Raw genomic sequence first — 92,181 nt, forward strand, 5'->3', positions numbered from 1 at the left:
GGCTGGCCGGCGTCGACCCGGCCGGTGCTGCGTCCGGGATGTCAGGGCACGGGTGAGCAGTTGCGTGAGCGCCTGGCGACGAGCGCCGATCTCAACCCGGTGGCCGCAGCCGCTCGGCGCGGGCGTCCCTTCGAGGCCTCGCTGGCCGAAGGGGTGCGGCGCTTTCAGGCGCGTCACGGTCTGCATCCCGACGGTTGGGTGGGGCCCGCGACCCTGACGGAGCTCAACGCTCCCGTGGAGCGGCGTATCGACCAGTTGCGCATCAACCTCGACCGTCTGCGGCAGGTGGCGCAAGACCTTGGCAGCGACTACCTCCTGGTGGATCTGGTCGGCATGCAAGCCTCGCTGCACCTCGCGGGGCGGGTGGTCTGGTCGTCCCGGCTGGAGGTGGGTCAGCGCTACCTGCAGACGCCGTCCTTCCGCGCCACCCTGATGGGTGTCGTGCTGAACCCGAGTTGGACCGTCCCTGCCGCGGTGGCCCGCGACGCCCTGCTGCCTCGGCTCGCGCAGCGTCCCGAGCAGCTGCGTGCACTGGGCCTCAAGGTGGTAGACGGTGCCGGACAGGAGCTGTCGCCCTCGCAGGTGGACTGGCCGAGCCGCCGTGGCGAGTCCTTTCCTTACGCACTGGTTCAGCCTCCCGGTCCGGGCAACCCGCTGGGGCGCTTGAAGTTCCTGCTGCCCAATGCGCACTCGGTGTTCCTTCATGACATTCCCGCCAAGCGTGGGGTCCCGGCAGGCAACGCGCTGACGCTGGCGCTGGCGCAGACCTGCATCGGCATCGAGCGACCGCATGAATTGGCGGTCCTGCTGCTGGACCAGCCCGGGTCGTGGAGCCTGAACGGGCTGCGCGACGAGATCGAGCGAGGTGACACCCGCACCGTGCCGGCCCGCCGCAAGGTGCCGGTGCTGCTGCTCAACGTGACGGCCCGGGTCGACGAGCGCGGCGTGGCCCGTTTCCTGCCTGACCGCGATGGCAGCGATGCACGCGCACTGGACGCCTTGCGCCGCCCCTTCCGACCCGATCCGTCCTCCCCGGCGTCGCCGGCGCGACCGGCCCGCTGAGGTCGGGGCTATCCGCCGCTGTCCTTGCACCGGCTGCGCCAGCGGCTCGGCGGGCTGGCGGTCCAGCGTACAAAGGCGCGCGTGAAGTTGGCCGGGTCCTCGTAGCCCAGCTTCGCGGCGATGTCGCCCACCTCCAGCGTCGTCTGCTCCAGCAGCCGCAAGGCTTCACGCCGACGCACGTCGTCCAGCAGGACACGGAAGCTGCTGCCTTCGCCCTGCAGCCGGCGCTTCAAGGTCCGCTCCGAGGTGTGCAGCCGTTCGGCCAGCTCCGCGAGCCCGGGGCGCCGTTCCAGCGCCAGCTCAAGCTCGCGCCGCACCTGGGCGGCCATCGACTCGGCCGCGCGGCCCTCCAACTCGGCCTCGGCCAGTTCGCGTTCGCACTGCACCACGGCCTGCAGGCAGGCGTCGCGGTTCGCCATCGGCAAGGGCAGCGCCAGGTAGTGCGCCGGAAAAACCAGCCGGACCGCGCGGCTGGCGAAACGGGCCGGCGGCAGCCGGTGCCGGTAGGCCGCATAGTGAGCCGGCTCGGCATGGTCGAAGTCGAGCGCCATCTCGGCCTGCGGCATGCCCGTCAGCTGCACCAGGGCACAGGCGCTGCCAACCCCCATCGCTTCGAGGAAAAACTCGCGCGCCTCGCCCAGCGGTCGCTGCTCATGCAATTCGAGCGCCGCCTGCTCGCCCTGCCGGTGCAAGGACACCGCCAGGTGGTGCTGGCGCACCGCGCCGAAACGCATGCCGAGCGCGATGGCCTCCCCGAGACTGGCGCTGGTCAACATCGCATAGCCGAGAAAACCATGGCTGCTGGGTCCAAGGCGCAGGCCGAGTTCCATGCCCAGGCCCTGGTCCCCCGTCAACCGGGCGGCCTGCAGCACCATCGCGGCGTAGGCGATCGGACTGATGCGGCCACCCGGACGCGCCAGGGACTCGGACGGGACCCCGGCGGCCTGGAGCACCGCCGCCGGATCCACACCCCGCTCGGCGACGATCGCCAGCAGCAGGGCTGGATACGCGACCGAAACGCTCGCGCGGTGCAGTGTCGACGAGGAGGAGGAGGCTGGCGGCATGGACAGGACAGCTTGGCCTGAAATGACAGGCATTCTGGCGCCCGCGCCCCTCACGTGTCTGTGTCCGCGCCCGCAAGAATCAGCGCCTTCGCAACAGAAGCTCGGAGTTCTGCCATGGTGCAAGTCGATATTTTCTGGGCCTGGGGCCTGGGCGGCGCCCTCGCCGTCGCGGCAGGCAGCCCGTCGCGTGCCCTCGCTCGTCCGCTGGAGAGCCGCTACTTCGTGACCACCCTGCTGTTTCTCGCGCTGATCTGGGCCCCCAGCGGCCTGTACCTGCTGCTGCGCCACCCGAGTTGGGAGACCATGCAGGTGGCCGAGAACTTCGCCAGCCTGCCGGCCTGGCTGGTGCTGGCCTTCGGCATCACGAACATCACGCAGGGGGTGCTGGGCTACCTCGTCGGCATCCGGCTGCTCCGGGCCGGACGGGTGCACCTGGCACAGCTGAACTGGCTGGCCGGGCACTACGCGATGTTTTTCGTGCTGATCTACGGCTGGGACGGTCGGGGCTACGACCGTTTCCTCTACGACCGCGACCTGTGGCCCGGCGCGCCGGCGTGGTCGCCCGGCGCGGGCGCCACGCTGCCCGAGCTGGGCGGCGCGGTGCTCGGCTTTGTCGGCAGCAGCGTCGGCCTCAGCCTGCTGCTGTGCGGTGTTTTCCTGCTGCCGGTGTTTCTGGGGCTCATGGCGCGCTGGGTCCGCGAAGGCCATGCAGTGCGAGGCCGGCCCGCGCACGAGTCGCCCAGCGCGGCCCGCATCGTCGGCACTGTGCTCGCGGCCACCCTGCTGCTGTGCCTGGGCGCGGCCCTGTTCAGCGCGCTGGTGGTCGGCGGGGTCGCCGGGCTGGTCTCGACGCTGCCCGGGCCGGTCGCGAGTGCCCCGCACCTGGTCGGCGTTCTGCTCGGGCTGCCTCTCAGCATCGTCCTGCTGTGGTTCGCGCTGCTGCGGCCGGACGGCGTGGCGGCACGCCTGTTGGCCCCCTTGACGCCGCTTGGCGAGGGCCAGCGCATCGAGCCTTGACGCCGAGCAAGCCGGGGTGGTGTGGGTCGTGTCAGGATAGACAAGTCTGGCGCCACCCCGGAGACGCTTTTCATGAGCTACCGCACCATCCTGGTCCACCTCGACGAAACCCCCCGCTGCACCTTGCGGGTGGCCCTCGCGGCGCGGCTGGCACGCCGCCACGAAAGCCACCTGCTCGGCCTGGCGCCGACCGGGGCAGCCGAGGCGCTGCGGCAGGTCGGCGGCACCTTTGGCGCGGTGGAGGAGGCTGAGTGGTCGAGGGCCGCCTTGCATGCGCGTGCCCAGAGCACGGCGCACTGTTTCCAGGCCCAGGCAGCGGCCTGCGGCACGCCGTCCTTCGAGGCCCGGCTGCACGAGGCCGACGTGTTGGCTTCGATGCTGCAGCATGCGCGCAACAGCGACCTGTTGGTGATTGGACAGAACGACCGGGCCTCCGGCGAGCCAGCGGTGCCCGCCGACTTTGCTCAGCAGCTGCTGCTGCAATCGGGCCGTCCGGTGCTGATCGTGCCCGGGCGGGGCGAGGTGCAGGACGTCGGCGAGCGCATTGTCGTCGCCTGGAACAACAGCCGCGAGTCAGCCCGCGCGATGTCGGACGCCCTGCCGCTGCTGGCGCGGGCGCGTTCGGTGCACCTGCTGTTCGTCGACGCGGCGGACAACGACGCCGTGGCGCCCACGCATGAACTGGAAGCCAGCTGCGAGTGGTTGCGCCGCCACGGCGTCGCCGCCGAGGGGCGGCGTGTCCTCAGCGCTGCAGAGGCGGGCCGGGCGCTGCTCAGCGGCGTCGAGGAACTGGGGGCGGACCTGCTGGTGATGGGGGCCTATGGCCACACCCGGCTGCGCGAGTTCATCCTCGGCGGGGCCACGCGCACCTTGCTGTCGCACATGAACGTGCCGGTGTTGATGTCGCGCTGAAGGGCCGCGACGCGGCCCCCGGAAGGCCTCTCTCAAGCTGTCGCCAGGACAGCCGGGAGGCTCCCCAAAGGGCCGCCGACAGGCGGCCCCAGCGCTTCAGTTGCCGTAGAGGAAGTCGCCTGCGGTCAAGCTCCCCGCGGCAGCGACCTGCACGGTGCCGATGATCACGCAGTCGTTGGCGACATTGCTGGTCGGGTTGTACCGGATCTCCCCGGTGTCGGTATCAACGTAGATCCCGGACGACGCGTTCAAGGCGTTGCAGGACGCCAGGTCGGCGTTGGGACCGACGAAGAAGTTGGCAGCGGCGAGCGGGTTGCCGGCCACGTTGCCGCCGACGAAGCTGAGCCCGATCACCCCCGGGGAAACCGCACCGGGCAGGCCGCTGTCGAGCAGGTTGGCCAGCACGATGCTGTCGTCGGTGCTGCTGAAGTCCTTGATCGCGTCGGCGTTGGCAACACCGCGGAAGGCAAAGACGAAACGGTCCGCGCCGGCGCCGCCGGTGAGCCCGTCATTGCCGGCACTGCCGGCCAGCACGTCGTTGCCGCTCCCGCCGTTGAGCTGGTCGTTGCCAGCGTTGCCGAACAGGGTGTCGTCGTTGGCACCGCCGTTCAGGCTGTCGTTGCCGTCGCCGCCGTTGAGCGTGTCGGCGCCGTTGCCGCCGTGCAGCCGGTCGATGCCCGCGCCGCCGTTGAGGGTGTCGGCGCCATCGCCACCGTCGAGGCGGTCGTTGCCGAGATCACCGTTGAGGGTGTCAGCGCCGTTGCCGCCCTGAAGAAGGTCGTTGTCGGCCCCGCCATTGAGGGTGTCCGCGCCATTGCCCCCGTCAAGAATGTCGCTGCCCGCGTCGCCGTTGAGTGTGTCCGCGCCCTCCTCGCCGATGAGATCGTCGTTGCCGGCGCCGCCGTTGAGGGTATCGGCGCCCAGCCCGCCATTCAGGATGTCGTTGCCGCCCCCGCCATTGAGCGTGTTGTTGAGGTCGTTGCCGGTGATCTCGTTGTCGAGCCCATTGCCGGTGCCGGTGACCGCCACCAGAGGCCCGGCGTTGTCGAGCACCAGGTTCTCGACATTGCTGCCGAGGGTGTAGCTGGCGAGGCGGGACACCACCTTGTCGACGCCGCCGGCGGCGGCCTCGACCACCACGTCGCCGGCCGAGTTGACGTTGTAGGTGTCGTTGTTGCTGCCGCCCGTCATGGTGTCGTTGCCGCCCGACCAGTTGGCGTTGAGTACGGAGAACAGGTCGGCGGTTGTGTCCGTCAGGGCTTCGCTCGCAGCGGTACCGAGGATGATGGCCATAGGTTACCTCCTTGTTGATAGGTCGATTGCCAGTGCTGCGCCGCGGGCTGGGCTGGCGTCGGGTCAGCGCTCGAGCCGGATGCAGGCCGGGTCTGCCAGCCCGCGAGCCCCCACGGGGGGAACGCAGCGAATCCACACTAGGCGATGCGACTCCGACAGGGACAAGCGTTTATGTAAGCAAAACGCTGCGGCCCGGGCGCGGGGCCCCTTGCCGCCGCGAGATACCTTCGCATGCCGCCTCCCTGCCCGAATGGGCGCGCCTTCCTCCCAGTGCCTGTCACACAAAACGGTTAAGAGTCATAAACAAACAGCCGTGCGTCTTGAAGAGCAAGCGACGTGCGGACCGCACGCGCAGGTGCCCTTGTGTGCAAGGCCCAGCTGCGGTCCGATACGGCGCGTCCGATCGGTCGTTGCGAACCTTGACTCAGCCGTCCATCACCTCGAAGCTGGCCGGTACTTCACGGAGACCCGATGAACCAGACCATCGACGAGCACCTGCGCCTGGCGCTGGAGCAGCAGCGGGCCGCTTTTGCGGCGGAGCCGTTGCCGACGCTGCGATCCCGCCGTGACCGGCTGCAGCGCATCCGCGCCATGACCGAGCGGCATGCGGAGGACCTGGTGGCTGCGATCGCCCAGGACTTCGGTCACCGGGCCCGGCAGGAAACCCTGCTCGCGGACCTGTTCACCGTGCAGTCGGCGGCCCGGCATGCGCTGCGCCACCTGCATGGCTGGATGAAGCCGCGCCGCGTGCCCACCGCCCTGCACTTCCTGCCCGCGCGCAACCGCTTGCTGCGCCAACCGCTCGGTGTCGTCGGCGTGGTGTCGCCCTGGAACTATCCCTACAACCTGGCGCTGTGCCCTGCGGTGGCAGCGCTGGCGGCCGGCAACCGGGTGATGATCAAGCCCTCAGAGCTGACCCCGGCCACCTCGGCGCTGATGGCGCGCATGGTGAGCGAGCATTTTGCAGCGGACGAGATGCAGGTCGTCACGGGCGACGCGGCCGTCGGCCGGGCCTTCACCGCGCTGCCTTTCGACCACCTGTTTTTCACCGGCTCGACGGCGGTGGGACGCGAGGTCGCGCAGGCCGCGGCGCGCAAGCTGACGCCGGTCACGCTCGAGCTGGGCGGCAAGTCGCCCGCGCTGATCGACCGCAGCGCCGAGCTCGCCCTGAGCGCCGAGCGACTGGCCTTCGGCAAGTTGCTCAATGCGGGCCAGACCTGCGTCGCGCCGGACTATGCGCTGGTGCCCCGCGAGATGGTCGAACCCCTGACACAAGCCGTGGTACAGGCAGTGCAGCGGCTCTACCCGACGCTGACCGGCAACCCGGACTACAGCAGCATCGTCGCCCCTCGTCATCTGGCGCGCCTGCAGGGCCTGCTGGCCGACGCGCAGGCCAAGGGGGCGCGGCTGATCGCGACCCACGAGGAAACGCCGGGCGGGCGCACGCTGGTGCCGCATCTGCTGCTGGACGTGCACGACGAGATGGACGTGATGCGGGAAGAGATCTTCGGTCCGCTGCTGCCCATCGTCGCCTACGACAGCGTCGACGAGGCGCTGGCCTACATCCGCCGGCACGAGCGGCCCTTGGCGCTCTACTGGTTCGGCCGCGACCGGCACGCCCAGCGCTATGCGCTGGAGCACACCCACTCCGGCGGCGTGACGGTCAACGACTGCATCTGGCACCTGGGACAGGAAGACCAGCCTTTCGGCGGCGTGGGCGCGAGCGGGATGGGTGCCTACCACGGCGAGTGGGGCTTCCGCACCTTCAGCAAGGAAAAGCCGGTGTTCCAGCAGTCCCGCTGGGCCGGCACGCGGCTGTTCCACCCGCCCTATGGGCGCGGCTTCGACCGGCTGCTCGGGCTGCTGAAAAAGCTGGCCGGCTGAGGCGGCGAGCCGCGGCGCACAGGGAAGCACAACCTGCGGACAATCCGCCCCCCGGCCCTGACAAAACATCGGGTCCGGGCGGCCCTTTTCAGAACAAGCTGCAGCGCGAAGCGCCGACAATCTGCACCGGATGCGATCGCGGCCTGGAGGGTTCTGTTGCGCCGACCCTGCGCCGCCTGTCCGACCTCAGCCATCGATAGGAGAGATGTTTCCATGATCAAGCATGCCGGAAGACCGCTGCTCGCGGCAGCCCTGACCACGACGCTCGGCGTCCTGGCCGCGGCGCCCGCCCTCGCCCAGACCACCATCCAGATCGGTGTCAGCAGCCCGCTGTCCGGCGCCCAGACCGCCGCGGGCCAGGACAACCTGGGCGGGGTGAAGCTCGCGGTGCAGGAGCTCAACGCCAAGCCCATCACGGTCAACGGCAAGCCGGTGCGTTTCGAGGTGCTGGCCGAGGACGACCAGGCCGACCCCCGCCAGGGCGTCTCGGTGGCCCAGAAGCTGGTCGACGGCGGCGTGAAGTTCGTGGTCGGCCCCTACAACTCCGGCGTGACGCTGCCGGCCTCGCGGATCTACAACGAAGGCGGCGTCGTGGTCGCGACGGTCGCCTCCAATCCCAAGGTCACCGAGCAGGGCTTCGAGCGGCTGTTCCGCGTCGGCGCGAGCGACAGCCAGCTGGGGGCCAAGATGGCGCTTTACGCGGCCCGCGAACTCAAGCTCAAGCGGGTCGCCATCATCGACGACCGCACGGCCTACGGCGTCGGCGTGGCCGACGAATTCGCCCGCGAGGCGAAGGCCAACGGCCTGACCATCACCTCTCGCGAGTACACCTCGGACAAGGCCGCCGACTTCACCGCCACGCTGACCACGATCAAGGCCGCCAAGCCCGACGCGATCTTCTTCGGCGGCTACTCGCCCCAGGCCGGCCCGATGGTGCGGCAGATGAAAAGCCTTGGCGTCCAGGCCAAGCTGCTTGGCGGCGACGGCATCTGCTCCAGCGAAACCGCCAAGCTGGCCGGCGGCGATCTGGTGGGCGACAACGTCTGGTGCACCCAGGGCGGCGCGATGCTGAACCGCCTCAACGCCGGCCAGGCCTTCGTCACCAAGTACCGCAACGCGCACAAGCGCGACCCGCTGACGTATGCGGTGTCCTTCTACGACGCGACGCACCTGATCGCCGACGCGATGCAGCGGGCCAACTCGACCGACCCGCAGAAGGTCGCCGCCGCGATGGCGGCGGGCAACTACAACGGCGTGGCCGGCAGCTATGTGTTCGACAGCAAACGCGACCTCAAGTCCTCGCCGGTGACCGTGTTTACCTTCAAGGGCGGCCAGCCGTCGCCTGTCGCGGGCCTGTAAGCCCGCTCCCGGGCGCCGCTGCTGCCGGGCGCGGCGCCCCCATTCGCGCGCTGCCGGCGCTCCGGGTAAATACCCATTCGGCCGGCGCATCCGCTGCCGTCCGGGCCGCGTATCAGCTTCACCCCCTCACTTCTTTCAGGAGATGACCGTGAAGCTACATGCCACCTGGGCGGGCCTCGCCGCCGCCACCTTCGCCGCCGGCGGGCTGCTGCCGCTGGCCGCCACAGCCTCGAGCCACCGCGAGGCGCCCTTCATCACCACCGCGCCCAAGGTCGATGCCACCGACCTCTATGCCTTCAGAAGCTATGAGCCGGGGCGGCAGGACTATGTCACCCTGGTCGCCAACTATCTGCCGCTGCAGGACGGCTACGGCGGACCCAACTATTTTTCGCTGGATCCCAATGCGCTCTACGAGATTCACATCGACAACAACGGCGACGCCAGGGAAGACCTGAGCTTCCAGTTCCGCTTCAAGAACAGCTTGAAGAACATCGCCCTGGCGGTCGGCGGCAAGCAGGTGGCGATACCGCTGCTGCAGGCCGGTGCGGTCTCCGGCGTCAACCCGGCGACGCTGAACCTGCGCGAGACCTACAGCATCGACGTGGTGCGCGGCGACCGTCGCTCCGGCAAGCGCAGCGCGGTGACCAACACCGCAGGCGGCGGCCGCGAGTTCGACAAGCCGCTGGATTTCATCGGTACCAAAACCTTCGGCTCGGTGGCGGCCTATGAAAGCTATGTCGGGCAACACCTTTACACGGTCAACATCCCCGGCTGCCCGGTGCCCGCCCGGGCCTTCGTCGGCCAGCGCAAGGACCCCTTCGTGGTCAACCTGGGCCGCACCTTCGACCTGCTCAACCTCAACCCGCTGGCGGCTTCGGGCGGCACCGACGACCTGGCAGACAAGAACGTCACGACCCTGGCCCTGGAGATCGCGGCCAGCTGCCTGACCGCCGGCGGCGACCCGGTGATCGGCGCCTGGACCACCGCCAGCCTGCGCCAGGGCCGGCTGCTCAGGTCACCGGCAGACCCGGGCCACCAGACCGGTGCGTCGCTCGAGGGCGGGCCCTGGGCGCAGGTGTCGCGGCTGGGCATGCCCCTGGTCAACGAGGTGGTGATAGGCCTGAAGGACAAGGACCGCTTCAACTCCAGCAAGCCGAAGGACGACGGCCAGTTTGCCGACTACGTCACCCACCCGACCCTGCCGGCGCTGATCGAGACGCTGTTCAAGGACGCCGGCGTCAAGGCGCCCACGCGCTTCCCGCGCCAGGACCTGGTGGTGGCCTTCCTCACCGGCGTGCAGGGTCTCAACAAACCGGCCAGCGGTAGCGCGGCGGAGATGCTGAGGCTCAACACCGCGATCGCGCCGACACCCAAGGGCGCACAGAAGTCGCTCGGCGTGCTGGCCGGCGACAACGCCGGCTTCCCGAACGGCCGCCGGCCGGGGGACGACGTGGTCGACGCAGCGCTGCGGGTCTCGATGGGGGTGCTGTGCACCCTGAACAACCCGGCGGTGTTCGGCTGCTCCCCGGGCGACGCGCCTTCCGGCGCACTGGCGCTGACCGACGGCGGCGCCAATGTCAGCGACGCCGCCTTCGGTGCCGCCTTCCCTTACCTGGCCACGCCGATTCCCGGCGCTCAATGAGGGAGACCGTCATGCATCAACGACATCAAGCGCATCGGCAGCGCTTCAGCGCTGCAGGCCTTCTCCTCGGCGGCGTGCTCGCGGCCGCCTTGTTGTCCGCCTGCGGGGGCGACCCCGGCGGCGGCAATGGAGACGGAGACGGCGGCGGCGCGGACGCCCCGCTGCCGGGCCAGGTCTCCAGCTCGAGCGAGTTCATCGCCTATGTGAAGCAGGTCATCGCCCGTTTCACCACTGAAGGCGAGCCGCTCGATGTGGGGCAGCTCGATCAGCCGAGGTCCGAGAGCGATGAGCCCGCGGCGCTTTGAGGCCGGCCGCGGCCGGCGTGTCGCGGCTGTGGTGCTGCTCGCGGTGGCCGCCGGCTTGCCGGACCGACCCCTCCAGGCCGCTGCCCGGCAGCCCGCGGCCAAGGAGGTGGTCGAGTCCCGCTTGCTGGCTCCGGAGCTGCGCCGCCAGGTGGCCGCCCTTGCCGCGGCCCGGCGCCCCGGCGGCCCTGTACCGGACCCACGGGCGGCACAGTGGCAGGCGGCCGCAACCGCGCGCCAGCTGCTGCAAGGCGCCCGCCGCGACGGCGATCCGCGGCGGGTCGGTTATGCCCGGGCCGCCCTGCAGCCGTGGTGGGACCGCGAGGAGGTGCCGGCCGACTTCGGTGTCATGCAGGCCACCGTCGAGCAGACCGAGCACCGCTTCGCCGACGCGCGCCGCCGGCTGGAACGCCTGCTCGCCCGGCACCCCGGACACCTGCAAGGCTGGCTGACCTTGTCCGGCGTGCGCGCTGTCCAGGGGGACCTGTCCGCGGCGCGCGAGGCGTGTGGACCGGTGGCGGCCGTCGCACCCTCGTTCGGGGAACTCTGCCGGCTGCAGGTGGAGGTACAGACCGGCACGGCGGAAGCCGCCCTGGCGTCGCTCGGGCAGCTGGCTCGCGACGCCGACCCGGTGGTCGCCGCCTGGGCCGCCTCCCTGCAGGGCGAGACGCTGTCCCGGCTGGGTCGCCACGAGGCGGCCATCGCGGCCTTGCAGCGCGCGGCGTCCGCCGGCGAGCTGTACGACCGGCTGGCGCTGGCCGATGCGCTGCTGGCGGCCGAACGCCCGCAGGCTGCCGCGCTGGCCTTGCGCGACGCACCGCCCACCGACGCGGTGCTGCTGCGTCGGCTGCGTGCGCTGCCGCCCGGCAGCCCGGAGGCCGAGGCGCTGCGCGAGCTCTTGCGGCAACGCTGGGTCGGCGTGCGCGGCGACGAGGCGCGGCTGCACGCCCGCGAGCGCGCCTTGTTCGCGCTGTGGACCTCGGCCCCGCCGACCGAGGCGCGCGACTGGGCGGCCGCCAACCTGGCGCTGCAGCGCGAGCCGATCGACTTGCGCATTGCCGCCGAGGCCGCGCTGCGCGCCTCCGACCTGGCGCTGCTTGACGAGGTGCGCCGCCTGCAGGCGGCCAGCGGCCTGCGCGACCTGCGTCTGCAGGCCGCCTTGCGCTCGCCGGCCGGCCGCGATACGGCCCGCCTCACGCCCTGAGGCCCCTTGGTGAGATGCCCATGAAGACCCTGCTTCGAGGCCCGGTCCGCCGCGGCGCAACGCCCCTGTCAGGGTGGACACGCCTGCGTGCCGCCTGGATCACCTGCCTGCTCGCCGGCCTGATGCCGCTGGCACAGGCCCACACCGCCAGCACCGCCAGCTTGACGACTGACCGCAGCGTCGACCCGCCGGCGCTGGAGTGGCAGGTCGCATGGCGCGACCTGGATGCCCTGCTCGACCTCGATGCCGACCGCGACGGCCAGCTCACCTGGGCTGAGGCACAAGCCGCTTCGGACCGAATCGCCGCGCTCGCCGCGCAAAGTTTCGAGTCACCCGGCTGCGAGGCCGGGTGGCAGCTGGCTGGCACGGCGGTGCGCGGCGAGCTCGGGCAGGCGGTGCTGCGCAGCCGTGCCGCCTGCGCGCTGCCGGCCTGGGCCGGCATGCGCTACCGTTTCCTGGACGGCATAGACCCCGGGCACCGGCTGCTGCTGGCGAGCGCGCAGGGCGAGGCCCGGCTGGTGCGGCCCGGCGATACGCTGGACGCGAGCGCAACGGCGCCGGGAGGGTCTGCAGCACCGCTCGCCGGGATGGCCCTTGAAGGCCTGTTGCACATCCTGCGCGGCGCCGACCACGTGATTTTTGTCCTCACCCTGGTGCTGCCGCTGGCGCTGTTGACCCGGCGCGACGAAAGGCGCGCGGCGCTGCGTCGCCTGCTCGCAGTGGTCAGCGCCTTCACGCTGGCGCACTCGCTGACACTGGCGCTCGCCACGCTCGAGGTCTGGCAGCCGCCCTCCGCCGCTGTCGAGCCGGCCATCGCCCTGAGCATCGCGGTGGCGGCGCTCTACAACCTGTGGCTGCGCAAGACGCACGCGAGCCTGGCGGTGGCCTTTGCCTTCGGCCTCTTGCACGGCTTCGGTTTCGCCGAGGTGCTGGTGCCGCTGCAGCTGCCGCGGCTGGAGCTGGCAGCGGCCCTTGGCGTCTTCAATCTGGGCGTCGAGGCCGGCCAGTTGCTGGTGGTGGCGCCGGCGGTCCTCGTGCTGCTGGCGCTGCAGCGCCGGCCCGGTCTTGCGCGCAGGGTGCATGGGGCAGGCAGCGCCGCCTTCGCCGCCTGCGGCTTGCTGTGGTTCGCGCAACGTCTCGCGTGAGCCGCAGGGGGTGTGAACTGCGTCATGCTCGCGGCCGTGGACGACCGGGCCGGCGCAGCAAATGCAACACTCGTCATCGCTCTTGCCGGACGGCTTCGCACACTCGCGCGCACCTGCACCACCACACGGCGCCCGAGCGCCGACGAGGAGACCGACGATGACCCTGTGCTTGCTGCACCGCCTGGCGCGACCGATCGCGCTGCTTGTTGTTGTCACAGCCACCTGCCTGGGCGCTGCCCAGGCGGCCACGCTGCGCCTGGCCTGCAGCGGGCTGGGCAGGGAGCAGCAGCTGTGCCGCTCGGCCGCCGAGGCCTGGGGCCGCAAGAACGGCCACACGGTGGAACTCGTGAACCTGCCCGAGGACGCCGGCCAGCGGCTGCAGATGCTGCGGCGCGGCTTTGCCGAAACGCCCCAGGCCATCGACGTGGTGCAGCTGGACGTGGTGCAGCTCGGCGCACTGCGTGAACACCTGCTCGACCTCAAGCCCCACACGCGGGGCGCCGAGCGACAGCATTTCTCCTCCATGGTCGCCAACGGCACGCTGGACGGCAAGCTGCTGGCCCTGCCCTGGTTCATCGACGCTGGCCTGCTCTACTACCGCCGCGACCTGCTCGAGAAATACCGCCAGCCCGTGCCGCAGACCTGGGAGCAGCTCCAGGCGGTGGCCCAGCACATCCAGACCGCCGAGCGCCAGGCCGGCAACCCGCGCCTCTGGGGTTACGTCTGGCAGGGCCGCAACTACGAAGGGCTGAGCTGCAATGCGCTCGAATGGATCGCCAGCTTCGGCGGCGGCACGCTGCTCGACGAACGCGGCCGGGTCACGGTGAACCAGCCCAAAGCCGTGCGCGCGCTGGAAACCGCCGCCGGCTGGATCGGCCGCATCTCGCCGAGGGAGGTGCTGGACTGGGGCGAGGAGGAATCGCGCACCGCCTTCCAGGGCGGCCATGCCGTCTTCATGCGCAACTGGCCCTATGCCTGGGCGCTGACCCAGGCGCCGGGCAGTGCGCTGCGCGGCAAGGTGGGCATCGCCGTGCTGCCGGGCGGGGGCGGGTCCGGCCGGCAGGCGGCCACGCTGGGCGGCCAGCAGCTCGCGGTCTCGCGTCATGCCGCCGAGCCCGCCCTGGCCGCCGAGCTGGTGCTGCATCTCACCGGCGCGGCGGTGCAGAAGGAGCGAGCGCTGAAAGCCTCCTACAACCCGACCCTCAACGAGCTCTACCGCGATCCGGAGGTGAGGGCGGCCAATCCCGATCTCGGCATGCTGCTGCAGGCCTTCTACAGCGCCGTCGCGCGCCCCTCCACGGTCACCGGCGCGAAGTACCCCGAGGTGAGCGCCGAGTTCGCCCGGGCCGTCCATGAGGTCCTGTCGGGGCGTGCGCCAGCCGGCGGCGCGATGGCGGCCCTCGAAACGCGGCTGCGCCAGATCCTCGGCAGCCGCGACAAGGCGACAGCCGACGGACCTTGAGCGCCCTTCAGACCCCCAGCTCCGGCGAGCGCTTCAGATGGCGCAGCTTGTCCGGGTTGCGCACCACGTAGACGGCCGCGATGCGGCCCTCCGGCCCGGGCTCGATGGCCAGGGTCTGGACCGGGCTGCCGTCGAGGGCGTCGTACATCAGCCAGCCCGGCATGCCGTTGATCTCGGCCGGCACCACCCGGTGGCGGCCCGGGTCGGCAAGGCGTGCAAAACCGACCAGCGCCTTGGCGATCCGCACCGCCCCGATCAAGGGCCTGGGCACCGCCGCCACGACCCCGCCGCCATCGGACACGAAACGCGCGTCCTCCGCCAGGGTGCGCGCCAGCGCCTCCACGTCGCCCTGCGCGAGGGCCGCCGCGAAAGCCTGCAGCAGGCGCCGCCCCTCCCCGGCCGCCACCTCGGAACGCGCCTGGCCCGACTTCAGGTGCTGCCGGGCCCGGCTGGCGAGCTGCCGGCAGGCCGCGCTGGAACGCTGCAGCCGCGCGCCCACTTCGTCGAAGTCGAGATCGAACACGTCGTGCAGCAGGAAGGCCGCCCGCTCCAGCGGACTGAGGCGCTCCAGCATGAGCATGAAGGCCATCGACACGTCCTGGGCGTATTCGGTCGCGACGTCCGGGCCGGGGTGCCAGGCCTGGCTTTCGTCGACCAGCGGCTCCGGCAGCCAGGTGCCGACATACTGCTCGCGGCGCTGCCGGGCGCTCTGCAGCCGGTCCAGGCACAGGTGGGTGGCGACGCGCGACAGGAAAGCGCGCGGGTTCTCGACCTCGCTGCGATCCGCGCCCTGCCAGCGCAGCCAGGTGTCCTGCACCACGTCCTCCGCCTCGGCGCGGGAGCCGAGCATGCGGTAGGCAAGTGCACGCAGGTAGCGGTCGTGGGGGCGGAAGCTGTCGTCGTCGCGAGGAATCTCAGGCGGCATGGCGTGGTAGGGAAACAAGGGATCCGGTCGAGTCGCCGACGCGCACCTGCTGGCAGGCGCGGCCGTGGCCGAGGGCGTATTTGAGCATTGGATACAGGCGCGTGCCGGTGACGGTGAGCGCGAGCGAGGCCAGCCCCCGGTCGCCCCAGCGCTGGTGCACCGACTCGATCAGCTCGCCCAGCTCCGGCGCATGCGACACCACCGCCCGGGCATAACGCCCCGCGAGGGCCGTGTCCGGGTCCAGGGCCTCCAGCTCGTCCCGCAGCAGCGCGTTCAGGACGGCGTCGCTGACGCCCTCCTCCCGCGCCATGTCCACCACCAGCTGGGTGCAGGGCCCGCAATCCTCGGCGCGGGTGGCGACCAGCTTGGCGGCGTACCAGGCCGCCAGCGGCAGGTCCTGCCGGTGCTGCGCCAGCGCGGTCGCGCGGGCAAAACGGAAAAAGCCGCCGCGGCTCATGCGCAGCAGTTCGTGCAGATAGCCGGCGTCATAGCCGTAACGTCGTTCGAAGGCGGCGATACGCCAGCGGATCAGGGTGTTGAGCATCGGTTCACCTGGTTGCGGGAGAGTTGTGGAGAGCCGCCGGCTGCAGCGGAAGAGCCAGGGCCAGCGCCAGCAGGGCCGGCACAATGACGCCGGGGACGTCGCGCCAGAGGGCCTGCCAGCCGCAGATCCCCAGCAGGGTCTCGGCGATGTGCACCCCGGCGTGCAGCAGCAGGAACAAGGCTCCCGCCAGCGCAGCCGGGCCGCCCTGCCGGGGCCGCCAGGCGCGCCAGGCCAGGCCGAAGGCGCTGACCAGGTAGGCACAGCCGATGTCGCGGACGAAGTGGAAGTTCAGGGGGCCGGTGCTGTCCACGCCCGGCACGCTGTCGTACCAGGCTTTGGGAAACAGCAGCATGGCCAGGCCGTTGGCCGCCAGGCCGGCAGCCAGGAGCACGCGCAGGAGTTGGGTCATGTCAGGAAAGCAGCCGTGAAGTGGTTCTGCCTGACAAGACGAAACAGGCGACGCCGGTGTGACATGCCCGGTGACACAAGTCCCGGCGTCCGGGGTGGCTCCCGGGGCCGGGGGCCCGCCGCGGGGCGCGGCGAGCCGTTCAGGGGCCGCAGGACGGCCTGCTCAGATCTCGGTGTCCCAGGCCTTCGACAGCCGCACCGCGCCGTTGATGATGCCCACCATCGAATAGGTCTGCGGAAAGTTGCCCCACAGCTCGCGTGTGTGCGGGTGAGTGTCTTCCGACATCAGCCCCAGGTGGTTGCGAGAGTCCAGCATGGTCTGGAAGATCTCGCGGGCCTGCTCCTTGCGTCCGATGCGCGCCAGCGCGTCGATGCGCCAGAAGGTGCAGATGTTGAACGAGGTCTCGGGCCGCCCGAAGTCGTCGGGCGCCTCGTAGCGGCGCATGTAGGGGCCGTCGCAGAGGGTGCGCTCGAGCGCGTCCACGGTGGCGATGAAGCGCGGGTCCTGCGGGTCGATGCAGCCGATCTCGGCCATCAGCAGCACGCTGGCGTCGAGGTCGCGGCCGCCGAAACTCTCGGCGAACACCTGCCGGTCGGCGTTCCAGGCCTTGGCGAGCAGGCCTTCGCGGATGTGCGCGGCGCGCTCGCCCCAATAGGCCGCGCGGTCGGCCAGCCCCAGGCGCACCGCGATCTTGGCCAGCCGGTCGCAGGCGCCCCAGCTCATCAGCACCGAGGAGGTGTGCACGCGGGCCCGGGTGCGCAGCTCCCACATGCCGGCGTCGGGCTGGTCGTGCACCCGGAAGGCCTGCTCGCCAACCTGCTCGAGCAGCTTGAACTCGGCCAACCCGGCCGGCCGCAGCAGCCGCTTGTCATGGAAGGCCTGGGCCGCGCCCAGGATGACATTGCCGTAGACGTCGTGCTGGAAGTGCTCGTGCGCCTGGTTGCCGACCCGCACCGGCCCCATGCCGCGGTAGCCCGGCAGGTGCTCGACGAAACTCTCCGGCAGCTCGCGCTCCAGCGCGATGCCGAACAGCGGCTTGATGTGGCCGCCGGCCGCGTCCGACACCACGTTGGTGAGGTAACGCAGGTAGTCCTCCATGGTGCCGACCTCGGACAGGCTGTTGAGCGCCCGCACCACGAAAAACGCGTCGCGCAGCCAGCAGTAGCGGTAGTCCCAGTTGCGCTGCGTGCCCGGCGCCTCGGGGATGCTGGTGGTCATCGCCGCGATGATCGCGCCGGTGTCCTCGAACAGCGAGAGCTTGAGCGTGATGGCGGCGCGGATCACGGCGTCCTGCCATTCCAGCGGGATCGCCAGGCGGCTGCTCCAGGTGCGCCAGTAGCTTTCGGTCTGCTGCTGCAGCGAGGCCGCCGTGTCCGCGATGCCGCCGGCCAGGGTCTCGTCGGGGCCGAGGATGAAGTTCAGCGGCCGGTCCACCACGAAGGTCGTGTCGCTGAGCAGATAGTGAAGCGGCGCATCGGTGGTCAGCCTCAGCGTCATCGAGGGTCCGACGTAGCGCACATGGTGGCTGCCCTGGGTCAGGGTCGGTGTGGTGGCGCCCCAGTCGAAACGGGGGTTGAGCTTCACCTTCACGCGCGGCGCACCCGCGATCGGCCGCACCCGCCGCACCAGCGAGACCGGCCGGAACATGCGCTCGCGGCTGAAAAAGCGCGGCGCGAAGTCGGTCACCTCGATGCCCTGGCCCTGGTGGTCGTAGAGCCGGGTCCGCAGCACCGCGGTATTGCCGTCGTAGCACTGCTCGCTGTGCGAGTAGCCCTCCAGCTCGAAGCCCCACAGGGCGCCCCGCTCCGAGGGGTCGATCAGCGCGTTGAACACCGGGTCGCCGTCAAAACGCGGCAGGCAGCACCAGACGACGCGGGCATGGCGGTCGATCAGGGCGCTGAAGCTGCAGTTGCCGACGACCCCCAGCTGGAGGGTGGACGGCGTTTCGAGGGCAAGGGTCGATGTGGGCTTGTGGCTGTGCATGGAAGGGTCTCCGACGGATGCCCGGGCGCCGGCGCGAACACGGCGCGACGCAGGCAGTGCCCGGGCAGGCGGCATTGGAGCGCCTGCCGGGCCGATCCAGATTTCGTCTGTTAACCCCGCGGCTCCCCGCCCGGGGGCGCCCGGCCAATGTTTCGTTCGTGACGCTCGTGAAGCGCCGGCCCCGTGACGCTGAAACGAAACAAATCTGCCCGCAAAACCGGCTCCCTACATTGGCCCGGCGCCGCCCGCAAGACCGGGCGCGTGTCTCGAACGATCCACAAAAGAGGAGCACCATGAACATCCATACGCGTCTGCTGCCGCTCGCGGCTGCCCTGCTCGCCGCCTTGCCCGCGGCCGCCCAGAAGGCCCCGCCGGTCGACTTCCACGGTTATTTCCGTGCCGGCGTGGGCGCCAGCGGCGGCGGCGGGGACCAGGCCTGCTTCCAACTGGCCGGCGCGACCAAGAAGTACCGCCTGGGCAACGAATGCGAGGCTTACGGCGAGCTGGAGCTCGATGCCACCGTGCACGAGACGCCCGGGGGCAGCCGCTTCAAGATCGGCACCATGCTCGCGCTGGTGATGCCCAACCACAGCGACTGGGAGTCGGACAACGTCACGCTCAACTGGCGCGAAGCCTTTGTCGCGGTCGAGAAGATGGGCGAAGGCGCATTCGCCGATGCGACCCTCTGGGCCGGCAAGCGCTACTACGACCGCCACGATGTGCACATCAACGACTTCTATTTCTGGAGCAACTCCGGTCCGGGCGCCGGCATCGAGGACATCAACGTCGGTCTCGGCAAGCTGAGCTACGCGCTGCGCCGCAACGGCGAGAAAAGCGAGACCGTGAGCGCCGAGCGCCGCCAGCTGCTGGGCCACGACATCCGCTGGAAGGACATCCCGGTCAATCCGGAAGGCGCGCTGACCGTGGGCCTGGACCTGCGCCACCGCCACAGCGACAAGGGCGTCAAGAACCCGGGCGGCCAGGGCCTCACGGTGATGCACACGCAGAAAGGCCTCTTCAACGGCGGCTACAACAAGGCCGCGCTGCAGTTCGGCAAGGGCGCGCTGTCCAACCTGGACCACAGCTTCCCGTCCTTCGACGCCGACAAGAGCGACAAATCCTGGCGCCTTGTCGAGTCGCTGGTCTGGCAGCCCGGCAACGGATCGCGCTGGTCGGGCATGGCGACGCTGGTCTACGAGGACCGCGACCTGACCGGCAGCTACGACAACGGCGACAGCAAGAGCGGTCGCTGGATCTCCTTCGGCGTGCGGCCCGTCTACCATTTCACCGACCGCTGGAGCCTGGCCAGCGAACTGGGCCTGGACCAGTTCAAGCCCGAAGACGGCGCCAACCGCAAGCTCACCAAGCTGACCGTGGCGGCCCAATACGGCAGCGGCGCCAACTTCTGGGCCCGCCCGGTGATCCGCGCCTTCTGGACCCACGCGCGCTGGAACCGCGCCGGGCAGGACGCGGCCAAGGCCGGCGAGACGCTGTCGGACACGGGGATCTTCGGCAGCAGCCGCAAGGGCAACACCTTTGGGGTGCAGGCGGAAGTCTGGTGGTAAAGCCGGGGGGCTTCAGCCCCCTCGCAGGCAGAAAAAAGGGCCGGAACTTCTCCGGCCCTTTTTACATGGCGCTCTACGGCGCCCGCCCCCCTCTCTCACCCCTGCCCGCTCACCCGCACCGTTCGGCGCAAGGCCTGCCCGTCCTCGCGGAAGACGTGCACGCTGTCCGCCGGAAGGTCGAAAGCGATATGGGCGCCCACCTCCACCCGCTCGTCAATGGTCTTGGCCAGCAGCGGCGCGGCCAGACCCGGCACTGCCAGATAGACATAGCTGTGCTCGCCGAGCCGCTCGACGTGGCTGACCGGCGCCCTGAAAGGCCCCTGGCCCAGCCTCACGTGCTCGGGCCGCAGGCCCAGCATCACCGGATCGCCGACCCGGGCCTCGCCTTGCACCCGGGCGCACACCGCGCGCTCGTTCCACAGCGCGTACAGCTGCTTGTCCTCGACGCCTCGCACCACGGCGGGCAGGAAGTTCATGGCCGGCGAACCGATGAAACCTGCGACGAACTGGTTGGCCGGATGGTGGTAGAGCTCCAGCGGGTGGCCGACCTGCGCGATGCTCTGCCCGCCGTGGGCGGCCGGGTTGGGCCGCAGCAGCACGATCTTGGTCGCCAGCGTCATCGCCTCGACCTGGTCGTGCGTCACGTAGACCATGCTCACGTCGCCCAGTTCGCGGTGCAGCCGCGCGATCTCCACCCGCGTTGCCACTCGCAGCGAGGCGTCCAGGTTGGACAAGGGCTCGTCGAACAGGAAGACCTTGGGTTTGCGCACGATGGCCCGGCCGATTGCAACCCGCTGGCGCTGTCCGCCCGACAGGGCCTTGGGCTTGCGGTCGAGCAGCGCCTCCAGCCGCAGCGCGCGCGAAGCCTCGCGCACACGCGACTCGATCTCCGCGCGCGGCAGCTTCTGCTGCTGCAGGCCGAAGGCCATGTTCTCGTAGACCGTCATGTGGGGATACAGCGCGTAGCTCTGGAACACCATCGCCACATTGCGCGCCGAGGGCGGGCGGTCGTTGACCACCACGCCGTCGATCTCGATCTCGCCCTCGCTGGGGTCCTCCAGCCCGGCGATGAGGCGCAGCAGGGTCGACTTGCCGCAGCCCGAGGGGCCGATGAAAACGCAGAACTCGCCCGGCGCGATGTCCAGGTCGATGTCCTGCAGCACGCCGACCTCGGCAAAGGATTTCTCGACCCCGCGCAGTTGGATGCGACTCATATTCCGAAGGCTTTCAGTCAGGAAGCAAGGAAGGCGGCCCGGCCGGCGGACCGCCTACGGCTCAGCCCTTCACGGCGCCGGCGGTGAGGCCGGAGACGATCAGGCGCTGGAAGTACAGGACCAGGGCCACCAGCGGCAAGGTGACGATGACGGAGGCGGCCATGATGCTGCCCCAGGGCAGCTCGTAGCCGCTGGGGCCGCTGATCATCGAGATGGCCACCGGCACGGTGCGCTGCTCGGTGGAGAGGGTGAAGGTCAAGGCGAACAGGAACTCGTTCCAGGCGGCGATGAAGGCCAGCAGCCCGGTGGCGGCGACCGCGGGCCACAAGAGCGGCAGGAAGATCTTGAAGATCAGCGTGAAGACCCCGACGCCGTCCATCGTCGCGGCCTCCTCCAGCTCCTTGGGCAGCTGTTTCATGAAGGTCACCAGCACCCAGACCGTGAACGGCAGGGTCAGCAGCAGGTCGGCGAACAGCAGCGCGCCCAGGCGGTCGTAGAGCCCGGCCCAGCGCACCAGCTCGAACATGCCCGAGAGCACCGCGACCTGCGGGAACATCGAGGCCGACAGGATGGTCAGCAGCAGCGTCCCGCGGCCGCGGAAGTCCACCCGCCCCAGCGCCCAGGCCGCCATCAGGCTCACGCCCAGCGACAGCAGCACCACCCCGCCGGCCACCAGCACCGAGTTCATCAGGTTGTGCGCGAAGGGCTGCTCGCGGAACACGCTGAGGTAGTTCTCCAGGGTCGGCTGCGCCGGGATGAACTCGGGCGAGAACAGCCCGGTGCGGCCCTTCAGCGAGCTGGAGATGGCATAGAGGAAGGGGAACACCGAGAACAGCACCAGCGCGGCGGCGGCCAGGTAGTAGCCGATGCGGGGCAGCCACTTGGGGAGGCGGTAGGGGCTCATTGGTCCACCTTCTCGAGCGCCGGGCGCAGCAGGGCCATGTACAGGAGGGTCAGCAGCGCGATGGTGAAAAACACCACCGTGGCGGCGGCCGAGCCGTAGCCGACCTGCTGGAAGTCGATCAGCTGTTCGCGCACGAACACCGACATGCTTTTGGTGCTGCGGCTGTTGGAGGTCATCACATAGATCAGGTCGAAGACACGCAGCGCGTCGAGCAGGCGGAAGATCATCGCGACGGCCACGCCGGGCAGGATCAGCGGCAAGGTGACGCGGCGGAACACGGTCCAGGGCGGCACGCCGTCGACGCGGGCGGCCTCGTAGCAGTCGGCCGGCACCATCTGCAGGGCCGCCAGGATCAGCAGGGCCATGAAGGGGGTGGTCTTCCAGACGTCGACCAGCACGACGGTGAAGAGGGCCAGGTCGGGGTTGGCGGTCCAGGCCACCGGGGCCGACAGCAGGCCCAGCGAGAGCAGGTAGTGGTTCACGACGCCGAACTGGTCGTGCAGCATCCAACTCCACATCTTGGCCGAGACCACGGTGGGGATGGCCCAGGGGATGAGCATGGCCGCGCGCAGCAGGGTGCGCAGCCGTGAGGGGTGGTTCAGCAGCAGCGCCACGCCCAGGCCCAGCAGCGTCTCGATGCTGACCGACAGCAGGGCGAAGCCCAGCGTGTTGCCGACCGAGCGCCACCAGTCGCCGTCGCGCAGCAGGCCGTACTCACCGAGGTAGTTCTCCAGCCCGACAAAGCCGGGCGCCTGCTGGCCGCCGAGTTGCGCGTCGGTCAGGCTGAACCAGATCGTGCGGCCCAGCGGCCAGCCGGCCACCAGCAGCAGGAGCAGCATCGCGGGCGCGAGCATCAGCCAGGCGCGCCGCGCGCGCCGGGCCGACAGCGAGGCCGCTCGCGGCGCTCGCCGGACGTCCTCGGGCGCCGCCGACGCGGCGCCCACGGCAGCATGGACCGTGGAGCTGGCCATGAAGCTTCGCCCCCGGCTCAGCGCCACTTGCCGCCGCGGCCCAGGCGCTGCACCGAGGCTTCCAGCTCGGCCAGCGCCGGTTCGGCCTTGGCCTTGCCCGACAGCACCTCGTGCACCGCGTTCCAGAACTGGTTGCTGACCTGGTTGTACTTGGCGCCGGTGACGGTCGCCGGACGGCCCACCGCGCTGGTGAAGGTTTCGTGCAGCTCGGCCATGAAGGGATTGGCCTTGAGGATGTCGGCGTCCTTGTAGAGCGCCGCGATGGTCGGGTTGAAGGAGCCCTTGAGCGCGCGCTCCTTCTGCACCGCCTGGCTGGTCATGTAGATCACCAGGTCGGCCGCCACCTCGGGGTTCCTGGAGTACTTCGACACGGCGAGCAGCTGCCCGCCCAGCGCGGCCGCGTGGCGCCCGCCGGTGCCGCCCTTGGGCAGCACGGCGATGCCGACCTTGCCCTTCACGGCGCTGCCCTCGGCCTGCGAGAGCGACCAGGCATAAGGCCAGTTGCGCATGTAGACCGCGTTGCCGGCCTGGAACACGCCGCGCGCGTCCTCCTCGCCGTAGTTCAGCACGGCGGTCGGCGAGATGGTGCCGACCCAGCCGGCCGCGGTCTGCACCGCCTTGACGGCCTGCGGGTTCTTGACGCTCACCTTGCCGTCGGGCTCGACCACGGTGCCGCCGCCATGGCTCGCCAGCCATTCCACCGCGTTGCAGGTCAGGCCTTCGTAGGCGCGGCCCTGCCAGACATACCCCCACAGGCGCTCATTGCCCGAGGCGCGCTCGGCGTCCTGGATCTTCTTGGCGCTGGCGCCCAGCTCGTCCCACGTGGTGGGCACCTTCTGGCCGTGTTTCTCCAGCAGGTCACGACGGTAATAAAGCAGCCCGGCGTCGGTGAACCAGGGCATCGCGACCAGCTTGCCGCCCACCGTCACGTTGGCGAGGATGCCGGGGAAGTGCTGCTTCTCGGCGCCCTTGGCATGGGGCTGCAGGTCCAACAGGTGGGACGCCAGCATGCCGGGCCAGACCACGTCGACCTGGAACACGTCGATCTTGTCCGAGCGCGAGCTCAGCACCTGCTGGTAGAGCGCCAGGCGCTCGCTGCCGTCGTTGGGCGTGGCGACCACCTGGACCTCGTGGCCGGTCTTCCTGGCCCACTCCTGGGCGGCGGTGCGACACATCTCCAGCTCCTGGCCGACGGCGCCGCAGGAAATCTTCAGGGAGGCGGCCTGTGCCGTCGCGCAGGCCAGCAGGGCGGCCAGGGACAGGGCCATCGAGGTTCGGTTCATTCGGTGCTCCTAGGGTGGTGCGTGTGCAAGGTCGGCACGAGTGCCTGCGGGCCGGAGCGTCCACCGAAGCCGCCGTCGCTCCGCAAGCCAGCTGCGGGGGCGAAAACGCGGGTTGTCTCCTCCGGTCTTGTGTGCCGGCCCAGGGACATTGGAGCGGCGTGCCGTGAACCGAAAATTTCGTTTGTTATTCAGGCCGTCGCGCCGGCTGTTTCTGCCGTCCGCAGCTGCTCCTGCAGGCAGGCGGCAAGCGCGGCGGCGTCGAAGGGCTTGTGCAGGAAAGGCTGGCCCGGCAGCCAACCCGGACGCTCCTGCAGCATCTCGGCCGACAGGCCCGACATCAGCACCACCGGCAGCCCGGGGCGCCGCGCCTGCACCGCCTGGCGCAGCCGCGGTCCGTCCCAGCCAGGGCCCAGGCAGACGTCGCTCAGCACCAGTTCCGGCACCGGCTCGAGCTGCAGCGTCGCCAGCGCGGCCTCGGCCGAGGCCAGCAGTCGCACCTCCGCCCCGGCCTGCGCCAGCAGGTCCTGCACGGTCGCGCCGAAGGCCGCATCGTCATCCACCACCAACACACGCCGTCCCGCCAGCGCCGCCAGGGAAGCCGGCGCCGAGCCCGGCGCCCCGGGCAAGACACAGGGCCCCTCGCGGCACAGCGGCAGCGACAGCACGATGCAGGTACCCTCGCCCGCCCGGCTGCTCAGCTCGATCTCGCCGCCGGACTGCTTGACAAAACCGTACACGATGGACAGACCCAGCCCGCTGCCCTCCCCCGCCGGCTTGGTCGTGAAGAAGGGCTCGAACACCTTGCCCACGGCGGCCTCGGGAATGCCGCTGCCGGTGTCGGCCACTTCCAGCCGCGCGGCGCTGCCCGCGACCCCTGTCGACACCGTCAAGCGACCGCCCTCGGGCATCGCCGCGGCGCTGTTGAGGACCAGGTTGAGCAGCGCGTTCTCCAGCTGCCCACGGTCGATGTGCAGCCGCGCGCCGGGCGCTTGCAGCCGCAGCTCGACCTCGACCTGGGTCCCGGCGCTGTACTCGATCAGGTCCCGCATCTCCTCGACCATTTCGTCGAGCAGCACCGTCTCGGCCTGCAGCGGCTGGCGCCGCGCGAAGGCGAGCAGCCGCCGGGTCAATGCCGCTGCGCTGGTGGCGACCCGCTGCACCCGTGCCAGCCGCGCCAGCGTGACCGGGTCCTGGCGCAGGTCGGGCTGCAGCAGCGGCAGCGTCCCGAGGATGGTGCCGAGGTAGTTGTTGAAATCGTGCGCCACGCCGCCGGTCAGCTGTCCCAGCACCTCCAGCTTCTGCGCATGCTGCAGCTGCTGGTCGATGGCGCGGCGGGCGCTCAGGTCGGTGATCAGCGTCACCGCGCCGGTGCCCGGCATCGCGCGGGTGCGAGTGTCGAGCACCACGCCGCCCGGCAGGTGCAGCTCGACATGGTCGAAAGCCCGGAAGTGGATGCGGCGGGCTTCGGCGAGCGGACGGCTTTCGGTGCGCCCCGGCGCGGTCCAGCGCGTGCCGGGCGGCAGGCGCTCCAGCAGCTCGGTCGCCCGCAGGCCGGGATACGGGGTGATGCCGTGGCGCGCCAGCAGATGGCCCAGCTGCGGGTTCCACAGCAGCAGCCGGCCGCCGGCGTCGAACACCGCCAGCGCATCGGTCATGCTGTCGTGCACCGCGGCGATCATCTCTTTCTGGGTGCGGAGGTCGTTGACCAGATGCTGCTTGGCGACCAGCGCCTCGCGAAAGACCTCGAAGGTGCGGGCCAGCGCCCCCAGCTCGTCGCGGCGGCTGGTGGCCGGCGTCGGCTGGGCGGTGTCGCCCTGGGCGAGGCGCGACATCACCTCGGTGATTTTCTCGATGCCGGCGACCAGCCGCCGCACGTAGCGCGTCGCCAGCATCGCGATGCCCAGGCAGGCGAGCTGCAGGACCAGCATGCCGGTCTCGCCGAAACGCACCGCCCGCCGCACCGCCTCGCTGCGCTCGGCCGCCGCGTCGCGCAGCCCGCCGACGTAACGCGAGACGCTGTCGCTCAACTCGGTCGCATTGGCGCGCGTCAGCACCACCAGATAGGCATTGCGCCGCTCCAGTTCCAGCAGCTTGCGGCGGCGCGACAGCAGGCCCTCGCTGTTGCTCGCCAGCTCCTCCAGCGTTTGCCGCGTGTCGGCGCTGTAGCGCGCCAGCGCGCCGCGGCGCCGCGCCGCCAGCATCGACACCTCGACATCGGCTTCCAGCCGCCCGAGGGTGGCTGCCGCGTCGGCCGAAGCCCCCTGCACCAGGCTGGACCACACCACCACCAGTGCCGGATCCGGCGAGGCGCCCCGCTGGCCGGGTGCATTGAGTTCGTTGCCGGCCCGGTCCAGCCGCGTCAACTGGGCCTCGAAACCCTGCTGCAGCTCCAGCTTCAGGCGGGTCAGCGCCAGCAACTGCTTGAGGTCGCGCTCGACTTCGGCATGCAGGCCGGCCAACAGCCCGCTCAGCTCGCCCGCCGGCGGCAGCGAGCCGGCATGGCGGCCGATCTGCTGCAGCAGTTCCTCGACCGCGGCGGCATCTTCATTGAACTCGCTCCAGCTGCGCGACTCACCGAGCTTGGGCGCCACCGCGGCGAGCTGGGTGGTGCGCTCGGCCAGCTCCAGCGCATCGGCGATGTTGGGCAGCAGCTCGCCTTCGAAACCCGCCACCGCCTGCTGGGCGCCGCGCATGCCCACCCAGCCCACCGTCGCAAGCGAGAGCGCAGCGACCAGCAGGATCAGGAAGGCCGCCAGCAGGCGGGTGCGCACGCGGGCGAAGGCGCGGTTGGTTTTCATCGTCGAGGCCGGCCCTCAGAGCCGCACCACGTCGGCCGCAAAGACGTAGCCCAGGCCGCGCTCGGTGCAGATGAACTGGGGGTGGCGCGGGTTGGGCTCGATCTTGCGGCGCAGCCGCAGGATCAGCACGTCCACCGTGCGGTCGAACACCTCGGTCTCCAGGCTGCGGGTCTGCTCCAGCAGCTGGTCGCGCGTCCAGACCCGGTGCGGGTGGCGCACGAACACCTCCAGCAGCCGGAACTCGCCCGGCGTGAGCTCGCACAGCGCGCCACTGCGGGCTCGCAACTCGCGCGCCCCCATGTCCAGCACCCAGGCACCGAAACGCAGGCGATCGCCGCGCGGAGTGTCGGGGGCGGCCGGCTCCGGGACCGGCGCTGTCACGTCGCCGTAGCGTCGCAGCACCGCACGCACCCGGGCCACCAGCTCGCGCGCCGGGATGGGCTTGACCAGGAAATCGTCGGCTGCCAGCTCCAGCAGCAGCACCCGGTCGGTCTCGTCGCTGCTGCCGCTGATCATGATCAGCGGCACCTCGGAATACTGGCGCAGTTGGCGGGCCACGGTCAGGCCGTCCTCCGCCCTGAGGCGCAGGTCGAGCAGCACCAGGTGATAGTGGCGTTTCGTCAGCGCCTCGCGCATCGCGGCGCCGCTGTCGACCCCGTCGACCTCGAAGCCGGCGCGCGTCAGCAGGTCCTGCAGCAGCGCGACCATGTCGCGCTCGTCGTCCACCACCAGCAGGCGGGGCTTTAAGCTAGGCTTTGTCTCCACGTCTTTTATATCCGGGGGTCGCTGCCCCCCTTGTCATGTCGTCTTGCAAGCGCCCGGGCGGCCGGTTGCACGCGCGCAGTGTGCGCGAGAGCCGGCCGGCGCCGGTTTCGATTGTTAACGGCAGCGCGGCCGCCTCGACCCGCGGGAACCCCGTATTCGGCGTCGAAACTTCGTTTTTACCTGAGTAAAAGAACCGAAAATTCAGATGTACACGAAGTAATTTGAAGCGTAGATTGCGAAACTCGTCGGCGGCGCCGGGGTCCAACCCGGGTCGCCATCTTGAATAGAGAGGATGCTATGAACGACGGCTACCCCACTTTGAGCACCGGCTACGTCGGCTCCGGCGTGTCGGTGGCGCAACGCAACCGCGTGCTGCGCAACACCTACTGGCTGCTGGCCCTGTCGATGGTGCCGACCGTGCTCGGCGCCTGGATCGGCGTCAGCACCGGCCTGGCGGCGGCGATGTCGCCCGGCATCAGCCTGGTGGTGTTCCTGGCCGGCGCCTTCGGCCTGATGTTCGCGGTCGAGAAGACCAAAAACTCGCCGGCCGGCGTGCCGGTGCTGCTCGGCTTCACCTTCTTCATGGGCCTGATGCTGTCGCGGCTGATCGGCGCGGTGCTGGGCCTGGGCAACGGCGCCGGCCTGATCATGATGGCCTTCGCCGGCACCGGGACGATCTTCCTGGGCATGGCGACGCTGTCCACGGTCATCAAGCGCGATCTGTCGGCGATGGGCAAGTGGCTGTTCATCGGCGCGGTGATGCTGCTGGTGGCCGGTATCGCCAACATGTTCCTGCAGTCGAGCGCGCTGATGATCACGCTGTCGGTGCTGGCGGTGGGCATCTTCTCGGCCTTCATCCTGCATGACCTCAAGCGCGTGCAGGACGGCCTGGAGACCAACTACATCACCGCCACGCTGGGCGTCTACCTGAGCCTCTACAACGTCTTCCAGTCCCTGCTGGCGCTGTTCGGCATCATGGGCGGCAGCGACGACTGAGTTCGAAGTTCTTCACGTCACGGCAGACTCGCGGGGCCTTCGGGCCCCGCATTTTTTTCGTCGCCCTCGGCCGACAAGGGCAGCGCGATGCCCTGCTCCCGGAACACCTCGGCCGCCAGCGCCAGGGCGTTGAGCGCCGCCGGAAAGCCGGCGTACAGCGACATCATCATCAGCGTCTCCTGCAGTTGCCGCGGGGTGCAGCCCACATGCAAGGCGGCCTGCAGATGCACCTTCAACTGGGGCGTGGCCGTGCCCAGGGCCGCGAGCGCGGCGACCACCGCAATCTCACGCTCGCGCAGGCTCAGGCCTTCGCGCGGATAGATGTCGCCGAAGGCGAAGGCCACCAGGTGGCGGGCAAACTCGGGAAAGGTCTGCTGCAGGCGCTCGACCACGGCCAGGCCGGCGGCGCCGTCGACTTTTTCGAGCATCGCGAGCCCGCGCTCATAGCGCTCGGTCTCGGGCAAGGTGGCACACATGGGCAACTCCTCGGTGGTGGGATGACGCCACTCTAGACAGCCCTCCCTGGCGGCGGAATTGCCTCTTTCGTGATACCCGTCGGGTATGAGCCGGCTCTCCACGCGGGCACTGGGCTGTTGTCAGGCGGCGGGACGTGGACGGCAGGCCCGACGCGCGCACCGGAGGCAGCGCTTTTTCGGCGATTGGGCCGGACCGGCCAGCGCCATCATGCGGGGATGCACCGCGTCATCTACCTGCAGCCCGAAGCGCCAGCGAAGCCGCCCGAGGGCGCTCCCTGCAACGGCTGTGGCATCTGCTGCGCCGACGAGCCCTGTCCGCTGGGGCAGGTGCTGAGCGGCCGGCGCCGGGGCGCCTGTGCGGCCCTTTTGTGGAGCGACGGCGAGCGCCGCTACCGCTGCGGCGCCCTCAGCCACCCGCGGCGCGTGCTGCCGCCGGCCCTCGCCGCGCTGGCGCCGGTCTTGAAACGCGTGGCTCGGCGCCTGATTGCCGCCGGCAGCGGCTGCGATTCCAGCGTGGAGGCGTCGCGCCCGGGGGCCTGAGCCGCCCGGCTCGCGCGCCTCTCCGGACTCACTGGACCCGCAGCGTGCTGCCAAAGCGGAAGGCGCCCAGCTTGGCGTCCCAACCCTGCCCCGCCGCGGTGTTGTCGGCGTTGGCCGGGCGCACTGCGTAGCGGACGTCGCCGCGCAGGCGCGCCGAGCCGTCGGGCAGGCCCAGGTAGAGGTCGTACTCGCCCACGGCGGCACCGGCCGGCACCGTCAGGTGCAGCTCGTGCGTGAAGGAGCCGCCCGGCACCCAGCGGCGCGGGTCCACCCCCTCGGCCGACAGCTGCAGCACCTGGCCGCTGGCGCGGTGGCGCAGCAGCACGGTCACGCCGCGCGGCTTGTAGGGCCGCGCCCAGCCGACATTGCGCACGCTGAACTGCAGCAGCAGCGGCTGCCCGCGCGTCGCGCTGCCGGCGTGCGCCGCGGACACCAGCTCGAGCCGGTAGCCCATCAGGCGTTGCACGTCGTCGTAGCAGCCCTGCTGCTTCCACTTGTTGTGGAAGGCCTCCTTGTAGTACTCGTCGTTGAGGTAGCTGAGCGAGAACTGCCGGCCCTCGGTCAGCACCGCGTCGCAGCTGCTGCGGGGCCTGGGGTTCTCGTCGTCGACCGGGTTGCAGGTCTCGCCGCCGAACGGCGCCACCTTGGACAAGGCTGCGACATGGTCGCGCTCGCGCTTGCGGGTGGCGGCGTCCTCGCTGTAAGTGCCGACATCGGTATCGCTGGCAAGGAAGCAGTCGTTGTGCATGCCGCTGCGCGAGGCCGGCGTGCCGTCGAAGGCCGCGCTTTCGGTGGGCGGGGTCGGCGACCAGGCCATCAGGTGCGGCGGATAGCGGAACTGCACGAAGTGCTCGGGCGGCAGCGCGTCGAGCAGCGCGTCGCGCACCTTGGTACGGTTGGCGCTGGTGGTCAGGCCGTTGGACGAGGTGTGCCACTCGCCCCAGGCGCCGATGAAGCCGGCCTGCATGAAGGCGATCACATCGGCGTTCTCGCGCAGCACCGGCTTGAGCTGGGCGACGTGGGCCAGCAGGCGGTCGAGCGGCGCGTCGGCGGCGTTTTTGTAGTCGGTCTCGTTCTCGGGGTAGTTGTAGACGAAACGCGGGATCACCTTGATGCCGGCACGCCGCGCGTTGTCGAAGCCGGTGCGCAGGCCGTCGAGCAACGAAGCCGGCAAGGGGGCGCTCCGGTAGTTGTCCAGCCGCACCATCGCATAGAGCACCCGGTAGCCCTGGGCATAGGCGTCGGCTGCGTCCTCGCGGTCCAGTTTGTCGAGGTCGGACCAGGCCCAGCGGAAGAAGCCGCGCTCGGGATTGGCGATCTCGGCCTCGCTGGGCGTGAACTGCAGCTGGACCTCGGGTGCTGGTCCCGGGGCCGGGCCGGGCGCGGGTACGGGCGCAGGTGCCGGCGTGGGGGCAGGCGCTGGCGCTGGCGTTGGAGCCGGCGTCGGGTTCGGAGCCGGAGCTGGGGTCGGAGCCGGTGCCGGTGTGGGTGCCGGACCCGGCGCCGGAGCCGGCGGCGCCGCCGTCGCCTCGCCGTTGCGCGTGAGTTCAAACAATTGATTCAAGCGCGTCTGGCTGGTGTCGCAGTCACCCTGCTGTACGCGCGGGCTGCCGCCGGAGGTCACGACCTCCAGGCAGCGGCCGCTGTGCCGCGCCACCAGCTGGTGGTTGCCGCTGCCGGCGGCGCGCTTGCGGAACTGCTGCTGCTGCATGCCGTGGCAGGCACTGAGCACCGCCGCCGCGCCAGCGGCCCGGCTGCCGTTTTCGATGTCCACGCACAGCCCGCTCTCGGCGTGGCGGATATGGATCAGCTCGGGACTGGCATGCGGCACCTGCATCAGGTGGAACTGCTGGGCCGGCTTGCGCGCGCACGGGCGGCGCACCAGCCGCCCCTGCTCGGCGCCGGATGCAATGGCCGCCTCCAGGCACTGGCCGTGTTCCTGTTCCTGCAGCCGGTACACCGGGGACGGCGCCGCGGTGGCGATGGCCCGCCCGTTCGTGGCCAGGGCCCGTACGGTGCCGCCGGCCGGCGGCGCCGCGTCGGCCGAGGCGGCGTCCTCGGAGTTGCTGTCGCCGCCCCCGCCGCAGCCGGCCAGCGCCGCGGCCAGCGCCAGGGCGCCCAAGCGGACGACGCGGCCGGGCAGCCGCAGGGACCAGGACCGTGCCGGCGCGGCACTGGGGGGACGCAGAAGATCAAGCGGACGGCAGTTCATGATGGACTTTGCTCTGGTTGTCAATTCTCCGATGGGCGTAGTGTCCACGCTGGAGAGGCGGAGGAAGGGGGCAGGGTCTGGGTCAGAAGTAACGGTACGTGTTGTCCGTAATACGAATCCCCTCCCCCTTCCAGGTGCTTCAACCTCCCGGCTTCTGATAAACGCGCACGTAGTCGACCTCCATGGTCTGCGGGAAGACGCTGCTGCCGTCCGGTGAGCCTGGCCAGTTGCCGCCCACCGCCACGTTGAGGAGCAGGTGGAAACGCTGGTTGAAGGGTGCCGGCCAGGCCCCGCCGCTGGACCACCACTCGGTTTGCGTGGCGTAGTGCGTGCCGTCCACGTACCAGCGGATCTTCCCGGGCTCCCACTCGATGGCATAGGTGTGGAAGTTGTCGATCACGCTGCTCGACGGCGTGTGGCCCACGGTCTTGTGCTGGTTGCCCGGCCACGGGGCGCCGTAGTGGATCGAGCCGTAGATCTGGTTGCCGCCCGCCGCGCCGGCGTTGACCGCTTCCATGATGTCGATCTCGCCGCTGGCGGCCCAGCCGCCGAAGACGTAGTCGGTCGGCAGCATCCAGATCGCCGGCCACAGTCCCTGGCCGCGCGGCAGGCGCGCCCGCACCTCGATCCGGCCGTACAGCCAGTCGCCCTTGCCCAGCGTGCGCAGGCGCGCCGAGGTGTAGTCGCGGCAGCCCTCGGAGGCACAGTAGCGCTCCTTGCGCGCCTCGATGGTCAGGCGGCCGTTGCCGACGCGCGAGTTCTCGGGCCGGGCGGTGTAGTACTGCAGCTCGTTGTTGCCGCCGCCGGCCGCGTTGACCTCGTAGCCCCACTTGCCCAGGTCGAGGGTGTTGCCGTCGAACTCGTCGCGCCAGACCAGCTGCCAGTCGCCCGGCGGCTGGGTTGGAGGCTGGGTCGGGGGCTGGGTGCCGCCCTGCCGGTCGAAACGGAACTGCTGGGCGCCGCCACCGTTGCAGCGAGCCTGCTGGATGTTGGCGCCGTCGTTCATGGAGCCGCCGGCGACGTCGACACACAGACCGCTGCCGACATTCACGAGCACCTGCGTGCCGCCGGCCGCAGCCTCGAGCCGGAAGCGCTGGGCCTTGGTGCCATTGTCGGTCCATTGCTGGATGTTGGCGCCGTCGGCGGTCGAGGCCCCCGCCACGTCGACCGCCTTGCCGCTGCCCGTGTTGAGCAGCTTGTACTGGCCGGGCGCGACCTCGCTCAGCTCGAAGGATTGCGCGGCATTGCCGCTGCAGTTGGCCTGCTGGATGTTGGCCCCGTCGTCATGGCTGCCCCAGGCGACATCCACACACTTGCCGCTGCGGGCGTTGACGAGGGCATAGCGGCCGGGCGCCGGTGCGTCGGCCGCGGCCTGGGCCTCGGCACGAGCACTGGCGTCGGACGCGCTGCCGCTGTCACCGCCGCCGCACCCGGCGAGCGCCGCGGCCACCACCGGAAGCAAGGCCGGCAGCAGCCGCGCCGCGGGGCGGCGCGGCGCAGGCAGGGGATCGTGAGAAAGCGGGTAACTCATGTCGGTGCATTCCTTGTCAGGATGATTCAGCGGCCTTTGCGGATCTGGTCGCGCACCCACTGGCCGGCCGGCTTCAGGTTCGAGCTGCCCCAGGACTGGCTGCCGCAACTGCCTTCCTTCCAGACCGCGCCGGAGCGGAAGTCGTCGGAGTAGTTCCAGTTGACCCAGCTGATCTTGCGGCTGTTGAGCAGGTCGATGTAGGCCTGGGCGCTGCCGAAGTCGTTGCCGCCGTCGCCGCTCGCAGTCTGGGTGCCGAACTCGGTGACGAAGATGGGCAGGCTGCGCGAGGCGCGCTCGAGCTCGTCGCGGTACTCGCCGTGGTGAGAGGCCGCGTAGAAGTGGAAGGTGTAGAGCACGTTGTCGGCGTCGACCGGCGCATCGATGATTTCCTGCGCGCCGGAGCCGTCGGAGACGCCCAGCGAGGACCAGCCCGGCGTGCCGACGATGACCGGCGCCTCCGGGTCGATCTTGCGGATCACCGGGATCAGCGTGTTGGCGTAGTCGCGGATGCGGCTCCACGGCGTGTTGCTCGGCTCGTTGGCGATTTCGTAGAGGATGTTGGGCTGGCGGCCGTACTTCTGCGCGATGCGGGTGAAGAAGGTGCGCGCGCGGTCGAGGTTGTAGTTCGGGTCGCCCGGATCGAGCATGTGCCAGTCGACGATGGCGTAGAGGCCGCGCTCGGTGGCCTCGTCGATGAGTCGCTCGACCTGCCGCGTGAAGCCTTCGGGGTCGGTCTCGTAGCCGTCCTCCTGGATGTACATCGAGATGCGCAGCACGTCGGCGCGCCAGTCCTTGGCGAGCGTGTCGAGCGAGCTCTCGGTCACGCACTTGTTCCAGCCGTACCACTGGATGCCGTGCGTGCTCATGCCGCGCAGCTGCACCGGCTGGTTGGCGCTGTTGCACAGCTGGGTGCCGCAGACCTTGAGCTGGCCGTTGCGCGAGACCGGGGTGCCTTCGGGTGCAGGTGTCGGTGCGGGTGTCGGTGCAGGCGTCGGTGCAGGTGTCGGTGCAGGCGTCGGTGCAGGCGTCGGTGCGGGTGTCGGTGCAGGCGTTGGAGCCGGTGTGGGCGCCGGAGCCGGGGCATTGCCGACGGGTCGCCACAGCGACGGCGTGTCGGCCGGGTTCCAGTTGGTGCCTTCCCAGGCGGTGTGGGCCACCAGGGCCGCGTAGAGCTGGCCCTGGTAGCTGACCACGGTGCCGGTGTTGTAGCTCACGCCTTCGGCCCACTCGGGCGCGGGGGCGGAGGTCGGGCCTTGGCGGCCATACCGGTGGTGCTGGGCGGTGGCATGCTCTTGGCGCGCGCCGTCAGCCGTCTGGGCCGAGGCGGCCTGCGTGTCGTTGCCGCTGCCGCCGCCGCAGGCGGCGAGCCAGCCGGCGCTGAGCAGCAGCGCCAGCGGCAAACGGGGACGGGTCAGGGGGGAATGCTGCATCGGTCGCTCCTCTTGATGGATGCGGTCGGGTGGGGGCGGCTCGGGGATACAGGGCCGGCAAGGCAGGCCAAGGCCTTCCGATCCGCCTTCGTGAAGGATGACGGCGCTTCGCACGCAGGCCGCGGCCGCACACGAAGCGCCGTTCGGGCCCCCGAAGCGGGGGCCTCACTCAGCTCAGCGCCACTCGGGCGACTGCAGCGCCGGGTCCCGCGACAGCCCGAACAGGGACTGCAGCTTCTGGCCGATGCTGCCCGGGCTGGCCAGCGGCGCACCGCCGCAGCTGCCGTTGGCCGGCTTCAGGATGGACCACAGCATCGCGCCGTCGCGCGGGTTGCGGTTGGGGTTGCTGGCCAGCACCGCGCCGCTGTAGCGCTCCACCGAGTAGGGCTGGTTGATGGCGGTGCCGTACGAGTTCTTCAGGTTGCGCGAGCCTTCGCACTGCGCATCACCGTTGTTGACCACCAGCATGCCGCCGGCCCAGCCTTCGGGCGCCGGCTCGAAGCCGATCGAGACGATGGTGCGCGACGGCCAGAGCTTGCGGTACTCGTTGTAGGCCGTGACGCCGTCGTAGTTCTCGTAGCGCGCGTCGTAGGTCATGATGTTGACCATGTCCAGCGACTTGGCAGCGTCCGGGAACTGCATCATCAGCTGGCGCTCGCGGCCGGCGCTGCCGCCCCAGAACGAGACCTTGCCGCTGCAGTCGGGGTGGGCGCTGGTGGCGGCCGTGCAGTCGGCGCCGGTCGACCAGGTCGCGGATGCCAGGATGCGCCCGCCGCCCGCCTTGTCGACCGCCTTGCGCATCGCCTTGATGGCATTGGCATAACGCGGGACATTGGCATCCACCTCGTAGTCGACATCCAGCCCGTCGATGCCCATCTCGGTCATGAAACGCGCCAGCGCGTCGATCACCGGGCCGCTGCCGCGCTGGCCGTCGGCCGCGAGCGCGTCCCAGTTGTGATAGGTCGCGCCGCCGACGGCGAGCAGGACCTTCATGTTGCGCTGGTGCAGCACGTCGATGGCGGCCTTGATGTCGCGCGGCGTGGCGGTGAAGTTGATGCCGGTGCCCGACCAGCTGTTGGCCGACAGCCCGGCCCACGAGAAGTTGGGGTCGCCGAAGGCCACCATCACGTGCGTGTAGGTGCCCGGGATGCGTGCGAACTTGCTGGCCTTGAAGATCTCGTTGGCGCTCTTGCCGGTCGAGTCGAACCAGGCGTCGCTCCAGCTCGGGTAGTAGCCTACGTAGACGCGCTTGTTCTGCGTGGCCTTGACGGCTTCGGGCAGGGTCAGCTGGTCGCCAGGTCCGGGCGCCGGAGGATTGGGCGCAGGCGGATTCGGGGCCGGAGGATTGGGCGCCGGAGGATTGGGCGCCGGGGGATTCGGTGCCGGGGGATTCGGCGCGGGCGGATTCGGCGCGGGCGGGTTCGGCGCCGGCGGCGAGCCGCCGCTGACCAGGCGCCACAGCGAGGGCGTGGCCTCAGGGTTCCAGCCCGTACCGGCCCAGGCGGTGTGACCCACCAGCGCGGCATATGTCCGGCCGTTGTAGCTCACCAGCTGGCCGACGGTGTAGGTGCCGCCCTCCTTCCAGGGCGTCGCGCCGGCCGCCTGGGCCAGCTGCATGCCGTCCAGCGAGGCGCCGGGGGCCTCCAGGGCCTGGGCCTGCACCTGGGCCCACAGGCTGGCGAGCGAGACCGTGATGGCTGTCATCCTAAGAGCATTCATGCACTTTTCCTTTGTGTTGTTGGTCGAGGAAAGTGGGGCGCGCAGCCCCGTGAAAGACGCGTCGAGGGGCTGCCTCACCACCCGACGGTGACGGTCAGCGACGACGGGTCGGGGTGTTCCTGGAGGCTGCTGTGGCCGCGCACGTCGTCGTAGCAGAACCCGTAGGCCAGGCCGTGCAGGCTGTGGTCGTGCCAGAACTTGGCGTAGTGGTTGGCGGGCGAGCGCGGGTAGTAGGCCGAGGCATCGCTCCAGCGCGAGGGGTCGACGTGCACCAGCAGGTGCCGGTTGAAGGCGGCCGTGATCTGGGCCTGCACCACCAGTTCCTGCGGATTGCCGGTGGCCAGGTTGCCGGAGCCTTCCAGGATGGCCTGGGTGGTGGGCCGGCCGCGAATGTAGAGGTTGGCGGGGCCACCGTCCTTGGAGAACACGAAGTCCTCGCCGATCACGCGGCCCCTGAAGGTGCCGGCCTCGGCGGTGAAGACCAGCTCGTTGTTGCGGTAGTGGTTCCAGACCTCGTCGACATAGGCGTCGAAGTAGTGGCCCTGCGGCTTGCCGTGGTTGAAGTGGGCCTTGGCCGGCGCCACGATACGCCAGGGGCGCTGCACCAGGGGGCGGAACTCGGCCGGCACCTGCGCTTCGAAGTCCGCGAAGATCTTGGCGCGCGACTCGGTTTCGCCCAGCGTGCGGTCATAGCCGTCCCGGCCGACCAGGCGGGTGCGCAGCGGGAAGCCGAACTGGTCCACCCGCGTGGTGTTGCCGTGGTAGCCGTACTGGTCGAGCGTGAACTCGATCCACTCGAAGTGCACGTCCTGGTTGGGGTCGCTCGGGTTGCCGAGGTTGGGACCGGCGAAACCGAGCCGGCCGTCGGCCGCCTGGTTGATGCGGATGTACATCGGCGAGCCCACGCTGATAAACATGCGGCCCGAATCGATGCGGGGCAGCGGCACGCCAGCGCTGTCGCTCAGCCGCGAAAAGTAGTTGGCGTAGTTTTGCCCGTTCTTGACCAGGCGGTTGGGGGCGTCGTTGTCGCCCAGCGCGGCGGGCACCAGCCGGCCGTTGCGGTCCACCCAGGACAGCGCGCGCGTCACCGGGTCATAGCCGATCACCGCCCACCACACCTGCTGGTCCGACCAGGCGCCGCCGGTGCCGTTGACCAGCTGCAGGCGCATCGCCCCCGTCGTGGGCGGCGGGGGCGCAGGGGGCGGCGAGCCGTTCCCGGCGCCCACCGTGGCGGTGTGGCGCGGCGAGTCGTAGGCCGGGGTGCCGTTGTTGTAGGTGAAGAAGTAGTGGAGGACCTGGCCGGTGCGTGCACCCAGGCGGTGCACGAAGCGACCACCCTCGGCCTGCATGCGCACGTTCTGCTGGACGCCGTGGTCGACCTGGTAATGCAGGTCAACCCAAGTGGTATTCAGAGTGGACTGGAACCAGATCAGAGCGGAATCGTTTCCACTTTCGACCCCCTGCTTGTAGTCGGCCGCGTGGACCGCTCCAAAGGGCCCCAGGAAGCCCAGCATCAGGGCAAGCAGCCAACATCTGAAACGCGTCATTTCTTCCTCTACTCCGTTGAATATTTCATAAGTTCAACGGATTCTGGTTCACAACAGAAGAAGCTGGCGTTGTACTTGCAACAGAAGTGAAGAAGCGGAGACGAAATGCGTCCTACCGGGAACCGCAACCCCTGCGGTTTTTTGGGTGCGATCACTGGTATTTGATTGGTATGTTATCAACGCGGAGCAATCTGAACGCTCGTTAAGGTTTTGTTTGCGAGCAGTTGCAAATCGGACACTCCCGGCGACGGGCGGGCACGCCCGGCGACCCGGCGGAAGCACCCGTTCGGGAAGGGGGAAATGGCGGTATCGCTGGACCTCAACCGGGCGCGCTGGAACGGTCCCGCGTCGAAGGCGTGAGAGGGTCTGAAAGCGACACCGCCTTGCAGCCCGTTTTCTTGCGGCGCACCAGCACCGCAGGAGGAGCGTCACCCGGGCGTCGCCGCGTCCTCTGCGAGGCGCGCCAGGACCGGGCATCGCCGCCTCCGGGCGGCCCCGTGTCGGGTCGGGAAAGGGATCCTCACCCAGTCACCCGCGGCTACGTTGCTTACTGGTTCATCGGGCCATGCCGCTCGGGGCTCACTAACCTCGCCCGGACTCCGAGGGGCTGCGCGGGCCCGCTGCACGTCCTCAGGGGTTCATGCACTTCTTATCGAATCACTTTGCCATGAAAGGATCTCGCATGAGCCGCATCAGGAAGGCAGCCGTGCCGGTGGCGCACGCCACGGCGACGATGCTCACGCTGGCGCTCGCCGGCCAGAACGCGCTGGCGCACGGCGCTCCCGAGTACCCGGTCAGCCGGCAGTACAGCTGCTACAAGGACCGCAACCAGCCGGCCTGCCGGGCCGCCATCGCTGCAGGCGGCGAACAGGCCATCTACGACTGGAACGGCGTGCGCCAGGGCGACGCCAACGGCAACCACCAGACGGTGGTGCCCGACGGCACGCTGTGCGCCGGGGGCGCCGAGCTCTTCAAGGGCTTCGACCTGCCCCGGGCCGACTGGCGCGCCACCTCCTGGGCGCCCGGCGCTGACGGGCGTTATGAATTCCGCTACCACGCGACCGCGCCGCACAGCACTCGCTACTTCCGCTTCTACCTGACCCGGCAGGGCTACAACCCGGCGGGACAGGCCCTGCGCTGGAGCGACCTGGAACTGGTGCACGAGGCGTCCGGGACGCAGACGCTGACCGGCGACAAACGGTATGTCGTGCGCCTGCCGCTGCCCGCGCGCACCGGCCGCCACCTGCTCTACATGGTCTGGCAGCGCGCCGACAGCCCCGAGGCTTTCTACTCCTGCTCCGACGTCAGCTTCGGCGGCGACACCGGCGTGCCCCCGCCGACCCCGCTGCAACATCTCGGCGAGGTGGCGGCGCGACGCGACCTGCCAGTCAACGCGGTGGTGAAGCTGCGCGTCTTCGGCCCGGACGGCTCCGACCTCGAATCCCACAGCCTGACGGTCACCAGCAGCCTGGGCCCGGCCGCCAAGTGGCTCAGCCAGCTGGCCCGCACCGTCAACGGCCGCTCGGCGCACGTCCGCGTGGGCGAGCTGAAGAACGGAGCGGTGGTGGTGACGGAGGCGACCACTCAGCAGGTCTATGCGCTCGACGCGGACAGCGGGGTGCGCTTCCAGCTTGACACGACGCTGCCCGGCAAACCGCCAGCGCCGCCGCCTCCCCCGCCTCCCCCGCCTCCCCCGCCTCCGCCCAACCCGGGCCCCAACCCGGGGCCGAACCCGCCGGCGCCCCCGCCCAACCCGGGCGCGAGCGCGTGGAGGGAAGGCGCCAGCTACACAGCCGGCCAGGTCGTGACCTACCAAGGCAAATCCTGGCGCTGCCTGCAGGCCCATACCGCGTGGGTGGGCGCCGGCTGGGCACCGGGCCCGGGCACCGTCAACGTGCTCTGGAAGCAGCTCTGAGTGCTGCGGCGGCCCGTCGTGCGGCGGGCCGCCCCTGCCTCTCGGGCGGCTCAGCCGCCCGGCTGACGCTGCTGCAGGTGCAGCGCCGCGTACTGCAGCAGCATGATGGTCTTGGCGTCGAGGATGGCGCCGGTTTCGATCATCTGCAGCGCCTCGACCAGCGACAGCTCCAGCACCTCGATGTCCTCGCCCTCCGCTTCGACGCCGCCGCCCTGCCCCACCTGCGCCTCGGCGCTGTAGGGGGCGACGAAAAAATGCAGCCTCTCGGTCACCGAACCGGGGCTCATGAAGGCTTCGAACACCTTGCGCACCGGGCCGATCCGGTAGCCGGTCTCCTCTTCAGCCTCGGCGCGTATGCGCTCCTCGGGGCTGGCGTCGTCCAGCAGGCCGGCGGCGGCTTCGATCATCAGATCGTCATGACCGTTGACGAAGGCCGGAAAACGGAACTGCCGCGTCAGTACCACGGTGCCGCGGGCCGCGTCGTGCAGCAGGATGGTGGCGCCGTTGCCGCGGTCGTAGGTCTCGCGGCTCATGGCCTGCCAGCGCCCGTCGCGGCGGCGCCATTCGAAGCGGGTTTTCTTCAGCACGTACCAGTCGTCGGAGAGGACTTCGGTGTCGAGGATACGAACGCGGTCGGCGACGCTCATGCAGGCTCCCAGGGTGGCTAGAGGAGCTCCGAGTCTGAAGGCGAACTCGTGCAGCGTCAAGCATATTCATTCAATTTCGTGCAAACATCGGCAGTCTCGGGCATACTGCCACCATGCTGACCGAACAACGCAAGCAACACATCCTCGCGGTGCTGCGCCGCGACGGCCGAGTGCTGGCCAAGGCCCTGGGCCAGGAACTCGGCGTTTCCGAAGACACGATACGCCGAGACCTGCGCGAACTCGCGCGCACCGGCCAGTTGCAGCGGGTCCATGGCGGCGCCCTGCCCGCCTCGCCGGCGACCGCGACGCTGGCCGTGCGCGAGGGCCTGCAAGTGGAAGAAAAGCGGGCGCTCGGCCGTGCCGGGGCGCGATTGATCCAGCCGGGGCAGCTGGTGTTCGTCGATGGCGGCACAACGACGCTGCAGCTGGTGCGCCACCTGCCGGAGCACTTGAAGGCCACCATCGTGACCCACAGCCCGCTCATCGCGGCAGAGCTGGGAGCGCACCCGAACGTCGAGGTGGTGCTGATCGGCGGCCGTCTGTTCAAGCACTCGATGGTGAGCGTCGGTTCGGCTGCGGTGGAGGCGATCTCGCGCATCCGCGCCGACCTCTACCTGATGGGCGTGACCGGCCTGCATGCCGAAACCGGACTGAGCACGGGCGACCTCGAAGAGGCCTATATCAAGCGCGCGCTGCTGGCGCAGGCGGCCGAGACCGTCGTGCTGGCCTCCAGCGACAAGCTCGGCGTGGCCTCGGCCTACTCGATCGCGCCGGCCACGGCGGCCACCGTCATCCTCGCCACTCGACAAGCCGATCCCGCGGCCCTGGCCCCGTTTCGCCGGCTGAAGATCGCGGTGCAGTTGGCCGACCAGGGCTTGACCTCAGCAACCGGCGGGCTCTAGTATGACGCGCGGTCTAATTCATTTGTGCCGGAGATGGCCCAGCACCACGGGCAGGTGCACGGCGGGCTGGTCGGCTACCTGACCGACACCGCGTGTGCATGGGCGGCGGCGTCAGTCGCCGGCGATGTCGTGACGTCGGAGTACAAGCTCAACCTGCTGGCGGGGGCGCGCGGCGAACGACTGCGCCACCGGGCAGGTAATCAAGGCCGGGTCTCGCCAGGTGGTGGCGCGCGCCGACGTCTATGCCGGCGCCCCGGGCGCCGAGAAGATGGTGGCCACGGCGCTCGCGACCATCGCTCGCGTCTAGCGTCGGGCGTCTGGCCGGGCGGCTCACGCAGTGGTGCGAGGCGCCACCGCCTCCATCAGCCGGGCCATCTCGTCTGCGGCGTTTTCGATCGGCGCGCGCGAGGCCAGCACCCGCGCCTGCACCAGCGCGCCCTCGAGCGCCGAGATCGCCAACTGGGCAATCCGTCCAGCGCGCGCCGGCTCAGCACCGTGAGCCAGCAGCTCTTGCTCAAACACCTCCGCCCAGGCGGCCAGGGCCTGCCGGCCACTGGCCGCGACCTCGGGCACATCGGCCGCCAGTTCGAGCAGCGTGGTCGTGACCGGACAGCCGTCGCGGAAGCGCGACACCTCCATCCAGTCGCCCAGCAGCTGGGCATAGGCCCGCATCAAGTCGGCTGGATGCGCATGCTCGCGCCTCAAGCTCAGCAGGCTGAGGCGGACCTGCTCGCCCGCGAAGCGCACCGCGGCGGCGGCGATCTCGACCTTGCCGCGCGGGAAGTAGTGGTACAGCGAGCCGCGCGGCGCGCCGCTGTGCCTCAGGATGTCCTGAATGCCCGTGGCGTTGTAGCCGCGACGCCGGAACAGGTGCGCGGCAGAAGCCACCAGGGCCTCACGGTGCTTGGGGACGGCTGACATGGCATGGGCAGGAAAGCGCTTCGCCGCGAGTCTACCGAAGCGCCAGCACGCTGAGCGGACCGACTTGCTGCAGAAGTGAAGCATGCCGGCGTGCAACAACAGCCCGGCGGGCGTTCCTCGCTGAAGGCCCCGGGGGGTCAATGCGCCAGCAACGGCGATGCACCGGGCTGCTGCATATCGGTATCACTGCCCGATGTCGCCGCAGGCGGCGTGACCGATCGCAGCAGTTGTTGCAGCGTCGCCAGGTCGACCGGCTTCGGCAGGTGGTGGTGAAAGCCGGCCCGCTGCGCCTCGCGGCGGTCGGTCTCGGAGCAGAACGCGGTCATCGCGATCAGCAGCGGTGGCCGGTCGCCGCGGCGACCCAGCTCGCGGGCCACCTCGTAGCCGCTCAACTGCGGCAGTCCGATGTCGAGCAGCATCACGGTGGGTCGCAGTTCGCTGGCCGCCTCCAGACCTTCACGGCCGTCGTAGGCCACGCGCACGACATAACCACCCATGCTCAACAGCAGGGCGAGACTTTCAGCGGAGTCGCGGTTGTCATCGACGACGAGCACGCTGACGGGCGCGTCCGGCGGGACTTCGGGAAAAGGCGGGGAGGACTGGGACGGGTTCATGGCACTTGCGGTATGGCTGATTCTCGCAAGTAACGTGCCTGTTTGCGCGGCTCGCCCGTCGTGCAGGGGCGACCGCCTGGCGCCTCGTCCTGTCCCGGCGCTCCTCCTGGACCATATGCCGCCCCCCCACATCCGGGGTAAGCCTTACGGGAAGGGAATGTAGAAGTTGCGGGCGAAAAACGCGGCCGCCGACGCCGCCACTTGGGGCCGTCTCCTGGCCTCAATGCAACTCGCGCCGCAGCGCAGAGATCTCACGCCGCGCCTCCTCGAGCGTGCTGTCCACGGCCGGGTTGACAGCCTCGTTCTGCTCGCAGGCCTGGTGCGCCAGGTCGGTGAGCGCCTGCAGGGATTCGAGGTGGTCGCCAATCGAGTAGCGGTCCTGCTCGAGCAGGTGCTCGTAGCGCGCGGCGGCGGTCTCTTCGTCGAGCTGCCGCAGGCAGTCTTTCACCTCCTGCGGCACGGAAGGGTCGAGGTCGCAGACATCGCAGGCCTGATCCACGAGGGTTTCGATGCGCCCGAGCGCCTGCTCGATCCTGGTTTCCGGTGTCATGGGTCTGCCCTTCCTGCACAGCGTTGCGGTCGATCTGCATCAACGGCCGCAAGCTTCGTTCCCGCCGGGGCGGCGGGCAAATCGTGCCGCCAACAGGTAGCGAACACCTGTTTTCAGGTCGTCGGAGCCCTTGCTGGGCCAACGTGTGACACCTGAGCCGCCCGCCAGGCCGCGCCTGCCTTGGGCACACCCCTTGCCTTTGCATCGACAGGTTGCGACAGGTGAAGTGATGCAAACGAAAGTGTCGGAGTCGGAACGCCGTATCAAGCAGGCCCGGGTCGTATCCGCCGGGCTGTTGGAGCGGAGGCGTCGCACCGGCACCGACAGCGGGCGGCCATCCCCGCAGCGTGAGCGTCGCTGTCACGGTTTCGACAGCTGCCTGCGTCCCGCGCCGCCTGCGAGCCGGGCGCAACTCGAACACCAACGTCTGCTGCTTATCCGGAGAAACCAATGATTGCTGGAAAAAACGTGCTCGCCTTCGTGATGGCCGGAGGCGAAGGCTCCCGGCTGCACCCGCTCACCGTGGAACGCTGCAAACCCTCGGTGCCCTTCAATGGCAAGCACCGCATCGTCGACTTCGTGCTCAGCAACCTCGTCAACTCGGAGATCTATTCGATCTACCTGCTGGTGCAGTACAAATCGCAGTCCCTGATCGAGCACGTGCGCCAGTCCTGGACGATGACGCGTTTCATTCCCCAGCACTTCGTCACCGTAGTGCCGCCTCAGATGCGCAACGGCCCCCACTGGTTCCAGGGCACGGCCGACGCGGTCTACCAGAACCTGCATTTGATGGAGACGCTGCAGCCGGACCTGGTGGCCGTCTTCGGGGCCGACCACATCTACCGCATGGACGTGCGCCAGATGGTCAAGTTCCACGTCGACAGCCGCGCCGACGTGACCGTCGCGACCTTGCCGGTGCCCTTGGCCCAGGTCAGTGCCTTCGGCATCGTCGAGACCGACCTCGACGGCCGCATCGGGCGCTTCACCGAAAAGCCGCCCCAGGCCCGGGCGATGCCGCGGCGCCCGACCCACGCACTGGCCTCGATGGGCAACTACATCTTCAATGCCGACGTGCTGCGGCGCGAGCTGGCGCGGGCGCACCAGTCCGGTGAAAGCGACTTCGGCAAGCACATCCTGCCGCGCATGCTGGACACGCACCGCTTGATGGCCTACGACTTCCACACCAATGAGATCCCGGGCATCCAGCCGTACGAGGAGCACGGCTACTGGCGTGACGTCGGCACCATCGATGCCTACTTCGAGGCCCACTTCGACACCCTGGGCGCCGAGCCGAAGTTCCGCATGACCAACAGCGCCTGGCCTATCTATGCCAGCCCCGACCAGGCCGAGTCCGCGCAGATCGAGCAGGGTTTCATCAACCACTCCACGATAGGCTCGGGCAGCATCGTCAACGGCGCCTACCTCGACCATGCGATGCTGCGCCGTTCGGTGCGGGTCGAGCAGGACGCGCGGCTGGAGCACTGCATCCTGATGGAGCGGACGGTGGTGGGCCAGGGCGCGCGGATCCGCCGCGCCATCGTCGACCAGGACAACTTCATCCCACCCGGCGAGTCCATCGGCTACGACCCGGCCAAGGACCGGCAGCGCTTCCAGGTCAGCGAAGGCGGCGTCGTTGTCGTGCCGCGTTGCTACTTTGCGCGCCCGGCCGCCGCGGTCGCGACCCCCGAGCGAGCCACCGTGCTCGGTTGAGCCGGCCTCCGGACAGCCCCACACGGATCGATGTCAAAACCACGGACAAGAACCGGTCGCCCCTACCCGCTCGGCGCCTCCTGGGACGGCAGGGGCGTCAACTTCGCGCTGTACTCCGGCATCGCCGAGAAGGTGGAACTGTGTCTTTTCGATGCGCCTGAGCAGACCGAGAGCCGGCGCATCGAGCTGGAGCACCACCACCACAATGTCTGGTATGGCTATGTGCCGGGCTGCAAGCCGGGCGACCTCTACGGCTTCCGCGTGCACGGACCTTACGAACCCGAGCACGGCCTGCGCTGCAATCCGAACAAGCTGCTGCTGGACCCCTATGCCCGCTCGATCCAGGGGGAGCTGCGCTGGACCCCGGCCCACTACGGCCACGACCCGGACGCCGAGGACGAGGACCTGTCCTTCGACACACGCGACAACGCGGCCTTTTTGCCCAAGTGCGAAGTGGTGGACGAAAGCTTCGACTGGGGCAGCGACGGGCTGCTGCACACCCCGTGGTCGGAGACGCTGATCTACGAGGTGCATGTCAAGGGCTACACGCGGCTGCATCCCCAGGTGCCGCCCGAGCTGCGCGGCACCTACGCCGGCTTCGCCAGCGAACCGGCCATCGCCCACTTGAAAAGGCTGGGTGTCACCGCGGTCGAGCTGCTGCCCGTGCACGCCTTCTTCGACGACGACCGGCTGGTCCAGCTGGGACTGCGCAACTACTGGGGTTACAACAGCGTCGGCTACTTCGCGCCGGAGATGCGCTACAGCGCGAGCAAGTCCATCAACGAGTTCAAGCAGATGGTGAAGGCGCTGCACGCGGCCGGCATCGAAGTGATCCTCGATGTGGTCTACAACCACACCGCCGAGGGCAGCCACCTCGGCCCCACCTTCTCCTTCAAGGGCATCGACAACCCGGCTTACTATCGGCTGAAAGACAGCCAGCGCCGCCACTACGCCGACGTCACCGGCTGCGGCAACACCGTCAACACGCGCCATCCCGCGGTGCTGCGCCTGATCATGGACAGCCTGCGCTACTGGGTGACCCAGATGCACGTGGACGGCTTTCGTTTCGATCTCGCATCGGCGCTCGGGCGCGGCGCCTCGGGCTTCGACCCGCACAGCAGCTTTTTCTCCGCCATCGCGCAGGACCCGGTGCTGTCCCGCGTCAAGCTGATTGCCGAACCCTGGGACCTGGGTGAAGGCGGCTACCAGGTGGGCGGCTTCCCGCCAGGCTGGGCGGAGTGGAACGGCCGCTACCGCGACACCGTGCGCGACTTCTGGCGGGGCCAGGATGTCAACCTGCCCGAGTTGTCCAAGCGCCTGTGCGGCTCCAGTGACATCTACCAGCATGCGCGGCGCCGGCCGACCGACAGCATCAACCTGGTCACCGTGCACGATGGCTTCACCTTGCAGGACCTCGTCTCCTACAACGAGAAGCACAACCTCGCCAACGGAGAAAACAACCGTGACGGTGACAACCACAACCGCAGCTGGAACTGCGGCGCCGAGGGCGACACCGACGACGAAATGGTGCTGGCACTGCGCGAACGCCAGAAGCGCAACCTGCTGCTGACGCTGCTGCTGTCGCAGGGCACGCCGCTGCTGCTGGGCGGCGACGAGATGGGACGCACCCAGCGCGGCAACAACAACGGCTACTGCCAGGACAACGAGCTGAGTTGGCTGGCCTGGCCCGACGACGCGCGGGCCCGGCAGCTGTGCGACTACGTGGCCCGGCTGGTGGCGTTCAGGCAAGCCCAGCCGGCGCTCAGGCGCAACTCGTTTTTCTCCGGCGAGGCCGACGCCGATGGCCACAGGGACATCACCTGGCTGACGCCGCGCGGCAAGGAAATGTCCTCGGAGGACTGGGTGCAGCACGGTCTCGGGGCGCTGGCGGCGCTGGTCTGCGGCGCGAAGACCGACCAGCGCAACGAACATGGCGAAGCGGTCACGGGCGACTCGGTGCTGATCCTGCTCAACGCCGGTCAGGACGCGGTGGACTTCGTGCTGCCCGACCACCACGGCCCGCGCTGGCTGCCGCGTTTCGACACCCGCACGCCCCGCGGCCTGCCCGCTTTTGAAGGCCAGGCGACGCAAGGCCGCTACGTCGTCGCGGGCCGCTCGATTGCTGTACTCACACAGCCCTCCACTTGACCCAGGAGCAAGGGATGCAACACGTACACGAGATGCCCTTCGGCGCTCGGCTGCGGCCGGAAGGCGGAGCGCAGTTCCGCCTCTGGGCCCCCGCGGCGCGCTCGGCGCGGCTGGTGCTACGCCACCCGACCAAGGACCCGGAGATCCTGGACGCCCATGCGCTGACCGATGGCTGGTACAGCGTGGTGGCGCCCGGCGCCGCGGCCGGCGATCTCTACCAGTGGGAGATCGATGGCGAGCTGCGCGTGCCCGACCCCGCGTCGCGCTTCAACCCCGAAGGTCCGCACGGACCCTGCCAGCTGTTCGACCCGGCCAAGTTCGACTGGGACACCGCGTGGAGCGGGCGCCCCTGGCACGAGGCGGTGATCTACGAACTGCATGTCGGCTGCTTCACGCCGGCCGGCACCTACGCAGCCGCCGAAGCCCAACTGCCCGCGCTGGCCCAGTTGGGCATCACGGCGGTGCAGCTGATGCCGCTCAACGGTTTCCCGGGGCGCTTCGGCTGGGGCTATGACGGCGTGCTGCCTTATGCGCCCCATGCCCCCTATGGCAGCCCTCAGGACCTCAAGCGTTTCATTCAGACGGCCCACCGACTCAACATGATGGTGTTCCTCGACGTGGTCTACAACCACTTCGGGCCGGATGGCAACTACCTGTCGCGCTACGCGCCACAGTTTTTCACCGACACCCACAAGACCGCCTGGGGCCCGGCGGTGAACTTCGACGCGCCGGGAAGCGAGACGGTGCGCGAGTTTTTCATCCACAACGCGCTGTACTGGCTGCAGGAATACCGCTTCGACGGGCTGCGCTTCGATGCCGTGCACGCGATGCTGGACAACAGCCGCCCCGACATCCTCGAGGCCATCTCGACCCGGGTGCGCGAGGCCCTCCCGGACCGCCACATCCACCTCGTGCTGGAGAACGACAGCAACGACGCGCGCCGGCTGGCGGCGCCGCGCACGCCGGGCCGCTACGAAGGCCAGTGGAACGGTGACTTCCACCACACCCTGCACGTGCTGCTGACCGACGAGCACGACGGCTACTACGCCGAGTACGACCGCCCGCTGGAGCAGCTGGCGCGCTGCCTGACCCACGGCTTCGCGCGTCAGGGCGGGCCGCACAACAGCGAGCATGCCGCGCCGCGCCAGGCGGCCGAAGGCAGCGTGCCGCTGAGCACCACGGTCAACTTCCTGCAGAACCACGACCAGATCGGCAACCGCGCCTTCGGCGAGCGGCTCACGCAGCTGGCCGACGACGCCTCGCTGAGGCTCGCCACCGCGGTCTGCCTGCTCTCGCCCACCCCGCCCTTGCTGTTCATGGGCGAGGAGTTCGGCGCGACCACTCCCTTCCTCTATTTCGCCGACTGGAGTGGCGAGCTGCGCGAGGCGGTGCAGCAAGGCCGACGCCGCGAGTTTGAGCACTTCCCGCGTTATGCCGAGGCGGCCCGGCGCGGCGATCTGCCCGACCCTTGCTCGATCGCCACCTTCGAGCGCAGCAAGCTGGACTGGGTCAGCGCGCAGGCGGTCGCGCACCGCGAATGGCGCAAGCTCTACGCCGAGCTGCTGGCGCTGAGGGCGCGCGCGATCACGCCGCAGCTGCCCGGCCTGCGCACCGGCGCCCACAGCGCCGAGATCGGCAGCGACGGCGCCTTGCGGGTGCGATGGCGCTTCGAAGGCAACGCCGCTCTGGAGATGCTGATCAATCCGCAGCACCGCAGCTGCCGGCTGGAGCAGCGTTCTCAGCCGCGTGGCATGGACGACGCGTCCCTGCTTTACAGCCTGGGTGACGTGGTGGCCGACTCGCTCAGCCCCTGGGCCGGGCGCTGGTACTGGGGGCACGAGGTGAGTTGATGGATACACGGACGCAGGAGGCCCTGGAACAACTGTGCGAGCGGGTCGGTCTGGCCACCCGCTACCTCGATTGCTGGAACCGCGAGCAGCAGGTGCCCGCGGAGACCTTGCGGGCGCTGCTGCAGGCGCTCGGCCATTCGGCCGGCAGCGACGAGGCGGTCCGCCACAGCCTCACCCATGTGGTCGAGGCGGAAGCCGGCGCGCTGCTGCCGCCGGTGCTGGTGCTGCTGCAAGGCAACGGCCAGCGCCTGGAACTGCACCTGCCCGAGGGACGCCGGCTGGCGTGGCAACTCGAGGCCGAGAACGGCGAGCGCCTGCAGGGCGAACTCGACCGACAGTCCTGGCTGCGCCTGCCCGAAGGCCTGCCGCTCGGCTACCACGAGCTGCGCCTGAGCCAGGACGGCGAGCCGCTGGCGCGCACCACCGTGATCGTCTGTCCCGAGCGCTGCTGGCGGCCACCCGCCATCGAGGCGGGCGAGCGCCTGTGGGGCTTGTGCGTGCAGCTGTATGCCCTGCGCTCGTCGCGCAACTGGGGCATCGGCGACTTCTCGGACCTGCAGCAGCTGCTGCAGACCGCCGCCGCGCTGGGCGCCTCTTTCGTCGGCCTCAACCCGCTGCATGCGCTGTTCCTGCATGCGCCGCATCAGGCCAGCCCCTACAGCCCGTCCAACCGCTGCCTGCTGAACGTGCTCTACCTGGACGTGGAGGCGATCGACGGCTATGCCGAGTGCGAAGCCGCGGCCCGGCACGTGCAGTCGCAGGCCTTCCAGCAGCGACTGCAGGCGCTGCGCGAGAGCCCGCTGGTCGACTACCCCGGGGTGGCCGCGGTCAAGCTGGAGGTGCTGGAGCGGCTGTATGCCCACTTCCGTGCGGTCGCCTTGAGCCGTGGCAGCGAGGAGGCCCTGGCCTTCCGCGGCTTCCAGCAGGAGCGCGGCCCCTTGCTGCGGCACCAAGCCTTGTTCGAGGCGCTGCAGGCCCATTTCCACCGCCAGGACCCCGCGATGTGGGGCTGGCCGGCCTGGCCCGAGGCCTTCCGAGACCGCGGCAGCGAGGCCGTTGCGGCCTTCGAGGCCGAGCAGATCGAGCGCGTCGAGTTTTATGAATACCTGCAATGGCAGGCCGACGTCCAGCTGCAGGCCGCCGCCACACGGGCCGAGCAGCTGGGCATGGCGCTGGGCCTGTACCGCGACCTCGCGGTCGGCTCCAATGAAGGCGGCGCGGAAACCTGGTCGTCGCCGGGGCTGTATGCCGGCGGCGTGCATGTCGGCGCTCCGCCCGACGAACTCAACCCTGGTGGCCAGGACTGGGGCCTGCCGCCGCCGCGCCCCGATGCGCTGCGCCAGGCGGCCTACCAGCCCTTCGTGCAGACGCTGCGCTCCAACATGCGCTCGGCCGGCGCGCTGCGGCTGGACCATGTGATGGCACTGCGGCGGCTGTTCTGGATCCCCTCGGGCCGCGAGGGAGGCGCCTATGTGCACTACCGCATCGACGAGCTGATGGCCATCGTCGCGCTCGAGAGCGTGCGCCAGCGCTGCCTGGTGATCGGCGAGGACCTGGGCACCGTGCCGCCCGAGGTGCAGCAAGCGATGCAGCGCTTCGGCGTGTTTTCCTACTGTCCGCTCTACTTCGCGCATGACGAGTCCGGCGGCTTCCGCAGCCCCGCGGCGTGGAAGTCCGAGGCCTTGGCCGTGGCCGGCACCCACGACCTGCCCACCTTGCGCGGCTTCTGGCGCGGCGAGGACATCGCCCTGCGGCGGCGCCTCGGGCTCTATCCCAGCGAGACCGCCTTCAGCCGCCACAGCGTGGATCGGGCGGCCGACCGCACGCGGCTGCTGCTGGCGCTGGAGGCCGAAGGCCTGCAGCCTCCCGGCGAGGCCGCGCGTCCGGCGGCGGCCGAGCCGACGCCTGAGCTGACCGCCGCCGTCTACGAGCTGCTCGGGCGTACCGCGTCGCAGCTGGTGGGCGTGCAGCTGGAGGACGTGCTGCTGCAGCTCGAGCAGGTCAACCTGCCCGGCACCACCGAGGAGCGCTGGCCCAACTGGCGCCGCAAACTCGAAGTGGGGCTGGAGCAGCTGGGCCATGACTGGCGCCTGCTGGCGGTGGCCGGCGCGCTGAGCCGCTCGCGCAAGCAGCCCGCCGCCGCGGCGGCGGCCGCGCTGCCCGCGCTGGAGACCGCGCTGGTGCCGCGCGCCACCTACCGGCTGCAGCTGCACAGCGGCTTCAGCTTTGAACAGGCGCGCGAGATCGTGCCCTACCTGGACGCGCTCGGTGCCAGCCACCTCTACAGCTCCTCCTACCTCAAGGCGCGCGCCGGCAGCACGCACGGCTACGACATCGTCGACCACAACGCGCTCAACCCGGAGATCGGCAGCGAGCAGGATTTCGAGCGGCTCTGCGCCAGCCTCACAGAGCGCGGCATGCACCAGCTGCTGGACATCGTGCCCAACCACATGGGCGTGCTGCAGGCCGATAACGCCTGGTGGCTGGACGTGCTGGAACACGGCCCCGCCTCGGAACATGCCGAGACCTTCGACATCGATTGGCAGCCGCCCGCGCCCGAGCTGGCCGGCCGCGTGCTGCTGCCGGTGCTCGGCGGGCCCTACGGCGAGGTGCTGGAGCGCGGCGAGCTGAGGCTGTCCTTCGACGCCGAACGCGGCGAGTTCCGGCTCGGCTATTACGACCACCGCTTCCCCATCGATCCGCGCGACTACGGTCGTATTGTCCGCGGCGTGCCGGCGCCACCGCCGCAGGACACAACCCAGGCCGAGGCCTTGCACGCCGTCGAGTCGCTGCTGGACGCTTTCGGCCGCCTGCCCGACCGCAACGACACACGGCCCGAGGCGCGCGCCACGCGGCATCGTGACCAGGCGCTGCTCAAGCGGCAACTGGCCGAGCGCAGCCGCGCGTGGTCCTGGTTCGCGACCTGGATAGAAGCGAGCGTGCGGGAACTCAACGGCCAGCCGGGCCAGGCGTCGAGCTTCGACGCGCTGGATGCGCTGATCCGCCGCCAGGCCTACCGGCTGGCCTACTGGCGCGTGGCCGGCGACGAGGTCAACTACCGACGCTTTTTTGACATCAACACGCTGGCGGCCGTGCGCATGGAGCGCGAGTCGGTGTTCGAAGCCAGCCACCGCACGCTGCTGCGCTGGCTCGCCGAGGGCCGCATTGCGGGCCTGCGCATCGACCACCCCGACGGGCTGGCCGATCCGTGCGGCTACTTCACGCGCCTGCAGGCCCATCACGCAGCGCTGCAGCGGCCTGCCGAAGGTGAGTCGCCGCGCGCGCTCTATCTGGTGATCGAGAAGATCCTCGCGGAGCACGAGCGCTGGCCCGCCAGCTGGCCGGTGCACGGCGACACCGGCTATCGTTTCGCCAACCAGGTGAACGGCCTGTTCGTCGATGGCCGCGCCGCGGCCGACTTCGACCGGCTCTACGCTGCTTTCATCGGCACGCCCCTGGACTTCGACGAACTGCTCTACGCCGCCAAGCGCGCCATCATCGAGACCTCGCTGGCGGCCGACCTGCAGATGCTGACCGACGCCGCCCACCGCATCTGCCAGCGCGACCGGCGCGCCCGCGACTTCACGCGCAACGCGCTGAAAGCTGCGTTGACCGAGCTGGCCGCCGCTTTCCCGGTCTACCGCACCTACATCGGCGAGGGTGAGGTCGACCCGATCGACCGCGAACACCTGGACTGGGCCACCGCGACGGCCCGCCGACGCAGCAGCGAAGCCGCCGCCGCGACCCTGGACCACCTGCGCGAACTGATGCTGCACGCCGGCACCGAGCCCGACCCGCAGCAGCGCAGCGCCCTGCTCGCCTTCGTCACGCGTTTTCAGCAGTTCACCGCGCCGGTGATGGCCAAGGCCATGGAGGACACCGCCTTCTACCGCTACCACCGGCTGGTCTCGCTCAACGACGTCGGCGGCGACCCGCGCCAGTTCGGCACCACGGTGGCGGCCTTCCACGTCGCCAACCAGACCCGCGCGCGCTTCATGCCCCACACCCTGCTGGGCAGCTCCACGCACGACAGCAAGCGCTCGGAAGACCTGCGCGCGCGCATCGACGTGCTGAGCGAGCTGCCCGGGCTCTGGGAAGAGACGCTGCAACGCTGGCGCGCGCTGGCCGAACGCCAGCTGCCTTCACTCGACGGCGGGCAGGCGCCCGACGCCAACGACCAGTACCTGTTGTACCAGACCCTGTTCGGCGTCTGGCCCCTGCAGACGCCCGACGCCGCGCAGCTCGAGGCGCTGCGCGAGCGGGTGCAGGCCTACATGCAGAAGGCGGTGCGTGAAGCCAAGCAGCACACCAGCTGGATCGATCCGAACCCGGACTACGAAGCCGGCCTGGAGCGTTTCATCGACGCCCTGCTGCGCCAGCCCGCGCCCAACCCCTTCCTTGGCGAGCTGCAGTCCTTCGTGCAGGCGCTGGCGCCTTTCGGCTGCTACAACAGCCTCAGCCTGGTGGCCTTGAAACTCACGTCGCCCGGGGTGCCGGACATCTACCAGGGCTGCGAGACCTGGAACTTCAGTCTGGTCGACCCCGACAACCGCCGCCCGGTCGACTTCGCCGGCTTGCAGGCCGCCCTCGAAGGCTTGCAAGGCCTGTGCGCTCCAGCCGGCACGCCGGAGCCGCTGGCCGCGCTGCCGGACGCCGCGCTGGCGCAGCTGCGTCGGGAGCTGGCCGACGGTCGCCTCAAGCTGCTGCTGACCTGGCGCCTGCTGCAGCTGCGCCGCCGCGAGCCCGAGCTGTTCGAGCGCGGGCGCTACCAGCCGCTGGAGGCGCGCGGCCCGGCAGCCGAGCACCTCGTCGCCTTCTGCCGCGAGCGCGGCAGGGCGGCCTGCATCACGATCGCGACACGCCTGCTGCACCGACTCAGCGGAGGACGGCCGCAAGCACTCGGCGATGCCGCCACCTGGGAGGACACCGCGCTGCTGCTGCCGGCCGGCTTCCAGGGCCGCCGCTGGCGCGACGCCATCACCGGCCGCACGGTCGAGGCTGCAGGCCAGGACGGAGGCCTGCCGCTGGCGACCTTGCTGTCAGCGTTGCCGGTGGCGGTGCTGGTGCCCGACGACAGGTCCGGCCCGTTACCGGCCCCGGACCGCGTCCCCTGACCTTGTTTCCAAGCTCCTGCCCCTCGCATGCCGCAGTCCCTCAAGATCCTTTTCGTCACACCCGAATGCGCCCCCTGGGTGAAAACCGGCGGCCTCGGCGACGTCAGCGCGGCGCTGCCGCGCGCACTCGCCGAGCACGGCCACGACGTCAAGCTGCTGATGCCGGCCTATCCCGGCCTGCGCCAGCTGGCGCGCGATGCCGAGATCCTCGGTGCGCGACCCGGCGACGGCCCCTTCCCGCCGGCGCGCCTGCTGGGCGCCGGCCGGCACGGCGGCGTCGAGCTGCTGCTGCTCGACTGCCCGGGCTACTACGACCGCCCCGGCGGTCCGTATGACGACAGTGGCGGCGACAACGCGCTGCGTTTCGGCCTGCTGTCCCGCGTCGCCGCCGAGCTGGGCTGCGACACCTCGCCGTGGCCCCACTGGCGGCCCGAGCTGCTGCATTGCAATGACTGGCCGACCGGCCTGGCGCCTGCCTGGCTGCGCGTGCTGCCGGGCCGCACGGCGCGCAGCGTGATGACCATACACAACCTCGCCTTCCAGGGCCTGTTCCCGCTCGGACGGGCCCACGAGCTGGGGCTGCCCGGTGACTGGCTGGGCCCGCATGCGGTGGAGTACTGGGGGCAGATCTCTTTCCTCAAGGCCGGCATCAACTTCTCGGACGCGGTGACCGCGGTGAGCCCGACCTATGCTCGCGAGATCCAGCAGGAAACCCACGGCTGCGGCTTCGACGGCATCCTGCGCGACCGCGCCGGGCGCTTGTGCGGCATCCTCAACGGCATCGACACCTCGGTCTGGGACCCGGCCGACGACCCCCACCTCGCCCAGGGCTACGACGCCGGTCGGCTGGACGCCAAGGCCGTCAACAAGACGGCCTTGCAGCGCCGTCTCGGCCTGGCCGAGGCAGCGCATGCGCCGCTGTTCGGGCTGGTCAGCCGGCTGACCGAGCAGAAGGGCATCGACCTGGTGCTCGAGGTGCTGCCCTGGCTGCTCTCGCAGGGCGCCCAGCTGGCGGTACTGGGCCAGGGCGATCCGGTGCTGGAGCAGCGCCTGCAGGAGGCCGCTGCCGCACAGCCTCGGCAGGTGGCGGTGCAGATCGGTTTCGACGAGGCGCTGGCTCACCAGATCGAGGCCGGCTCGGACGCCTACCTGATGCCCTCGCGCTTCGAGCCCTGCGGGCTCAACCAGATGTACAGCCAGGCCTACGGCACGCCACCGGTGGTGCGTGCCACCGGCGGCCTGGCCGACACGGTGGTCGACCAGTCGGCCGCGCCGGCGCGAGGCACCGGCTTCTGTTTCAGGGAGCCGTCGGCGCCAGCCTTTCAGGCCTGCCTGGAGCGCGTGCTGGACGCCTGGCACGAGCCCGCCGGCTGGCGGATGTTGCAGCAGCGCTGCATGGCGCAGCCCTTGGACTGGAGAGACAGGGCGCAGCAGTACGTCGACGTGTATCGCGAACTGCTGGCCACGAACTGAAGGAGATCAGGAGCGGGCTCAGGCTTGCGGGTCGGCGGCCGGGTGGGCGGTGTCGATCTCGATGTCGACCTCCGTCTCGGGCTCGGCATCGATGGCCTTGTCGAAGGCCGCCGCATCGCGCTGCTGCAGGTTGGCCAGCAGCGGCTTGTCCAGCGGACGGCAGACCCGCCGTTTCAGGCGGCCCAGGCGCTCGGAACTCTCGATCGCGCTGAACACGGCTTCGGGGTTCAGCATCAGGGCGAAGGGGTCGGCGGGCAGTTGGGTTTGCATGACGGGTGCTCCTGGGTGGAGGGTGGGCATGCATCGAACTGTAGGCGTCCACGGCTCGGCGGGGTAGTCGGCCCCTCGCCAAACAGGGGTCGGAATCCGCCTGACAACTTCCCTACTTCGCTCCCGACGGTGTCGCTGTGTCGCGGCTTCCGGTGTTGTAGGTGCGCTCGTGGGCCTCGATCACCCGGGCCAGTTCTTCGCGCCCTACGCTGCGCGCGAAATCGGCCGCGCTCAGGCCTTTCTCGTTGCGCATGGTCGGGTCGGCCCCGGCGTCCAGCAGGGCCCGCGCGGCCTCCTCGGTGCCGTAGCGGGCCGCCATCATCAGCGGCGTGGTGTGGTTGGGCGATTGGGCATCGATGAAGGCGTGGTGCTCCAGCAGCAGCGCGATGACGGGCACTTTGCCACCGCTGGCCGCGTAGTGCAGCGGCGTCCAGCCCGGCTTGTTGACGTCCGCGTCGTGTGCGATCAGGCGCTCGCACCACGCCAGCTCCCCCTTGAGCGCGGCCATCATCAGCGGCGACTCGCCCACGCCGTTCAGGCGGTTGACATCGATGCCCGGGTGCGACAACAGGGCTTCGGCCACCTTCGGCGAAGGCTCCTGCAAGGCCAGCAGCAGGCCGACCCGGCCTTCGGGATCGACCGTGTTGGGATCGAAACCCCGGTTCAGGAGCCGCACGATGCTGCGCGCGTCATTGCGCTTGATCGCCTGGAAATAATCTTCGTAGGAGCCCGCAGCAGCGCAGGAAACCCCAGTCGCCAGAACTACTTGCAGAACATTCTTGAGAAATCGCTTCATTTTTTGCACCTTTCCCTGCACGGTTGGAATACACCGAAAAATAAGGGCAAGATCAAGTGCTTAGGTTGGATTCTGAAAGAAGAACCCGAACTGCGCTCGCACGGCTTTTCACCCGGCCGCAGGTGTCGGCAGACCGAACAGGCGTTCGAAATTCCGGCTCGTCGCCTCCGCCACCGCCTCGACCGACAGGCCCTTGAGTTCGGCGATCTGCCGCGCGACAAAAGGCACGTAGGAGGGGTTGTTGGTCTTGCCCCGGTAGGGCGCCGGCGCCAGGTAGGGGCTGTCGGTCTCGATCAGGCAGCGCTCCAGCGGCACCTGCCGCGCCACCTCACGCAGCTCGGCGGCGTTCTTGAAGGTGAGGATGCCTGAGAAGGAGATGTAGAAGCCGAGCGAGAGTGCCGCATCGGCCACCTGCTGGGTCTCGGTGAAACAGTGGAACACACCGCCCACCTGCCCCTGGCCCTCTTCGCGCAGGATCGCCACGGTGTCGTCGGAGGCCTGGCGGGTGTGGATCACGAGCGGCTTGCCGAGGGCCCGGGCCGCCCGGATGTGGACCCGGAAGCGCTCGCGCTGCCACTCCATGTCGGCAAGGCTGCGGCCGTTGAGTCGGTAGTAGTCGAGGCCGGTCTCGCCGATGGCAACGACCTTGTCGCGCGACCCCAGTTCGATCAGGCCGTCCAGCGTGGGCTCCGCGACATCCTCGTTGTCCGGGTGCACGCCGGCGCTGGCCCAGAAGTTGTCGTAGCGCCGGGCCAGGGCATGCACCGCCTCGAACTCCTCCAGGGTGGTGCAGATGCACAGGGCCCGGTCGACCTGGGCCGCCTGCATCGCGGTGCGGATGGCCTCGAGGTTCTCGGCCAGTTCGGGGAAGCTGAGGTGGCAGTGGGAGTCGACGAACATTGTGAGGAAAAGGCGGGGCAAAACAAAACAGGCGCCTAGCCTACACCGGCTGGCGCCTCGGACCCCCGGGCGGGGCGATGTTCAGAGCGTCTGGGTGGGTTTGGCCGACTGGATCGCGGTGCCCAGCAGTTCCTCGATGCGCACCTTCAGCAGGCGCGACTTCTCGTCGCTGGGGAAACGCACGCCGACGCCCTGGGTGCGGCCGCCGGAGGCATTGGCCGGGGTGATCCAGGCGACCTTGCCGGCCACCGGGTAGCGCTGCGGATCCTCGGGCAGCGACAGCAGCAGGTAGATGTCCTCGCCCAGCTTGTAGTCGCGGGTGGTCGGCACGAACAGCCCGCCGTCGGCGAACACCGAGATGTAGGCCGCGTAGAGCGCGCCCTTCTCGCGGAATACCAGCTGGATGACGCTCGGGCGTGCCGGCGCTCCGGCCGCGGCGGGAGCGCCGCCCGCAGGGGCGGGACGAAGGCTGGTTTCACTCATGCGGCGGAGTGTAAGGCGCGCCGCGCCTGCCCAACAAGCGCGTCCAGCATCAGCCCGGCGTTCCAGGCGTGCTCTTCGTGACGTGCTGCACGTCGCAGCTCGGCGCCCCAGGCCGTGAGGCCGGCAAGCCCCGCGCGCAGGCCTTTGAAGGATGCGGCCGGAAAATAGCGCGGCTGCGCCCCCACGGTGACGCACAAGGCGTCGTGGCAGACCTTCTGCAAGGTCTCCACGGCCAGCGGCACCGGCCAGCCCGACAGCGCGGCGGCCTCGCCGGCCGCCAGGCGCCCCGGCAGTTCCTGCCAGGCCGCCGCGTTCAGCCCCTGCCGGACCAGCTGCTGCGCCGCCAGCGGGTACTGCCCGGCGGCCGCCAGCAGCACGTCGGCGCCGGCCAGCCCTTGCGCCTGCAGCCACTCGCGCGCCATCGCCTCGGCGGGCGGCGCCAGGCGCATCAGCTGGCAGCGACTGCGGATGGTCGGCAGCAAGGCCTCGATGGCTTCGCTGCTGAGGACAAAACGGGCCTGCCCGGGCGGCTCCTCCAGGGTCTTCAGCAAGGTGTTGGCCGAGATCGTGTTCATGCGCTCGGCCGGGTGCACCAGCACCACCTTGGCCACCCCGCGCGAGGAGGTCTGCTGGGCGAACTCCACCGCGCGCCGCAGCGCCTCGACCTTGATCTCCTTGCTGGGCTTGGCCTTGCTCGCCTTGGCCTTGGCCGTCTCGACCTCCGCGTCGCCGAGCGACCAGCCCAGCTCTTCCTGCAGCGCCTCGGGCAGCAACACCAGCAAGTCGGGATGGGTGCGCGCCTGCACCAGCTTGCAACTGCTGCACTCGCCGCAAGGCTGGCGCGGCGCCTTGGGTGGCGCCTCGCACAGCCAGGCCTGGGCCAAGGCCAACGCCAGCTCGAACTGGCCGATGCCCGGAGGGCCGGCCAGCAGCACCGCATGGCCGCGCTGCGAGGCCAGCAGCTCGCGCAGGGGCGCCTCGAACCAGGGCAGCATCACCAACCTCGCCGCACCAGGGCGGCCTCCAGCTGGGCCGCGACGCCGGCGCGGTCGAGCGCGGCGTCGAGGCGGACAAAACGATGCGGGTCCGCGTCGGCGCGGGCGCGGTAGCCGTCGGCAACGCGGCGGAAGAACTCGCTCGGCTGCTGCTCGAAGCGGTCCGGCACACGGGCTCCCGCCAGACGCTCGGCCGCCACCTCCGGCGGCAGGTCGAACCACAGCGTCAGGTCGGGCTGGCGGCCCTGCTGCACCCAGCCCTCGAGCTCGGCCAGCACGCCGGCATCGAAACCGCGGCCGGCCCCCTGGTAGGCGAAGGTGGCGTCGGTGAAGCGGTCGCACAGGACCACCTGGCCGCGCGCCAGGGCCGGCTCGATGACCTGCTGCAGGTGGTCGCGGCGGGCGGCGAAGATCAGGAGGACCTCGGTCAGCGGGTCCATCGGCTGGTGCAGCACCAGCTCGCGCAGGCTCTCGGCCAGCGGGGTGCCACCGGGCTCGCGGGTCAGCACGACGTCGCGGCCGGCGGCGCGCAGCCGTGCCGCGAGCGTCTCGATGTGGGTGGACTTGCCGGCGCCGTCTATGCCCTCGAAGGTGATGAAAAAGCCGCTCATGGCGTCGCGCTACTGCTCGGGTTGTTGTGCTGGAACTGCGAGAGACAACCGTCAGCGCTTGCGCTGGAACTGGTCGACCGCCCGATTATGCGCGGGCAGGTCGTCGCTGAAGACGCTGCTGCCGTCGCCGCGGGCGACGAAATACAGCGCCTTGGTGTCGGCCGGTTGCACGGCCGCGAGCAAAGAGGCCTTGCCGGGCATCGCGATCGGCGTCGGCGGCAGGCCGCCGCGGAGATAGGTGTTGTAGGGCGTGTCGGCCTGCAGGTCGCGCTTGCGCAGGTTGCCGTCGAAGCGCTCGCCCAGGCCGTAGATCACCGTCGGGTCGGTCTGCAGCGGCATGCCGGTGCGCAGGCGGTTGTTGAACACCCCGCTGACCATCGCGCGGTCGGTCGACAGCCCGGTCTCCTTCTCGACGATGGAGGCCAGGATCAGCGCCTCGTCGGGCGTTTTCACGCTGGCTCGGGGCCCGCGCGCACCCCAGGCCTCGGCGAGCTTGCGCTCCATCGCGCGGTAGGCCCGCTGCATCACCGCCATGTCGCTGCTGCCCTTGCTGTAGGCATAGGTGTCGGGGAAAAACCGGCCCTCCGGGTGGCGCTCGGGCGCGCCCAGCGCGGCCATGATCTCGGCATCGCTGAGGGTCGCGGTGGTGGGCTTGAGGCCCGGCGCACGCGCGAGTTCGGCGCGGAACTGGCGGAAGGTCCAGCCCTCGATCAGCTTGACCGTCGCGAGCGTCTCGTCGCCCCGCACCATCTTGCGCAGCAGCTCGCGCGGTGTCGTGCCCGGCCCGATCTCGTAGCTGCCGGCGCGGATGCTGCGCGACTGCCCCGACCAGCGGAACCACTCATACAGCGCCAGCGCCGGCGTCTGCACGCCGGCCGCGACCCAGCCTTCGGCGATCTGGCGTGGTTTCATGCCGCTCTCGACGGAAAACTCGACCGAGGGCGAGGACAGGGGCAGCGGCTCGTGCAGCCACCACAGCGCGGCCCCGCCGACAAGCGCGGTGAGCAGCACCGCGAGCAGCAGGAGGACGCCCAGCAGGCGTTTCAGCAGACGCATGGCAGTGGATCCGGTGGGAGGGCGGAAGGCCGAGAGGTGACCCTGGCCTTATCCGGTGAACGGGGGCTGATCATAATGGAGGCATGAATACCGATAGCTCCATCCAGACCTCCGAAACGCCCGTCGAGGGTGCTGCCGTCTTGAGCCACTGGGGACTCATCGCGGTGGACGGCGCGGACGCCGCGTCTTTCCTGCACAGCCAGCTGACCCAGGATTTCGCGCTGCTCGGACCGGCCGAGGCGAGGCTGGCGGGCCTGTGTTCGCCCAAGGGCCGGCTGATGTTCAGTTTTGTCGGCTGGAAGGAGTCGGCCGAGCGGGTGCTGCTGGCCCTGCCCAGGGAGCAACTGCCGGCAGCGCAGAAGCGGCTGTCGATGTTCGTCCTGCGCGCCAAGGCCAAGCTCAGCGACGCGACCGCGACGCGGCAGCTGCTGGGTCTGGCCGGCGCGGCCGCGCGTGACTGGCTGGGCGAGCGTGCCCCGGCCGCGGTCTGGGGCCGCCATGCCGACGCCGACACCAGCATCGTGCGCCTGCCCGACGCGGCCGGCCAGCCTCGCTACCTGTGGGTGCAGCCGGCCGACGCCGGGTCGGCTGCGGAGCAGGCCCTGCCCGCGCTGCCGCTGGCGAGCTGGCAGTGGCTGGAGGTGCAAAGCGGGGTGCCGACCATCCTGCCCGCGACGATGGAGCAGTTCGTGCCGCAGATGGTCAACCTCGAAGCGGTCGGCGGCGTGAGCTTCAAGAAAGGCTGCTACCCGGGCCAGGAAGTGGTGGCGCGCAGCCAGTACCGCGGCACGCTCAAGCGCCGCGGCTTCCTGCTGCGTGCCGGCGTGCCGGCCGAGCCCGGCCAGGAGATCTTCCACAGCGCCGACCCCGGCCAGCCGGCCGGTCTGGTGGCCAACGCCGCCGCGGTGCCGGCGGGCCGCGGCGAGCCGGCCTGGGACCTGTTCGCCGAGCTCAAGCTGGCGGCGGCCGAAGCGGGCAGCCTGCACCTGGGCAGCGCCGACGGCCCGCCGCTGACCCTGCTGCCCCTGCCCTACAGCCTGCCCACCGAAAGCTGAGCCGGGCGTGACTTCCTCCCCCCCGGCGGCCTCGCCGGCTCCGCATTAGTTCACGTCCGGGCTCCCGAGGTGCGCCGCCTTTTCATCTACTATCGAATCGCCTCCGCCGACGCCGCCCTAGCGCTGCGTGCGGCCGGGGCGATGCAAGACGCGCTGCGCGCGCGCCATCCCGGCCTGCAGGCCGAGCTGTGGCGCCGCCCTCAAGAGAAAGACGGCGTGCAGACCTGGATGGAGATTTATATGCAGGCAGAGGGAGTGGGCCCGGTGCTGGAGGCGGAGATCGCCGCGGCGGCAGAGGCGCTGTCGCCCTGGCTGCAGGGGCCGCGGCACACGGAGGTGTTCGTGCCATGTGCCTGGTAGCCTTCGCTGTCGACGCGAGCCGGCGCTTCCCGCTGGTGGTGGCGTCCAACCGTGACGAGTACTTCGACCGGCCGGCCGCACGGCTGGCCTGGTGGACGCCCACCGGCGGCGGCCCCGAGATCCTGGGCGGCCGCGACCTCAAGGGCGGCGGCACCTGGATGGGCCTGACCCAGCAGGGCCGCTTCGCGCTCGTGACCAATGTGCGCAACCCCTCCGACCTCGACCCCGGCGCCCCTTCGCGCGGCGAGATCGTGCCGCTGTGGCTGCGGGGTGACCTGCCGATGGATCGCTACTGGATGCAGGTGGGCCTGTCCGGCTACAACGGCTTCAACGTGCTGGCGGCCGACTTCCGGCAGGGCGAGTGTTTCTGGGGTTCCAACCGGGAGCGTTTTCCAAAGCGCCTGGAGCGCGGCGTCTACGGCCTGTCCAATGCTTCGCTGGACACCCCCTGGCCCAAGGTCGAGCGGCTCAAGCAGCACATGCGCTCCGCGCTGCGCGAGGCCGAGACGGCCGATGCGCTGGCCGAGCGGCTCTTCGAGGCGCTGGGCGACCGCACCGAGATCGCCGACGAGTTCCTGCCCCACACGGGCGTGTCGGTCGAGTGGGAACGCTGGCTGTCGCCGGCCTTCATCCGCACGCCGGACGGCCGTTACGGCACACGCTGCTCCACCGTGGTCATCACCGAGCGGATCCGACGCCGGCTGGTCACCCACGTCATCGAGCGCAGCTTCACCGCGGCCAAGGGGCCGGGCGTGGCCCTGCTGCGGCGCTCGATGCTCAAGCACTGGCCGCCGCTGGCGAATGGCCGGGAGGAAACCGCCGCGGCCAGCGTGATGGTGTCCGGCCCGGCCGCGGCCCATGCCACCGCTGCAAGGGCGACGAAGCCGGCTTGAAACCGCCTCCCGCTACAGGACCTTGACCATCTCCACGTGCGGGATGCCAAGCTCCTCGTACTGCGGCCCGCGCGTGGCGAAGCCGGCCTGCAGGTAAAACGAGGTCGCCGAGAGCTGCGCATGCAGCACCGCCTCCCGATAGCCCTGCCGTCGGGCCGCCTGCATCAAGGCGTCGAGCACCGCCCTGCCCGCTCCACCGCCGCGCATGGTGCGGCGCGTCGCCATGCGGCCGATCTTCGCGACTCCCGGCACGTGCTCCATCAGCCGCCCGGTCGCCAGCGGCATGCCGAGGCGGTTGTAGGCCACCGCCTGCACGCAGGCCAGGTCGGCCTCGTCCCACTCCATCTCGGCGGGGATGCGCTGCTCGTCGACGTAGACCTCCTTGCGCACCAGGCGGGCGTCGTCGCCCAGCGTGTCCCAGCCGCCGACACGCACCTCCAGCATCGACTGCCCTGCCTCGTAGGCTGCCAGCGCCGCGCGCAGCTCCTCGGGCACGCGCATCGCGGACCGCGCCACCGGGTCGGCATAGACATACACCAGCTCGCCGCTGACCAGCAACTCGTCCTGCCGGAACACGCCGGCCTGGAACAGCATCGAGGAGTTGCCGACCCGCTCGCAGCGGATGCCGACGTCGAGCTGGTCGTCGTACTGCGCCGACGCGTGGTATTCGAGCGTCGCCTTCTTCACGTAGAGGTCGCCGCCGAAGGACTCCAACGCCTGCGGGTACGGCAAGGCCAGCGCGCGCCAGTAGTCGGAGATCGCGGTGTCGACGTACATCAGGTAGTGGCCGTTGAAGACGATCTTCTGGGCATCCACCTCGGCCCAGCGCACCCGCAGCCGGTACAGGAAACGGAAATCAGCGCGCACCATCGAACAAGGCCTCCTTCAACACCCTGCCGGCGGCCGCATGGGCCTCCAGCGCCTCGGGAATGGCCCGGCCCATCTTGATGAAGTCGTGTGTCACGCCCTTGTACAGGTCGAGCGACACCGGGACACCCGCCAGCCGCAGCCGGTCCGCGTAGGCCAGGCCTTCGTCGACCAGCGGGTCGCACTCGGCCAGGCAGACCCAGGCCGGCGCGAGGCCTTCGAGGTCCTCGGCATGCAGCGGCGCGAATCGCCAGTCCTTGCGATGGTGGTGGTCGATGTACTGATCGAAGAACCAGTCGATCGCGGGCCGCTCCAGCACGAAGCCGGTGGCGAACAGCACATGCGAGGCGGTGTCCTGGTGGGCGCTGGCGCCCGGCGTGATCAGCAGCTGCAAGGCCAGCGGCAGGCCGGCGTCGCGCGCCAGGATGGCGCAGACCGTCGCCAGCGTGCCGCCGGCGCTGTCGCCGCCGACCGCGAGGCGGCTCGTGTCCAGCCCCAGCGCGTCGCCGCTGTCGCGCAGCCGGCGCAGCGCCGCCCAGCTGTCGTCCACCGCGGTCGGAAAGCGGTGCTCGGGCGCCAGCCGGTAGTCCAGCGACACCACCGCGGCACCGCTGAGCAAGGCCAGCTGGCGGCACAGGCTGTCGTGCGTCTCGAGGCCGCCTATCGTGAAGCCGCCGCCGTGCAGGTAGAGCAGCACCGGCAGCCGCTCGTGCGAAGCCGCATAGAGCCGCGCCGGCAGCGGGGTACCGTCGTCGGCATCGAGCTCGATGTCCTGCACGCGCGCCAGCGGAGCGCGCGGCAGGTCGAGGATCTCGGCCGCCGCCACATAGGCCTCGCGAGCCTGCTGCGGCGACAGCGTGTAGTACGGGGGGCGCTTGGCGCGCTGGATGCGATCGATCACGCCCGACATCCGGGGCGTCAGCAAGGACGACGTCACGACTACCTCTTCAACGGAAGCTCACGCCGACCTCGGGCGTGCCTTCCAGGCCTTCATACACCACCTTGACCGCGAGCCCGGGCCGCGGCGGCAGCAACTTCGAAAACGAACCCAGGCTCAGCAGGTCGCCGGCCTGCAGGCGCCGGCCGCTCTTCTGCAGGTCCTGCGCCAGCCACAGCACCGCGCGCAGCGGGTGCCCCATCAGGTCGGCGCCGCGGCCGCGGTCCAGCTCCTTGCCCTCGCCGTCGAGGACCTTGACGGTCATCGCGGCGAGTTGGTCCACCATCGCGGGCGTGGCCTTCAGCGGCTCGCCCATCACGCCCCAGCGCGCCCCGACATTGATGTAGGTGATGCCGGCCCCGTCCAGCTGGGTCGGGTCCTGCACCACCAGGTCGGGCAGCTCGATGAAGGGAATCACCGCATCGAGGTGCTGCATCACCTGGGCCGGCGTGCGCGCCTGGTGGATGGCCGGGCTCTTCACGCGCACCAGCAGGTCGGCCTCGAACAGCGGCCGGGCGCCGAACTTGGCCGGGAACTGCGCACCGTGCGGCAGCAGCATGGCGGAGAACAGCGTGCCGCGCACCGGGCTGTCGTGGCGGAAGCGCTTCTGCACTGCGGGATGGGTCAGACCGGCCTTGTAGCCGGCACGCCGGCCCAGCTGCTGTTCCAGGAAGGCCACCACCTTGTCACGCCCGCACTCGGCATCGGCGGGGCTCATCGCCGGCGGGTTGTCGACCGGCTCCAGCGCCAGGTAGCGCGACACCAGCCGGGCCGCCTCCAGGTCCGACGGACAGGCGGCCGGAGCGCCGGCGGCGAGCGTCGCGAGGGCCAGCGCCGCGATCCCTTGCTTGAGCGATGGGTTCATGGTGTCTCCGGATGTCCGCGGGAAAGAAGGCAAGCATACTGGCCTTCGCCCCGCCCGTGTGCCTGCGCCCGGCACCGCCGAGAACCCCTCGCATCCTCCCATGGCCCTCATCAACTACCTGACCCAGATCCAGTTCGACTTCGGCGCGGTGGCGCTGCTGCCGCAGGAATGCGAGCGCCTCGGCCTGCGCCGCCCGCTGATCGTCACCGACGCCGGCGTGCGCGCCGCCGGCGTGCTGCAGAAGGCGCTCGATGCGCTGCGTGAACTGCCCTGCGCCGTGTACGACGGCACGCCCTCCAACCCGACCGAGGCGGCGGTGCGCGCAGCGCACGCGGTTTACCGGCGCGAGCGCTGCGACGGGCTGGTGGCGGTTGGCGGCGGCTCCAGCATCGACCTCGCCAAGGGCGTCGCGATCGCGGCCAGCCATCCCGGGCCGCTCACGACCTACGCGACCATCGAAGGCGGCAGCGGCCGCATCACCGCCGAAGCGGCCCCGCTGATCGCCGTGCCCACCACCGCCGGCACCGGCAGCGAGGTGGCGCGCGGCGCGATCCTCATCGTCGACGACGGCCGCAAGCTCGGCTTCCACTCCTGGCACCTGCTGCCGAAAGCCGCAATCTGCGACCCGGAGCTGACCCTCGGCCTGCCGCCTACCCTGACCGCGGCCACCGGCATGGATGCCATCGCGCACTGCATCGAGACCTTCATGTCGGCCGCCTTCAACCCGCCGGCGGACGGCATCGCGCTCGACGGCCTCGAGCGCGGCTGGGCCCATATCGAGCGGGCCACCCGCAACGGCAGCGACCGCGAAGCGCGGCGCCAGATGATGAGCGCCTCGATGCAGGGCGCGCTGGCCTTCCAGAAAGGCCTGGGCTGCGTGCACAGCCTGAGCCACAGCCTGGGTGGCGCCAACCCGCGGCTGCACCACGGCTCGCTCAACGCGGTGTTCCTGCCGGCGGTGCTGCGCTTCAACGCCGAGGCCGAGCCGGTGCGGCGCGAGCGGCGTCTGGACCGCATGGCGCAGGCGATGGGACTGCGCTCGGGCAGCGAGATCCCCGACGCGATCCGCGCGATGAACGCCCGCCTGGGCCTGCCCGGCGGGCTGGCCGCGATGGGGGTGGATCCGGTGCTGTTCGGCAAGGTGATCGACGGCGCCCTGGCCGACCACTGCCACAAGACCAACCCGCGGCTGGCCAGCGCCGACGACTACCGTGCGATGCTGCAGGCGTCGATGTGAAAAAACCGGCGCTCAGGCCGCTGCGGCCGGCAGCCGCGTCACCATCACCTGGTCGATGCGGTAGCTGTCGACGTCCATCACCTCGAACTTGTAGCCGCCCCAGCTGACACTGTCGGTGCGGCGCGGGATGCGCCGCAGCATCACCATCAGGAAGCCCGCCAGCGTGTCGTACTGTCCCTGGTGCGGCAGCTCGTCGAGGTCGATCGCGCGCATCACGTCGACGATGGGCGTGACCCCGTCGATCAGCCACGAGCCGTCCTCGCGACGCACGATCTGGTCCTCGTCGTGCGGCGAGACCAGGCTGCCCATCACGGTGGACATCACGTCGTTGAGCGTGATCACGCCGACCACCAGGCTGTATTCGTTGACGATGACGGCGAAGTCCTCGTGGGCCTGGCGGAACTGGCCCAGCATCTCGGACAGCGTGATGCGGTCGGGCACCATCAGCACCTTGTGCAGCAGGCCCTCGGCGGCCTCGCCCTGCAGCGAGATCGGCTCGCCCTTGAGCACACGCTGAAACAGGTCGGCGGCGTCCACGTAACCCACCACCTCGTCGATGGTGGTGTTGCAGACCAGGTAGGTCGAATGGGGCTCGGCGGCAATGCGGGCGCGGATCTCCTCCTCCGGATCGTCGACCAGGAAGTACACGATACGCTCGCGCGAGGTCATCGAGCTCTCCACCGTGCGCACGTCGAGCTCGAACACGTTGGCGATGACCTGCTGCTCCTGCGCCAGCAGCAGCCCGGCCTGGGCGCCGGCCTCGGTGAGGGCCAGGATGTCGTCGTGGGTGATGCGGTCGTCGCGCTTCGCGGGCAGCCCCAGCAGCTTGAACAACACGTTGGCCAGGCTGTTGAAGACCCAGACCACCGGCTTGAGCAGCGCTGCCCACCACAGCATGGGGGTGACGACGCGGATGGCGACCTGCTCGGGCTGGGTCATGCCGACCCGCTTGGGGAAGAGGTCGGCGAACAGGATGAACAGCGAGGTGACGATCAGGAAGGACAGGAGGAAACCGGCCGTGTGGGCGGTGTCGGCGTCGGTCACGTGCAGCAGCAGCGACTCCAGGTGCGGCGTCAGCGTGCCTTCGCCGACGATGCCGCCCAGGATGGCGACCGCGTTGAGGCCGATCTGCACCACCGTGAAGTAGTTGCCCGGCTGCTCCTGGATCTCGATGACACGCTGGGCGCGCGCCTCGCCCTCGTCCGCCATCTGGCGCAGCCGCAGGCGCCGGGCCGCGGCCAGGGAAATTTCGGCGATGGAGAAGTAGGCGCTGGTGCCGATCAGCAGCGCGATGACGATCAAGCTCGAAGTCAGGCCCATGAGTGTCCGCTCCCCCGGCGTTCTGAGTGGCGGGTTGAGCGGCTAGTGTAAGCAGCTTGGGGCCTCGACGCCGTCGGCCCGGCTCCGACGCGGGGACGGCATCGCCCCTGCCTACAAGGCCTTCACGGCATCGGCCGGGGCACCCCGGGCCAGCCAGTCGGCCCACTCGTCGCCCAGGCGCTCGCTCTCGGCCAGCGCGCGGGTCCAGTCGCGCACCCGGCCGGCGTGGTCGGCGCCATAGGCGGCGAAGTCCTTGCGGTCGGGCAGCTTGGCGTTGGGCAGGCCCTGGACCCAGCTCGCGCGCGGCGCGAGCACGATGACGTTGTCGAGATAGGCGGTGGCGCGGTGCCGCGAGCGCCAGGCCTTGTCGAGCCAGCCGGGCACCAGCGACTGCTGGAAATGGGGGTACAGCACCAGGCCGCCGCACTCCTCGGCCTGGGCCTGCGCGGCGTCGACCAGCGAGCTGTAGTTCCAGTGCAGGTGGTAGTCGGTGATGCCGCCGTCCCAGTAGGCGCCCGGCGGGCCGCCCGGGATGTCGTGCACCGCCTTGAGCACGAAAGGGATCGAGCAGGACGCCAGCAGGGCAGGCTGGAAGTTGTCGGCCCGCAGCTCGACCTTGCGGTGGCGCAGGTCGTCGAGCCGGATCGGCAGCGCCTCGCCCGGGGTCGAGAACACCACCCGCTCCAGCCAGGCACTCAGGGCCTTGCGGCTGGCCGCATTGCTCAGCATCGCGCCCAGGTAGCCCAGCGGCGTGCGCCAGCGCCCTTCCCGTCCCAGCACGTGGCGCCCGCGCGAGGTCACGATGTGCAGCCGATAGCGCGGATGGGCCAGCAGGCGCTCGACCTGGCCGTCGAAAAACTCGTGCAGTTGCTGGGAGAAGCGCCGACTCACCTGCTCGGCGCTGGGCAGCTTGCGGCCCGGCTCGAGCTCGTAGCGCTCATTGATGTAGCCGCTCGCCAGGTTCTCGAAACCCTGCACCGGGTCGGGCAAGGCGCCGGTCGCCATGCGCCAGGCGCCGATGGACGCGCCGACCAGGTGCACCGTGTGCGAGGCGCCGGCGAGGAAACTGCCGAAGATCTGGCGATCGAGGTGGCTCAGGATCAGGCCCTTGGGCCCGCCCGCGGCGCCGGCGACGACGCGGATGTCGCGCGGCTGGAGGCCGTGCCCGCGCAGGCGTTCGAGCGCGCGCGGGCCGGCGTAGATCTGTAGTGCTTGCATACGGCCAATGGAAGGCTGCCGCCCCGACCCGGCGGGCGGCGGCAGCAGCAGGCCTCCATTATCGAAGCAGTGGGCCCGGCCTGCTGTTCAACGTGCGACAGGCCGGTGCCGCCCGGGGCCTCAGCCCTTGGCAATGACCGCGCAGGCCAGCCGCGCGCCGGCATTGCCGACCGGCTGCGAGCGGTAGTCGTCGGGCTTGGCGTGCACGATCAGGCCGCGGCCGATGATGTCGGTCGCGCCGCTGCCCACGGCCATGCCGCTGACGTGGAAGGTCGCCGTGGCGACGCCGTTGGCGTCGGCCTTGAGGTTCGGCATGTCGCCGGCGTGGTGCTCCGGGCCGTTTTCCTGGCCGTGCGGCTTGCCCAGCGGGTTGAAGTGGCCGCCGGCGCTCAGGGCGTCGGGACTGGAGCAGTCGCCTTTTTCATGCACATGGAAGCCATGTTCCTGGTTGGGCGCGAGGCCGCTGATCTTGGCCGTGACCATCACGTGGTCGCCGTGCTGCTCGAAGGTGACGCTGCCGCTGGTGAGGTTGCCCGCGGTGGGCTTCAGCTCGGCCACGGCCCTGGCCGGCGCGGCCGAGGTCGGCGTGGCCGAGGTTGGCGCGGCGCAGGCGGCCAGGGTGGCGATGGCGGCCAGCGCGAGCGAGCCCAGGGTCAGGCGGTTTCGGGTTTGCATGGGAGAGGCCCTCCTTGATTGGATGTTGAATCCGAGATGGTGCCACGAGCGCCGCAAACCGTCTCGCCGCCGGGCCGCCAAGGGCAACGGGATGTTGCCCCCGGCCGGGCCTCAGCGCTTGCCCTGCAGCTTCGCGAAGGCCGCCGCCATCGCGGACTGCGCCGCCGGCTGGGGCGCGCCGCGGCCGCCGCCGGGCCGCTCGTTGCGGCCCGCCGGGCGGTAGCTGTTGTCGGCGGCGCCGCCGCTGGCGCCGCGGGGCGCGGCCGCATCCAGCTTCATCGTCAGCGAGATGCGCTTGCGGGCCAGGTCGACCTCCAGCACCTTGACCTTGACGATGTCGCCGGTCTTGACGACCTCGCGCGCGTCGTTCACGAACTTGTTCGACAACTGGCTCACATGGACCAGGCCGTCCTGGTGCACACCCAGGTCGACGAAGGCGCCGAACTGCGCGACGTTGCTGACGGTGCCTTCCAGGATCATGCCCGGCTGCAGGTCCTTCAGGTCTTCGACGCCTTCGTTGAAGCGCGCCACCTTGAAGTCGGGGCGCGGGTCGCGGCCCGGCTTCTCCAGCTCGGCCAGGATGTCCTTGACCGTGATGGCACCGAACTTCTCGTCGGCGAAGGCCTCCGGCTTGAGGGAACGCAGCACGTCGGCCCGGCCGATCACCTCGGTGATGGGACGGCCCACGCTGCTGAGCATCTTCTCGACCACCGGATAGGTCTCCGGGTGCACCCCCGACATGTCCAGCGGGTTGTCGCCGCCGCGGATGCGCAGGAAGCCCGCCGCCTGCTCGAAGGTCTTGGGGCCCAGGCCGGAGACGTCGAGCAGCTGCTTGCGGCTGCGGAAGGCGCCGTTGGCGTCGCGCCAGCGCACGATGCTGGCCGCGACCGTGTTGCTGAGGCCCGAGACCCGCGACAGCAGCGGCGCCGAAGCGGTGTTCAGGTCCACGCCGACGGAGTTGACGCAGTCCTCGATGATGGTGTCCAGGCTGCGCGCCAGCTCGCTCTGGTTGACGTCGTGCTGGTACTGGCCCACACCGATGCTCTTGGGCTCGATCTTGACCAGCTCGGCCAGCGGGTCCTGGACGCGGCGCGCGATGCTGACGGCGCCGCGCAGGCTGACGTCGAGCTCGGGCAGTTCCTTGCTGGCGTATTCGGAGGCCGAGTAGACCGAGGCGCCGGCCTCGCTGACCACCACCTTCTCGATCTCCGTCCCGGGCGCCAGCTGCTGGATGCGCTTGATCAGGTCACCGGCCAGCTTGTCGGTCTCGCGGCTGGCGGTGCCGTTGCCGATCGCGATCAGGTTGACGCCGTGGGTCGCGCACAGGCGGCCCAGCGTGTGGATGGAGCCGTCCCAGTCCTTGCGCGGCTCGTGCGGGTAGACGGTGTTGGTGTCCAGCACCTTGCCGGTCTCGTCGACCACCGCCACTTTGACGCCGGTGCGGATGCCCGGGTCCAGGCCCATCACGACCCGCTTGCCGGCCGGTGCCGCGAGCAGCAGGTCGCGCAGGTTCTCGGCGAACACCTTGATCGCGACCTTCTCGGCCTCCTCGCGCAGGCGGGCGAACAGGTCGCGCTCCAGGCTGAGGCTGAGCTTGACCTTCCAGGTCCATGCGATGGCCTTGCGGATCAGCTCGTCCGCCGGGCGCTTGGTATGGCTCCAGCCCAGATGGCGGGCGATGCGGCCCTCGGCCAGGCTGGGCTGGCCGGGCACGAGCTCTTCGTCCAGCACCAGCTTCGCGTCCAGGAACTCCTGGGTGCGGCCGCGGAACACCGCCAGCGCGCGGTGCGAGGGCACGGTGCGGATCGGCTCCGCGTAGTCGAAGTAGTCGCGGAACTTGGCGACGTCGGGGTTGTTCTGGTCCTTGCCGTCCATCAGCCTGGACTGGAACAGGCCCTCCTCCCAGAGCCACTCGCGCAGCTTGCCGACCAGTGCGGCGTCTTCGGCCCAGCGCTCGGAGAGGATGTCCCGCACGCCGTCGAGCACCGCGAAGGGGTCGGCGAAACCGGCCTCGGCATTGACGAAGGCGGCGGCCTCGGCGGCCGGGTCGAGGGTGGGGTCAGCGAACAGCTTGTCGGCGAGCGGCTCGATGCCCGCCTCGCGGGCGATCATGCCCTTGGTGCGGCGCTTGGGCTTGTAGGGCAGGTAGAGGTCTTCCAGCTCCTGCTTGGTGGGCGCCGCCTCGACGGCGGCGCGCAACTCGGGCGTCAGCTTGCCCTGCTCCTCGATGCTCTTGAGCACCGCCTCGCGACGCTCCTCCAGCTCGCGCAGGTAGGTCAGGCGTGTTTCGAGTTCACGCAACTGGACGTCGTCGAGCCCGTCGGTGGCTTCCTTGCGATAGCGCGCGATGAAGGGCACGGTGGCCCCCCCGTCGAGCAGTTCGACCGCGGCGTTGACTTGGGCGGGGCGGACCTTGAGCTCCGCGGCAATCTGAAGAAGGATCTTGTCCAGCACTTTTGGGTTCAGGTCGGGCTAGAAAGGGGGGCAGTTTGCCATAGGCGGCGGGACGGTCCGTAAGCGAAGTCCCCGCCACCGTGCCATCCCAGGCGGGATGCCCGGTCCGAGCCGGTGTCGGGCCCGGTGGACGACCCGGCTCACCACCCGCCGCCCTGCAGCTCCTTCAGGGTCGCCTCCAGCCGCGTGACGGCGTCCTCCGGCCGGATCCGCCCGCCGAGCGCCTCGTGCACGGTGGTCGAGAACGCGGCGCTCACCGCGTTGTACTTCACCCCGGTGGCGCTGGAGGGACGCGCCACGGTGGCGAAAAAGCTGCGCATCAGGGCGCCGAGGTAGGGGTTGGACGCCTTCACCTCGGGGTCACGGTACAGGTCGTTGATGGTCGGGTTGTAGGCGGCCTTGACGGCACGCTCCTTCTGCACCGCCGCACTGGTGAGGTGCAGCACCAGGTCGGCCGCAACCGCGGGGTTCCTGGAGTACTTGGACACCGAGAGCTGCTGGCCGCCCAGTGTCGCGGCGTGGCGGGCGGCGTCGCCGCTGCCTTTCGGCAGGATGGCGATGCCGACCTTGTCCTTGATCGGGCTGTCCGCCGCCTGGGCCAGCGCCCAGGCATAGGGCCAGTTGCGCATGAAAACCGCGTTCCCGCTCTGGAACGCCTGTCGCGCTTCTTCCTCGCCGAAGCCGAGGACCTCGGGCGGCGAGATGGTGCCCACCCAGGACGCCGCGGTCGCGATCGCCTGGACCGCGAGCGGGCCACCGATCGTGGCCTTGCCCGTCTCGTCGACCAGCGTTCCGGCACCGAAGCTGCTGAGCCATTCCATCGCATCACAGGTCAGGCCCTCGTAGGCCCGGCCCTGCCAGACGTAGCCCCACATCTGGGCGTTCCCGGCGGTGCGCTCGGCGCTCTGGATGTGTTGCGCGACCTGCTTCAGCGCTTCCCAGGTCTTGGGCAGGTCCTGCCGGTGTTTCTCGAGCAGGTCGCGGCGGTAGTACAGCACGCCGGCATCGATGAACCAGGGCATCGCCAGCAGCTGACCGTTCACGGTGCCGTTGGCCACCATGCCGGCGAAATGCGCCTTCTCGGCACCCTGGCTGTAGGGCTTGAGGTCCAGCAGATGCTCGCGCAGCGTGCCGATCTGGACCACGTCCAGCTGCAGCACGTCGACCTTGTCGGAGCGCGCTGCCAGCGCCTTCTGCAGCCAGGCCAGCCGGGCGCTGCCATCGCTCGGCACCGCCACCAGCTCCACGCTGTGCCCGGTCTTGCGGCTCCAGGCCTCGGCCGCGCTGCGGCACAGCTCGAGTTCCTGGCCGATGCCGCTGCAGGCGGCCCGCACCGTGGCCGCGCTGGCCGGCAGGCTGGCCAGCGCCAGCAGGGTCGCGGCCGCCGCGCGGCGCAGCCAGGGGGTCCAGGGAATGTGTTTCATGCCTCGCCTCCCGTGTCAGGCCCCGGCCTTGGCCGGTTCCTCCTGGAGGCGGAAGGTCGAGACCAGCGCCGCCAGGCGCGCCGCCTGCTCGCGCAGGCTGGCGGCGGAGGCCGCCGATTCCTCGACCAGCGCCGCGTTCTGCTGCGTCATCTGCTCGAGCTGGTTCACCGAGTGGTTGACCTGCCCGATGCCGCCCGACTGCTCGCTGGATCCCGCGGTGATTTCCGCGATGATGTCCGCCACCCGCTGCACGCTCCCGACGATCTCGCTCATGGTCGAGCCGGCGTCCTGCACCAGGCGCGAGCCGCTTTCGACCTGTTCCACCGAGCTGCCGATCAGCACCTTGATCTCGCGGGCCGCGTCCGCGGACCGCTGCGCCAGCGAACGCACCTCGCCGGCGACCACCGCGAAGCCGCGCCCTTGCTCGCCGGCACGCGCCGACTCGACCGCGGCATTGAGCGCGAGGATGTTGGTCTGGAAGGCGATGCCATCGATCACGCCGATGATGTCGCTGATGCGTTTGGAGCTGGTGTCGATGGCGTCCATCGTCGAGACCACCCGGTCCACCACCTCGCCGCCGCGTTTTGCGACGGCCGACGCCGACAGGGCCAGCTGGTTCGCCTGGGACGCGGCATCGGCGTTCTGGCGCACCGTGGCGGTCAATTGCTGCATCGACGACGCGGTGAGCTGCAGGCTGCTGGCGGCTTCCTCGGTGCGAGCGCTCAGGTCGCGGTTGCCGCCCGCCACCTCGGCGCTGGCCAGGTCGATGTTGTCGGCGGACTGGCGGATCTCGCCCACCAGGCCGCGCAGCTGGTCCTGCATGCTCGCGATCGCAGCCAGCAGCCGGCCGATCTCGTCGGCGGACTGCACCTGCACGGAGGAGCTCAGGTCGCCCTTGGCGATACGCTCGGCGATCCGGATCGCCCGGTCCACCGGCGCCTTGACGCTGCGGGTGATGCCCCAGGCGAGGAAACTGCCGGCCAGCACCGCCAGCACCACCACCAGCCCGGCGACCGTCTGGGCCCGCTGTCGGCTGTCCAGCGCGGACTGGTAGGCCTGCTGGTTCAGCTCGGCTTCCAGCGCGATGAGCTCCGCCACCTTGTTGCGCCAGACGGCTTCACGTGGCCGCACCTCGTTCAGGAGGGTGGCCGTGGCCGCGGCGCTGGCGCCGTCCTCGCCTTCCTTGGCCGCCCGCAGCACCAGCGGCAGGGTGTCCTTCGACGACTCGCGCAGCGCCTGCATCAGGCGGCGCTCGGACTCCGAGCCGCTGGCCTGGATGCGCTCGGCCAGCGCCTGCTCCGCCTTGACATAGGCCGCCTGCGCGCGCCTCAGCACCGCCACCTCGGCGTCCAGCTCCTTGACGTCGATGATGAGCGTGATGCTGCGCGCCTGGACGGCCAGCACGTTGATCTGGTTCAGCATCTCGTGCGCCAGCGCCGTCTTCGGGTCGTTGACTTCCTTGGTCTCGCGCAGCCGTTCGGCAATGCTTCGGAACTCGGCGCTGTTCATCGCCGCCACCCCGACCAGCATCAGGATCACGCTGGCGAAGCCGAGGGCGAGCCGTCGACCGATGGAGAGTTGATTGAGTTTGAGGAAGGACATGGTTTCCGTCGTGTCGATAGGGGGCTGGAGGCGCGCCGTACGGCTGCCGCGGCTCCGCCAGGCGGTGTTATCGACACAGGCGACGGATTCTTGAGTGCATTTTTTTCACGGCGCGCCGGCCGTCGAGGCGGCCCGCCGTCTGCCTCGACGGGGGCGTCGCCTGCTCTGCCCTCCACCGAGCGGCGCGATCGGCCAGGCCGGCCGTCCCGAGCCGGCCTCAGGCCGCCCCCGAGACCCCGCCCAGGTAGCGCCGCTCCAGCACCGTCCAGTTCCTCTCGCGCTCGATGAAGTCCTCGTAGGCCTCCGGCAGCCTGCCGCTCAGCAGGCTGTCGGCATAGTGCTCCAGCATCGCCGCGTCCATGCAGCGCTCCAGGGGGATCCAGTCGGTGCCGAAACGGGCGCCGAGGATGCCGCCGGCAATGGCGGCCACGGTGTCGGTGTCGCCGCCCTGCTGGACCAGCTCCGCCAGCAGGGACTGCGGCTCGTCGTCCGGCCACAGGCCGACACACAGCGCGTGCACGCCGCCCAGCAGGACGAAGGCGTGGTTGACGGGCGACTCCATCGCGGCCAGCTCGATGCCATGGCCCGTGGCACTCTCGGCCAGCGCGCTGCGCAGCTCTGCCAGGCCGGACCAGGGCGACGTCAGGAAACGCCGCAGCGTCGCCGATACTGCGTGCACCTGCGCCGGCTCGCCCACCGGCAGCGTGCCGGCCTGCGCCAGCGAGGCCTCGATCTCCTCGACGTAAGCCGGCAACTCCTCGCGGATATCGGCGTCGTGGCGCCCCTGCAGCAGCATGGCCCCGCAGACGGCCACCGCCAGCGCAAAGCTCACCGCCCGCAGGTCGGCGTGCGTGCTCGCAGTGGCCTCGACGACCACCCGCGTCAACTGCCGCAGGTCGGCGCTGTAGAGGGCAGCGAGCGGAGCGATGCGCATCGCCCCGCCGATGCCGGCCGTCGCGCTGCCGCACTCCAGCGGTGGCCGGCCGTCGGCCATCTTTTGCAGGGCACTGCGGAAATTGCGCCCGGTACCGCGCCAGGCCTGCCGGCGCTGGCCTTGCAGCAGGTGCTCGGCCCAGCGCTCGACATGCCAGCCGTCCTCGTGCAGGCAGCTGTGGACGAGCACCAGGGCCTGCTGGGTGTCGTCGGAGTGCAGCCCGAGCGGGCGCAGGTGGTCGCGCACAAGGGGGTCGGACGGAATGCGATCGAGCGGATAGGCCGCCGGCAGGTGCTCGTAGCGGCCGTAGACCGCCTCGATCTGCGCCGGGCTCCAGTATTCGACCGGGCAACCGAACACGTCTCCCCAGGCCAAGCCCAGCAAGGTGCCACGAACCTTCTGCGGATCGACGAAGCTGCTCATCCTGACCTCCCGAGGGCGGAAGCAGTGTCGCACAGGCCCACCCTGCCTTCGCGCCGTCCTGGGGGGACAGCCCGCTTGAACCCTTGGTGCAATTGCCGGCGACATCGCGCGCCGCTTAGAGTTTCCGGCCGGCGGTGCGCCCCGAGCGTTTCGTTTTTGGCCGACCCGCCTGCCTTTCCTTTGATCTTTACCTGGGAACAGGAGGGAATCGTGGAGCATGGCAAACGTCTACTACTTCGAGGCGCCGGCGGACTGGCCCTCCTGCTGACGTGCGGACGGCGCGCCGGCGCGCACGGGTCGACCCGTCGCCTGGTGGCCTTCGGCGACAGCAATGTCGACAACGGCAACCTCTTCCGCCTCTCGCAGGGAATGTCGCCGGCTCCACCGGCATGGCAGGGCCGGGCCAGCAACGGGCCGGTGGTGGTGGAGTACCTCGCCGCCCGGGCGAGCTGCCTGCTGGAATCCTATGCGGTCGGCGGCGCAACCACCGGCCTGCCCAACATCCAGGCCCAGGACGACTTCGCGCCGACCTACCCGACCGGCACCGGGCTGCACGGCCAGATCGATGCGTTCGAGCTCGGCGGCAACCGCTTCGGCCCCAAAGACGTGGCCGTCGTCTGGGCCGGCTCCAACGACATCCGCGGCGCCCGCCGCGAGGACCGTCCGACGCTGAAGCGCCTCATCGCGCGGGCGGCCAGCAACATCGACTCGGCGCTGACCCGGCTCGACCAGCTCGGAGCACGGCACATCGTGGTCGCCAACCGCACGCCCCGCACGGTGCTGGGCAGCGACGACGACCTCAACGGGGTGGACCTCAACGTCGCGATCCGTGCCACGGCGGAGCAGGCGGCACGGCGCCTGGCCACCGACATCCGGCTCTACGACGCCTACACGGCGATCGCGACGATGATCCGGGAGCCCAAGCGCTGGGGCTTCAGCGAGGTGCTCGGGGTGTGCATCACCGTGCCTGCCTGCGCCTGGGACGCCTATGGCGGCCCACAGCCGGTGGGCGAGCAGTATGTGCACTGGGACATCGCGCACAAGACGACGCATGTGCACCGGCTGATGGGTGAGCAGATGGCCGCCATGCTGGCGCACTGAACCCCTTCGGAGCGGGGACGGGCGCGCCCTGCCCCGCTCCGCGGCCTCAGCCCTGCGGCGCCCTCAGGGCCTTGCGCAGGTCCGCGCCGATCTCGGGCTTGGCCTCGAAGGGGTCAGTCGGATTGCGCCCCATCACCACGTCCTCCAGGCGCTTCTGCACCATGCCGAGCGCCTGCGGGTGGCTGTAGATGTAGAACTGATGGTCGCGCACCGCGTTCATCACCTTCTGCGCCACTTCCTGCGCAGTCACCTTGCCGGAGGTGACCGCCTTCGCGCTCATCGCCTGGGCCACCAACTGGCTGGCGGTGGGCTTGGCGCCGGTCAGGCTGTCCTTCGGGCGGTTGCGGTGCGACTCGTGGATGCCGGTCGGCACGAAGTACGGGCACAGCACCGAGCAGTCGACCTGGTCGGTCACCAGGTGCAGGTCCTGGTAGAGGGTTTCCGACAGGCTCACCACCGCATGCTTGGTGACGTTGTAGGCGCCCATGTTGGGCGAGTTCAGCAGACCGGCCATCGAGGCCGTGTTGACGATGTGGCCCTCGTACTCGGGATTGCTGCGCGCGGCCTCGATCATCAGCGGGGTGAACACGCGCACCCCGTGCGCCACGCCCATCAGGTTGACGCCCACCACCCATTCCCAGTCCTTCAGCGAGTGCTCCCAGATCAGGCCGCCAAAGGCGACGCCGGCATTGTTGAACACCAGGTGGGGCACGCCGAACTCCTGCACCGTCGCGGCGCCCAGCGCCTCGACCTCGGCGGCCTTGGACACGTCGAGCCGGAAGGGCAGCACCTTGGCGCCGAGTCCGCGGATCTCCGCGGCGGCCTTGTCCAGCGCGTCCTGCTGCACGTCGGCCATCACGACGTTCATGCCTTGGGCGGCGGCCAGGCGCGCCACCTCGAGGCCGAAGCCGGAAGCCGCGCCGGTCAGGACGGCGGTTTTGCCTTGGAAGGTTTTCATGTTGTGGGCTCCTTATAAAAACTCATTGCGCCTGGGCCGGCTTCAGCTCGTAGCCGATGCGGGGGAAGTGCACGTGCACGGTGCCGGCGCGCGGGTCGGTGCGGCGCAGGCTGACGCACCGCTCGTCGGCGCGCAGCAGCTCGCCTTCGACCGGGTCGAAGGCATAGTCGGTCGGCGTCACGCAGACGCGCTCGCCGAGGCGCAGCTTGGGCGCATCGACCAGCGGCGCCTCGGGCACCGGCTGGGCCTGGGCCGAGGCGGCGATCTCGATGGCCTCGGCGGCGCTACGCTGCACTGGCGCCTCGGCATCCAGGCCGATTGCGGCGATGCGCTCCAACCACCGGCGCACCTGAGGTGCGGCATCGAAGATGCCGGCGATGGGCTTGAGGCGTTTCACGAACCACAGTGGGTGGTAGGCCGCGAAGTCGGCCAGCCCGGGCTCGCTGCCCAGCAGAAAATCGCGGCCGCGCAGCTGGTCGTCCAGCCACCCGAGTGCATTGCGCAGCTGCACCGCAGCCGCCGCGGGCGGCAGGCGTTGCGCGCCGGGGCGCATCTTGGCGCGGTCTTCGGCGAAGGCCTGCACCAGGGCCGGCGGCGCGCCCTCGAACAGCGCGGCGATGCCCGCGGGCTGGAAGGAATAGGCCATCGCGGTCCAGAACAGCGTGCGGTCGGCCCAGTCGGCCTGGGCGCGCGCCTGCCCCTCGGTGGAGCGGCCCGCCGCGTCGGCGGGAAACAGGCTGGGCGACGGCTGGCGCGCTTCGAGCACGTCCGCCATCAGCGCGGTGTCGCAATAGATGTCGGCCCCCACCTGCAGGAAAGGCGTGCGGCGGTAGCCGCCGGTCAGCGCCGCCACATCGGGCTTGGGCATGATGGACGGCACGATGACCGACTGCCACGCCAGGCGCTTGTGCGCGAGGATCAGGCGGATCTTCTCCGAGAAGGGCGAGATCGCGTAGTGATGAAGGATCAGGTCTTGCACAACGGTAGGTCCAGGTGGTGGGAAGGAAACCGGCTGGCGCAGGCACGGACGCCGGGTCCGCGCAGCGCCCCCGCCGGCAGTTCAGTGGGGCATGGCCCTCGCGATCAGGCCGTCCAGGTCGAGCCCGGCAGGCAGCGCGCCGAAGGCCAGGCCCTGCACGGCACCGAGCCGCGCAGCGCAGAAGGCCTCGAACACGAAATCCGGCGCGTGCCGGCGCAGCAGCGCCGCCTGCACGGCCAGCGCGACGTCCTGTGCCAGCCGGCGCGCCTCGCCCTCGGACACGCCATCCTCGATGCGAGCCAGCAGCGAAGCCCGCAGCGCATCGAGTGCCGGGTGGGCGCCGGCCGCGCCTTCGAGCTCGGCGTCCAGCGCCGCGACGACGTCCTGGGTCTTGTCACCGCCCCGCTTCCTGAGGGCGCGCAGCAGGTCCAGCGCCATCACGTTGCCGGCGCCTTCCCAGATCGAGTTCAACGGCATCTCGCGGTAGATGCGCGCCATCACGCCCTCGCCGCCCTCCTCCACGTAGCCGTTGCCGCCCAGGCACTCCATGGCCTCCTGGGCAAAGCCGCTCCCGCGCTTGCAGACCCAGTACTTGGCCACCGGCGTCAGGACGCGGCGCATCTGCGCCTCGAAGGGGTCGTCCTGCCGGTCGACGGCGCGCGCCAGCCGCAGGCTCAGTGCGATGGCGGCCTCGCTCTCCAGGGCCAGGTCGGCCAGCACGGCGCGCATCAGCGGCTGCTCGATCAGCGGCCGGCCGAAGGCCTGGCGCTGCGCGGTGTGGTGCAGCGCCAGCGCGAGCGCCTGGCGCATCAGCCCGCTGGTGCCCAGGGCGCAGTCCAGCCGCGTCAGGCTGCCCATCTCCAGGATCTGCGGCACACCGCGGCCTTCCTCGCCGACCAGCCAGGCGGAGGCGCCGGTGAACTCCACTTCACTGCTGGCATTGGCCTTGTTGCCCAGCTTGTCCTTCAGGCGCTGGATGCGCAGCGCGTTGACCGAGCCGTCGGGCAGCCGCCGCGGCAGGAAAAAACAGCTCAGACCGGCCGGCGCCTGCGCCAGCACCAGGAAGGCATCGCACATCGGCGCCGAGAAGAACCACTTGTGCCCGACCAGCCGGTAGCGCCGGCCCCAGGGCGTGTCCTCCTCGAACTGCGCCTGGGTGGTGTTGGCGCGCACGTCGGAGCCGCCCTGCTTCTCGGTCATGCCCATGCCCATCGTGACACCGGCTTTGTCCGCCGCGGGCCGGAAGCCCGGGTCGTAGGTGGTGCTGGCGAGCTTGGGGAACCAGTCGGCGAACACCGCCGGATTGGCGCGCAGCGCGGGCGTCACCGCATAGGTCATCGAGATCGGGCACAGCGTGGACGGCTCCAGCTCGGTGAAGAGCATGAAGCCCGCGGCGCGTTCGACGTGCGCGCCCGGCCCGCCGGCCCATGGCGTGCCGTGCAGGCCGTGGCGCACCGCGGTCGCCATCAGCTCGTGATAGCTGGGATGGAACTCGACCTGGTCGATGCGCCGGCCGTAGCGGTCGTGGCTGTGCAGCTCTGGCCCGTGCAGGTTGGCGAGCCGCGCGTGGCGCTGCATCTCGGCGCTGCCCAGCGTCTGGCCGAGCGCCTGCAGCCGAGCCGCGACCGCCGGCGCGTCGCCCAGGTGAAACGCCAGCGCGTCGTGCAGCGCCCGGTGGCCGGCGTAGAGGTTGTACCCGGACAGGGGGGTGCTCTGGTTGAAGACCTCGTGCGTCCGGTCCGACACCTCAGTGGCGATGGTCGACATGCGCGGTCCCTCCCCGGGGCGGTGTCAGATGAGCTTGACGAGCTGCTTGCCGAAGTTGCGGCCCTTGAGCAGGCCGAGGAAGGCGTCGGGCGCGTTCTCCAGGCCCTCGGCCACGCTCTCGCGGTACTTGAGCCGGCCGGTCGCGACCAGCGTGCCGAGCTCCTTGAGGGCCTCGGGCCAGGCGTCCATGTGTTCGGCGACGATAAAACCCTGCACCTTGAGCCGGGCCGTCAGGATGAGCTGCGGGTTCTCGAGCGGGATGGGCTCACCGTTGTAGCCCGAGATCATTCCGCACACTGCGATGCGCCCGTGGTCCTTCATCTGGGGCAGCACCGCGTTCAGCACCATGCCGCCGACGTTCTCGAAATAGCCGTCGAAACCCTCGGGCGCCGCGGCCTTGAGCGCGGCCGCCAGCGACTTCGCGTCGCCGTGCTGCTTGTAGTCGATGCAGGCGTCGAAGCCCAGCTCCTCGGTCACGTAGCGGCACTTGTCGGTGCCGCCGGCCACCCCGATGGCCCGGCAGCCGCGCGCCTTGGCGAGCTGGCCCACCGCGCTGCCCACCGCGCCGCTGGCGGCGCTCACGACCACCGTCTGGCCCGCCTGCGGGTCGATGATGCGCACCAGCCCGTACCAGGCCGTGACGCCCGGCATGCCGACCGCGCCGAGGTAGGCCGGCAGCGGCACATGGGTGGTATCGACCTTGCGCAGGAGGCCAGGCTGCGCGGCGTCGACCGTGGAGTACTCCTGCCAGCCGCCCATGCCGACGACCTTGTCGCCGGGCGTGAAGGAGGCGTGTCTGGACTCGACCACCTCACCCACGGTGCCGCCGATCATGACCTCGTCGAGCGGCTGCGGCTGGGCATAGCTGCGGCCCTCGTTCATGCGCCCACGCATGTAGGGGTCGAGCGAGAGGTAATGGTTGCGCACCCGCACCTGGCCCTCGCGCAGCTCGGGCAGCGGGGTTTGCACCAGCTTGAAGTTGGCGGCGCTCGGCTCGCCTTGGGGGCGCGAGGCGAGCAGGATCTGTCGATTGGCGGCTTGGGTCATGAGAAATCTCCTGTTTTCAGTCCGAGCCGGCGCCGTCGAGGCGGCGCTGCAGCGGTTTGACGTCGCGCTTCTCGGTCGGGAGCGCTCGCACGTACTTGAAGGTGCCGGTCGCGTGCGCGATGCGCTCGCCGGCGCCGTTGAGAATCTCGCCTTCGCAGAAGGCCAAGGTGGCGGTGTGGTGCATCAGCCGGCCGATCGCACGCAGCTCGCCTTCGCCGGGGCGCATGAAGCTGGTTTTCATCTCGATGGTCACCACCCCCGGGCCGAAGTCGGCACGCTCGCGGTTGATGCTGCGGGCGGCGTGGGCCATCGCCACGTCCAGCAGGGTCATGCTGACGCCGCCGTGGGCGACGCGGAAGGAGTTGAAGTGATCCTCGCGCAGCGGCAGGCGCAGCTCGGCTTCGCTGTCACCGATGCGCACCAGCTCGAAACCCAAGGCCTGGACAAAAGGAATGTGGACCGGGAACTGCACCGCCGCCTCCCTCAGCCGCCCACCAGGGCGCTGACGCCGCCGTCCACCGCCAGGATCTGACCGGTGATGTGCTTGCCGGCCGCCGAGGCGAACAGCAGCGCCGCGCCCTTCAGGTCCTCGTCATCGCCGATGCGTTGCAGCGGTGCGTGCTTGGCGACGTTGTCGACGCCCACCTTCTCCAGCGTGCCACGCGTCATCTTGCTCGGGAACATGCCCGGCGCCAGCGCGTTGACCGTGATGCCGTGGCGGCCCCACTCGCAGGCCAGCGCGCGGGTGAAGTTGACCACCGCGCCCTTGCTGGTGTTGTAGGCGATGGTGTTCATGAAGGCGGGGTTGCCGCCCAGGCCGGCGATGGAAGCGACGTTGATCACGCGGCCCTGCCGGCGCGGGATCATGCTCTTCTTGCCGATCGCCTGGGTGAGCAGGAAGATGCTGCGGATGTTGAGGTCCATGACCTTGTCCCAGGCCTCGACGGGATGGTCCTCGGCCGGGGCGCCCCAGGTGGCGCCGGCGTTGTTGACGAGGATGTCGACGTGGCCGAGCCGCTGCAGCGTCTCGTCGGCGATGCGGTGGATGTCCTCTTCCTTGCTGGCGTCGGCGGCGACCCAGCGCGCGTCGATGCCGCGGTCCTGCAGGTGGGCCATGGCCTCCTCCAGGTCCTGCGCCTTGCGCGAGCTGAGCATCAGCTTCGCGCCGGCCTCGCCGAGTGCCTCGGCGATCTGCAGCCCCAGGCCGCGCGAGCCGCCGGTGATCAGGGCCGTATGGCCGCTCAGGTCAAACAGGGAGTTCAGGCTCATACACAGACTCACAAACTGGTTGTCATCAAAAGGACAGGCGACGCCGGCCCGTGCAGGCCGGTGCGCCCAGGGCTGGGCGCCGTGGCTACAGGGGCGCCGGATAGGTCGGTGCGAACGACAGGTCGTCGGCCAGGTCCAGGTCGGCGCCGGGCGCCGAGGTTTCGTAGTCGAGCACCGCCCGGGACAGCCGCAGCCGACCCAGCTGTGCGCCCACGGCCTTGTGGTGCGGATGTTCCTGGTAGGCGTCCAGCGCCGCCTTGTCGGTGAAGGTGGAAACCAGCACGACGTCGTGGCTGGCCTCGAGCTTCCTGGTGCGTATACCGACCTCGAACTCGACCATGCCGGGCACCAGGTTCTTGCAGCTGTCCAGGAGTTCCTTGAATTTGGGGGCGTCCGCGGCGTCGTTCAGCTGCCACATGACGATGTGCTTGATCATGCTCACTTCTCCGAAGGCTTCATGCGAGAGCGCACATAGATCAGCACCACGCCGACCGCAGCGGCCCCCGCACCACCGAGCATAAAGCCGTTGCCGAGCGCCTCGTCGCCGCGCGCCACGAAAACGCCGAGGCACAGCGCCAGCAGCCCGCCGTAGATCAGTATCCAGGTCCACTTTTCTACGGTGCGCGTGTTCATGGTGTGCCTCAGAACCAGTCGTCCTGCATGTCCCGGCAGGTCGGGTCGCGGCTCTCGACCACACCCAGCCAGGCGCCGATGCGAGGCAGCTCGTAGCGGAAGAAGTAGCGCGCCGCGGCCAGCTTGCCCTGCAGGAAGGCGGCGTCGCCGCCCTCGTCCAGGCGCTGCTGCGCCCGCAGCGCCACGTCCAGCCACACCCAGGCGAGCACCGTGTGGCCGAAGGCCTGCAGGTAGGGCGTGGCGTTGGCCAGCGCGTCCTGCGGGTCGCCGGTGGCCCAGGCGGCCTGGGTGGCCTGACCGATGCGGGCCAGCGCCTGGGCCAGCGCGCTGGCGGGCTCCGCCAGCGCCGGCACCCGCCGCGCCCGCTCGATCGTCGCATGGACCTTCGAGGCCAGCAGCGCCAGACCTTGACCACCTTCCATCACCACCTTGCGACCCAGCAGGTCCAGGCCCTGGATGCCGTGTGCGCCCTCGTGGATCATGTTGAGGCGGTTGTCGCGCCAGTACTGCTCGACGGGGAAGTCGCGCGTGTAACCGTAGCCACCGTGCACCTGGATCGCCAGGCTGTTGGCCTCCAGGCACCACTCGCTGGGCCAGCTCTTGGCGATGGGGGTCAGCACCTCCAGCAGCAGCCCCGCGTCCGCGGCCTGCGCACCGTCACCGGTGGCCTGCTCGTCGACCAGGCGGGCGCAGTACAGCTCCAGCGCCAGAGCGCCTTCGCAATACGCCTTCTGGGCCAGCAGCATGCGCTTGACATCGGCGTGCTGGATGATGGGCACCTGGGGCTGCGAGGCGTCCTTGCCGCCGGGGCCCATGGGCCGGCCCTGCGGACGCTGCCGCGCGTACTCCAGCGAGGCCTGGTAGCCGGCATAACCCAGCATGGTCGCGCCCAGGCCCACGCCGATGCGCGCCTCATTCATCATGTGGAACATGTAGGCCAGGCCGCGGCCCGGCTCGCCCACCAGGTAGCCGATCGCCCCGGCGCCCTTGCCGTCCAGGCCCCCGCCCTGCTCCGCCCGGACCGGGAAACGGCCCTCGCCGAAGTTCAGCAGCGTGTTGGTGGTGCCGCGGTAGCCGAGCTTGTGGTTGAGGCCGGCCAGCGCGACGTCGTTGCGCTCGCCGGTGAGCCGGCCCTCGGTGTCGACCAGCTTTTTCGGCACGATGAACAGCGAGATGCCCTTCACGCCCGGCACGGTCTTGCCGTCGGGGCCCGGGATCTTGGCCAGCACCAGGTGCACGATGTTCTCGGTGATCTCGTGCTCGCCGCCCGAGATCCACATCTTGTTGCCCTTGAGGCGGAAACGCGGGCCCAGCGGGTCGCTCTCGGAGTCGGGGCCGTCCGGCACCGCGCGGGTCGCGACGTCGGACAGGCTGGAGCCGGCCTGCGGCTCGCTCAGGCACATGGTGCCGAACCAGCGGCCGGCGAATTCGTTCTTGGCAAACACCTCTTTCTGCGCGGCGCTGCCGTGCGCCATCAGCAGGTTCGCGTTGCCGTTGGTGAGCATCGCGTAGCCACCCATCGCGACGCTGGCCATCGAGAAGAAGCTGTTGGCCGCCATCTCGATGACGCAAGGCAGCTGCATGCCGCCGTTCTCGTAGTCCTGGGCCGCCGCCAGCATGCCGGACTCGACATAGGCGGCCAACGCCGCGTGCGTGCACTCCGGCAGGTGCACCCGGTCGCCGTCGAAGTGCGGTTCCTCGGTGTCGGACAGCCGGTTGTAGGGGGCGAACTTCTCGCGCGCGATGCGCTCGCAGGTGTCGAGCACCGAGGCGAAGGTCTCGGGCGAGTGATCGGCGAAGCGGGCGCGCTCGGTGAGCGATGCGACGCCGAGCCAGTCGTGAAGCAGAAAATCGAGGGTGGGACGCATCGGTGGGCTCGTCTACAGCCTGTAGTGGACAACAAGGCCGGCGAGCCGGCCGAAGCGGCGGGACGGCCGGCCGGTGGCCCGTCCCGCGGGACTCGCGGGGCTGGCCGCCAGGGCCAGGCTCCCGCGCGATTCAAGGCATCACAGCACTTCGAAGATGCCAGCCGCGCCCATGCCGCCGCCGATGCACATCGTGACGCCGACGCGCTTGGCACCGCGGCGCTTGCCTTCGATCAGCGCATGGCCGACCAGGCGCTGGCCGCTCACGCCGTAGGGATGGCCCACCGCGATCGCGCCGCCGTTGACGTTGAGGCGATCCATCGGGATGCCCAGCGTGTCGGCGCAGTAGAGCACCTGCACCGCGAAGGCCTCGTTGAGCTCCCACAGGTCGATGTCCGAGACCTGCAGGCCGAGGCGCTTCAGCACCTTGGGCACGGCAAAGACCGGACCGATGCCCATCTCGTCGGGCTCGCAGCCGGCGACCGCGAAGCCGAGGAAGCGGCCCAGCGGCTTGAGGCCGCGCTGCTCGGCCAGCTTGGCGTTCATCACCACGCAGGCGCCGGCGCCGTCGGAGAACTGGCTGGCATTGCCGGCCGCGACCACGCCGCCGGGCAGCGCGCTGCGGATGCCGGCCACGGCCTCATAGGTGGTGCCCGGGCGCAGGCCTTCGTCCTGCGACACCGTGACCTGCTTGGTGCGCATGCCCAGCACCGGGTCGGCGACGCCGGCGGTCACGGTGATCGGCACGATCTCGTCGTTGAACTTGCCGGCTTCCTGGGCCACGCAGGCGCGCTGCTGGCTGGCCGCACCGTACTGGTCCATGCGTTCGCGCGAGATCTTGTAGCGTTTGGCGACCTGCTCGGCGGTCTGCAGCATGCTCCAGTAGATCTCGGGCTTGTGCTCCATCAGCCAGCCCTCGCGGAACATGTGCGTGTTGGTCTCGTTCTGCACGCAGGAGATGCTCTCGACGCCGCCGGCGACATAAACGTCACCTTCGCCGGCGATGATGCGCTGGGCCGCCATCGCGATGGTCTGCAGGCCGCTGGAGCAGAAGCGGTTGACGGTGACGCCGCTGGCGCTGACCGGCAGGCCGGCGCGCAGCGCGATCTGGCGCGCGATGTTGCCGCCGGTCGCGCCTTCCGGCGTGGCGCAGCCCATCAGCACGTCCTCGACCTCGGCACCGTCGATGCCGGCGCGCTCGACGGCGGCCTTCACGACATGGCCGCCCAGGGTCGCGCCGTGGGTCATGTTGAAGGCGCCCTTCCACGATTTGGCAAGCGGGGTGCGGGCGGTGGATACGATGACAGCGTCGGTCATGGAGAAACTCCTTGGGAATTCAAGCAGCAGCGGGGCCGGACGCCTGAGGGTCGACGGCCGCCTTGTAGATGGTGTTGCGGGGCTGGGCGAACACGCGTCGCACGATGGGTTCGAACTCGGCGATCGGCAGGGTCTCTGCCGCGGCGTCGAAGGCCGGGTTGTCGTAGAGCTCGCAGAACTCGGCGGTGCGTTCGAAACACGGATGCGCGCGGAACTGCTCACGCATGTCCCGGTTCATGCCGATGTGGTGGAAGAAGTAGCGCCCCTGGAAGATGCCGTGGTGCTGCACCATCCAGAGGTTGTCCTCGCTGACGAAGGGCTTGAGGATGGCCGCGGCGATGTCGGGGTGGTTGAACGACCCGAGCGTGTCGCCGATGTCGTGCAGCAGCGCGCAGACCACGTACTCCTCGTCGCGGCCGTCGCGCAACGCCCGCGTCGCGGTCTGCAGCGAGTGGGTGTAGCGGTCCACCGGAAAGCCGCCGTAGTCGCCTTCGAGCACTTTCAGGTGGGCCAGCACCCGCTCGGGCAGGCCCTTCGCAAAGCCCATGAACTCGCCGGAGATGACTTTCCAATCGTCCCGCGTGCTGTCCTGCATGCGGGTGAAGCTGGCGCGTGTGGTCATGGTCGTCCTCCGGCGGTTCGTGGGGCGGGATCAGCTCAGCTGAAGCTCTTGCCTTCCTCGGCCAGCTTGGCGAGCAGCGGTGCCGGCTCCCAGAACTGCGCATCGTCGTGCGGGTTCTTCTGGAAGCGTTTCATCGCCTGCACCACGCTGAACAGGCCCTGGGTGTCGGCATAACACATCGGGCCGCCGCGGAACAGCGGGAAGCCGTAGCCGGTCAGGTAGACCATGTCGATGTCCGAGGCGCGCTGGGCGATGCCTTCTTCCAGGATCTTCGCACCTTCGTTGACCAGGGCGTAGACCAGCCGGCCGATGATCTCGTCGTCGCTGATCTTGCGGGCCTTGATGCCCAGCTCGGCGCGGTGCTTCTCGATCATCTCGTTGACCACCGGCGAGGGAATCGCGTCGCGCTTGCCCGGCTTGTAGTCGTACCAGCCGGCCCCGGTCTTCTGGCCGAAACGGCCCATCTCGCACAGCAGGTCGGCGGTCTTGCTGTAGCGCATGTTGGGTTTCTCGATGTAGCGGCGCTTGCGGATGTACCAGCCCACGTCGTTGCCGGCCAGGTCGCCGACACGGAAGGGGCCCATCGCGAAGCCGAAACGCTCGGCGGCCTTGTCGACCTGCTCGGGCGTGGCGCCCTCCTCCAGCAGGAAGCCGGCCTGGCGCGAGTACTGCTCCAGCATGCGGTTGCCGATGAAGCCGTCGCAGACGCCCGAGACAACAGCGGTCTTCTTGATCTTCTTGGCCAGCTGCATGACCGTGGCCAGCACGTCCTTGGCGGTCTTCTCGCCGCGGATCACTTCCAGCAGCTTCATCACGTTGGCCGGGCTGAAGAAGTGCATGCCGACCACGTCCTGCGGACGTTTGGTGAAGGAAGCGATCTTGTTGACGTCCAGCGTGGAGGTGTTGGAGGCCAGAATGGCGCCCTTTTTCATCACCTCGTCCAGGGTTTTGAAGACCTGTTCCTTGACGCCGATGTCCTCGAACACCGCCTCGATCACCAGGTCGGCGTCGGCGATGTCCTGGTAGCTCAGGGTTGTGCTCAGCAGTGCCATGCGCTGCTCGTACTTGTCCTGCTTGAGCTTGCCCTTCTTGACCTGGGCCTCGTAGTTCTTGCGAATCACGCCGATGCCACGGTCAAGGGCGTCCTGCTTCATCTCGATGATGATGACCGGGATGCCGGCGTTCAGGAAGTTCATCGCGATGCCGCCACCCATCGTGCCGGCGCCGATGACGGCGACCTTCTGGATCGGGCGCACCGGGGTGTCCTCGGGCACGTCGGAGATCTTGCTGGCGGCACGCTCGGCAAAGAAGGCGTGACGCAGGGCCTTGGATTCGGGCGTCATCATCAGCGCGGCGAACTGCTCGCGCTCGAACACCATGCCGTCCTCGAACTTCTTCTGCACCGAGGCTTCGACGCAGTCCACGCACTTGCTCGGCGCGGGGAAGTTCTTGGCCACCGCGCCCACGGTGTTGCGGGCGAACTGGAAGTAGCCATCGGGGTTGGCGTGCTCGGCCTTGAGCTGGCGCACGAGCGGCAGCGGGCGCTTCTCGGCCACCTCGTTGGCGAAGGCGACCGCTGCGGGCAGCAGTTCACCCTCGACGATGCGATCGAACAGCTTCTGGCCGGGGATGGCCGCGAGCAGCTCGCTCTTGACCGGCTCGCCGCTGACGATCATGTTGAGGGCGTTTTCGACGCCGATCGCGCGCGGCAGGCGCTGCGTGCCGCCAGCGCCGGGCACCAGGCCCAGCTTGACCTCGGGCAGGGCCACCTGGGTGCCGGGCAGCGCCACGCGGTAGTGGCAGCCGAGGGCCAGCTCCAGGCCGCCACCCATGCAGACCGAGTGGATCGCGGCGACCACCGGCTTGCTGCTGTTCTCGACCGTCGAGATCACGCTCAGCAGGTTGGGTTCCTGCAGCGCCTTGGGCGATCCGAACTCGCGAATGTCGGCACCGCCCGAGAAGGCCTTGCCGGCGCCGGTGATGACAATGGCCTTGACCTTGTCGTCGTCCTGCGCCCGGGCGATGCCGTCGGTGATGCCCTTGCGGGTCTCGTAACCCAGGCCGTTGACCGGCGGGTTGTTCAGGGTAATCACGGCGACACTGCCGTGGAGCTCGTAACTGGCACTCATCCGTAGGCTCCCATTCAAAAATAGAACGCTCGTTCGATTCTAAGAAGCTGAAACGCCGGGACCCTGTCTCCGGCGTGACAAATTGCTTGCAAGGGATGGCGGTTCGGGCAGGTCGAACGTCGCGGCCCGGGCACGGGCCTCCGGACGTCCCGCCACGCGGAATCCGCGACTGGACTCAGACCTCCAGCCACTCCTTGCGGACATAGGCATTGTTGCGCAGGTCGGCCGGCGTGCCTTCGAAAACGATGCTGCCGTGCCCCATGACATAACAACGCTGCGAGATCTCCAGCGCGATGGTCAGCTTCTGCTCCACCAGCAGCACGCTGACGCCGCGCCTCTTCAGCTCCTTCAGGTACTCTGCCACGAGTTCGACGATCTTGGGCGCGAGCCCTTCGGTGGGCTCGTCGATCATGATGAGATCGGGGTCGCCCATCAGGGTGCGGCACAGGGTCAGCATCTGCTGCTCGCCCCCGGAGAGCACGCCGGCCTCGGTGTGCTGGCGCTCCTTCAGCCTGGGGAACATGCGGTACATGTCGTCGAAGCTCCAGCGCCCCGAGGCACCCTTGCGCTTCTGGCCCAGCATCAGGTTCTGGTGCACCGTGAGCCGGGGGAAGATGTCGCGGTTCTCGGGCACGTAGCCGATGCCGAGGTGCGCGATATCGAAGGCCTTCTGGCCGAGGATCTCGCTGTCCTTGAAGCGCACGGAGCCCTGCCCGTCCACCAGTCCCATGATGGTCTTGACGGTGGTCGAACGGCCCGAGCCGTTGCGCCCCAGCAGGCTGACGATCTCGCCGGGCTGCACGTTCATCGTGACGCCGTGCAGGATGTGGCTCTTGCCGTAGTAGGCATGCAGCTTGTCGAGTTGCAGCATGATCAGACTCCGGCTTTCTCGGTGGCGCGGCCCGCCGCGGCGGATGCCTGCTGCTCGGCCAGCACGGAGCCGAGGTAGGCCTCTTGCACACGCTGGTTGGCGCGCACCTTGTCCGGCGTGTCGAAGGCGATCACCTCGCCGTAGACCAGCACCGCGATCTTGTCGGCCAGGCCGAACACCACCCCCATGTCGTGCTCCACGGTCAGCAAGGTCCGGCCCTCGGTGACCTCGCGGATCAGCTGGATG

At 69.9% G+C, this 92,181-nt stretch carries 77 protein-coding genes and 1 pseudogene; 25 read left to right on the top strand and 53 right to left on the bottom strand.

Annotated features, from left to right (window positions below; translation table 11 throughout):
- Positions 1–1,062: L,D-transpeptidase family protein (locus OOT46_RS22355; protein WP_265405841.1), on the top strand; the 1,062-nt coding region annotated here is incomplete at its 5' end.
- 8 nt (positions 1,063–1,070) lie between these two features.
- On the opposite strand, the gene OOT46_RS22360 is transcribed toward OOT46_RS22355, so the two are convergent.
- Positions 1,071–2,126 (bottom strand): AraC family transcriptional regulator, encoded by a 1,056-nt coding sequence (locus OOT46_RS22360; RefSeq protein WP_265405842.1) that lies wholly within the window; start codon positions 2,124–2,126, stop codon positions 1,071–1,073.
- Between the two features lie 114 nt (positions 2,127–2,240).
- Here OOT46_RS22360 and OOT46_RS22365 point away from each other — a divergent pair, with 114 nt between their 5' ends.
- The gene (locus OOT46_RS22365; protein WP_265405843.1) at positions 2,241–3,143 is read left to right on the top strand and encodes a hypothetical protein; all 903 of its coding nucleotides are present in this window, start codon (positions 2,241–2,243) and stop codon (positions 3,141–3,143) included.
- 72 nt (positions 3,144–3,215) lie between these two features.
- Complete coding sequence (locus OOT46_RS22370; protein WP_265405844.1) at positions 3,216–4,055, top strand: universal stress protein; 840 nt, start codon at positions 3,216–3,218, stop codon at positions 4,053–4,055.
- Between the two features lie 96 nt (positions 4,056–4,151).
- Here OOT46_RS22370 and OOT46_RS22375 read toward each other — a convergent pair whose 3' ends face one another.
- The gene (locus tag OOT46_RS22375; RefSeq protein ID WP_265405845.1) at positions 4,152–5,348 is read right to left on the bottom strand and encodes a calcium-binding protein; all 1,197 of its coding nucleotides are present in this window, start codon (positions 5,346–5,348) and stop codon (positions 4,152–4,154) included.
- A 471-nt stretch (positions 5,349–5,819) separates the two neighbouring features.
- Here OOT46_RS22375 and OOT46_RS22380 point away from each other — a divergent pair, with 471 nt between their 5' ends.
- The 7 genes from OOT46_RS22380 to OOT46_RS22410 all read left to right on the top strand — a co-directional run bounded on the left by OOT46_RS22380 (position 5,820) and on the right by OOT46_RS22410 (position 14,346).
- Complete coding sequence (locus OOT46_RS22380; protein WP_265405846.1) at positions 5,820–7,232, top strand: coniferyl aldehyde dehydrogenase; 1,413 nt, start codon at positions 5,820–5,822, stop codon at positions 7,230–7,232.
- Positions 7,233–7,445: 213 nt separating this feature from the next.
- Positions 7,446–8,591, top strand: coding sequence for a branched-chain amino acid ABC transporter substrate-binding protein (locus tag OOT46_RS22385; protein WP_265405847.1), 1,146 nt, complete (start codon positions 7,446–7,448; stop codon positions 8,589–8,591).
- 142 nt (positions 8,592–8,733) lie between these two features.
- A complete protein-coding gene (locus OOT46_RS22390; RefSeq protein WP_416136242.1) occupies positions 8,734–10,233 on the top strand; it encodes a DUF4331 domain-containing protein in 1,500 nt (499 codons plus the stop codon).
- A gap of 11 nt (positions 10,234–10,244) precedes the next feature.
- Entirely contained in the window at positions 10,245–10,538 is a 294-nt protein-coding gene (locus tag OOT46_RS22395) for a hypothetical protein (protein ID WP_265405848.1), read from the top strand.
- The gene (locus OOT46_RS22400) at positions 10,519–11,739 is read left to right on the top strand and encodes a hypothetical protein (RefSeq protein ID WP_265405849.1); all 1,221 of its coding nucleotides are present in this window, start codon (positions 10,519–10,521) and stop codon (positions 11,737–11,739) included. Before OOT46_RS22395 ends, OOT46_RS22400 begins: the two co-directional genes overlap by 20 nt.
- 20 nt (positions 11,740–11,759) lie before the next feature.
- On the top strand, positions 11,760–12,884 hold the full coding sequence (locus tag OOT46_RS22405) for a HupE/UreJ family protein (RefSeq protein ID WP_265405850.1): 1,125 nt from the start codon (positions 11,760–11,762) through the stop codon (positions 12,882–12,884).
- A 157-nt stretch (positions 12,885–13,041) separates the two neighbouring features.
- Positions 13,042–14,346 (top strand): ABC transporter substrate-binding protein, encoded by a 1,305-nt coding sequence (locus OOT46_RS22410; protein WP_265405851.1) that lies wholly within the window; start codon positions 13,042–13,044, stop codon positions 14,344–14,346.
- Positions 14,347–14,353: 7 nt separating this feature from the next.
- Here OOT46_RS22410 and sigJ read toward each other — a convergent pair whose 3' ends face one another.
- The 4 genes from sigJ to OOT46_RS22430 form a co-directional block, all read right to left on the bottom strand.
- Positions 14,354–15,271 carry an RNA polymerase sigma factor SigJ gene (sigJ, locus tag OOT46_RS22415; RefSeq protein ID WP_265405852.1) on the bottom strand — a complete coding sequence of 306 codons (918 nt, stop codon included), beginning with the start codon at positions 15,269–15,271 and terminating at the stop codon, positions 14,354–14,356.
- Positions 15,261–15,815 carry a hypothetical protein gene (locus OOT46_RS22420; RefSeq protein WP_265405853.1) on the bottom strand — a complete coding sequence of 185 codons (555 nt, stop codon included), beginning with the start codon at positions 15,813–15,815 and terminating at the stop codon, positions 15,261–15,263. The genes sigJ and OOT46_RS22420 overlap by 11 nt, the downstream gene beginning before the upstream one ends.
- 4 nt (positions 15,816–15,819) lie before the next feature.
- Positions 15,820–16,224 (bottom strand): hypothetical protein, encoded by a 405-nt coding sequence (locus tag OOT46_RS22425; protein ID WP_265405854.1) that lies wholly within the window; start codon positions 16,222–16,224, stop codon positions 15,820–15,822.
- 162 nt (positions 16,225–16,386) lie between these two features.
- Entirely contained in the window at positions 16,387–18,207 is a 1,821-nt protein-coding gene (locus OOT46_RS22430) for a glycoside hydrolase family 15 protein (protein ID WP_265405855.1), read from the bottom strand.
- 293 nt (positions 18,208–18,500) lie between these two features.
- On the opposite strand from OOT46_RS22430, the gene OOT46_RS22435 reads away from it, so the two are divergent.
- Complete coding sequence (locus tag OOT46_RS22435) at positions 18,501–19,772, top strand: maltoporin (protein ID WP_265405856.1); 1,272 nt, start codon at positions 18,501–18,503, stop codon at positions 19,770–19,772.
- 95 nt (positions 19,773–19,867) lie between these two features.
- Here OOT46_RS22435 and OOT46_RS22440 read toward each other — a convergent pair whose 3' ends face one another.
- The 6 genes from OOT46_RS22440 to OOT46_RS22465 all read right to left on the bottom strand — a co-directional run bounded on the left by OOT46_RS22440 (position 19,868) and on the right by OOT46_RS22465 (position 27,707).
- Positions 19,868–20,986 carry an ABC transporter ATP-binding protein gene (locus OOT46_RS22440; RefSeq protein ID WP_265405857.1) on the bottom strand — a complete coding sequence of 373 codons (1,119 nt, stop codon included), beginning with the start codon at positions 20,984–20,986 and terminating at the stop codon, positions 19,868–19,870.
- A gap of 61 nt (positions 20,987–21,047) precedes the next feature.
- Positions 21,048–21,890, bottom strand: a complete 843-nt coding sequence (locus OOT46_RS22445) for a carbohydrate ABC transporter permease (protein WP_265405858.1) — start codon at positions 21,888–21,890, stop codon at positions 21,048–21,050.
- Positions 21,887–22,861: a carbohydrate ABC transporter permease gene (locus OOT46_RS22450; RefSeq protein ID WP_265405859.1), complete on the bottom strand. Its 975-nt coding sequence runs from the start codon at positions 22,859–22,861 to the stop codon at positions 21,887–21,889. Before OOT46_RS22450 ends, OOT46_RS22445 begins: the two co-directional genes overlap by 4 nt.
- A gap of 17 nt (positions 22,862–22,878) precedes the next feature.
- Positions 22,879–24,144 (bottom strand): ABC transporter substrate-binding protein, encoded by a 1,266-nt coding sequence (locus tag OOT46_RS22455; RefSeq protein WP_265405860.1) that lies wholly within the window; start codon positions 24,142–24,144, stop codon positions 22,879–22,881.
- Positions 24,145–24,332: 188 nt separating this feature from the next.
- Complete coding sequence (locus OOT46_RS22460; RefSeq protein WP_265405861.1) at positions 24,333–26,942, bottom strand: ATP-binding protein; 2,610 nt, start codon at positions 26,940–26,942, stop codon at positions 24,333–24,335.
- A gap of 15 nt (positions 26,943–26,957) precedes the next feature.
- Positions 26,958–27,707 carry a response regulator gene (locus OOT46_RS22465; protein WP_265405862.1) on the bottom strand — a complete coding sequence of 250 codons (750 nt, stop codon included), beginning with the start codon at positions 27,705–27,707 and terminating at the stop codon, positions 26,958–26,960.
- A 297-nt stretch (positions 27,708–28,004) separates the two neighbouring features.
- Here OOT46_RS22465 and OOT46_RS22470 point away from each other — a divergent pair, with 297 nt between their 5' ends.
- Entirely contained in the window at positions 28,005–28,703 is a 699-nt protein-coding gene (locus tag OOT46_RS22470; protein ID WP_265405863.1) for a Bax inhibitor-1/YccA family protein, read from the top strand.
- Between the two features lie 17 nt (positions 28,704–28,720).
- On the opposite strand, the gene OOT46_RS22475 is transcribed toward OOT46_RS22470, so the two are convergent.
- Positions 28,721–29,179, bottom strand: coding sequence for a carboxymuconolactone decarboxylase family protein (locus OOT46_RS22475; protein WP_265405864.1), 459 nt, complete (start codon positions 29,177–29,179; stop codon positions 28,721–28,723).
- A 216-nt stretch (positions 29,180–29,395) separates the two neighbouring features.
- Between OOT46_RS22475 and OOT46_RS22480 the strand changes: the two genes are divergently transcribed.
- Positions 29,396–29,719, top strand: a complete 324-nt coding sequence (locus OOT46_RS22480) for a hypothetical protein (protein WP_265405865.1) — start codon at positions 29,396–29,398, stop codon at positions 29,717–29,719.
- A 28-nt stretch (positions 29,720–29,747) separates the two neighbouring features.
- Here the strand turns inward: OOT46_RS22480 and OOT46_RS22485 are convergent, their stop codons facing one another.
- From OOT46_RS22485 to OOT46_RS22505, 5 genes are all read right to left on the bottom strand, one after another.
- Complete coding sequence (locus OOT46_RS22485) at positions 29,748–31,931, bottom strand: DUF4832 domain-containing protein (protein ID WP_265405866.1); 2,184 nt, start codon at positions 31,929–31,931, stop codon at positions 29,748–29,750.
- A 139-nt stretch (positions 31,932–32,070) separates the two neighbouring features.
- On the bottom strand, positions 32,071–33,462 hold the full coding sequence (locus OOT46_RS22490; RefSeq protein WP_265405867.1) for an RICIN domain-containing protein: 1,392 nt from the start codon (positions 33,460–33,462) through the stop codon (positions 32,071–32,073).
- A 26-nt stretch (positions 33,463–33,488) separates the two neighbouring features.
- Positions 33,489–34,892, bottom strand: coding sequence for a cellulase family glycosylhydrolase (locus tag OOT46_RS22495; protein WP_265405868.1), 1,404 nt, complete (start codon positions 34,890–34,892; stop codon positions 33,489–33,491).
- Between the two features lie 174 nt (positions 34,893–35,066).
- Positions 35,067–36,611 carry a glycosyl hydrolase family 18 protein gene (locus OOT46_RS22500; RefSeq protein ID WP_265405869.1) on the bottom strand — a complete coding sequence of 515 codons (1,545 nt, stop codon included), beginning with the start codon at positions 36,609–36,611 and terminating at the stop codon, positions 35,067–35,069.
- Positions 36,612–36,685: 74 nt separating this feature from the next.
- Complete coding sequence (locus OOT46_RS22505) at positions 36,686–38,158, bottom strand: glycoside hydrolase family 64 protein (protein WP_265405870.1); 1,473 nt, start codon at positions 38,156–38,158, stop codon at positions 36,686–36,688.
- Between the two features lie 682 nt (positions 38,159–38,840).
- Here OOT46_RS22505 and OOT46_RS22510 point away from each other — a divergent pair.
- Positions 38,841–40,073 (top strand): lytic polysaccharide monooxygenase, encoded by a 1,233-nt coding sequence (locus tag OOT46_RS22510; protein ID WP_265405871.1) that lies wholly within the window; start codon positions 38,841–38,843, stop codon positions 40,071–40,073.
- A 50-nt stretch (positions 40,074–40,123) separates the two neighbouring features.
- On the opposite strand, the gene OOT46_RS22515 is transcribed toward OOT46_RS22510, so the two are convergent.
- Positions 40,124–40,720, bottom strand: a complete 597-nt coding sequence (locus OOT46_RS22515) for an NUDIX domain-containing protein (RefSeq protein WP_265405872.1) — start codon at positions 40,718–40,720, stop codon at positions 40,124–40,126.
- Between the two features lie 113 nt (positions 40,721–40,833).
- Between OOT46_RS22515 and OOT46_RS22520 the strand changes: the two genes are divergently transcribed.
- Positions 40,834–41,622, top strand: coding sequence for a DeoR/GlpR family DNA-binding transcription regulator (locus OOT46_RS22520; RefSeq protein WP_265405873.1), 789 nt, complete (start codon positions 40,834–40,836; stop codon positions 41,620–41,622).
- A 330-nt stretch (positions 41,623–41,952) separates the two neighbouring features.
- Here the strand turns inward: OOT46_RS22520 and OOT46_RS22525 are convergent, their stop codons facing one another.
- The 3 genes from OOT46_RS22525 to OOT46_RS22535 form a co-directional block, all read right to left on the bottom strand.
- The gene (locus tag OOT46_RS22525; protein WP_265405874.1) at positions 41,953–42,543 is read right to left on the bottom strand and encodes a TetR/AcrR family transcriptional regulator; all 591 of its coding nucleotides are present in this window, start codon (positions 42,541–42,543) and stop codon (positions 41,953–41,955) included.
- A gap of 137 nt (positions 42,544–42,680) precedes the next feature.
- A complete protein-coding gene (locus tag OOT46_RS22530) occupies positions 42,681–43,157 on the bottom strand; it encodes a response regulator (protein ID WP_265405875.1) in 477 nt (158 codons plus the stop codon).
- A 220-nt stretch (positions 43,158–43,377) separates the two neighbouring features.
- Positions 43,378–43,707, bottom strand: a complete 330-nt coding sequence (locus OOT46_RS22535) for a hypothetical protein (RefSeq protein ID WP_265405876.1) — start codon at positions 43,705–43,707, stop codon at positions 43,378–43,380.
- A 450-nt stretch (positions 43,708–44,157) separates the two neighbouring features.
- Here OOT46_RS22535 and OOT46_RS22540 point away from each other — a divergent pair, with 450 nt between their 5' ends.
- The 5 genes from OOT46_RS22540 to glgA are packed head-to-tail and all read left to right on the top strand — an operon-like array spanning position 44,158 to position 56,002.
- Positions 44,158–45,417, top strand: coding sequence for a glucose-1-phosphate adenylyltransferase (locus OOT46_RS22540; RefSeq protein ID WP_322114280.1), 1,260 nt, complete (start codon positions 44,158–44,160; stop codon positions 45,415–45,417).
- Between the two features lie 30 nt (positions 45,418–45,447).
- A complete protein-coding gene (gene glgX / locus OOT46_RS22545) occupies positions 45,448–47,565 on the top strand; it encodes a glycogen debranching protein GlgX (protein WP_265405877.1) in 2,118 nt (705 codons plus the stop codon).
- A 14-nt stretch (positions 47,566–47,579) separates the two neighbouring features.
- Complete coding sequence (treZ, locus tag OOT46_RS22550) at positions 47,580–49,415, top strand: malto-oligosyltrehalose trehalohydrolase (RefSeq protein ID WP_265405878.1); 1,836 nt, start codon at positions 47,580–47,582, stop codon at positions 49,413–49,415.
- Positions 49,415–54,529 (top strand): malto-oligosyltrehalose synthase, encoded by a 5,115-nt coding sequence (locus OOT46_RS22555; protein ID WP_265405879.1) that lies wholly within the window; start codon positions 49,415–49,417, stop codon positions 54,527–54,529. The genes treZ and OOT46_RS22555 overlap by 1 nt, the downstream gene beginning before the upstream one ends.
- A 27-nt stretch (positions 54,530–54,556) precedes the next feature.
- The gene (gene glgA / locus OOT46_RS22560) at positions 54,557–56,002 is read left to right on the top strand and encodes a glycogen synthase GlgA (protein WP_265405880.1); all 1,446 of its coding nucleotides are present in this window, start codon (positions 54,557–54,559) and stop codon (positions 56,000–56,002) included.
- Between the two features lie 18 nt (positions 56,003–56,020).
- On the opposite strand, the gene OOT46_RS22565 is transcribed toward glgA, so the two are convergent.
- The 7 genes from OOT46_RS22565 to mltG all read right to left on the bottom strand — a co-directional run bounded on the left by OOT46_RS22565 (position 56,021) and on the right by mltG (position 61,113).
- Positions 56,021–56,272, bottom strand: a complete 252-nt coding sequence (locus OOT46_RS22565; protein ID WP_265405881.1) for a hypothetical protein — start codon at positions 56,270–56,272, stop codon at positions 56,021–56,023.
- Positions 56,273–56,384: 112 nt separating this feature from the next.
- Positions 56,385–57,068 (bottom strand): ankyrin repeat domain-containing protein, encoded by a 684-nt coding sequence (locus tag OOT46_RS22570; RefSeq protein ID WP_265405882.1) that lies wholly within the window; start codon positions 57,066–57,068, stop codon positions 56,385–56,387.
- A 108-nt stretch (positions 57,069–57,176) separates the two neighbouring features.
- The gene (locus OOT46_RS22575; protein ID WP_265405883.1) at positions 57,177–57,968 is read right to left on the bottom strand and encodes a TatD family hydrolase; all 792 of its coding nucleotides are present in this window, start codon (positions 57,966–57,968) and stop codon (positions 57,177–57,179) included.
- Positions 57,969–58,049: 81 nt separating this feature from the next.
- The gene (locus OOT46_RS22580; protein ID WP_265405884.1) at positions 58,050–58,451 is read right to left on the bottom strand and encodes a PilZ domain-containing protein; all 402 of its coding nucleotides are present in this window, start codon (positions 58,449–58,451) and stop codon (positions 58,050–58,052) included.
- Positions 58,448–59,446 (bottom strand): DNA polymerase III subunit delta', encoded by a 999-nt coding sequence (gene holB / locus OOT46_RS22585; RefSeq protein WP_265405885.1) that lies wholly within the window; start codon positions 59,444–59,446, stop codon positions 58,448–58,450. Before holB ends, OOT46_RS22580 begins: the two co-directional genes overlap by 4 nt.
- On the bottom strand, positions 59,446–60,057 hold the full coding sequence (gene tmk, locus OOT46_RS22590) for a dTMP kinase (protein WP_265405886.1): 612 nt from the start codon (positions 60,055–60,057) through the stop codon (positions 59,446–59,448). Before tmk ends, holB begins: the two co-directional genes overlap by 1 nt.
- A 51-nt stretch (positions 60,058–60,108) precedes the next feature.
- Positions 60,109–61,113 (bottom strand): endolytic transglycosylase MltG, encoded by a 1,005-nt coding sequence (gene mltG / locus OOT46_RS22595; RefSeq protein ID WP_265405887.1) that lies wholly within the window; start codon positions 61,111–61,113, stop codon positions 60,109–60,111.
- 83 nt (positions 61,114–61,196) lie between these two features.
- Between mltG and OOT46_RS22600 the strand changes: the two genes are divergently transcribed.
- The 3 genes from OOT46_RS22600 to OOT46_RS22610 all read left to right on the top strand — a co-directional run bounded on the left by OOT46_RS22600 (position 61,197) and on the right by OOT46_RS22610 (position 63,421).
- A complete protein-coding gene (locus OOT46_RS22600; protein WP_265405888.1) occupies positions 61,197–62,168 on the top strand; it encodes a YgfZ/GcvT domain-containing protein in 972 nt (323 codons plus the stop codon).
- Positions 62,169–62,237: 69 nt separating this feature from the next.
- Positions 62,238–62,528: a DUF4936 family protein gene (locus OOT46_RS22605; protein ID WP_265405889.1), complete on the top strand. Its 291-nt coding sequence runs from the start codon at positions 62,238–62,240 to the stop codon at positions 62,526–62,528.
- Entirely contained in the window at positions 62,516–63,421 is a 906-nt protein-coding gene (locus tag OOT46_RS22610; RefSeq protein WP_265405890.1) for an NRDE family protein, read from the top strand. The genes OOT46_RS22605 and OOT46_RS22610 overlap by 13 nt, the downstream gene beginning before the upstream one ends.
- A gap of 12 nt (positions 63,422–63,433) precedes the next feature.
- On the opposite strand, the gene OOT46_RS22615 is transcribed toward OOT46_RS22610, so the two are convergent.
- The 3 genes from OOT46_RS22615 to OOT46_RS22625 are packed head-to-tail and all read right to left on the bottom strand — an operon-like array spanning position 63,434 to position 66,090.
- Positions 63,434–64,291 (bottom strand): YbgC/FadM family acyl-CoA thioesterase, encoded by an 858-nt coding sequence (locus OOT46_RS22615; RefSeq protein ID WP_265405891.1) that lies wholly within the window; start codon positions 64,289–64,291, stop codon positions 63,434–63,436.
- Positions 64,278–65,198, bottom strand: a complete 921-nt coding sequence (locus OOT46_RS22620; RefSeq protein ID WP_265405913.1) for an alpha/beta hydrolase — start codon at positions 65,196–65,198, stop codon at positions 64,278–64,280. The genes OOT46_RS22615 and OOT46_RS22620 overlap by 14 nt, the downstream gene beginning before the upstream one ends.
- A 37-nt stretch (positions 65,199–65,235) precedes the next feature.
- On the bottom strand, positions 65,236–66,090 hold the full coding sequence (locus OOT46_RS22625) for a 2-keto-4-pentenoate hydratase (protein WP_265405892.1): 855 nt from the start codon (positions 66,088–66,090) through the stop codon (positions 65,236–65,238).
- A gap of 100 nt (positions 66,091–66,190) precedes the next feature.
- Between OOT46_RS22625 and OOT46_RS22630 the strand changes: the two genes are divergently transcribed.
- Positions 66,191–67,327, top strand: a complete 1,137-nt coding sequence (locus tag OOT46_RS22630; RefSeq protein WP_265405893.1) for an iron-containing alcohol dehydrogenase — start codon at positions 66,191–66,193, stop codon at positions 67,325–67,327.
- A gap of 12 nt (positions 67,328–67,339) precedes the next feature.
- On the opposite strand, the gene OOT46_RS22635 is transcribed toward OOT46_RS22630, so the two are convergent.
- The 7 genes from OOT46_RS22635 to OOT46_RS22670 form a co-directional block, all read right to left on the bottom strand.
- Positions 67,340–68,647, bottom strand: a complete 1,308-nt coding sequence (locus OOT46_RS22635) for a hemolysin family protein (RefSeq protein WP_265405894.1) — start codon at positions 68,645–68,647, stop codon at positions 67,340–67,342.
- Between the two features lie 111 nt (positions 68,648–68,758).
- Positions 68,759–69,865: a phospholipase gene (locus OOT46_RS22640; protein ID WP_265405895.1), complete on the bottom strand. Its 1,107-nt coding sequence runs from the start codon at positions 69,863–69,865 to the stop codon at positions 68,759–68,761.
- A gap of 120 nt (positions 69,866–69,985) precedes the next feature.
- Complete coding sequence (locus OOT46_RS22645) at positions 69,986–70,540, bottom strand: superoxide dismutase family protein (RefSeq protein ID WP_265405896.1); 555 nt, start codon at positions 70,538–70,540, stop codon at positions 69,986–69,988.
- A gap of 111 nt (positions 70,541–70,651) precedes the next feature.
- Positions 70,652–72,991: a Tex family protein gene (locus OOT46_RS22650; RefSeq protein WP_265405914.1), complete on the bottom strand. Its 2,340-nt coding sequence runs from the start codon at positions 72,989–72,991 to the stop codon at positions 70,652–70,654.
- 143 nt (positions 72,992–73,134) lie between these two features.
- Positions 73,135–74,418: an ABC transporter substrate-binding protein gene (locus OOT46_RS22655; RefSeq protein ID WP_265405897.1), complete on the bottom strand. Its 1,284-nt coding sequence runs from the start codon at positions 74,416–74,418 to the stop codon at positions 73,135–73,137.
- A 15-nt stretch (positions 74,419–74,433) separates the two neighbouring features.
- A complete protein-coding gene (locus OOT46_RS30795; RefSeq protein ID WP_322114281.1) occupies positions 74,434–76,020 on the bottom strand; it encodes a methyl-accepting chemotaxis protein in 1,587 nt (528 codons plus the stop codon).
- A gap of 217 nt (positions 76,021–76,237) precedes the next feature.
- Complete coding sequence (locus tag OOT46_RS22670) at positions 76,238–77,377, bottom strand: ADP-ribosylglycohydrolase family protein (protein ID WP_265405898.1); 1,140 nt, start codon at positions 77,375–77,377, stop codon at positions 76,238–76,240.
- A gap of 210 nt (positions 77,378–77,587) precedes the next feature.
- On the opposite strand from OOT46_RS22670, the gene OOT46_RS22675 reads away from it, so the two are divergent.
- Complete coding sequence (locus OOT46_RS22675) at positions 77,588–78,478, top strand: SGNH/GDSL hydrolase family protein (RefSeq protein WP_265405899.1); 891 nt, start codon at positions 77,588–77,590, stop codon at positions 78,476–78,478.
- Between the two features lie 46 nt (positions 78,479–78,524).
- On the opposite strand, the gene OOT46_RS22680 is transcribed toward OOT46_RS22675, so the two are convergent.
- The 14 genes and pseudogenes from OOT46_RS22680 to OOT46_RS22745 form a co-directional block, all read right to left on the bottom strand.
- The gene (locus tag OOT46_RS22680) at positions 78,525–79,436 is read right to left on the bottom strand and encodes an SDR family oxidoreductase (protein ID WP_265405900.1); all 912 of its coding nucleotides are present in this window, start codon (positions 79,434–79,436) and stop codon (positions 78,525–78,527) included.
- Between the two features lie 22 nt (positions 79,437–79,458).
- Positions 79,459–80,415 carry a glutathione S-transferase family protein gene (locus tag OOT46_RS22685; protein WP_265405901.1) on the bottom strand — a complete coding sequence of 319 codons (957 nt, stop codon included), beginning with the start codon at positions 80,413–80,415 and terminating at the stop codon, positions 79,459–79,461.
- Positions 80,416–80,496: 81 nt separating this feature from the next.
- Positions 80,497–82,182 (bottom strand): isovaleryl-CoA dehydrogenase, encoded by a 1,686-nt coding sequence (locus OOT46_RS22690; protein ID WP_265405902.1) that lies wholly within the window; start codon positions 82,180–82,182, stop codon positions 80,497–80,499.
- Positions 82,183–82,206: 24 nt separating this feature from the next.
- Positions 82,207–83,229 carry an NADP-dependent oxidoreductase gene (locus tag OOT46_RS22695; protein ID WP_265405903.1) on the bottom strand — a complete coding sequence of 341 codons (1,023 nt, stop codon included), beginning with the start codon at positions 83,227–83,229 and terminating at the stop codon, positions 82,207–82,209.
- A gap of 16 nt (positions 83,230–83,245) precedes the next feature.
- Entirely contained in the window at positions 83,246–83,701 is a 456-nt protein-coding gene (locus OOT46_RS22700; protein ID WP_265405904.1) for a PaaI family thioesterase, read from the bottom strand.
- A gap of 11 nt (positions 83,702–83,712) precedes the next feature.
- Positions 83,713–84,498, bottom strand: a complete 786-nt coding sequence (locus OOT46_RS22705) for an SDR family oxidoreductase (protein WP_265405905.1) — start codon at positions 84,496–84,498, stop codon at positions 83,713–83,715.
- A gap of 85 nt (positions 84,499–84,583) precedes the next feature.
- The gene (locus OOT46_RS22710) at positions 84,584–84,934 is read right to left on the bottom strand and encodes a Dabb family protein (RefSeq protein ID WP_322114282.1); all 351 of its coding nucleotides are present in this window, start codon (positions 84,932–84,934) and stop codon (positions 84,584–84,586) included.
- Positions 84,935–84,936: 2 nt separating this feature from the next.
- Positions 84,937–85,131, bottom strand: a complete 195-nt coding sequence (locus OOT46_RS22715; protein ID WP_265405906.1) for a hypothetical protein — start codon at positions 85,129–85,131, stop codon at positions 84,937–84,939.
- An 8-nt stretch (positions 85,132–85,139) separates the two neighbouring features.
- Entirely contained in the window at positions 85,140–86,999 is a 1,860-nt protein-coding gene (locus OOT46_RS22720; protein WP_265405907.1) for an acyl-CoA dehydrogenase, read from the bottom strand.
- 138 nt (positions 87,000–87,137) lie between these two features.
- Positions 87,138–88,313: an acetyl-CoA C-acyltransferase gene (locus OOT46_RS22725; RefSeq protein ID WP_265405908.1), complete on the bottom strand. Its 1,176-nt coding sequence runs from the start codon at positions 88,311–88,313 to the stop codon at positions 87,138–87,140.
- A 19-nt stretch (positions 88,314–88,332) separates the two neighbouring features.
- Positions 88,333–88,935, bottom strand: coding sequence for an HD domain-containing protein (locus OOT46_RS22730; RefSeq protein ID WP_265405909.1), 603 nt, complete (start codon positions 88,933–88,935; stop codon positions 88,333–88,335).
- A 35-nt stretch (positions 88,936–88,970) separates the two neighbouring features.
- Positions 88,971–91,064: a 3-hydroxyacyl-CoA dehydrogenase NAD-binding domain-containing protein gene (locus tag OOT46_RS22735; protein ID WP_265405910.1), complete on the bottom strand. Its 2,094-nt coding sequence runs from the start codon at positions 91,062–91,064 to the stop codon at positions 88,971–88,973.
- A 175-nt stretch (positions 91,065–91,239) separates the two neighbouring features.
- Positions 91,240–91,935, bottom strand: a complete 696-nt coding sequence (locus OOT46_RS22740) for an ABC transporter ATP-binding protein (RefSeq protein ID WP_265405911.1) — start codon at positions 91,933–91,935, stop codon at positions 91,240–91,242.
- A 2-nt stretch (positions 91,936–91,937) separates the two neighbouring features.
- Positions 91,938–92,181: pseudogene (locus OOT46_RS22745) on the bottom strand (ABC transporter ATP-binding protein); the annotation flags it as partial.

The sequence above is a fragment of the Aquabacterium sp. A7-Y genome, from assembly GCF_026153205.1.
GTDB lineage: Bacteria > Pseudomonadota > Gammaproteobacteria > Burkholderiales > Burkholderiaceae_C > Caldimonas.

Bases quoted from the DNA above. Each gene is read 5' to 3' on its own strand.
- OOT46_RS22580 (WP_265405884.1), bottom strand. From the start codon at position 58,451: ATGAGTGAAACCAGCCTTCGTCCCGCCCCTGCGGGCGGCGCTCCCGCC.
- OOT46_RS22645 (WP_265405896.1), bottom strand. From the start codon at position 70,540: ATGCAAACCCGAAACCGCCTGACCCTGGGCTCGCTCGCGCTGGCCGCC.
- OOT46_RS22445 (WP_265405858.1), bottom strand. From the start codon at position 21,890: ATGAGCCCCTACCGCCTCCCCAAGTGGCTGCCCCGCATCGGCTACTAC.
- OOT46_RS22710 (WP_322114282.1), bottom strand. From the start codon at position 84,934: ATGATCAAGCACATCGTCATGTGGCAGCTGAACGACGCCGCGGACGCC.
- OOT46_RS22495 (WP_265405868.1), bottom strand. From the start codon at position 34,892: ATGCAGCATTCCCCCCTGACCCGTCCCCGTTTGCCGCTGGCGCTGCTG.
- OOT46_RS22450 (WP_265405859.1), bottom strand. From the start codon at position 22,861: ATGGCCAGCTCCACGGTCCATGCTGCCGTGGGCGCCGCGTCGGCGGCG.
- OOT46_RS22615 (WP_265405891.1), bottom strand. From the start codon at position 64,291: ATGGTGCGCGCTGATTTCCGTTTCCTGTACCGGCTGCGGGTGCGCTGG.
- sigJ (WP_265405852.1), bottom strand. From the start codon at position 15,271: ATGCCGCCTGAGATTCCTCGCGACGACGACAGCTTCCGCCCCCACGAC.
- holB (WP_265405885.1), bottom strand. From the start codon at position 59,446: ATGCTGCCCTGGTTCGAGGCGCCCCTGCGCGAGCTGCTGGCCTCGCAG.
- OOT46_RS22630 (WP_265405893.1), top strand. From the start codon at position 66,191: ATGGCCCTCATCAACTACCTGACCCAGATCCAGTTCGACTTCGGCGCG.
- OOT46_RS22510 (WP_265405871.1), top strand. From the start codon at position 38,841: ATGAGCCGCATCAGGAAGGCAGCCGTGCCGGTGGCGCACGCCACGGCG.
- OOT46_RS22690 (WP_265405902.1), bottom strand. From the start codon at position 82,182: ATGTCGACCATCGCCACTGAGGTGTCGGACCGGACGCACGAGGTCTTC.
- OOT46_RS22735 (WP_265405910.1), bottom strand. From the start codon at position 91,064: ATGAGTGCCAGTTACGAGCTCCACGGCAGTGTCGCCGTGATTACCCTG.
- OOT46_RS22400 (WP_265405849.1), top strand. From the start codon at position 10,519: ATGAGCCCGCGGCGCTTTGAGGCCGGCCGCGGCCGGCGTGTCGCGGCT.
- OOT46_RS22730 (WP_265405909.1), bottom strand. From the start codon at position 88,935: ATGACCACACGCGCCAGCTTCACCCGCATGCAGGACAGCACGCGGGAC.
- OOT46_RS22470 (WP_265405863.1), top strand. From the start codon at position 28,005: ATGAACGACGGCTACCCCACTTTGAGCACCGGCTACGTCGGCTCCGGC.
- OOT46_RS22620 (WP_265405913.1), bottom strand. From the start codon at position 65,198: ATGTCGGGCGTGATCGATCGCATCCAGCGCGCCAAGCGCCCCCCGTAC.
- OOT46_RS22600 (WP_265405888.1), top strand. From the start codon at position 61,197: ATGAATACCGATAGCTCCATCCAGACCTCCGAAACGCCCGTCGAGGGT.
- OOT46_RS22380 (WP_265405846.1), top strand. From the start codon at position 5,820: ATGAACCAGACCATCGACGAGCACCTGCGCCTGGCGCTGGAGCAGCAG.
- OOT46_RS22475 (WP_265405864.1), bottom strand. From the start codon at position 29,179: ATGTGTGCCACCTTGCCCGAGACCGAGCGCTATGAGCGCGGGCTCGCG.
- OOT46_RS22405 (WP_265405850.1), top strand. From the start codon at position 11,760: ATGAAGACCCTGCTTCGAGGCCCGGTCCGCCGCGGCGCAACGCCCCTG.
- OOT46_RS22435 (WP_265405856.1), top strand. From the start codon at position 18,501: ATGAACATCCATACGCGTCTGCTGCCGCTCGCGGCTGCCCTGCTCGCC.
- OOT46_RS22425 (WP_265405854.1), bottom strand. From the start codon at position 16,224: ATGACCCAACTCCTGCGCGTGCTCCTGGCTGCCGGCCTGGCGGCCAAC.
- glgX (WP_265405877.1), top strand. From the start codon at position 45,448: ATGTCAAAACCACGGACAAGAACCGGTCGCCCCTACCCGCTCGGCGCC.
- OOT46_RS22530 (WP_265405875.1), bottom strand. From the start codon at position 43,157: ATGAACCCGTCCCAGTCCTCCCCGCCTTTTCCCGAAGTCCCGCCGGAC.
- OOT46_RS22715 (WP_265405906.1), bottom strand. From the start codon at position 85,131: ATGAACACGCGCACCGTAGAAAAGTGGACCTGGATACTGATCTACGGC.
- OOT46_RS22420 (WP_265405853.1), bottom strand. From the start codon at position 15,815: ATGCTCAACACCCTGATCCGCTGGCGTATCGCCGCCTTCGAACGACGT.
- OOT46_RS22370 (WP_265405844.1), top strand. From the start codon at position 3,216: ATGAGCTACCGCACCATCCTGGTCCACCTCGACGAAACCCCCCGCTGC.
- OOT46_RS22385 (WP_265405847.1), top strand. From the start codon at position 7,446: ATGATCAAGCATGCCGGAAGACCGCTGCTCGCGGCAGCCCTGACCACG.
- OOT46_RS22515 (WP_265405872.1), bottom strand. From the start codon at position 40,720: ATGAGCGTCGCCGACCGCGTTCGTATCCTCGACACCGAAGTCCTCTCC.
- OOT46_RS22725 (WP_265405908.1), bottom strand. From the start codon at position 88,313: ATGACCGACGCTGTCATCGTATCCACCGCCCGCACCCCGCTTGCCAAA.
- OOT46_RS22525 (WP_265405874.1), bottom strand. From the start codon at position 42,543: ATGTCAGCCGTCCCCAAGCACCGTGAGGCCCTGGTGGCTTCTGCCGCG.
- OOT46_RS22505 (WP_265405870.1), bottom strand. From the start codon at position 38,158: ATGACGCGTTTCAGATGTTGGCTGCTTGCCCTGATGCTGGGCTTCCTG.
- OOT46_RS22390 (WP_416136242.1), top strand. From the start codon at position 8,734: ATGACCGTGAAGCTACATGCCACCTGGGCGGGCCTCGCCGCCGCCACC.
- tmk (WP_265405886.1), bottom strand. From the start codon at position 60,057: ATGAGCGGCTTTTTCATCACCTTCGAGGGCATAGACGGCGCCGGCAAG.
- OOT46_RS22625 (WP_265405892.1), bottom strand. From the start codon at position 66,090: ATGAACCCATCGCTCAAGCAAGGGATCGCGGCGCTGGCCCTCGCGACG.
- OOT46_RS22490 (WP_265405867.1), bottom strand. From the start codon at position 33,462: ATGAGTTACCCGCTTTCTCACGATCCCCTGCCTGCGCCGCGCCGCCCC.
- OOT46_RS22440 (WP_265405857.1), bottom strand. From the start codon at position 20,986: ATGAGTCGCATCCAACTGCGCGGGGTCGAGAAATCCTTTGCCGAGGTC.
- OOT46_RS22655 (WP_265405897.1), bottom strand. From the start codon at position 74,418: ATGAAACACATTCCCTGGACCCCCTGGCTGCGCCGCGCGGCGGCCGCG.
- OOT46_RS22410 (WP_265405851.1), top strand. From the start codon at position 13,042: ATGACCCTGTGCTTGCTGCACCGCCTGGCGCGACCGATCGCGCTGCTT.
- OOT46_RS22455 (WP_265405860.1), bottom strand. From the start codon at position 24,144: ATGAACCGAACCTCGATGGCCCTGTCCCTGGCCGCCCTGCTGGCCTGC.
- OOT46_RS30795 (WP_322114281.1), bottom strand. From the start codon at position 76,020: ATGTCCTTCCTCAAACTCAATCAACTCTCCATCGGTCGACGGCTCGCC.
- OOT46_RS22565 (WP_265405881.1), bottom strand. From the start codon at position 56,272: ATGCAAACCCAACTGCCCGCCGACCCCTTCGCCCTGATGCTGAACCCC.
- mltG (WP_265405887.1), bottom strand. From the start codon at position 61,113: ATGCGTCTGCTGAAACGCCTGCTGGGCGTCCTCCTGCTGCTCGCGGTG.
- OOT46_RS22740 (WP_265405911.1), bottom strand. From the start codon at position 91,935: ATGCTGCAACTCGACAAGCTGCATGCCTACTACGGCAAGAGCCACATC.
- OOT46_RS22460 (WP_265405861.1), bottom strand. From the start codon at position 26,942: ATGAAAACCAACCGCGCCTTCGCCCGCGTGCGCACCCGCCTGCTGGCG.
- OOT46_RS22635 (WP_265405894.1), bottom strand. From the start codon at position 68,647: ATGGGCCTGACTTCGAGCTTGATCGTCATCGCGCTGCTGATCGGCACC.
- OOT46_RS22575 (WP_265405883.1), bottom strand. From the start codon at position 57,968: ATGTTCGTCGACTCCCACTGCCACCTCAGCTTCCCCGAACTGGCCGAG.
- treZ (WP_265405878.1), top strand. From the start codon at position 47,580: ATGCAACACGTACACGAGATGCCCTTCGGCGCTCGGCTGCGGCCGGAA.
- OOT46_RS22705 (WP_265405905.1), bottom strand. From the start codon at position 84,498: ATGAGCCTGAACTCCCTGTTTGACCTGAGCGGCCATACGGCCCTGATC.
- OOT46_RS22360 (WP_265405842.1), bottom strand. From the start codon at position 2,126: ATGCCGCCAGCCTCCTCCTCCTCGTCGACACTGCACCGCGCGAGCGTT.
- OOT46_RS22520 (WP_265405873.1), top strand. From the start codon at position 40,834: ATGCTGACCGAACAACGCAAGCAACACATCCTCGCGGTGCTGCGCCGC.
- OOT46_RS22480 (WP_265405865.1), top strand. From the start codon at position 29,396: ATGCACCGCGTCATCTACCTGCAGCCCGAAGCGCCAGCGAAGCCGCCC.
- OOT46_RS22535 (WP_265405876.1), bottom strand. From the start codon at position 43,707: ATGACACCGGAAACCAGGATCGAGCAGGCGCTCGGGCGCATCGAAACC.
- OOT46_RS22500 (WP_265405869.1), bottom strand. From the start codon at position 36,611: ATGAATGCTCTTAGGATGACAGCCATCACGGTCTCGCTCGCCAGCCTG.
- OOT46_RS22680 (WP_265405900.1), bottom strand. From the start codon at position 79,436: ATGAAAACCTTCCAAGGCAAAACCGCCGTCCTGACCGGCGCGGCTTCC.
- OOT46_RS22695 (WP_265405903.1), bottom strand. From the start codon at position 83,229: ATGACCCAAGCCGCCAATCGACAGATCCTGCTCGCCTCGCGCCCCCAA.
- OOT46_RS22365 (WP_265405843.1), top strand. From the start codon at position 2,241: ATGGTGCAAGTCGATATTTTCTGGGCCTGGGGCCTGGGCGGCGCCCTC.
- glgA (WP_265405880.1), top strand. From the start codon at position 54,557: ATGCCGCAGTCCCTCAAGATCCTTTTCGTCACACCCGAATGCGCCCCC.
- OOT46_RS22610 (WP_265405890.1), top strand. From the start codon at position 62,516: ATGTGCCTGGTAGCCTTCGCTGTCGACGCGAGCCGGCGCTTCCCGCTG.
- OOT46_RS22430 (WP_265405855.1), bottom strand. From the start codon at position 18,207: ATGCACAGCCACAAGCCCACATCGACCCTTGCCCTCGAAACGCCGTCC.
- OOT46_RS22375 (WP_265405845.1), bottom strand. From the start codon at position 5,348: ATGGCCATCATCCTCGGTACCGCTGCGAGCGAAGCCCTGACGGACACA.
- OOT46_RS22570 (WP_265405882.1), bottom strand. From the start codon at position 57,068: ATGAAGCGATTTCTCAAGAATGTTCTGCAAGTAGTTCTGGCGACTGGG.
- OOT46_RS22720 (WP_265405907.1), bottom strand. From the start codon at position 86,999: ATGCGTCCCACCCTCGATTTTCTGCTTCACGACTGGCTCGGCGTCGCA.
- OOT46_RS22395 (WP_265405848.1), top strand. From the start codon at position 10,245: ATGCATCAACGACATCAAGCGCATCGGCAGCGCTTCAGCGCTGCAGGC.
- OOT46_RS22555 (WP_265405879.1), top strand. From the start codon at position 49,415: ATGGATACACGGACGCAGGAGGCCCTGGAACAACTGTGCGAGCGGGTC.
- OOT46_RS22640 (WP_265405895.1), bottom strand. From the start codon at position 69,865: ATGCAAGCACTACAGATCTACGCCGGCCCGCGCGCGCTCGAACGCCTG.
- OOT46_RS22670 (WP_265405898.1), bottom strand. From the start codon at position 77,377: ATGAGCAGCTTCGTCGATCCGCAGAAGGTTCGTGGCACCTTGCTGGGC.
- OOT46_RS22485 (WP_265405866.1), bottom strand. From the start codon at position 31,931: ATGAACTGCCGTCCGCTTGATCTTCTGCGTCCCCCCAGTGCCGCGCCG.
- OOT46_RS22540 (WP_322114280.1), top strand. From the start codon at position 44,158: ATGATTGCTGGAAAAAACGTGCTCGCCTTCGTGATGGCCGGAGGCGAA.